At 67.5% G+C, this 111,924-nt stretch carries 108 protein-coding genes and 2 tRNA genes (1 of these 110 cut by a window edge); 55 read left to right on the top strand and 55 right to left on the bottom strand.

Annotated features, from left to right (window positions below; genetic code table 11):
* Positions 1–910, bottom strand: partial view of a putative 2-aminoethylphosphonate ABC transporter substrate-binding protein gene (locus ACTRWB_RS25215; protein WP_446903466.1) — the 5' portion only. 146 nt of this gene lie to the left of the window's left edge; only the first 910 of its 1,056 coding nucleotides appear in the window; it begins with the start codon at positions 908–910; its stop codon lies off the left edge, out of view.
* 209 nt (positions 911–1,119) lie between these two features.
* Here ACTRWB_RS25215 and phnA point away from each other — a divergent pair, with 209 nt between their 5' ends.
* Positions 1,120–2,358 carry a phosphonoacetate hydrolase gene (gene phnA, locus ACTRWB_RS25210; protein WP_412022809.1) on the top strand — a complete coding sequence of 413 codons (1,239 nt, stop codon included), beginning with the start codon at positions 1,120–1,122 and terminating at the stop codon, positions 2,356–2,358.
* 29 nt (positions 2,359–2,387) lie between these two features.
* A complete protein-coding gene (phnY, locus tag ACTRWB_RS25205; RefSeq protein WP_048244789.1) occupies positions 2,388–3,842 on the top strand; it encodes a phosphonoacetaldehyde dehydrogenase in 1,455 nt (484 codons plus the stop codon).
* 89 nt (positions 3,843–3,931) lie between these two features.
* Here the strand turns inward: phnY and ACTRWB_RS25200 are convergent, their stop codons facing one another.
* Positions 3,932–4,204, bottom strand: a complete 273-nt coding sequence (locus tag ACTRWB_RS25200) for a hypothetical protein (protein ID WP_048244723.1) — start codon at positions 4,202–4,204, stop codon at positions 3,932–3,934.
* Between the two features lie 322 nt (positions 4,205–4,526).
* Here ACTRWB_RS25200 and ACTRWB_RS25195 point away from each other — a divergent pair, with 322 nt between their 5' ends.
* From ACTRWB_RS25195 to ACTRWB_RS25185, 3 genes are read left to right on the top strand one after another with little or no spacing between them, the layout of a single operon-like run.
* The gene (locus ACTRWB_RS25195) at positions 4,527–5,309 is read left to right on the top strand and encodes an amino acid ABC transporter substrate-binding protein (protein ID WP_129513270.1); all 783 of its coding nucleotides are present in this window, start codon (positions 4,527–4,529) and stop codon (positions 5,307–5,309) included.
* Between the two features lie 14 nt (positions 5,310–5,323).
* A complete protein-coding gene (locus ACTRWB_RS25190) occupies positions 5,324–6,004 on the top strand; it encodes an amino acid ABC transporter permease (protein ID WP_193099410.1) in 681 nt (226 codons plus the stop codon).
* Entirely contained in the window at positions 6,001–6,759 is a 759-nt protein-coding gene (locus ACTRWB_RS25185; RefSeq protein WP_446903465.1) for an amino acid ABC transporter ATP-binding protein, read from the top strand. The genes ACTRWB_RS25190 and ACTRWB_RS25185 overlap by 4 nt, the downstream gene beginning before the upstream one ends.
* Positions 6,760–6,783: 24 nt before the next feature.
* Here the strand turns inward: ACTRWB_RS25185 and ACTRWB_RS25180 are convergent, their stop codons facing one another.
* A complete protein-coding gene (locus ACTRWB_RS25180; RefSeq protein WP_446903464.1) occupies positions 6,784–7,599 on the bottom strand; it encodes an alpha/beta fold hydrolase in 816 nt (271 codons plus the stop codon).
* Positions 7,600–7,680: 81 nt separating this feature from the next.
* Here ACTRWB_RS25180 and ACTRWB_RS25175 point away from each other — a divergent pair, with 81 nt between their 5' ends.
* The gene (locus tag ACTRWB_RS25175) at positions 7,681–8,292 is read left to right on the top strand and encodes a CGNR zinc finger domain-containing protein (protein WP_446903463.1); all 612 of its coding nucleotides are present in this window, start codon (positions 7,681–7,683) and stop codon (positions 8,290–8,292) included.
* A 49-nt stretch (positions 8,293–8,341) separates the two neighbouring features.
* Here the strand turns inward: ACTRWB_RS25175 and ACTRWB_RS25170 are convergent, their stop codons facing one another.
* On the bottom strand, positions 8,342–9,391 hold the full coding sequence (locus ACTRWB_RS25170; RefSeq protein WP_446903462.1) for a DUF3592 domain-containing protein: 1,050 nt from the start codon (positions 9,389–9,391) through the stop codon (positions 8,342–8,344).
* 187 nt (positions 9,392–9,578) lie between these two features.
* Positions 9,579–9,654 (bottom strand) — tRNA-Lys (locus ACTRWB_RS25165).
* A gap of 190 nt (positions 9,655–9,844) precedes the next feature.
* Between ACTRWB_RS25165 and ACTRWB_RS25160 the strand changes: the two genes are divergently transcribed.
* Together ACTRWB_RS25160 and ACTRWB_RS25155 are read left to right on the top strand one after the other, a co-directional pair.
* Positions 9,845–10,249, top strand: coding sequence for a PaaI family thioesterase (locus ACTRWB_RS25160; RefSeq protein ID WP_048244716.1), 405 nt, complete (start codon positions 9,845–9,847; stop codon positions 10,247–10,249).
* Between the two features lie 8 nt (positions 10,250–10,257).
* Positions 10,258–11,124: a patatin-like phospholipase family protein gene (locus tag ACTRWB_RS25155; RefSeq protein ID WP_446903461.1), complete on the top strand. Its 867-nt coding sequence runs from the start codon at positions 10,258–10,260 to the stop codon at positions 11,122–11,124.
* A gap of 54 nt (positions 11,125–11,178) precedes the next feature.
* On the opposite strand, the gene ACTRWB_RS25150 is transcribed toward ACTRWB_RS25155, so the two are convergent.
* Positions 11,179–12,192 carry a D-2-hydroxyacid dehydrogenase family protein gene (locus ACTRWB_RS25150; protein ID WP_048244785.1) on the bottom strand — a complete coding sequence of 338 codons (1,014 nt, stop codon included), beginning with the start codon at positions 12,190–12,192 and terminating at the stop codon, positions 11,179–11,181.
* Between the two features lie 426 nt (positions 12,193–12,618).
* On the opposite strand from ACTRWB_RS25150, the gene ACTRWB_RS25145 reads away from it, so the two are divergent.
* Positions 12,619–13,668 (top strand): LysR family transcriptional regulator, encoded by a 1,050-nt coding sequence (locus ACTRWB_RS25145; RefSeq protein ID WP_129513264.1) that lies wholly within the window; start codon positions 12,619–12,621, stop codon positions 13,666–13,668.
* A gap of 128 nt (positions 13,669–13,796) precedes the next feature.
* Here the strand turns inward: ACTRWB_RS25145 and ACTRWB_RS25140 are convergent, their stop codons facing one another.
* The 4 genes from ACTRWB_RS25140 to ACTRWB_RS25125 form a co-directional block, all read right to left on the bottom strand.
* A complete protein-coding gene (locus ACTRWB_RS25140) occupies positions 13,797–16,418 on the bottom strand; it encodes a DNA topoisomerase III (RefSeq protein WP_129513263.1) in 2,622 nt (873 codons plus the stop codon).
* A gap of 192 nt (positions 16,419–16,610) precedes the next feature.
* Entirely contained in the window at positions 16,611–16,991 is a 381-nt protein-coding gene (locus ACTRWB_RS25135) for a thioredoxin family protein (protein ID WP_129513262.1), read from the bottom strand.
* 38 nt (positions 16,992–17,029) lie between these two features.
* Entirely contained in the window at positions 17,030–18,352 is a 1,323-nt protein-coding gene (gene dprA, locus ACTRWB_RS25130; RefSeq protein ID WP_446903460.1) for a DNA-processing protein DprA, read from the bottom strand.
* Between the two features lie 13 nt (positions 18,353–18,365).
* Entirely contained in the window at positions 18,366–18,539 is a 174-nt protein-coding gene (locus ACTRWB_RS25125; protein WP_226800059.1) for a hypothetical protein, read from the bottom strand.
* Between ACTRWB_RS25125 and def the strand changes: the two genes are divergently transcribed.
* The 14 genes from def to ACTRWB_RS25055 all read left to right on the top strand — a co-directional run bounded on the left by def (position 18,538) and on the right by ACTRWB_RS25055 (position 31,320).
* On the top strand, positions 18,538–19,041 hold the full coding sequence (gene def, locus ACTRWB_RS25120; RefSeq protein ID WP_175015631.1) for a peptide deformylase: 504 nt from the start codon (positions 18,538–18,540) through the stop codon (positions 19,039–19,041). The two genes, ACTRWB_RS25125 and def, sit on opposite strands and share 2 nt — an antisense overlap.
* Before the next feature lie 34 nt (positions 19,042–19,075).
* Positions 19,076–20,059 carry a methionyl-tRNA formyltransferase gene (gene fmt, locus ACTRWB_RS25115; protein ID WP_446903459.1) on the top strand — a complete coding sequence of 328 codons (984 nt, stop codon included), beginning with the start codon at positions 19,076–19,078 and terminating at the stop codon, positions 20,057–20,059.
* Between the two features lie 110 nt (positions 20,060–20,169).
* Positions 20,170–20,811 carry a LysE family translocator gene (locus ACTRWB_RS25110; RefSeq protein WP_446903458.1) on the top strand — a complete coding sequence of 214 codons (642 nt, stop codon included), beginning with the start codon at positions 20,170–20,172 and terminating at the stop codon, positions 20,809–20,811.
* A gap of 100 nt (positions 20,812–20,911) precedes the next feature.
* Entirely contained in the window at positions 20,912–21,769 is an 858-nt protein-coding gene (gene htpX, locus ACTRWB_RS25105; protein WP_129513258.1) for a zinc metalloprotease HtpX, read from the top strand.
* A gap of 220 nt (positions 21,770–21,989) precedes the next feature.
* On the top strand, positions 21,990–23,381 hold the full coding sequence (gene rsmB / locus ACTRWB_RS25100; protein WP_343495051.1) for a 16S rRNA (cytosine(967)-C(5))-methyltransferase RsmB: 1,392 nt from the start codon (positions 21,990–21,992) through the stop codon (positions 23,379–23,381).
* A complete protein-coding gene (locus ACTRWB_RS25095; protein ID WP_446903457.1) occupies positions 23,378–23,968 on the top strand; it encodes a DUF4390 domain-containing protein in 591 nt (196 codons plus the stop codon). Before rsmB ends, ACTRWB_RS25095 begins: the two co-directional genes overlap by 4 nt.
* Positions 23,958–26,375, top strand: coding sequence for a sensor histidine kinase EsaS (gene esaS / locus ACTRWB_RS25090; RefSeq protein ID WP_446903456.1), 2,418 nt, complete (start codon positions 23,958–23,960; stop codon positions 26,373–26,375). The genes ACTRWB_RS25095 and esaS overlap by 11 nt, the downstream gene beginning before the upstream one ends.
* Positions 26,376–27,077: a response regulator transcription factor EsaR gene (esaR, locus tag ACTRWB_RS25085; protein ID WP_048244693.1), complete on the top strand. Its 702-nt coding sequence runs from the start codon at positions 26,376–26,378 to the stop codon at positions 27,075–27,077.
* A gap of 60 nt (positions 27,078–27,137) precedes the next feature.
* A tRNA-Phe gene (locus ACTRWB_RS25080) sits at positions 27,138–27,213 on the top strand.
* Positions 27,214–27,564: 351 nt separating this feature from the next.
* Positions 27,565–28,299, top strand: coding sequence for a 7-cyano-7-deazaguanine synthase QueC (gene queC, locus ACTRWB_RS25075; protein ID WP_175823025.1), 735 nt, complete (start codon positions 27,565–27,567; stop codon positions 28,297–28,299).
* Between the two features lie 75 nt (positions 28,300–28,374).
* Positions 28,375–29,007, top strand: coding sequence for a 7-carboxy-7-deazaguanine synthase (gene queE, locus ACTRWB_RS25070; RefSeq protein ID WP_048244690.1), 633 nt, complete (start codon positions 28,375–28,377; stop codon positions 29,005–29,007).
* An 18-nt stretch (positions 29,008–29,025) separates the two neighbouring features.
* Entirely contained in the window at positions 29,026–29,478 is a 453-nt protein-coding gene (gene queD, locus ACTRWB_RS25065) for a 6-carboxytetrahydropterin synthase QueD (protein WP_006477472.1), read from the top strand.
* A gap of 298 nt (positions 29,479–29,776) precedes the next feature.
* Complete coding sequence (locus ACTRWB_RS25060) at positions 29,777–30,562, top strand: HpcH/HpaI aldolase family protein (RefSeq protein ID WP_446903455.1); 786 nt, start codon at positions 29,777–29,779, stop codon at positions 30,560–30,562.
* Positions 30,559–31,320 (top strand): tetratricopeptide repeat protein, encoded by a 762-nt coding sequence (locus ACTRWB_RS25055; protein WP_446903454.1) that lies wholly within the window; start codon positions 30,559–30,561, stop codon positions 31,318–31,320. Before ACTRWB_RS25060 ends, ACTRWB_RS25055 begins: the two co-directional genes overlap by 4 nt.
* Positions 31,321–31,409: 89 nt before the next feature.
* Here ACTRWB_RS25055 and rodA read toward each other — a convergent pair whose 3' ends face one another.
* The 5 genes from rodA to ACTRWB_RS25030 all read right to left on the bottom strand — a co-directional run bounded on the left by rodA (position 31,410) and on the right by ACTRWB_RS25030 (position 37,706).
* Positions 31,410–32,558, bottom strand: a complete 1,149-nt coding sequence (rodA, locus tag ACTRWB_RS25050) for a rod shape-determining protein RodA (RefSeq protein ID WP_069746727.1) — start codon at positions 32,556–32,558, stop codon at positions 31,410–31,412.
* Positions 32,559–32,569: 11 nt separating this feature from the next.
* The gene (mrdA, locus tag ACTRWB_RS25045; protein WP_446903453.1) at positions 32,570–34,855 is read right to left on the bottom strand and encodes a penicillin-binding protein 2; all 2,286 of its coding nucleotides are present in this window, start codon (positions 34,853–34,855) and stop codon (positions 32,570–32,572) included.
* A 101-nt stretch (positions 34,856–34,956) separates the two neighbouring features.
* A complete protein-coding gene (gene mreD, locus ACTRWB_RS25040; protein WP_009687274.1) occupies positions 34,957–35,469 on the bottom strand; it encodes a rod shape-determining protein MreD in 513 nt (170 codons plus the stop codon).
* The gene (mreC, locus tag ACTRWB_RS25035) at positions 35,466–36,536 is read right to left on the bottom strand and encodes a rod shape-determining protein MreC (RefSeq protein WP_446903452.1); all 1,071 of its coding nucleotides are present in this window, start codon (positions 36,534–36,536) and stop codon (positions 35,466–35,468) included. The genes mreD and mreC overlap by 4 nt, the downstream gene beginning before the upstream one ends.
* A gap of 126 nt (positions 36,537–36,662) precedes the next feature.
* Positions 36,663–37,706, bottom strand: a complete 1,044-nt coding sequence (locus ACTRWB_RS25030) for a rod shape-determining protein (RefSeq protein ID WP_004189550.1) — start codon at positions 37,704–37,706, stop codon at positions 36,663–36,665.
* A 370-nt stretch (positions 37,707–38,076) separates the two neighbouring features.
* Here ACTRWB_RS25030 and gatC point away from each other — a divergent pair, with 370 nt between their 5' ends.
* From gatC to ACTRWB_RS25005, 5 genes are all read left to right on the top strand, one after another.
* On the top strand, positions 38,077–38,376 hold the full coding sequence (gatC, locus tag ACTRWB_RS25025) for an Asp-tRNA(Asn)/Glu-tRNA(Gln) amidotransferase subunit GatC (protein WP_006477478.1): 300 nt from the start codon (positions 38,077–38,079) through the stop codon (positions 38,374–38,376).
* Between the two features lie 69 nt (positions 38,377–38,445).
* Entirely contained in the window at positions 38,446–39,936 is a 1,491-nt protein-coding gene (gatA, locus tag ACTRWB_RS25020; RefSeq protein ID WP_129513249.1) for an Asp-tRNA(Asn)/Glu-tRNA(Gln) amidotransferase subunit GatA, read from the top strand.
* 2 nt (positions 39,937–39,938) lie between these two features.
* A complete protein-coding gene (gene gatB, locus ACTRWB_RS25015; RefSeq protein WP_343495042.1) occupies positions 39,939–41,414 on the top strand; it encodes an Asp-tRNA(Asn)/Glu-tRNA(Gln) amidotransferase subunit GatB in 1,476 nt (491 codons plus the stop codon).
* Between the two features lie 118 nt (positions 41,415–41,532).
* Positions 41,533–42,372, top strand: coding sequence for a polyphosphate kinase 2 family protein (locus ACTRWB_RS25010; RefSeq protein ID WP_412022827.1), 840 nt, complete (start codon positions 41,533–41,535; stop codon positions 42,370–42,372).
* Positions 42,373–42,412: 40 nt separating this feature from the next.
* Positions 42,413–43,186, top strand: a complete 774-nt coding sequence (locus ACTRWB_RS25005; protein WP_213263959.1) for an exodeoxyribonuclease III — start codon at positions 42,413–42,415, stop codon at positions 43,184–43,186.
* Positions 43,187–43,290: 104 nt separating this feature from the next.
* Here ACTRWB_RS25005 and ACTRWB_RS25000 read toward each other — a convergent pair whose 3' ends face one another.
* Positions 43,291–44,343 (bottom strand): NAD(P)-dependent alcohol dehydrogenase, encoded by a 1,053-nt coding sequence (locus tag ACTRWB_RS25000; protein WP_446903451.1) that lies wholly within the window; start codon positions 44,341–44,343, stop codon positions 43,291–43,293.
* A 229-nt stretch (positions 44,344–44,572) separates the two neighbouring features.
* Between ACTRWB_RS25000 and ACTRWB_RS24995 the strand changes: the two genes are divergently transcribed.
* Complete coding sequence (locus ACTRWB_RS24995; RefSeq protein WP_446903450.1) at positions 44,573–45,517, top strand: AraC family transcriptional regulator; 945 nt, start codon at positions 44,573–44,575, stop codon at positions 45,515–45,517.
* 3 nt (positions 45,518–45,520) lie between these two features.
* Here ACTRWB_RS24995 and ACTRWB_RS24990 read toward each other — a convergent pair whose 3' ends face one another.
* The 8 genes from ACTRWB_RS24990 to argB all read right to left on the bottom strand — a co-directional run bounded on the left by ACTRWB_RS24990 (position 45,521) and on the right by argB (position 55,556).
* A complete protein-coding gene (locus tag ACTRWB_RS24990; protein WP_446903449.1) occupies positions 45,521–46,570 on the bottom strand; it encodes a M48 family metallopeptidase in 1,050 nt (349 codons plus the stop codon).
* On the bottom strand, positions 46,560–47,981 hold the full coding sequence (locus tag ACTRWB_RS24985; RefSeq protein ID WP_419685485.1) for an AmpG family muropeptide MFS transporter: 1,422 nt from the start codon (positions 47,979–47,981) through the stop codon (positions 46,560–46,562). Before ACTRWB_RS24985 ends, ACTRWB_RS24990 begins: the two co-directional genes overlap by 11 nt.
* Positions 47,982–48,077: 96 nt before the next feature.
* Positions 48,078–48,686, bottom strand: a complete 609-nt coding sequence (gene metW, locus ACTRWB_RS24980; protein WP_021156285.1) for a methionine biosynthesis protein MetW — start codon at positions 48,684–48,686, stop codon at positions 48,078–48,080.
* The gene (gene metX, locus ACTRWB_RS24975) at positions 48,683–49,828 is read right to left on the bottom strand and encodes a homoserine O-succinyltransferase MetX (protein ID WP_423371793.1); all 1,146 of its coding nucleotides are present in this window, start codon (positions 49,826–49,828) and stop codon (positions 48,683–48,685) included. Before metX ends, metW begins: the two co-directional genes overlap by 4 nt.
* Positions 49,829–50,085: 257 nt before the next feature.
* Entirely contained in the window at positions 50,086–53,049 is a 2,964-nt protein-coding gene (locus ACTRWB_RS24970; RefSeq protein ID WP_446903448.1) for an autotransporter family protein, read from the bottom strand.
* A gap of 184 nt (positions 53,050–53,233) precedes the next feature.
* Positions 53,234–53,902, bottom strand: a complete 669-nt coding sequence (slmA, locus tag ACTRWB_RS24965) for a nucleoid occlusion factor SlmA (protein WP_048244654.1) — start codon at positions 53,900–53,902, stop codon at positions 53,234–53,236.
* Positions 53,869–54,660 carry a pyrimidine 5'-nucleotidase gene (locus ACTRWB_RS24960; protein ID WP_129513233.1) on the bottom strand — a complete coding sequence of 264 codons (792 nt, stop codon included), beginning with the start codon at positions 54,658–54,660 and terminating at the stop codon, positions 53,869–53,871. Before ACTRWB_RS24960 ends, slmA begins: the two co-directional genes overlap by 34 nt.
* Positions 54,657–55,556, bottom strand: a complete 900-nt coding sequence (argB, locus tag ACTRWB_RS24955) for an acetylglutamate kinase (protein ID WP_006754950.1) — start codon at positions 55,554–55,556, stop codon at positions 54,657–54,659. The genes ACTRWB_RS24960 and argB overlap by 4 nt, the downstream gene beginning before the upstream one ends.
* A 284-nt stretch (positions 55,557–55,840) precedes the next feature.
* On the opposite strand from argB, the gene ACTRWB_RS24950 reads away from it, so the two are divergent.
* From ACTRWB_RS24950 to ACTRWB_RS24940, 3 genes are all read left to right on the top strand, one after another.
* Positions 55,841–56,068: a cysteine-rich CWC family protein gene (locus ACTRWB_RS24950; protein ID WP_446903447.1), complete on the top strand. Its 228-nt coding sequence runs from the start codon at positions 55,841–55,843 to the stop codon at positions 56,066–56,068.
* Positions 56,069–56,159: 91 nt separating this feature from the next.
* Positions 56,160–57,578 carry an ATP-binding protein gene (locus tag ACTRWB_RS24945; RefSeq protein WP_129513231.1) on the top strand — a complete coding sequence of 473 codons (1,419 nt, stop codon included), beginning with the start codon at positions 56,160–56,162 and terminating at the stop codon, positions 57,576–57,578.
* A 13-nt stretch (positions 57,579–57,591) separates the two neighbouring features.
* Positions 57,592–58,134, top strand: a complete 543-nt coding sequence (locus ACTRWB_RS24940) for a response regulator transcription factor (protein WP_021156278.1) — start codon at positions 57,592–57,594, stop codon at positions 58,132–58,134.
* A 101-nt stretch (positions 58,135–58,235) separates the two neighbouring features.
* Here the strand turns inward: ACTRWB_RS24940 and hslU are convergent, their stop codons facing one another.
* The 8 genes from hslU to dapF all read right to left on the bottom strand — a co-directional run bounded on the left by hslU (position 58,236) and on the right by dapF (position 66,431).
* Positions 58,236–59,579: an ATP-dependent protease ATPase subunit HslU gene (hslU, locus tag ACTRWB_RS24935; RefSeq protein WP_048244649.1), complete on the bottom strand. Its 1,344-nt coding sequence runs from the start codon at positions 59,577–59,579 to the stop codon at positions 58,236–58,238.
* A 10-nt stretch (positions 59,580–59,589) separates the two neighbouring features.
* Positions 59,590–60,126 (bottom strand): ATP-dependent protease subunit HslV, encoded by a 537-nt coding sequence (gene hslV / locus ACTRWB_RS24930; protein ID WP_006477497.1) that lies wholly within the window; start codon positions 60,124–60,126, stop codon positions 59,590–59,592.
* 266 nt (positions 60,127–60,392) lie between these two features.
* Positions 60,393–60,809 carry an RNA polymerase-binding protein DksA gene (gene dksA, locus ACTRWB_RS24925; protein ID WP_006477498.1) on the bottom strand — a complete coding sequence of 139 codons (417 nt, stop codon included), beginning with the start codon at positions 60,807–60,809 and terminating at the stop codon, positions 60,393–60,395.
* Positions 60,810–61,303: 494 nt separating this feature from the next.
* Complete coding sequence (locus ACTRWB_RS24920) at positions 61,304–62,380, bottom strand: CobW family GTP-binding protein (RefSeq protein ID WP_446903446.1); 1,077 nt, start codon at positions 62,378–62,380, stop codon at positions 61,304–61,306.
* A gap of 193 nt (positions 62,381–62,573) precedes the next feature.
* On the bottom strand, positions 62,574–63,788 hold the full coding sequence (locus tag ACTRWB_RS24915; RefSeq protein ID WP_129513228.1) for a class I SAM-dependent rRNA methyltransferase: 1,215 nt from the start codon (positions 63,786–63,788) through the stop codon (positions 62,574–62,576).
* 76 nt (positions 63,789–63,864) lie between these two features.
* Entirely contained in the window at positions 63,865–64,785 is a 921-nt protein-coding gene (gene xerC, locus ACTRWB_RS24910; protein ID WP_193099380.1) for a tyrosine recombinase XerC, read from the bottom strand.
* A gap of 13 nt (positions 64,786–64,798) precedes the next feature.
* Entirely contained in the window at positions 64,799–65,524 is a 726-nt protein-coding gene (locus ACTRWB_RS24905; protein ID WP_129513226.1) for a DUF484 family protein, read from the bottom strand.
* Between the two features lie 37 nt (positions 65,525–65,561).
* On the bottom strand, positions 65,562–66,431 hold the full coding sequence (gene dapF / locus ACTRWB_RS24900; protein WP_446903445.1) for a diaminopimelate epimerase: 870 nt from the start codon (positions 66,429–66,431) through the stop codon (positions 65,562–65,564).
* Positions 66,432–66,847: 416 nt separating this feature from the next.
* Between dapF and ACTRWB_RS24895 the strand changes: the two genes are divergently transcribed.
* Both ACTRWB_RS24895 and ACTRWB_RS24890 read left to right on the top strand, forming a co-directional pair.
* A complete protein-coding gene (locus ACTRWB_RS24895) occupies positions 66,848–67,126 on the top strand; it encodes a type II toxin-antitoxin system RelE/ParE family toxin (protein ID WP_419685478.1) in 279 nt (92 codons plus the stop codon).
* A gap of 13 nt (positions 67,127–67,139) precedes the next feature.
* The gene (locus ACTRWB_RS24890) at positions 67,140–67,442 is read left to right on the top strand and encodes a HigA family addiction module antitoxin (protein WP_419685477.1); all 303 of its coding nucleotides are present in this window, start codon (positions 67,140–67,142) and stop codon (positions 67,440–67,442) included.
* A 36-nt stretch (positions 67,443–67,478) separates the two neighbouring features.
* Here the strand turns inward: ACTRWB_RS24890 and ACTRWB_RS24885 are convergent, their stop codons facing one another.
* Complete coding sequence (locus ACTRWB_RS24885) at positions 67,479–68,363, bottom strand: lipid A biosynthesis lauroyl acyltransferase (protein ID WP_412022837.1); 885 nt, start codon at positions 68,361–68,363, stop codon at positions 67,479–67,481.
* Between the two features lie 265 nt (positions 68,364–68,628).
* On the opposite strand from ACTRWB_RS24885, the gene metK reads away from it, so the two are divergent.
* Positions 68,629–69,816, top strand: a complete 1,188-nt coding sequence (gene metK / locus ACTRWB_RS24880) for a methionine adenosyltransferase (RefSeq protein ID WP_048244636.1) — start codon at positions 68,629–68,631, stop codon at positions 69,814–69,816.
* Between the two features lie 110 nt (positions 69,817–69,926).
* Here the strand turns inward: metK and ACTRWB_RS24875 are convergent, their stop codons facing one another.
* The gene (locus ACTRWB_RS24875; RefSeq protein WP_129513221.1) at positions 69,927–70,274 is read right to left on the bottom strand and encodes a hypothetical protein; all 348 of its coding nucleotides are present in this window, start codon (positions 70,272–70,274) and stop codon (positions 69,927–69,929) included.
* 353 nt (positions 70,275–70,627) lie between these two features.
* Here ACTRWB_RS24875 and ACTRWB_RS24870 point away from each other — a divergent pair, with 353 nt between their 5' ends.
* Positions 70,628–71,401: a phytanoyl-CoA dioxygenase family protein gene (locus ACTRWB_RS24870; protein ID WP_048244632.1), complete on the top strand. Its 774-nt coding sequence runs from the start codon at positions 70,628–70,630 to the stop codon at positions 71,399–71,401.
* 160 nt (positions 71,402–71,561) lie between these two features.
* Here the strand turns inward: ACTRWB_RS24870 and ACTRWB_RS24865 are convergent, their stop codons facing one another.
* The gene (locus tag ACTRWB_RS24865; protein ID WP_048244630.1) at positions 71,562–71,768 is read right to left on the bottom strand and encodes a DUF3185 family protein; all 207 of its coding nucleotides are present in this window, start codon (positions 71,766–71,768) and stop codon (positions 71,562–71,564) included.
* Between the two features lie 184 nt (positions 71,769–71,952).
* Between ACTRWB_RS24865 and mgrA the strand changes: the two genes are divergently transcribed.
* Positions 71,953–72,996 (top strand): L-glyceraldehyde 3-phosphate reductase, encoded by a 1,044-nt coding sequence (gene mgrA, locus ACTRWB_RS24860; protein ID WP_129513219.1) that lies wholly within the window; start codon positions 71,953–71,955, stop codon positions 72,994–72,996.
* A 107-nt stretch (positions 72,997–73,103) separates the two neighbouring features.
* On the opposite strand, the gene ACTRWB_RS24855 is transcribed toward mgrA, so the two are convergent.
* Together ACTRWB_RS24855 and ACTRWB_RS24850 are read right to left on the bottom strand one after the other, a co-directional pair.
* Positions 73,104–73,289, bottom strand: coding sequence for a hypothetical protein (locus ACTRWB_RS24855; protein WP_014895742.1), 186 nt, complete (start codon positions 73,287–73,289; stop codon positions 73,104–73,106).
* Positions 73,290–73,591: 302 nt separating this feature from the next.
* Positions 73,592–74,473: a DMT family transporter gene (locus tag ACTRWB_RS24850; RefSeq protein ID WP_446903444.1), complete on the bottom strand. Its 882-nt coding sequence runs from the start codon at positions 74,471–74,473 to the stop codon at positions 73,592–73,594.
* A 650-nt stretch (positions 74,474–75,123) separates the two neighbouring features.
* On the opposite strand from ACTRWB_RS24850, the gene ACTRWB_RS24845 reads away from it, so the two are divergent.
* Both ACTRWB_RS24845 and ACTRWB_RS24840 read left to right on the top strand, forming a co-directional pair.
* Complete coding sequence (locus ACTRWB_RS24845) at positions 75,124–75,336, top strand: hypothetical protein (protein ID WP_011353523.1); 213 nt, start codon at positions 75,124–75,126, stop codon at positions 75,334–75,336.
* A 49-nt stretch (positions 75,337–75,385) separates the two neighbouring features.
* On the top strand, positions 75,386–76,417 hold the full coding sequence (locus tag ACTRWB_RS24840; RefSeq protein WP_446903443.1) for a serine/threonine protein kinase: 1,032 nt from the start codon (positions 75,386–75,388) through the stop codon (positions 76,415–76,417).
* Positions 76,418–76,489: 72 nt separating this feature from the next.
* Here the strand turns inward: ACTRWB_RS24840 and ACTRWB_RS24835 are convergent, their stop codons facing one another.
* Together ACTRWB_RS24835 and ACTRWB_RS24830 are read right to left on the bottom strand one after the other, a co-directional pair.
* The gene (locus ACTRWB_RS24835) at positions 76,490–77,932 is read right to left on the bottom strand and encodes a coniferyl aldehyde dehydrogenase (RefSeq protein ID WP_446903442.1); all 1,443 of its coding nucleotides are present in this window, start codon (positions 77,930–77,932) and stop codon (positions 76,490–76,492) included.
* A 39-nt stretch (positions 77,933–77,971) separates the two neighbouring features.
* Positions 77,972–78,115, bottom strand: coding sequence for a hypothetical protein (locus ACTRWB_RS24830; protein WP_446903441.1), 144 nt, complete (start codon positions 78,113–78,115; stop codon positions 77,972–77,974).
* 546 nt (positions 78,116–78,661) lie between these two features.
* Between ACTRWB_RS24830 and ACTRWB_RS24825 the strand changes: the two genes are divergently transcribed.
* On the top strand, positions 78,662–80,302 hold the full coding sequence (locus ACTRWB_RS24825) for a GMC family oxidoreductase (RefSeq protein ID WP_446903440.1): 1,641 nt from the start codon (positions 78,662–78,664) through the stop codon (positions 80,300–80,302).
* A 27-nt stretch (positions 80,303–80,329) separates the two neighbouring features.
* Here the strand turns inward: ACTRWB_RS24825 and ACTRWB_RS24820 are convergent, their stop codons facing one another.
* From ACTRWB_RS24820 to fliF, 6 genes are read right to left on the bottom strand one after another with little or no spacing between them, the layout of a single operon-like run.
* Entirely contained in the window at positions 80,330–81,736 is a 1,407-nt protein-coding gene (locus ACTRWB_RS24820) for a flagellar hook-length control protein FliK (protein WP_446903439.1), read from the bottom strand.
* A 30-nt stretch (positions 81,737–81,766) separates the two neighbouring features.
* Positions 81,767–82,225, bottom strand: coding sequence for a flagellar export protein FliJ (fliJ, locus tag ACTRWB_RS24815; protein WP_048244615.1), 459 nt, complete (start codon positions 82,223–82,225; stop codon positions 81,767–81,769).
* Positions 82,226–82,230: 5 nt separating this feature from the next.
* On the bottom strand, positions 82,231–83,781 hold the full coding sequence (fliI, locus tag ACTRWB_RS24810; protein ID WP_412022845.1) for a flagellar protein export ATPase FliI: 1,551 nt from the start codon (positions 83,779–83,781) through the stop codon (positions 82,231–82,233).
* Positions 83,775–84,458, bottom strand: a complete 684-nt coding sequence (gene fliH / locus ACTRWB_RS24805; protein ID WP_129513210.1) for a flagellar assembly protein FliH — start codon at positions 84,456–84,458, stop codon at positions 83,775–83,777. The genes fliI and fliH overlap by 7 nt, the downstream gene beginning before the upstream one ends.
* Positions 84,451–85,446, bottom strand: a complete 996-nt coding sequence (gene fliG / locus ACTRWB_RS24800) for a flagellar motor switch protein FliG (RefSeq protein WP_343495021.1) — start codon at positions 85,444–85,446, stop codon at positions 84,451–84,453. Before fliG ends, fliH begins: the two co-directional genes overlap by 8 nt.
* A complete protein-coding gene (fliF, locus tag ACTRWB_RS24795; RefSeq protein WP_048252005.1) occupies positions 85,436–87,199 on the bottom strand; it encodes a flagellar basal-body MS-ring/collar protein FliF in 1,764 nt (587 codons plus the stop codon). Before fliF ends, fliG begins: the two co-directional genes overlap by 11 nt.
* Positions 87,200–87,449: 250 nt before the next feature.
* Here fliF and fliE point away from each other — a divergent pair, with 250 nt between their 5' ends.
* From fliE to ACTRWB_RS24765, 6 genes are all read left to right on the top strand, one after another.
* The gene (gene fliE, locus ACTRWB_RS24790; protein WP_129513208.1) at positions 87,450–87,794 is read left to right on the top strand and encodes a flagellar hook-basal body complex protein FliE; all 345 of its coding nucleotides are present in this window, start codon (positions 87,450–87,452) and stop codon (positions 87,792–87,794) included.
* 150 nt (positions 87,795–87,944) lie between these two features.
* Positions 87,945–88,379 (top strand): flagellar export chaperone FliS, encoded by a 435-nt coding sequence (gene fliS / locus ACTRWB_RS24785; protein ID WP_129513207.1) that lies wholly within the window; start codon positions 87,945–87,947, stop codon positions 88,377–88,379.
* On the top strand, positions 88,376–88,708 hold the full coding sequence (locus tag ACTRWB_RS24780) for a flagellar protein FliT (protein ID WP_129513206.1): 333 nt from the start codon (positions 88,376–88,378) through the stop codon (positions 88,706–88,708). The genes fliS and ACTRWB_RS24780 overlap by 4 nt, the downstream gene beginning before the upstream one ends.
* 94 nt (positions 88,709–88,802) lie before the next feature.
* The gene (gene fliK / locus ACTRWB_RS24775; protein ID WP_446903438.1) at positions 88,803–90,173 is read left to right on the top strand and encodes a flagellar hook-length control protein FliK; all 1,371 of its coding nucleotides are present in this window, start codon (positions 88,803–88,805) and stop codon (positions 90,171–90,173) included.
* Positions 90,170–90,487, top strand: coding sequence for an EscU/YscU/HrcU family type III secretion system export apparatus switch protein (locus ACTRWB_RS24770; RefSeq protein WP_343495019.1), 318 nt, complete (start codon positions 90,170–90,172; stop codon positions 90,485–90,487). The genes fliK and ACTRWB_RS24770 overlap by 4 nt, the downstream gene beginning before the upstream one ends.
* Before the next feature lie 269 nt (positions 90,488–90,756).
* The gene (locus ACTRWB_RS24765) at positions 90,757–91,476 is read left to right on the top strand and encodes a PepSY-associated TM helix domain-containing protein (RefSeq protein WP_193099365.1); all 720 of its coding nucleotides are present in this window, start codon (positions 90,757–90,759) and stop codon (positions 91,474–91,476) included.
* Between the two features lie 73 nt (positions 91,477–91,549).
* Here ACTRWB_RS24765 and ACTRWB_RS24760 read toward each other — a convergent pair whose 3' ends face one another.
* From ACTRWB_RS24760 to ACTRWB_RS24715, 10 genes are all read right to left on the bottom strand, one after another.
* Positions 91,550–92,575 carry an XdhC family protein gene (locus tag ACTRWB_RS24760; RefSeq protein WP_343495017.1) on the bottom strand — a complete coding sequence of 342 codons (1,026 nt, stop codon included), beginning with the start codon at positions 92,573–92,575 and terminating at the stop codon, positions 91,550–91,552.
* 256 nt (positions 92,576–92,831) lie between these two features.
* The gene (locus tag ACTRWB_RS24755; protein WP_048252171.1) at positions 92,832–93,335 is read right to left on the bottom strand and encodes a hypothetical protein; all 504 of its coding nucleotides are present in this window, start codon (positions 93,333–93,335) and stop codon (positions 92,832–92,834) included.
* Positions 93,336–93,881: 546 nt separating this feature from the next.
* Positions 93,882–95,288 (bottom strand): amino acid permease, encoded by a 1,407-nt coding sequence (locus ACTRWB_RS24750; protein ID WP_129513201.1) that lies wholly within the window; start codon positions 95,286–95,288, stop codon positions 93,882–93,884.
* A gap of 225 nt (positions 95,289–95,513) precedes the next feature.
* On the bottom strand, positions 95,514–96,170 hold the full coding sequence (gene rqpR / locus ACTRWB_RS24745) for a response regulator transcription factor RqpR (RefSeq protein WP_048248296.1): 657 nt from the start codon (positions 96,168–96,170) through the stop codon (positions 95,514–95,516).
* A 7-nt stretch (positions 96,171–96,177) separates the two neighbouring features.
* Positions 96,178–96,993: a quorum system sensor histidine kinase RqpS gene (rqpS, locus tag ACTRWB_RS24740; RefSeq protein ID WP_419685467.1), complete on the bottom strand. Its 816-nt coding sequence runs from the start codon at positions 96,991–96,993 to the stop codon at positions 96,178–96,180.
* A gap of 416 nt (positions 96,994–97,409) precedes the next feature.
* Positions 97,410–98,180, bottom strand: coding sequence for a ferredoxin--NADP reductase (locus tag ACTRWB_RS24735; RefSeq protein WP_129513199.1), 771 nt, complete (start codon positions 98,178–98,180; stop codon positions 97,410–97,412).
* 227 nt (positions 98,181–98,407) lie between these two features.
* Complete coding sequence (locus ACTRWB_RS24730) at positions 98,408–99,055, bottom strand: LysE family translocator (RefSeq protein WP_446903437.1); 648 nt, start codon at positions 99,053–99,055, stop codon at positions 98,408–98,410.
* Between the two features lie 110 nt (positions 99,056–99,165).
* Positions 99,166–99,981 carry an endonuclease/exonuclease/phosphatase family protein gene (locus tag ACTRWB_RS24725; protein WP_129513197.1) on the bottom strand — a complete coding sequence of 272 codons (816 nt, stop codon included), beginning with the start codon at positions 99,979–99,981 and terminating at the stop codon, positions 99,166–99,168.
* A 5-nt stretch (positions 99,982–99,986) separates the two neighbouring features.
* Positions 99,987–100,475 (bottom strand): hypothetical protein, encoded by a 489-nt coding sequence (locus ACTRWB_RS24720; RefSeq protein WP_446903436.1) that lies wholly within the window; start codon positions 100,473–100,475, stop codon positions 99,987–99,989.
* Between the two features lie 146 nt (positions 100,476–100,621).
* Complete coding sequence (locus ACTRWB_RS24715; RefSeq protein WP_412022854.1) at positions 100,622–101,341, bottom strand: nitroreductase; 720 nt, start codon at positions 101,339–101,341, stop codon at positions 100,622–100,624.
* A 239-nt stretch (positions 101,342–101,580) separates the two neighbouring features.
* Here ACTRWB_RS24715 and ACTRWB_RS24710 point away from each other — a divergent pair, with 239 nt between their 5' ends.
* From ACTRWB_RS24710 to ACTRWB_RS24670, 9 genes are all read left to right on the top strand, one after another.
* Complete coding sequence (locus tag ACTRWB_RS24710; protein WP_129513194.1) at positions 101,581–102,561, top strand: AAA family ATPase; 981 nt, start codon at positions 101,581–101,583, stop codon at positions 102,559–102,561.
* Positions 102,562–102,703: 142 nt separating this feature from the next.
* The gene (locus ACTRWB_RS24705) at positions 102,704–103,813 is read left to right on the top strand and encodes an NAD(P)/FAD-dependent oxidoreductase (RefSeq protein WP_129513193.1); all 1,110 of its coding nucleotides are present in this window, start codon (positions 102,704–102,706) and stop codon (positions 103,811–103,813) included.
* A 137-nt stretch (positions 103,814–103,950) separates the two neighbouring features.
* Positions 103,951–104,262: a high-potential iron-sulfur protein gene (locus ACTRWB_RS24700; protein WP_048248305.1), complete on the top strand. Its 312-nt coding sequence runs from the start codon at positions 103,951–103,953 to the stop codon at positions 104,260–104,262.
* Between the two features lie 188 nt (positions 104,263–104,450).
* Positions 104,451–105,758, top strand: a complete 1,308-nt coding sequence (locus tag ACTRWB_RS24695) for an MFS transporter (RefSeq protein WP_446903435.1) — start codon at positions 104,451–104,453, stop codon at positions 105,756–105,758.
* 314 nt (positions 105,759–106,072) lie between these two features.
* Positions 106,073–107,701 (top strand): ABC transporter substrate-binding protein, encoded by a 1,629-nt coding sequence (locus tag ACTRWB_RS24690; RefSeq protein ID WP_193099361.1) that lies wholly within the window; start codon positions 106,073–106,075, stop codon positions 107,699–107,701.
* A 116-nt stretch (positions 107,702–107,817) separates the two neighbouring features.
* Positions 107,818–108,828: an ABC transporter permease subunit gene (locus ACTRWB_RS24685; RefSeq protein WP_011353491.1), complete on the top strand. Its 1,011-nt coding sequence runs from the start codon at positions 107,818–107,820 to the stop codon at positions 108,826–108,828.
* Between the two features lie 4 nt (positions 108,829–108,832).
* Positions 108,833–109,750 (top strand): ABC transporter permease subunit, encoded by a 918-nt coding sequence (locus ACTRWB_RS24680; protein WP_129513191.1) that lies wholly within the window; start codon positions 108,833–108,835, stop codon positions 109,748–109,750.
* Between the two features lies 1 nt (position 109,751).
* Positions 109,752–110,750: an ABC transporter ATP-binding protein gene (locus ACTRWB_RS24675; protein WP_129513190.1), complete on the top strand. Its 999-nt coding sequence runs from the start codon at positions 109,752–109,754 to the stop codon at positions 110,748–110,750.
* Entirely contained in the window at positions 110,747–111,760 is a 1,014-nt protein-coding gene (locus ACTRWB_RS24670; protein ID WP_129513189.1) for a peptide ABC transporter ATP-binding protein, read from the top strand. Before ACTRWB_RS24675 ends, ACTRWB_RS24670 begins: the two co-directional genes overlap by 4 nt.
* Positions 111,761–111,924 lie beyond the last annotated feature (164 nt).

The raw sequence follows: 111,924 nt of genomic DNA, 5'->3' as shown, positions 1-111,924 counted from the left end.
ACGCGACGATCGCCCACCAGCGCGCGGTGATCTGGTTCGCGTCCTTGCTCGCCATGAAGTCGGCGAGCTTCTTCGCGGCATCGGGCTGCTTCGTCGTCTTCATGATCGCCGTGCCTTCCATGTCCCAGCCGAGCCCTTCCTTCGGGAACACGAGATCGATCGGCGCGCCCTGCGCCTGCAGTTCGTGGCCGCGGAATTCGAACGAGATGCCGATCGGGAATTCGCCGGTGCCGGCGAGCGTGCACGGCTTCGAGCCCGAGTGCACGTACTGCGCGACGTTCTTGTCGAGCGCGTCCATGAATTTCCAGCCTTTGTCGTCACCGAAGGTCTGCAGCCACGCGGTCACGTCGAGGTAGCCGGTGCCCGACGATACCGGGCTCGGCATCACGATCGCGCCTTTGTAGATCGGCTTCGTCAGGTCTTCCCACGACGTCGGTTTCGGGATGTTCTTCGCCTGCGCGGCGATGCGGTTGTAGCAGATCGTTGCGCCCCACACGTCCATGCCGACCCAGCGCGGCGGCGTGTGCGCGTCGCTGTACTTGCGCGTGAGCTGGTCGAAACCCTGCGGCGTGTACGGCATCAGCATGCCCTGCAGGTCGAGCAGCGTGAGGCTCGACGCGGCGAGGCCGAGCACGACGTCCGCGCGCGGGTTGTTCTTTTCCGCGAGCAGCTTCGCGGTGACCGAGCCGGTCGAGTCGCGCACCCAGCGGATCTCGATGTCGGGGTTCGCCTTCTCGAACGCGTCCTTGTAGGGCTTCATCGCCTCGTCTTCCAGCGCGGTATAGACGAGCAGCGACGTCTTTGCGTGCGCCGCCTGCGCGGCGCCGAGCGCGACCGCCGCGGCCAGCGCGAAGCGGGCCGCGCCCGCTGCCCATGCGTTCAAACGCTTGTTTACCGGCACTTCGTTCATCTTCAGACCCCTTGACTGTGGCGCCGCGGCACGCGGCGGATGAGTGGAGACCAGCCCTCTCTTTGCTACGTCGTTTTGCTTTCTGTTCTCTGCATGTTGTTGACAATCTACAAATCATCCATTTTAATGTCAAGCATGGAAAACACCTCCCTTCGGCGCGGCGCGGGCGCCGACGGCTCAACCCCTTCGAACTGAAAGGAATGAACGTCATGACTGAAACGCCTGTATCCGTGGAAGTGAACGGCCGCCGCTACAACTGGATGAGCCGGCCCGTGGTGGTGGTCTGCGTCGATGGTTGCGCGTACGAATATCTGGAAGAAGCGGCCGCGGCCGGCGTCGCGCCGTTCCTGCGCACGCTGCTGAAGCCCGGCACGGCGCTCAAGGGCGAATGCGTGGTGCCGAGCTTCACGAACCCGAACAACCTGTCGATCGTGACCGGCGTGCCGCCGGCGATCCACGGGATCAGCGGCAACTACTTCTACGATCGCGACACCGGTGCCGAGGTGCTGATGAACGATCCGAAGTACCTCGTCGCACCGACCGTGCTCGCGACCTTCGCCGAACAGGGCGCGCGCGTCGCGGTCGTCACCGCGAAGGACAAGCTGCGCCGGCTGCTCGGCAAGGGGCTCAAGGGCATCTGCTTCTCGTCGGAAAAGGCCGACGAGGCGAGCATCGAGGAGAACGGCATCGACGACGTGCTGGAACTGGTCGGCAAGCCGGTGCCGAGCGTGTACAGCGCCGATCTTTCCGAATTCGTGTTCGCGGCCGGCGTGCGCCTGCTCGAGACACGCCCGATCGACCTGATGTACCTGTCGACGACCGACTACGTGCAGCACAAGTGCGCGCCCGGCACGCCCGGCGCGAACGCGTTCTACGCGATGATGGACACCTACCTGCAGCGCCTCGACGAACTCGGTGCGATCGTCGCGATCACGGCCGACCACGGGATGAACGCGAAGCACGACGACGAGACCGGCGAGCCGAACGTGATCTACCTGCAGGAACTGTTCGACGAGTGGCTCGGCCACGACGCGGCGCGCGTGATCCTGCCGATCACCGATCCGTACGTCGTGCACCACGGCGCGCTCGGCTCGTTCGCGACCGTCTACGTGCCGGCGTCGGCCGATGTTGATGCGCTGCGCGCGCGACTGGCCGCGGTCGACGGCATCGAGGTCGTGCTGACGGGCGCCGAGGGGTGCGCGCGCTTCGAGCTGCCGCCCGCGCGGATGGGCGACCTGATCGTGATCTCGAAGCAGGACGTCGTGCTCGGCACGCGCCGCATCAAGCACGACCTGTCGGGCCTCGACGTGCCGCTGCGCTCGCACGGCGGGATCTCCGAGCAGATCGTGCCGCTGATCTTCAGCAAGCCGGTCGCCACTGACGTCACGGGCCGTGCGCGGCTGCGCAACTTCGACATCATCGACATCGCGCTCAACCATCTGCAGTGATGCATCCGCATCCGCAAGGGGACACACTCATGAACGCCATTGCAGCATCGACGGACGTCCGCGAGATTCGTCGCGAAGCACTGCGAATCGACGGCGAACGGATTCATCGGGACGCGGTGATCGACGTGCGCAACCCGTACGACGGCTCGCTGGTCGGCACCGTGCCGAAGGCGACGCTGGACGACGTGCGGCGCGCATTCGCGGTCGCGCACGCATATCGGCCGACGCTCACGCGTCACGATCGCGCGGCGATCCTGCGCCGCGCGGCCGACATCGTGCGCTCGCGCACCGCCGAGATCGCGGCGCTGATCACGGCCGAGGCCGGGTTGTGCATCAAGGATTCGACCTACGAAGCGGGGCGGGTGGCCGACGTGCTGACGTTCGGCGCCGGTGAAGTGCTGAAGGACGACGGGCAGATCTTCTCGTGCGATCTGACGCCGCACGGCAAGAAGCGCCGTGTGTACACGCAGCGCGATCCGCTGCTCGGCGTGATCTCGGCGATCACGCCGTTCAACCACCCGATGAACCAGGTCGCGCACAAGATCGTGCCGTCGGTCGCGACCAACAACCGGATCGTCGTGAAGCCGTCGGAGAAGGTGCCGCTGTCGTGTTACCTGTTCGCCGACATCCTGTACGAAGCCGGCTTGCCGCCGCAGATGCTGCAGGTGATTACCGGCGACCCGACGGAGATCGCGGACGAACTGATCACGAACCCGGCGATCGACCTGATCACGTTCACGGGCGGCGTGTCGATCGGCAAGTCGATCGCATCGCGGATGGGCTACCGGCGCGCGGTGCTCGAACTCGGCGGCAACGATCCGATCATCGTGATGGAAGACGCCGATCTCGACGAGGCGAGCACGCTCGCGGTGTCGGGCTCGTACAAGAACTCGGGGCAGCGCTGCACGGCGATCAAGCGGATGCTCGTGCACGAGTCGGTGGCCGATCGCTTCACCGAACTGGTCGTCGAGAAGACGCGTGCGTGGTCGTACGGTAATCCGGCCGATCCGTCGGTCGACATGGGCACCGTGATCGACGAAGCGGCCGCGAAGTTCTGCGAGCAGCAGGTGAACGATGCCGTCGCACGCGGCGCGCGGCTGCTGGTCGGCAACGTGCGCGACGGCGCGCTGTATTCGCCGACGGTCGTCGACTGCGTGACGCCCGACATGCCGCTGGTGAAGTATGAAACCTTCGGCCCCGTGTCGCCGATCATGCGCTTTCGCGACATCGACGAAGCGATCCGGATGTCGAACAGCACCGACTATGCGCTGTCGTCGTCGGTCTGCACGAACCGCTTCGACAGCATCACGCGCTTCATCACCGAGTTGGAAGTCGGCAGCGTGAACGTGCGCGAGGTGCCGGGCTACCGGCTCGAACTGACGCCGTTCGGTGGTGTGAAGGATTCGGGGCTCGGCTACAAGGAAGGCGTGCAGGAAGCGATGAAGAGCTTCACGAATACGAAGACGTATTCACTGCCCTGGTAAGCGGTGTGTGATGCGGGCGCGCCGGCTCGAAGGCCGGCGCGCGGAATGTCTCCCGGCGGGATGCGGCCGCAGCGGCCGTCAGGCGACGGTCAGTCGTCGTCGCCGTGGTGATGCCGCCAGCCGCGATGCCAGCCGTTGTCGTGCCGGTAGCGGCGATAGCGATAGTCGCCGTAGTACGGGCCGTAATAGACGGGCGCCGGCTCGTACACGACGGGTGGCGGCGCGTAGTAGACAGGCGGTGGTGCCACGATCACCGGCCCCGGCACGCCGAAGTACACGCCGACGTCGGTGTGTGCGAATGCGCTTGCCGACAGGCAGGCGGTCGCGATGCCGACGGCGCAGGACAACAGGATGCGTTTCATTTGCCGTTCACTCCGTTCGTGGGTGCGAAGGCCCGCGAGCAATCGGTTCACCTGTTTTCATGGTACGTAGCAGGTGCCGAATCGGTGATACCGCGGTGTCGCTTCTGTAACCGCCGGTAACGAAGCGATCGGACGATCGCCGCGCTGCGTCTCGACAAATTTCGTCTGCTAAATGAGCGGCCGGCGCGTTATTCGATCGGCTCATATCGTTAGCCGATTTGCGTTTTTGCCGCGCTTCGACGCGTCGGTAGAATTCGCGGACCTCTCGAACGGCACACGCGTGCCGCGGGATCACTCCCTCCAATCATTCGGGGTCCGCACCATGAAATTCCTTCGCTCCATTCTGGTCGTTGCGTTGCTGCAGGCCACTGCCGTCACGAGCGCGCTCGCGGCCGACGATCTCGCGCAGATCAAGTCGTCCGGCGTGTTCCGAGTCGGCACCGAAGGGACGTACGCGCCGTTCACGTACCACGACGAAACGGGCAAGCTGACGGGCTTCGACGTCGACATTGCCACCGCGATCGCGCAGCGCCTCGGCGTGAAGCCGCAATTCGTCGAAGGCAAATGGGACGGGCTGATCGCGGGCCTCGACGTGAACCGCTACGACGCGGTCGTCAACGAAGTGTCGATCACCGACGCACGCAAGGCGAAATACGCTTTCTCTTCGCCGTACATCACGTCGCACGCGGTGCTGATCGTGCGCACGGACAACACGACGATCCGCTCGTTCGACGACCTGAAGGGCAAGAAATCCGCGAACACGCTGACGAGCAATTTCGGCAAGCTCGCGGCGGCCCATGGTGCGGACGTGGTGCCGGTGCAGGGCTTCAACGAATCGATCGACCTGCTGACGTCCGGGCGTGTCGACGCGACGATCAACGATTCGCTGTCGTACCTCGATTTCCGCAAGCACAAGCCCGACGCGAAACTGAAGATCGCCGCGACCGACACGAGTGGCGCCGGCGATGCATCGGGCGTGCTGCTGCGCAAGGGCAGCCCCGAACTGGTGGCCGCGATCGACAAGGCGCTCGCGGACATCAAGTCGGACGGCACCTACGCGAAGATTTCGCAGAAGTATTTCGGCCGCGACGTGTCGCAGCCGTGACGCGAGGCTGAACGATGCCGCCCTGGCTGCACCTGATGGCGGAATCGTTGCGGCCCCTGCTGTACGCGGGGCTCGTGTTTACGGTTCCGCTCACGCTCGCGTCGTTCGCGATCGGCCTGTTGCTCGCGTTCGGCGCGGCGCTCGCGCGCCTGTTCGGGCCGCGCTGGGCGCAGGCCGTCGTGCGTTTCTACATCTGGCTGTTTCGCGGCTCGCCGTTGCTCGTGCAACTGTTCGTGATCTTCTACGGGCTGCCGAGCGTCGGCATCGTGCTCGACCCGTTGACGGCCGCCGTGCTCGGCTTCTCGCTTAACGTCGGTGCGTACAACGCCGAGGTGATCCGCGGCGTGATCGAATCGATCCCGAAGGGGCAGTGGGAAGCCGCGTACTCGATGGCGATGACGCGCGCGCAGGCGCTGCGCCGTGCGATCCTGCCGCAGGCCGCGCGCGTCGCGCTGCCCGCGCTGTCGAACTCGTTCATCTCGCTCGTGAAGGACACGTCGCTCGCGGCCGTGCTGACCGTGCCCGAGATCTTCCAGGCCGCGCAGCGCATCGCGGCCGTGACCTACGAGCCGCTGATCCTTTATACCGAAGCCGCGCTGATCTACCTGCTGTTCAGTTCGGTGCTGTCCACGCTGCAACGTCGTCTCGAAACCCGTTTCGGTCGCCATGCGCTGTTCCAGGCGGAGTTGCGATGATTCGTCTCGAACGCATCGACAAGTCGTTCGGCGCGCATCGCGTGCTGAGCGAGATCGATCTTGCATTGCAGCCGGGCAGCGTGACCGCGCTGATCGGGCCGTCCGGCAGCGGCAAGAGCACGCTGCTGCGCTGCGTGAACCTGCTCGAAGTGCCCGAGGCGGGCACGCTCGTCGTCGGCGATGCGCGCATCGACTTCGCACCGTCGCGCCGGCCGTCGCGCGACGCCGTGTTCGCGGTGCGCCGGCAGACCGGCATGGTGTTCCAGAATTTCCAGTTGTTTCCGCATCTGAGCGTCGTGCAGAACGTGATGGAAGGGCTGGTGACCGTGCAGCGCTGGCCGCGCGAGCGTGCACGCGAACGGGCGCTCGCGCTGCTCGACAAGGTCGGCATCGCGGCGAAGGCCGACGCATGGCCCGCGACGCTGTCGGGCGGCCAGCAGCAGCGCGTGGCCATTGCGCGCGCGCTCGCGCCGTCGCCGCAGGTGTTGTTGTGCGACGAGCCGACGTCGGCGCTCGATCCGGAGCTGTCCATCGAGGTGGTCGAGGTATTGCGCCAGCTCGCCCGCGAAGGCACGACGATGCTGATGGCCACACACGACCTGCGCCTGGCCGCGTCGATCGCGCACGATGCGGTGTTTCTCGCCGATGGCCGAATCGTCGAGGCCGGTGCGTCGCGCGACCTGTTCGGCCGGCCGCGCGATCCGCGCACCGCGAAGTTCATCGCGACGCTCGCGCAAGGTGTGCCGGCGTTCTGACGCGAGACGTGGGGCCGGCGGCGTTCAGCCCTGCCCATGTCCGTCGAGCACCGCGGCGACGATCGCTTCCGGCGCGTCTTCCTGGACCAGGTGGCCTGCGCGCGGCACCTTGATCAGCTTGCCGCCCGCGATGCGATCGGCCAGCGCCTGCCCTTGTTCGAGCGGAATCCACACATCGTCGTCGCCCCACACGATGCGCACCGGAAAGTCCGGCGGCGCGTAGCGGGCCTCTGCCTCCTCGATGTAGCGCTGCCGCATCTGCGCGATCTGGCGATAGAACGCGGCCTGGCCGGCGGGCGTGAGCCACGGCGCGCGGTAGATCGACAGTGCGTCGTCGCTCAGCGGCTGCGCGACGGCATTGCCGATGTAAGCCGAGACGAGCGCGTGATGCGCATACGCCGGCAACCCGGTGAACGCGGCTTCGTGTTGCGCGACGTGGCGTACGAACGGCGACCCTTGCGGCGCGATCGCGACGGGATTCACGAGCGTGAGGTCCGCATACGCGATGCCGTCGAGGAAGTGCGCACGCAGCACGGTCGCGCCGCCGTAGTCATGTGCGAGCACGCGAGGGCGCGAGATTTTCCATTCATCCAGCATCGCGCCGAACAGCACGTTCTGGCGGCCGAGCGATACGTCCGCATCCGGCATGTCGGACTGGCCGTAGCCGAGCAGGTCGTAGAAGAACACGCGATGGCGCCGCGCGAGCCACGGCGCGATCCGGCGCCACACCTGCGACGAAAACGGCGTGCCGTGCACGAGCACGAGCGGCGGGCCTTCACCGAGCGTTCCCCATGCAATCCGGTGGCCTTCAAAAACGAAGCGGTTGGCGAGTTCGAGCATCGGCTTCTCCGTGCTAACCTGTTTTGGTTGTTAACAGGTTACTCTGGATCGTCCGGACGTGAAACCGATAGGTGAAAATAAATGGTTACTCGACACGAGCCTGCGCGACACGCGCACGAATGGGGCGCGGCCGATTTCGTCGGCGGCCATCCGGCGCTCGACTTCCTCAACACGGTGGCCGACACCGGCAAGTCGCGCGACGAGGACAAGCTCGTCGACTGGCCGGCCGTGCGCGCGTGGGCGGGGCAATCGGGGCTGCTGGCGCCGGCCGATCTGGCGCGGCTGCTGCGTCATGCGCGGCAGGACGGGCCTGACGCGCTGGCGGCGCTGCATCGTTTTCGCGAGGATGCGTACGCCGCGATCGCGCACCTGACGGCCGGCGGCGGCAGTGCCGGTGCGCGCGCGGCCGACCGGCTCGCCGTGGCGATTCGCGAAGCGATCGGGCGCAGTGCGTTCGATGCGGTCGACGGCCGGTTCGCGTGGCGGCCCGACGCACGCGCCGCGTCGCGCTGGTTCGATGCCGCCGCGCTCGGCTTCGAGCATCTGCTGCGCAGCGACGATTTCGCGCGCGTGCGGCAGTGCGGCCGATGTACGTGGTTTTTCGTCGATCGAGGCCGCGGCGTCGGGCGACGATGGTGCGACATGCGCACGTGCGGGAATCGCGCGAAGGTGGAGGCGTTCAGGGAACGGTGAAGCGCGCGCCGTTACGGTTGCCGCGCCGCGCGCGGCCGGCGCGCGCTCGTCATTGAGTGGTTTCGTGCGGCCGATGTTCGGGCCACAGCGTCGCGGCGATGAACAGCCCGGCCGCGAGGAACGGCGCGCCGATCGCGAACAGGATGGCGGTGAGGCCCCAGCGATCCCAGAAGCGATCGACGACCGCGCGCTCGGGCGTGACCGGGTCGTACAGCACATTGACCGCATCGCCTTCGCGCAGGCCCGGATGCGACGACGCCGAGCCCTGGGCGAACGTGATCTGGCGCCCGCTGTCGGTCGTGAATGCGACGATCGCCGAATACAGCGATGTGCGCGTGCGGGGTGACCGCGCATTTTTCGCGATCTCGACGACATGGCCGGTCGAGCGCGCATAGAGGTGGACGATCTGCCACTGACGCAGGCCGGCCGCGCCCGCGCCGGCCAGGAAGCCGGTGCCGATCGCGATCGGAATCAGCACGATCGCGATATCCCAGCGGCGTCGCGCCCGCTTGCGCTCGGCCCGGGTCGGTGGCGTGTCGAATTGCCGGCGGTGGCGCTCGCCGACGGTCAGCAGGACGCCGATCGCGAACGACGCGATGGCGAGCAGTGCCGTCACCGCAGCCGGAAACCAGCGTTGCGCGAAATCGTCGATCAGTGCGGGACGGTCGGGATGGGCGGGGTCGAGCAGGACGTCGACGTTCTCGCCGATGTCGTACGCGGGCACGGTCGACGCGGTATTGCCGGCGACCTCGCGACGCTGGCCGTCGTTCGCGAGGTACGCGACGATCGGCCGGTACGCGCGCATCGCGTCGCTGTCCTGCACGATGCGCACGACCGTGCCCGGCGAGCGAACCAGATGGCCGGTCGCGCGACCGGCCGTGACGGCGAGCACGCCCGCCAGCACGAGCAGCACGACGCCGAGCGCCAGCGCGGCGAGTGCGTCCTTACCCGGCATGGCCGGATCCGGTTCTTGCATCGTGCGGCGGATTCGGAGGGGATCGGGTGAACGGCGTGTCCCGACGGACAGGCCGATATCGGCGCAACCAGGCCCTCGGAATGGTCGCGTCTCGGTTACATGCTTCCATGTCTGACGTCCCATGTTCTCTCAGTGCCGGCGGGCAAACGGCAGTGCCTGCGCCGGTCGTGTGATATTTGTCGGACGATTCTAGCGGAAACGATGCGCGAGGGGCGTACGGATGCGTACCGTGAGAGGCGCGGGCCGCTCCGAACGGGCCGCGGAAATGAAAAAGGCCGGTCAGCTTGCGCTGACCGGCCTTTTGAATTCCTGGTGGGGCGTGAGTGACTCGAACACTCGACCTACGGATTAAGAGTCCGCTGCTCTACCAACTGAGCTAACGCCCCCAACAGAAGAAAGATTATGCACGGGTAATTCGGGCGTGGCAAGTCCTTTCTGCAAATTTCCTCAAAATATTTCGACAAGACTACGCCGGCTGTCGGCGCGGTAACGAGCGATCGTAGTTTGCGCGGTCCCGGTATGATGACGCCACACGCGTTGCGCGGCGGTCGCGCAACGCTTTCTGGACTTTCGAAGATGGACGAAAACGCAGTCCGCGAATTGCTGGATCGCCTGCTGGCCCCGTGGGTCCGCTCGCTCGGTCTGGTCCCCGTGTCGATCGGCGACGACAGCGTCACGCTGCGCCTGCCGTTTTCCGGCGAGTTCCGCCATTCGGGCGGCGTGATCTGCGGCCAGGTGTTCACGGCGGCCGCCGACACCGCGATGGTGGTCGCGATCTCGTCCGCGCTCGGCGAGTTCCGGCCGATGACGACCGTGTCGCTGAACACGAACTTCATGCGTCCCGTGCGCAAGGGCGACGTGCTCGTCACCGCGCGCGTGCTGCGGATGGGCCGCAACCTCGTGTTCGGCGAAGTCGAGCTGTTCGACGAGGACGGCAAGATGGCCGTCCACGCGACGTCGACCTACGCGCTCGTCAGCTGAGCGGCGCGATGTTCGACCAGATCGTTTTTGCGGGTGGCGGCAATCGCTGCTGGTGGCAGGCCGGCTTCTGGGACGTCGCGCAGCCGGCACTCGCGCTGCGCCCGCGCGTGATCACCGGCATCTCGGCCGGCGCGGCGACCGCGTGCATGCTGTATACGCGCGACGCCGCGTGGGTGATGCGCTATTACGAAGAGGCGCTGCGCCACAACCGGAGGAACGCGTACTGGGGCAACCTGTTCGGGCGCGAGCCCGTGTTTCCGCACTACCGCATCTACCGTCAGGCCTTGCTCGACATCTACGGCGAGCCGTTCGCGAAGCTCGCCGCCGCACCGGAGATCCGCATCGGCGTGTCGCACGTGCCGCGCTGGCTCGGCGCGCGCAGTGCCGTTGCCGCCGGCCTCGTCGCGTACAACATCGAGAAGTACGTGCGCAAGACGCTGCACCCGACGCTCGGGCGCACGCTCGGCTTCCGGCCCGAATTCGTGCGCGCGCAGGCCTGCACGCAAGTCGAGGAACTCGCCGACCTGATCCTGCAGTCGTCCTGCACGCCGCCGTTTACGCCGGTGCTGCGCCGCGGCGGCCGGCCCGTGCTCGACGGCGGGATGGTCGACAACGTGCCGGTCGACGCGCTCGACCCGTCGCCCGGCGACGTGCTGGTGCTCGTCACGCGGCTGTATCCGCGCCCGCAAATGTTTACGGTCGCGCATGGCGACCAGCGGCGGCTGTACGTACAGCCGTCGAGCAAGGTGCCGATTTCGAGCTGGGATTACACGAGCCCGTCGCAGATGCGGCATGCGTACGACCTCGGGCGGCGCGACGGCGAGCATTTCCTCGCGCGCGTCGACGCGATGACGGGCGGCCGCGTGGCCGCCTGAAGGCGGAGAACGGAGCAGCGGGGCCGCGCGGCGCGCGCAGCCCGGCCCGTGTGATCAGCGCTTGCGGATCGGCGTCAGCGCTTCCGGGTTGGCGACGCTCGACATGTCGCCCTGGTCGAACGCGAGAATGTTCCTGAACGCCGCGCTGAAATAAAGCTCGTAGCTTTCGCGTTCGACGTAGCCGATGTGCGGCGTGCAGATCACGTTTTCCATCCGCAGCAGGCTGTAGCCCTGCAGGATCGGCTCGCTCTCGAACACGTCGATCGCGACCATCCCCGGGCGGTTGTGCGACAGCGCGTTGACGAGCGCGTTTTCCTCGAGCAGCTCGGCGCGGCTCGTGTTGACGAGCAGCGACGTCGGCTTCATCCGCATCAGGTCTTCCTGCTTGACGATCCCGCGCGTGTCGTCGTGCATGCGCAGGTGCAGCGACAGCACGTCGCTCTGCTCGAACAGCGCTTCGCGGCTCTCGGCGGCCGTATAGCCGTCGGCGCGCGCGGCCTCGAGCGAATGCTCGCGGCCCCAGATCAGCACGTTCATCCCGAACGCCTTGCCGTAGCCGGCGACGAGCCGGCCGATCTTGCCGTAGCCCCAGATGCCGAGCGTCTGGCCGCGCAGCACCTGGCCGAGGCCGAAGTTCGGCGGCATCGCCGACGTCTTCAGGCCCGACTGCTGCCATGCGCCCTGCTTCAGGTTCGCGACGTATTGCGGAATGCGGCGCTGGGCGGCCATCACGAGCGCCCAGGTCAGTTCGGCGGGCGCGACCGGCGAGCCCGTGCCTTCGAGCACCGCGATGCCGCGGTCGGTACAGGCTTCGAGATCGATGTGGCTCGAGACGCGGCCGGTCTGGCTGATCATGCGCAGGTTCGGCAGCTTGGCGAGCAGTTGCGACGAAATCGGGGTCCGTTCGCGAATCAGCACGAGCGCCTCGACTTCCGCCAGACGGCTCGCGAGCTGTCCCAGGCCGCGCACCGTGTTGTTGAAGACCTTCACGTCGTGGTCGGCAAGCATCTCGAAGCAGTTCAGCTTGCGGACGGCGTCCTGGTAGTCGTCGAGGATGGCAATTTTCATGGTGAGCGGGTGTCGCGCGTTGAAAGCGGCGGTGGCGGCGGCGCACATCGCGCACCCGTCCCGCCCGGCCGGGGCCGACATGATGCTACGTCGGCCGCCTTCATGGTGCCTTTTTAACAGGTTGTTACGCTCCGCCGCAATTGGCGGCAGCCACACCTGGCGCCGCTCGCGTGCGGTACGGCCGGGTGCGCTGTTGTGTCGCATCAAATACGTCTTTCCTGATTCGGCTGCTTACTCGACGAGGTTCACCCAATTGTTGCTCAAATCAGAATAGTTGGATCAACTATCCGCAGATGGCGAGGATTTTTGACTATTTTTATCGTCAACAGGGGCCTTGTTGAGCAACTCTGCATCATTTCCGCTGTCGTAGGAGAATTACGCATTTGCTTCATCTTTTTGAAGTTGTAACAGCGGCAGGAGTCGTTTATGGATCATTTGCAGTCGATGCGCGTGTTCGTCAAGGTTGCTGATCTCGGCAGTTTCGCGCGGGCCGCGAGCGCAATGGATATCTCCAACGCGGTCGCGACGCGTCACGTCGCCGATCTGGAAGGCCGGCTCGGCACGCGTTTGCTGAACCGCACCACCCGCAGTCTTTCCCTGACCGAGTCCGGTCAGGTCTATCTGGAGCGTGCTCGCCAGATCCTCGATGAGCTCGAGGACGTCGAGCAGATGGTCGTTGCGCGCAATCACGAGCCGGTCGGCACGCTGCGCATCGTCGCGCCGGTCGTGTTCGGCCTGCACAACCTCGCGCCCGTGTTGCAGTCGTACACGGAGAATTTCCCGAAAGTGGTGCCGGATCTGACGCTGGTCGACCGGCAGGTCGATCTCGTCGAGGAAGGTTTCGACGTCGGCATCGTCGTCACGCGCCAGATGCGCAGCGCGAGCATCGTCACGCGGCGGCTGACCACGGGCTGCATGACCGTGTGCGCGACGCCGAGCTATCTGGAGAAGCATGGCGTGCCGACGCATCCGGAGCAGCTCGTCGCGCACCCGAGCCTGAGCCTGCCGGCCGAATACTGGGGCGACGAGCGCGTGTTCACGGGGCCGGACGGCGAAGTGCGCGTGCGCCCGACCAACGTGATCGTCGCGAACAACACGGCGATGCTGCGCCAGTTCGCGCTGCTCGGGATGGGGGTCGCGATCCTGCCGAGCTACCTGATCGGCAGCGACATCGCGCGCGGCGCGCTGGTGCGGCTGCTGCCGGATTTCCGGCTGCCGCAGGTCGAAATCAACATCGCTTACCCGAGCCGGCGCCATTTGCCCGCGAAGGTGCGCACGTTCATCGATCACCTCGTCGAGCATTTCAGTCACTCGACCGAAGCGACGATCGGCGAGCAGTGGGCCGCGCAGGGTGCGCCGCTCGCGCCGATCGGCGTCGAGACACGTGCCGAGCAGCCCGAGGCGGCCGACCCGAACCTGTCGCCGCGCCTGCCGCGTTCGCCGCGCACGCGCGTCGCCGTGCCGTCGCCGCTGTAACGGCGCGACGGCCGGGCGGCGGTTGTCGCCGGCACCAAGAAAAAACGCGGATCGAGTAATCGATCCGCGTTTTTTTATGGCTGCCTGCCGGAGCCTGATCCGCCGGGAGGGCCCCGGCGATCTGGCCGTTACGAGCCCGTCTTGCGCGCCGTCGTTTTGCGAGCGGCGGTCTTGGTGGCAGTCTTGGCTGCGGTCTTGCGGGCCGGTGCCGGTTTCGCTTCGGCGCCTTCCGTCACGGTTTCGGCATCCTTCGTCGCCGATTTTGCCGTCTTCTTCGCGGCGGCGGCCTTCGGTTCCTTCTTCTCGAACTCGAAGCCGATCTTGCCGTCCGGCTGCTTCACGAGGAACGCCTTGAAGTTGCGGCCCGTCCGCGACGACTTGAAGTTCGGCAGCAGATCCGTGCGGCCGTCGGCGAGCAGCTTGCCCATCTGCTCGCGCGTGATTTCCTGCTGCAGGATCACCTTGCCCGAACGGAAGTCGCAGGTCTTCGGGTTCGCGACCGAGTGCTCGCACACGTAGCTCATCCCGTGCTCGAATACGCGGCCCTTGCACTTCGGGCATGCGCCGACCGGCTCCTGCGCGGAGAAGTCGGGCGCTTCGCCTTCCTCGCCGCCCTGGTCCTGGCCGAAATCGAACTCGAGCTTGTAGTTCTTCGTCTCGTCGTCGAAGGACAGCTTGAGGATCGCCGAGAACGGGCGGCCCATCTTGCTGCGGAACCCGGACAGCGGACCGATTTCCTTCTTCTGCAGCAGTTCCTCGACTTCCGGGATCTCGAACTGCCGGCTGCCCGGGATCTTCGAGATCGAGAACTCGCACTTCGTGCACGCGAAGCGGCGGTAGTTTTCCTTTACCTGGCCGCCGCAGTTCGGGCACGGCGTCTCGAGCGTCGCGTAGTCGCCGGGAATCGTGTCGGAATCGTATTCCTTCGCGCGCTTGACGATCTGCTGCGTCATGCGGGCGATTTCCTGCATGAACGCGTCGCGCCCGAGGTTGCCGCGCTCCATCTGCGACAGCTTGTATTCCCATTCGCCGGTGAGCTCGGGCGCGGTCAGCTCCTTCACGCCGAGCCCGCGCAAGAGCGTCATCAGCTGGAATGCCTTCGCGGTCGGGATCATTTCGCGACCCTCGCGCAGCAGGTATTTCTCGCCGAGCAGGCCTTCGATGATCGCCGCGCGCGTGGCCGGCGTGCCGAGGCCCTTCGCGGCCATCGCCTCGCGCAGCTCGTCGTCCTCGACCAGCTTGCCGGCGCCTTCCATCGCGGACAGCAGCGTCGCTTCCGAGTAGCGGGCGGGCGGTTTCGTCACGAGTGCGACCGCGGCGATCTCGTCCGTCTTCACCTTCTCGTTCTTCTGCACCGGCACGAGGTTCGCGTCCGCGCCTTCGGCGTCGCGGCCGTACACCTGCAGCCAGCCCGGCTCGACGAGCACCTTGCCTTCGGTCTTGAAGTGATGGCCGGCGACTTCGGTGATCCGCGTCGTGACGCGGAATTCGGCGGCCGGGAAGAACACCGCGAGGAAGCGCTTCACGACCAGGTCGTACAGCTTCTGCTCGGGCTCGGACAGCGCCTTCGGCGCCTGCAGCGTCGGGATGATTGCAAAGTGGTCGCTGATCTTCGAGTTGTCGAAGATCCGCTTGTTCGGCTTCACCCAGCCCTTGTCGAGCACCTGCTTCGCATGCGGCAGGTAGTTGTTGCTCTCCTTGAGCATCTCGAGCGTGGACTGGACCGTCGAAATGTAGTCTTCCGGCAGCGCGCGCGCATCGGTACGCGGGTAGGTCAGCACCTTGTGCTTTTCATACAGCGCCTGCGCGAGACCGAGCGTGTTCTTCGCGGAGAAGCCGAAGCGGCCGTTCGCCTCGCGCTGCAGGCTCGTCAGGTCGAACAGCAGTGGCGACAGTTGCGTCGACGGCTTCGATTCCTCGGAGACCGTGCCGATCTGGTCGCGGCATGCGGCGACGATCGTTTCGGCGGCCGGCAGGCTCCACAGGCGGGAGTCGCGTCGCTCCGGATCGAATTCGTCGCGCTTGAATTTCGGGTCGTACCACTTGCCTTCGTAGAAACCGCCCGCGCACGCGAATGCGGCCTTCACTTCCCAGTAGTCGCGCGGGACGAAACGACGGATTTTCTCTTCGCGTTCGACGACGATCGACAACGTTGGCGTCTGAACGCGGCCGACGGTCGTCAGGAAGAAGCCGCCACCCTTGCTGTTGAACGCGGTCATCGCGCGGGTGCCGTTGATCCCGACGAGCCAGTCGGCTTCCGAGCGGCAGCGTGCGGCGTCGGCGAGCGGCTGCATGTCCGTGTCGCTGCGCAGGTTCGCGAAGCCGTCGCGGATGGCCTGCGGCGTCATCGACTGCAGCCACAGGCGCTGGACCGGCTGCTTCGCTTTCGCGTGCTGCGCGATCAGGCGGAAAATCAGTTCGCCCTCGCGCCCCGCGTCACATGCGTTGATCAGGCGCTCGACGTCCTTGCGCTTCATCAGCTTCGTGAGCACCTTGAGGCGCGACTCGCTTTTTGCGATCGGGTTCAGGTCGAAATGCGGGGGGATGACGGGCAGATGCGCGAAGCTCCATTTCCCGCGCTTGACCTCGTACTCTTCCGGGGCGGCGATTTCCAGCAAGTGGCCGACAGCGGACGAAAGGACGAAATCGTCGCTTTCGTAATACTCGTCATGCTTGGTAAAGCCGCCCAAAGCGCGTGCGATGTCGTTCGCGACAGAAGGCTTTTCCGCAATGATCAGTGCTTTGGACATGACAGGTGTGTGTTGGTAGACCGGGTTCGCCGGTTGTGGGTCCCTTTTACGACCGCTTTATAGCACACGCCGCAGCGACGGCGGCTCAGCGCGTAAAAAGCGGCCCATCATAGAGGGGGGCTGCAACGGCGGCAAGCGCCCGGCGCGGCGGGGCGCGCAAACGCGCGAAAAACCGCCGGCCGGCTCGTGAATTCAGGCTTCGACGTTCAGCACGTTGCGCAATTTCGGTGCGTGCGGCGCACCGGGTACCGCGCTCAGGTCGGACAGCATCCGCTCGACGATCGCCGCGTGCGGCAGCACCGTGCCGAAGAAGCGGGCCGTGTTGGCATCCTCGATCAGGATCGTCGGGAAGTTCTCGACGTCGAGCTCGTCGAGCCGGTCGGCATGCGTTTCGATATCGATCCAGGCGAAGCAGGCGTCCGGATGCGCGTCGGCGAGCCGGTCGAAGGCCGTCCGGTAGTCGCGGCACGTGCCGCACCATTCGGCGCACAGGCACGCAACCAGCAACGTGCCGGGATCGGCGAGGCGCTCGGCGATCCGATCCGCATCGGTGTCGAGATTCAGCGCGGGCATGGATTTCCTTGGGTATGTCGTCGGCGGCGCGGCCGCCCCTATGCCGGGAAATGTAGCATGCCGTGCGCGGGCGGGGTGGGCGCCGCGTCAAGCCGCGCGAAGCGTCCGCCGGGGAGGCTTGCGACGCGGCCGGCCAGTTCGAGCGCGAGCAGCGCGCGGTGCAGCACGTCGTCGGACAGGCCGCTGTGCTCGGCGAGCCATTCGTAGGTGACGGGGCCGTATCCCAATGCGGCGAGCACGGCCTGTTCGGACGGGTTGCCGGGCGGTGGAGGCGGTGGGGCTTCGATTCGGGCCGGCGCGGTGGCGGGATCGGCTCTCCCGGTGCCGGCAACGGCGCCGCGGCCGGCGGGTTCGGTTTCCTGGAGGCCGCCGGTGTTCGCGCCCGGATTTTCAGAACACGACGCAACGCCCGCCGTCGGTTCGCCCAACCCGTATTCCTCGAGAACGTCGAGCGGCGCCGCGGTGAGTTTCGCGCCGTCGCGGATCAGCGCGTGGCAGCCCTGCGCGAGCGGCGCGTGGATCGAGCCCGGCATCGCGAACACATCGCGCCCCAGTTCGTTCGCGAGCCGCGCGGTGATCAGCGAGCCGGAGCGTGGCGCAGCCTCGACGACGAGCACACCGACAGCGAGCGCGGCGATGAGCCGGTTGCGCTGCGGGAAATGCGCGGCGCGGGCCGGCGTGCCGAGCGGCCATTCCGACACGATCGCGCCGTGCGCGGCGATCTCGTGGGCAAGCGCGCGGTGCCGGGCCGGATAGACGAGATCGGCGCCCGTTGCGATCACCGCGATCGTGCCTGACCTGCCGTCGAGCCCGCCCCGATGCGCGGCGCCGTCGATCCCGAGCGCGAGGCCCGAGACGATCGAAAGCCCCGCGTCGGACAATTCGCGTGCGAAGCGTGTCGCGTCGGCGAGCCCCTGCGGCGTCGCGTGACGGCTGCCCACCACGGCGAGGCCGCGCGCATTCAGCAGGTCGAGACGGCCCTTTACATATAGCAGCGGCGGTGGGTCGTGCAGGTCGCGCAGCCGCGGCGGGTAGGCCGGATCGCCGAGCGTGACGAGCGCATTGCCCGGCGCATCGAGCCACGCGAGCGCGGCGTCGGTGCGTGCGCCGAGATCGTCGCGCTCGCTCGTGCGCACGGCCTGGGCGGCGGCGGGGCTGCTCACGGCGGCGATGGCAGGGTCGGACGCGCGCAGCAGCGTTGCCGGCGAGCCGAAGGCGTCGAGCAGCGCCTGCAGCACGGCGGGCGAGAGGCCGGGTGCGTGCGCGAGCTGCAGCCATGCGCGCAGCGCGGAGGCGGTCAGCGCTTGCGGCGACATGAGGCTGCCCTCGAACGCGGCGGCCAGCGGACCGCGTGGCGCCATGATAAAATTTTCATCATCCGAAATACTCGACAGGGCCGCGCGCGCAGGCGCCCGGCCAATTGCAGGAGGCGAGATCCGCGGCATTGATACGCCACGCATCCGCCTCATCTTCATTGCATCCCGGCAGCGGCGCCAGCCGGCCGGATGGCTGATGCGGCACGCCGCTCCACCGAATACCGAACACCATGGCTTTGCTCAATATTCTTCATTACCCCGACAAGCGGCTGCACAAGGTCGCCAAGCCCGTCGACAAGGTCGACGACCGGATCCGCAAGCTCGTCGCCGACATGGCCGAAACCATGTACGCGGCGCCCGGCATCGGCCTCGCGGCCACGCAGGTCGACGTGCACGAGCGCGTGATCGTGATCGACGTTTCCGAGGAGAAGAACGAGCTGCGCGCGTTCATCAACCCCGAGATCGTGTGGTCGAGCGACGAGAAGCAGATCTATGAAGAAGGCTGCCTGTCGGTGCCCGGCATTTACGACGAAGTCGAGCGTCCCGACCACGTGCGCGTACGTGCGCTCAACGAGCAGGGCGAGTCCTTCGAGCTCGACTGCGAGGGCTTGCTCGCGGTGTGCGTCCAGCACGAGATGGATCACCTGATGGGGCGCGTGTTCGTCGAATACCTGTCGCCGCTCAAGCAGACGCGCATCAAGACGAAGATGAAGAAACTCGAACGCGCGATGTAATGCGCGTTCGCCCTGCCCGACCCCGAACGCTGTCATGACCCATACGTTGCGCGTGATTTTTGCCGGCACGCCGGAATTCGCCGCGGCTGCCCTTGCCGCGATCCACGAGGCCGGTTTTCCGGTGCCGCTCGTGCTCACCCAGCCCGACCGCCCTGCCGGGCGCGGGATGAAACTGCAGGCGAGCGCCGTCAAGCGCTACGCGGTCGAGCACGGGATGCCCGTCGCGCAGCCGCCATCGCTGCGCCGCGCGGGCAAGTACCCGGCGGAGGCGGCCGACGCGATCGAGCTGCTGCGCGCGACCCCGCACGACGTGATGGTGGTCGCCGCGTACGGCCTGCTGCTGCCGCAGGAGGTGCTCGACATTCCGCGCGACGGTTGCATCAACATCCATGCGTCGCTGTTGCCGCGCTGGCGCGGCGCTGCGCCGATCCACCGCGCGATCGAGGCGGGCGATGCCGAGACGGGCGTCACGCTGATGCAGATGGACATCGGCCTCGACACCGGCGCGATGATCGAGGAGGCGCGTATCGCGATCGCGCCCGACGACACGACCGCGACGCTGCACGACCGCGTCGCCGCCGAAGGCGCGCGGCTGATCGTCGACGCGCTCGTGCAGCTCGAGCGCGACGGCACGCTGCCGGCGACGCCGCAGCCGGCCGACGGCGTGACCTATGCGGAAAAGATCGGCAAGCATGAAGCGGCGCTCGACTGGCGCAAGCCGGCCGACGTGCTCGCGCGCCAGGTGCGTGCGTTCGATCCGTTCCCGGGCGGCGTCGCGACGCTCGACGGCGCGGCAATCAAGCTGTGGGCGGCCGAGCCCGTGGCGGCGCGCGGCGACGCGGCGCCCGGCACGATCGTCGAAGCCGCGCCGGAAGGCGTGATCGTCGCGTGCGGCAGCGGCGCGCTGCGCGTGACCCAACTGCAGAAGCCGGGCGGCAAGCGGTTGCCCGCACGCGAATTCCTGGCCGGCTCGCCGCTCGCCGCGGGCCAGCGTTTCGCATTGCCTGACGGGGCCTGACCGTCATTCGACACGACCGGCCGGCCGTGCGCAATTGGCCGAATGGCCGAGTCGCGCGGCGCGGCAGGCGCGCGTAGAATTTCCCTGCGCTTTCCGGTTTCGAGGTTTTCATGTTCGGCATTACCCATTTCGGCTTCTTCGTGCTCGCGGTTTTCCTGCTGAACGTCACGCCCGGCCCCGATACCGCCTACATCGTCGGCCGCAGCGTCGCGCAGGGCCGCGGCGCGGGCCTGATGTCGGCGTTCGGCATTTCGGCCGGCTGCTGCGTGCATGCGCTCGCGTGCGCATTCGGCCTGACCGCGCTGCTCGCGGCGTCGGCTGCCGCGTTCACGGTGATCAAGCTGGTCGGCGCCGCCTACCTGATCTATCTCGGCGTGCGCATGATCATCACGAAGCAGGCTGCTGCGCCGTCGGGCACCGACGCCGCGCAGGCCGCGGCTGCGAAGTCGCTGCGCCAGCTGTTCATGCAGGGCTTCTGGACGAACGTGCTGAACCCGAAGGTCGTGCTGTTCTTCGTGTCGTTCTTCCCGCAGTTCGTGTCGGCCGACAGCCCGCACAAGGCATGGGCGTTCCTGACCCTCGGCGCGGTGTTCGTCGCGATGAGCACGGTCTGGACCAGTCTGGTCGCCTGGGTCGCGGGCAGCGTCACGCAGCGCTTTTCCGGCAAGCCGGGCGTCAAGAAGTGGCTCGATCGCACGGTTGGCAGCGCTTTCGTCGGTCTCGGCCTGCGTCTTGCAACATCGCAACGTTGAGATTGAATTTTTCCGGCAAGACCTTATCTAACAAATCGCTTACAATTTTCCGTCGCGCCCTTTGATGCGCGGCGGGTCCCCTGACGGATAAGGAGTGGGTATGTTCAATTGGGTCAAAACGGCGACGCTGATGGCCGCGATCACGGCCCTGTTCATCGTGATCGGCGGGATGATCGGCGGTTCGCGCGGCATGACGATCGCACTGCTGTTCGCGCTCGGCATGAATTTCTTCTCGTACTGGTTCTCCGACAAGATGGTGCTGCGCATGTATAACGCGCAGGAAGTCGACGAGAACACGGCGCCGCAGTTCTATCGGATGGTGCGCGAGCTGGCCACGCGCGCGAACCTGCCGATGCCGCGCGTCTACCTGATCAACGAGGATGCGCCGAACGCATTTGCAACGGGCCGCAACCCCGAGCACGCGGCAGTCGCCGCGACGACGGGCATCCTGCGCGTGCTGTCGGAGCGCGAGATGCGCGGCGTGATGGCGCACGAGCTCGCGCACGTGAAGCACCGCGACATCCTGATCTCGACGATCACCGCGACGATGGCGGGCGCGATCTCGGCACTCGCGAACTTCGCGATGTTCTTCGGCGGGCGCGACGAGAACGGCCGACCGGCCAACCCGATCGCGGGTATTGCGGTCGCGCTGCTCGCACCGATCGCCGGCGCGCTGATCCAGATGGCGATTTCGCGTGCACGCGAGTTCGAGGCCGATCGCGGCGGCGCGCAGATCTCCGGCGATCCGCAGTCGCTCGCGACCGCGCTCGACAAGATCCATCGCTTTGCGGCCGGCATCCCGTTCCAGGCGGCCGAGGCACACCCGGCCACCGCGCAGATGATGATCATGAACCCGCTGCACGGCGGCGGCCTGCAGAACCTGTTCTCCACGCACCCGGCCACCGAGGAGCGCATCGCGCGCCTGATGGAGATGGCGCGTACCGGTCGCTTCGACTAAGCCTCGGCGCGCCGCGCGGCCGTCGCCGCGCGGGGGCCGCCACGCCACCCCGCACGCTTCGCGCTGCGGGGTGTTTCATTTGTGCGTGCGGTAAAGGGGCCAAAGGGACCGCATGGTCGCACGCTACAATGCGCGGTTTGGGATCGCGAGGCCACGAGGTCAGCGTGATCCCGCCGTTTGCCGCATTCGTTTGCCGCGCCCGTTTGCCGATTTCGCACCGATGACACGAACCCGTTCTTCCGCTCCGTCTTCTTCCGGCCGCCCGGCGCGCCTGTCCGCGCTGCATCTTGCGCCCGAATCGCTCGGCTTCGCACTCGACGCGGCCGCGCAGGCGGTCGATGCGGTGCGGCGCGGCACCGCGCTGCCGGCAGCGCTCTCGACGGTGTTCGCGCAGATGGTGCCCGGTGCGCAGTCGCTCGCGCGCGGCGCGACGCAGGACGTCGCGTACCGGACGATGCGTCGGCTCGGCAGCGCGGACTGGCTGATCGGCCGGCTCGTCAGCAAGGCGCCGCCCGCGCATGTGCAAGCGGTGCTCGCCGGCGCGCTCGCACTGCTGCTCGACCCGGTGGACGATGCCGCGTACTCGCCATTCACGGTGGTCGATCAGGCCGTGACCGTGATCGGTGCGCGCCGCGAATTCGCGTTCGCGAAGGGGATGGTCAACGCGGTGCTGCGCCGTTTCCTGCGCGAGCGCGACACACTCGTCGCGGCGATGCAGGACGATGCCGTCGCGCGCTGGAATTACCGCGCATGGTGGGTCGACGCGGTGAAGCGCGCATGGCCCGACGCATGGCAGGCGATCCTCGCGGCCGGCGAACGCCAGGGGCCGCTGACGCTGCGCGTGAACGCACGCCGCGCGAGCGTCGACGCGTATCTCGACACGCTGCGCACGAGCGGGATCGAAGCGACCGCGATCGGCCGGCATGCGGTGCGGCTTGCGTCGGCGCTGCCGGTCGATCGCATTCCGGGGTTTGCCGACGGTGTCGTGTCGGTGCAGGACGCCGGCGCGCAGCTCGCGGCCGAATGGCTCGGCGCGCGCGACGGCATGCGCGTGCTCGACGCATGTGCGGCGCCCGGCGGCAAGACCGGTCATATTCTCGAACTGGCCGACGCGGAAGTCGTCGCACTCGAAAGCGACGCGACGCGCGCGGCACGCATCGGCGAGAACCTCGTGCGCCTGTCGCTCGAAGCGGACGTGCGTGTCGGCGATGCGGGTGCACCCGACGCGTGGTACGACGGTCGCCCGTTCGACCGCATCCTGGCCGACGTACCGTGCTCGGCCTCCGGTATCGTGCGGCGGCACCCCGACATTCGCTGGCTGCGCCGCGAGGCCGATATCCCGGCGCTCGTCACGGAACAGCGCCGCATCCTGTCGGCGCTGTGGCCGCTCGTGAAGCCGGGCGGCGAACTGCTTTACGTGACCTGTTCGATCTTCCCCGAAGAAGGTGAGTTGCAGGCCCGCTGGTTTGAAGCGGCCTGTGAAGATGCGGTACGATTGGACGCCCCCGGCCAGCTGCTGCCGGGCGGAGTGCAGGGAGGGGCGGCCGCCGGCGCGCTCGACCAGAACACCGATCACGACGGATTTTTCTACGCGCGGTTTCAGAAACGGTGACGATCAAACACCTTTTTCCACTTCGGCTCGCGGCCGTCCTGATGGTCGCGTTGACGCTGTGCCTGGCCGTCGTCCGGCCGGCGCATGCCCAGTCGATCGCCGTGCAGCGCGCGTCGCTCCAGGCCGACGGAAGCGGCTGGAGCCTCGACGCCCGTTTCGATTTCGAACTGAATCCGAACCTCGAGGATGCCGTCAACAAAGGCATTCCGGTGTATTTCACGACGGATTTCGAGTTGAGCCGCGCGCGCTGGTACTGGCTTGACGAACAGCCGGTATCGGTATCACAGACGATCCGCCTGTCGTTTCAGCCGCTCACGCGCGAGTACCGCGTGTCGACGGGCGGCCTGCAGCTCGGCTTCCCGTCGCTGAAGGACGCGCTCGCGGTCGTCCGGCACATCACGTCGTGGCACGTGATCGACCGCAACCAGGTGCGCTCGGGGGAAACCTACATGGCATCGGTGCGGATGCAGCTCGATACCGCGCTGATGCCGAAGCCGTTCCAGGTCGACGCCGTGAACAACCGCGACTGGACGCTCGGGTCGGACTGGAAGCGCTTCAACTTCACGGTGACCGAACGTGCTAAATAAAGTGCGCCGCGCGGCCAGCGGGAAGAGCCTCCTCGTTCGCGTGATCGTCTCGACCGTCGCGCTCACCGCGCTGCTGCTGCTCGTGCTGCTCGCGGCTGCGAGCGCGAACACCGAATTCTTCGATCGCTACTACTCGTGGCTGTACGCGACCAACATCGTCGTCGCGCTCGTGTTCCTGCTCGTGGTGCTCGGACTGATCGGGATGATCGTCGTGCGCCTGAGGAAGGGCAAGTTCGGCACGCGGCTGCTCGCGAAGCTCGCGGTGTTCTTCGCGCTCGTCGGCGTTGTGCCGGGCGGGATCATCTACATCGTGTCGTACCAGTTCGTGTCGCGCAGTATCGAGTCGTGGTTCGACGTGAACGTCGAGACGGCGCTGACGGCCGGCCTGAACCTCGGCCGCGGGATGCTCGATGCGTCGTTGTCCGACCTGCAGACCAAGGCGCGGCTGATGTCCGACCAGCTCGCGAGCGCCGATGCGAACACGAACGGTACGACGCTCACGCTGCTGCGGCTGCGCGACCAGTTCGGCGTGCAGGACGCGACGATCGTCGAGCCGACCCGCGCCGGCTCGGGCGCGGCGCCCGACCTGCATATCGTCGCGCAGGCGTCGGGCAATTTCGCGGCGCTGATTCCGGACGACCTGCCGACGTCGCTGATGCTGAGCCAGGCGCGCGAACACGGCGCGTACGCGGCGATCGAGGGCGAAGTCGACGGCGATCCGCGCGCGCACGGCGCGAAGGGCGCGCTGCGGCTGCGCGTCGTGCGGCCGATTCCCGATGCGTCGACGTCGCTGCTGCAGCCGGCCGAACGCTTCCTGCAGCTCACGCAACCCGTGCCGCCCACGCTCGCGCACAACGCCGACGCCGTGCAGCGCGCGTACCGCGAGTACCAGGAAAAGTCGCTCGGCCGCACGGGCCTGCGCAAGATGTACATCGGCACGCTGACGCTTGCGCTGTTCCTCGCGACCTTCATCGCGATGATGCTCGCGCTCGCGCTCGGCCAGCAGCTCGCCCGGCCGCTGTTCCTGCTCGCGCAGGGCACGAAGGAGATCACGGAAGGCGACTACACGCCGAAGCGCGAGATCAAGACGCGCGACGAGCTCGGCTTCCTTACGCAGTCGTTCAACGCGATGACGCGCCAGTTGTCCGAGGCGCGGCTCGCGGTCGAGAAGAACCGCGTTGCGCTCGAGCATTCGAAGACGTATCTCGAGAGCATCCTCGCGAACCTGACGGCCGGCGTGTTCGTGCTCGACCGCCAGTTCCGGCTGACGACGGCCAACCGCGGCGCCGAGCGGATCTTCCGGCAGCCGTTCAACGCGCTGATCGGCACGACGCTCGACCGGATCGGCGTTGCCGCGGGATTCGGCGCGATGGTGCGCAAGGCCTTCGCCGATCGCGAGGCGGCGTCCGACGGCGGCAGCGGCGATCGCGGCCACTGGCAGCAGCAGTTCGCGATCGAGATGCCGGGCGAAACCGAACCGCTGACGCTGCTCGTGCGCGGCGCGCGCCTCGTGTCGACGGTCGAGGGGCAGGCCGACGATCCGCAGACGTCCGGTTACGTCGTCGTGTTCGACGACATCTCCGACGTGATTTCCGCGCAGCGATCGGTCGCGTGGGGCGAGGTCGCCCGCCGGCTCGCACACGAGATCAAGAATCCGCTGACGCCGATCCAGCTGTCGGCCGAGCGGCTGCAGATGAAGCTGTCCGACAAGCTCGCGCCGTCCGACGCGGATGTGCTCAAGCGCGGCGCGACGATGATCGTCAACCAGGTGGCCGCGATGAAGCGGATGGTCGACGATTTCCGCGAATACGCGCGCACGCCGCCGGCGGTGCTCGCGAACCTGCAGTTGAACGAACTGGCGAGCGAGGTGCTCGGGCTGTACGGTGTCGGTGATGAAGGCAAGAGCCCGATCGTCGCCGAGCTCGCGCCGTCGTTGCCGGTGATTCGTGGCGACGCGACGCAACTGCGCCAGGTGATTCACAACCTGCTGCAGAATGCGCAGGATTCGGTCGCGGAAGCCGCGCATCCGCGTGTGGTGATCGAAACCAAGACAGTAGAATATGGCGATCCCGACGCCGAGGGCAAAACGCGCGTCGCGGTACGTCTTACCGTGTCCGACAACGGGCCCGGTTTTCCGGCGCGCATCCTGACCCGCGCGTTCGAGCCTTACGTGACGACGAAGGCGAAGGGCACGGGGCTCGGGTTGGCCACGGTCAAGAAGATCGTCGATGAGCACGGTGCGCGGATCGATCTGCGCAATCGCATGCATGGTGAGACCGTCGAGGGTGCGCAGGTGTCGATCCTGTTCCTGCAGATGGCGAGTGATGCGCCAGGCGCCGAAGCGGGCGCGCAGGGCGGGGCGACGCCCGCTAAGACAAAAGCAAGTGTGCAGACAAAGGCAGCGTAAATGGCAACCATCCTGGTGGTAGATGATGAAATGGGCATCCGGGAATTGCTCTCGGAGATCCTCAGCGATGAAGGACATGTCGTCGAGGCGGCGGAGAACGCGCAGGCCGCGCGGGAATACCGGCTGAATCAGGCGCCCGATCTCGTGCTGCTCGATATCTGGATGCCCGATACCGACGGCGTGACGTTGCTCAAGGAATGGGCGGCGCAGGGGCTGCTGACGATGCCCGTGATCATGATGTCCGGGCACGCGACGATCGATACGGCCGTCGAGGCGACGAAGATCGGCGCGCTCGATTTTCTCGAGAAGCCGATCGCACTGCAGAAGCTGCTGAAGTCCGTCGAGCACGGTCTCGCACGCGGCGCGGCGCCCGTGTCCGCCAACGCGGCGGCGAAGGCCGGTGCCGGGCAGGCGGCGGGGCCCGCGGCGGTTGCGTCCGCGGCTGCGCTGCCGACGCTCGGCGACGACATGGCAGCGGCACTCGGCCTCGCGGGCCAGACGGCCGCGATCCCATTCGACATCCCGTTGCGCGAGGCGCGCGATGCGTTCGAGCGCGCGTACTTCGAATATCACCTCGCGCGCGAGAACGGCAGCATGACGCGCGTCGCGGAGAAGACGGGCCTCGAGCGCACGCACCTGTATCGCAAGCTCAAGCAGCTCGGCGTCGAGCTCGGCAAGAAGCCGTCCGAAGGCGCGATATAAATTTTTTGCGAAAAACGCTTGAGCAGGTGGAGAAAGCTCGATATACTTTCATTCTTCGTTGGCCCGGTAGCTCAGTTGGTAGAGCAGCGGATTGAAAATCCGCGTGTCGATGGTTCGATTCCGTCCCAGGCCACCAGCAGTTCCAACCCCAAGAATCGGAAGGTTCTTGGGGTTTTTCGTTTGTGGTGGGTATTGCGTGCCATCGGCGGCGCGCCCGGCAGCATTCGCGGGGGCATGATAAAATCCGTGCCCGCTCAATGACTTAGCGCATCGCTTCATGCGCACGGCAGGCCGCCAGCCACGCGCCGCCGTGACGCGCGGCAACGATGCCGCGCGATGGGCGGTATAAGCGCTCCGCCGCGTTCGCGGCCGACCGCGCTGCCTATACTGGTCGAGCCGGCGCAGGCCGGCACGCGTCGGGCCGCCCGGCGGCAGCCGGCCCTGGGGCGCAGCGCGACGCGAGCCTACACATTCACGGAGTATCACGGTGATTCGGACAGACGCTAAAGACGGCGCGCTCGTGTTGTTTTCCGGCGGGCAGGACTCGGCCACGTGCGTGGCATGGGCACTCGAACGCTACCAGACGGTCGAGACCCTCGGTTTCGATTACGGCCAGCGTCATCGCGTCGAACTCGAGTGTCGCGAAGGCGTGCGCGAAGCGCTGAAGCACAAGTTTCCCGCCTGGTCGGACCGGCTCGGCGACGATCACATGATCGACCTGTCGGTGCTCGGCGCGATCAGCGATACCGCGATGACGCGCACGATCGAGATCGAGACGACGGCGAACGGCTTGCCGAACACGTTTGTGCCGGGCCGCAACCTGATGTTCATGACGATCGCCGCGGCGATCGCCTATCGCCGCGGGCTGCGCGTGCTGGTCGGCGGGATGTGCGAGACCGACTTTTCGGGCTACCCCGACTGTCGCGACGACACGATGAAGGCGCTGCAGGTCGCGCTGAACCTCGGGATGGACACGCGCATCGTGCTCGAGACGCCGCTGATGTGGCTCGACAAGGCGCAGACGTGGCAGCTCGCCGAACAGCTCGGCGGCGAAGCGCTCGTCGAACTGATCCGCGTCGAGACGCACACGTGCTACGTGGGCGAGCGAGCGGAACTGCACGACTGGGGCTTCGGCTGTGGCGAATGCCCGGCCTGCAAGCTGCGCAAGCGCGGCTACGAGGCCTACCTGAAGGGCGAGCGGGTGACCGAAGCGCCGCTGTGACGCGGGTGCGCCGGCAGCGCTTGATGGACAACGGATTCTGATCGACAGCGAGCGGCGCGAGCCGGACGAAGGACGATGACTTACGCGGTCAAGGAAATTTTCTACACGTTGCAGGGCGAGGGCGCGAATGCGGGCCGGCCGGCCGTGTTCTGCCGGTTCGCCGGCTGCAACCTGTGGTCGGGCCGCGAAGAGGATCGTGCGGAGGCCGTGTGCCGCTTCTGCGATACGGACTTCGTCGGCACTGACGGCGAGAACGGCGGCAAGTTCAAGGACGCCGAAGCGCTCGTCGCGACGATCGCCGGCTTGTGGCCGGATGGCGAAGCGCACCGCTTCGTCGTCTGCACGGGCGGCGAACCGATGCTGCAGCTCGACCAGCCGCTCGTCGACGCGCTGCACGCGGCGGGCTTCGAGATCGCGATCGAGACCAACGGCTCGCTGCCGGTGCTCGAATCGATCGACTGGATCTGCGTGAGTCCGAAGGCCGATGCGCCGCTCGTCGTCACGAAGGGCAACGAACTGAAGGTCGTGATCCCGCAGGACAACCAGCGGCTGGCCGACTACGCGAAGCTCGACTTCGAGTATTTCCTCGTCCAGCCGATGGACGGCCCGTCGCGCGACCTCAATACGAAGCTCGCGATCGACTGGTGCAAGCGTCATCCGCAGTGGCGCCTGTCGATGCAGACCCACAAATATCTGAACATTCCCTGAGCCCCGGCTTTTGACATCGTGCTGATTACCCGAAAACTCGAATTCGACGCGGGCCACCGCATTCCCGATCACCGCAGCCAGTGCAGGAACCTGCACGGCCATCGCTACGTGCTCGAAATCACGCTGCGCGGCGATCTCGTCGATACCGAGGGGGCGCCCGACCGCGGCATGGTGATGGATTTCGCCGACGTGAAGGCGCTTGCGATGGAGCACCTCGTCAGCAAGTGGGACCACGCGTTCCTGGTCTATGCGCGCGACGACGTCGTGCGCTCGTTCCTCGAACAGATGGCCGACCACAAGACCGTCGTGATCGACCGGATCCCGACCGTCGAGAACCTCGCGGCGATCGCGTTCGACCTCCTCGCGAACGTGTACGACGCGCACTACGGCGTGAACCTGCGCCTCGAGCGCGTGCGCCTGTACGAAACGCCGAACTGCTGGGCCGACGTCGAGCGCCAGCCCGGCCGCTGATCCTGCCTTCCCGGCAGCCCCGCCAGCCGGCGCGGGCTGCCTGTCACCGCACCCCGCGGCCTGGTTCCGCGCCGGCGCTGCTTCCCCGTCCGTTCCCACATTCCGCGTAACGCCGCGCTATGATCGTTGCGTGGCACCGAAAAAAACGCGCGCGTGCGCTGTCAGATCGGGCACCCTCGGCCGACTGACGTTCAGGGCCCGGTGCGGCGCCGCCGTGCTTTGCTGCCTGGCGTGTTGCGCTCCGCTTCGCCTGTTGCTTGTCCCGTTCGATTGCCGTTCCGTCCAGGAGGCCGTATCGATGAGCACGCTCACCAATTCCCTCAAACAACGCCTGCGCGACGGCGACGACCCGCTGTACGGCCTGTGGCTGTCGCTCGGCAGCGACTCGGCCGCGGAGGCGCTCGCGCATGCCGGCTACGACTGGCTCTGCATCGACATGGAGCACGCGCCGAACGACAGCCGCGATGTTGCGTCGCAACTGCGTGCGATCGCTGCCGCGCACCTGCCGAGCGAGCCGGTCGTGCGCGTGCCGGCGCGCGAGCCGTGGCTCGTGAAGCGCGCGCTCGACGCCGGCGCGCGCACGCTGATGTTTCCGTGCATCGAGACGCCCGACGATGCCGCGCACGCGGTGCGGCTCACGCGCTTTCCGTCGCCTGAATCGCCGGACGGGCTGCGCGGCGTCGCGGGCATGGTGCGCGCGGCGGCGTTCGGCATGCGCCGCGATTACCTGCAGTCGGCCAACGCGCAGGTCGCGGTGATCGTGCAGATCGAATCGGCGCGTGGCGTCGACGAAGTCGAGCGGATCGCGGCGATGCCCGGCGTCGACTGCCTGTTCATCGGCCCGGCCGATCTTGCGGCGAGCCTCGGGCATCTCGGCGACATCCGCCACCCGGACGTCGAAACCGCGATGGCGCGCGTGCTCGCGGCCGGCAAGCAGGCCGGCGTCGCGGTCGGCATCTTTGCGGGCGATACGGCGGGCGCGCGCCAGTACCGTGAGGCCGGCTACCGGATGATCGCGCTGTCGGCCGACGTGAGCTGGCTGCTGCGCGCGACGCGGCAGGCGCTGCAGGAGGTACGGTCATGAACGGTGGTGAGGGTGCCTGCGGCGCGCGTGCGCAGGGTGCAAACCGGGTGCGTGGGCGGATCGGCGCGATGCTCGGCCTGTGGGCCGTGTGCATCGCGGCCGCCGCGCAGGGCGCGCCGCAAGCGAAGCCTGATCCGTCGCGCGAGACGCAATCCGCGGTCGCCGACTACAACGCCGGCGACTATCGCGCGGCGCTGGTGCAGTTCCACGATGCGGCCGAGCGCGGCGATCGTCTCGCGCAATTCAACTACGCGATGATGCTGCTGACGGGCGAAGGCGTGACGGCGAACGTCGACGAAGGGCTGCGCTGGCTGAAGCGCGCGGCCGACGCGAACATGTCGCATGCGCAGTACGTGTACGGCCGGATGTTCGACGACGGCGAGTTCGTCGCGCGCAATCCGGCCGAAGCGCATCGCTGGTTCCTGCGGGCGGCGAAGCAGGGGCACGTGCAGGCCGAGCTGTCGCTCGCGAATCAGTTCCTCGACGGGCGCGGCACGCCGCGCGACAACCGGCAGGCGTTCGCGTGGTACAAGCAGGCCGCCGACGCGGGCGAGCCGACCGCGCAGTACGTGACCGCGTCGTTCTACGAGCGCGGCGGCGACGGTGTCGCGCAGAACCTGAACATCGCGCGTGCGTACTACGCGGCGGCGGCCGCGCAGGGCGACGAGACGGCCGGGCTGAAATTCAAGGAGTTGAGCGCGCGGCTGAAGGGGCAGGCGCCGGCGCCGGCATCGGGCGGCGGCGCGGCACCGCAGTGAGCGGGTGCGGCGTCGCATCGCCGCATTCGAAACACACAAAAAAACGGCGCCGGAGCGCCGTTTTTCTTTGCCGCGGCCGTACCGCGCGATCAGCTCTTCATCAGCCGCCGCTGCCGCCCGACACTCATGATCATCCCGATCGCGATGCCGAGCGTCGTGAGCGCGGTGCCGCCGTAACTCATGAACGGCAGCGGCACGCCGACGACCGGCAGCACGCCGCTCACCATCCCGATATTGACGAACGCATAGACGAAGAACGCGAGCGTGAGTGAGCCCGCGAGCAGGCGGCCGAACAGCGTCGCGCCCTGCGCGGCGATATAGAGCCCGCGCGCGATCAGCGCCATGTACAGCGTCAGCAGCACGAGCCCGCCCGCGAGCCCCCATTCCTCCGAGAACACCGCGAAGATGAAGTCGGTGTGCTTCTCCGGAATGAATTCGAGGTGCGCCTGCGTGCCTTTCAGGTAGCCCTTGCCGAGCACGCCGCCCGAGCCGATCGCGATCACGGCCTGGATCGTGTGGAAGCCCTTGCCGAGCGGGTCCGAGGTCGGGTCGAGCAGCGTGCATACGCGGTGCTTCTGGTAGTCGTGCATCAGCGGCCACTGCACTTCGGGCTGGCAGATGCGCTGCTCGAACACGGCGATCGAGCCGACCGCGATCACGCCCGCGACGAGCACCGGCACGATCAGCTTGAACGACAGGCCGGCGAGGTAGATCACGAAGAAGCCGGCCGCGAACACGAGCAGGCCCGTGCCGAGGTCGGGCTGCTTCGCGATCAGCCCGACCGGCACCAGCAGGATCCCGAACGCGGCGATGAAGTCGTACCAGCGCAGCCCGCCTTCGCGGCGCTGGTAGTACCACGCGAGCATCAGCGGCGTCGCGATCTTGAGGATCTCGGACGGCTGGATCACGACGCCGACGTTCAGCCAGCGCTTCGCGCCCTTCTTGGTCATCCCGAACAGCGCGACCGCGACCAGCAGCGCGACCCCGAACGTGTAAAGCGGGACCGCGAAGCGCATCAGCGTCGTTGGCGGGATATTGGCGATCACCCACATCAGCACGAACGTCAGCAGGATGTTGCGCAACTGGTCCTCGACGCGGCCCGGCATGTCGATCGCCGCGCTGTACAGCGTGACGATGCCGACGCACAGCAGCAGGAACACGATGAGGGCGAGCGGGCGGTCGAAACCCGCGAACATCTGCTTGATCTTGTCGAGCCAGGCGCGCTTGTCGAATTGCATGCCTTTCTCCGTTAATGAGCGGTGCCGGCGTCCGCCGCTTTCGCGGGGGCCGTCGCACGGTGGTTGTCGTCCCGCGGCGTGGCGACGAGCGGCTGCGCGTCGCTGGCGGACCGGCGCGGCCGGTGCGGGCGCCGGATCGGTGGCAGGCTCGCGGCCATCGGCGCCGCGGCGCTCGCTTCGGCCGGCCGCGTCGCACTGATGCCCGCCGCCCCCGACGCATCGGGCGCCGATGCGGCCGATGCCGCATCCGCCGCGCTGGCCGCGGTCGGCACGACGGGCTGCGGCAGCGCCTTGAAGCCGGTCGCGACGGCGGCGGGCTTGTTCGCGTCGCCAATCACCGGCGCGTTGACCGGCTCGGTCGCTGACGCCGCGGCAGCCACGGCCGCGGCCTCGTTCTTCGGGTTCTGGCGGTCGACCAGGTAGAAGTCGAGCACGCGGCGCGCGATCGGGCCTGCGGCCTGCGCACCCCAGCCGCCGTTCTCGACGACCAGCGCGACGGCGATCTGCGGATGGTCGACCGGCGCGTACGCGATGAACAGTGCGTGGTCGCGCAGGTGCTCGGCGAGCAGGTGGCCCTTGTAGTTGGAGCCCTGCAGCGAGAACACCTGGGCGGTACCGGTCTTGCCGGCGGCGAGGTACGGCGCGCCGCGGAACACCTTGTACGCGGTGCCGGACGGGTTCTCGATCACGTTCTCCATCCCGCGCTTCACGACGTCGATGTCGGACTGCTTGAGCGGGATCACTTCGCTTTCCTTCGGCACGGTCAGGCGGCGCCCGCGCGAGATCGGATCCTCGATTTCCTTCACGAGGTGGGGCTTCATCACGACGCCGTTGTTCGCGAGCGTCGCCGTTGCGTGGGCGAGCTGCAGGATCGTGAACGAGTTGTAGCCCTGGCCGATCCCGAGGCTGATCGTCTCGCCGTCGAACCACTTCTGCTGCGCGGCCTTCTTGAACGCCTTCTTCTTCCAGTCGGTCGACGGCAGGATCCCGCGCGCTTCGCCCTGGATGTCGATCCCGGTGATCTGGCCGAAGCCGAACGGCTTCATGAAGTTCGCGATCGCGTTCACGCCGAGGTCGCGCGCGAGCATGTAGAAGTAGGTGTCGTTCGACACCATGATCGCCTTGTTCATGTCGACCCAGCCCTGGCCCGAGCGCACGTCGTTGCGGAACGTGTGGCCGCCGAACGTGAAGTAGCCGGGATCCTGGAAGCCCCAGCCCGGCGAGCGCTTGCCGAGCGTCAGTCCCGCGAGCGCCATGAACGGCTTGTACGTCGAGCCGGGCGGGTAGGTGCCGTGCAGCGGGCGGTTCAGCAGCGGCTTGTCGGTCGAGGTGTTCAGCTCGTCCCAGGTCTGCTGGTCGATGCCGTCGACGAACGAATTCGGGTCGAAGCTCGGCGACGACACGAACGCGAGCACGTCGCCCGTCTTCGGCTCGATCGCGACGAGCGCGCCGCGCTTGCCCGCGAACGCCTGCTCGGCGACCTGCTGCAGCCCGATGTCGAGCGACAGCACGAGGTTGTTGCCCGGTGTCGCCTGCGTGCGCGACAGCGTGCGCACGGGCCGGCCGCCGGCCGTCACCTCGACTTCCTCGAAGCCCGTCAGCCCGTGCAGCTCGGTTTCGTAGCTCTGCTCGACGCCGATCTTGCCGATGTAGTCGGTGCCCTTGTAGTTGTTCGCGTCGCGGCGCGGATCGTAGTTTTCCTGATCGCTGTCGTTGTCGTCGCTCATCGCATCGATACGATCCTGGTCGCGTTTCGAGATCCGGCCGATGTAGCCGATCACGTGCGCGGCGGTCGTGCCGAGCGGATATTGGCGGAACAGCCGCGCCCGCACGTCGACGCCGGGGAAGCGGAAGCGCTGCGCGGTGAAGCGCGCGACTTCCGCGTCGGTGAGCCGCGTGCGGATCGGCAGGCTCTCGAAATTCTTCGAGTCTTCCTGCAGCTTCTTGAAGCGGCGGCGGTCGCGTGCGTCGATCGGGATGATCTCGGACAGCTTGTCGATCGTGTTGTCGAGCGTGTCGTCGAGCTTCGACGGCGTGATTTCGAGCGTGTAGGCCGAGTAGTTCTTCGCGAGGATCACACCGTTGCGGTCGGTGATGATCCCGCGGTTCGGCACGATCGGCGCGACCGAGATGCGGTTTTCCTCGGCCTGCAGCGCGTATTTGCCGTGCTGCATCAACTGCAGGTAGAAGAAGCGGCTCGCGAGCAGCCCGAAGCAGACGAACACGAACACGCCCGCCGCCGCGACGCGCAGGCGGAACTTCGAGAGCTGCTGTTGGGTGTCGTTGAATTCGGTCATGCGATTAACGTCTGTCCGGCCCGCACGCGGGCGGGCGAGGTGCCGCCCCGGAGCGCGGTGCGCGGGCGTGGGGGCGGCGGGTATTCAAGGGGCGGTCCGGCTCAGATGGGGCGCGTATCGTCCGGATCGACCGGGCGGCGTTGCGGCATCAGCAGCAGGTGGCTCGCGATCGGCCACAGCGCGGCTTCGACGAAGCCGTCGACCAGATAGCGCCAGCCAGGGAACGCGGCGCCCATCACGAGACGGATCACGAACGGCACGAGCTGCGCGACGACGAGCAGCGGGGTGACATACAGCACCTGCACGCCAATCGGCATCCACAGCACGCGGCGGTGGATCGTGATCGCGCCGTACGACAGCAGCGTATAGGCGAGCGCATGCTCGCCGAGCAGCCCCGCGTCATGCACGTCCATCAGGATGCCGAGCGCGAACGCGACGCCCATCCCGACCTTGCGCGGCTGGTGGATGTTCCAGAACAGCAGCACGAGCGCGACGAAGTCGGGCACGCCGGGCAGGCGGCCCCACGGCATCAGGTTCAGCAGGAACGCGGCGGCGAGGCTGAAGACGATGAAGTACGGATTGACCGGCTGCAGGATGTATTGCGGGCGGTTCATCGCTGGGCTCCTGATTGCCCGGCTGCAGGCTTCGCGGGTGCGGCGGCGGGTTTGGCCGGAGCGGCAGGCGCAGCCGGCGCGGGCTTCGCGCCGGGCTGGGCCGCGGCGGCCGGCTTCGCGTTCGCGTCGGCCTTGTCGGCTTTCTCGCCCTTCGCGGCGGCCTTCGCGCCCTTCTTGCCACCCTTCGCGTTCTTGTCGGCGGCCGAATCGGGCTCGGCCGGGCGCGGCGGGATGTCGTTCTGGTAATGCAGCACGAGCATCTGGCGGGCGCCGCGCACGGCGGCGATCGGCGCGCAGGTCACGCGTGCGAACGCGGTATCGGCGAGCTTGTCGACGCGCGCGACCTTCGCGACCGGCAGGCCGGGCGGATAGACGCCGTCGAGGCCGCTCGTGACGAGCTCGTCGCCGACGACGAGATCCGCGCTCGTCGGCACGAAGCGCAGGTCGAGCGAATCGCCCTTCGGCGTGCCGTAGATCACGCTGCGCAGGCCGGTGCGCAGCACCTGCACGGGAATCGCGAGATCGCGGTCGGTGATCAGCGTGACTTCGGCCTGCAGCGGGAACACGCGCGTGACCTGGCCGATCACGCCGTCCTCGCTGACGACCGGCGAGCCGCCCTGGATGCCCTGCTGCGAACCTTGCCCGATCACGATCTTCTGCGTGAACGGATCGCTTGTGTCGTACTGGATCTCGACCGGCGTCGATTGCGTGGCGATGTGCTGGCGCAGCTCGAGCACCGCGCGCAGATGCGCGTTTTCCTGCGAGAGCACCGCGGCCTGGTTGGCTTGCGTGGACAGTTGCAGGTTGCGCTTGCGGAGGTCGTCGTTCTCGTGGCGCAGCGACGCACCGGTGACGGCGATGTCGGCCGCGCCCATGAACAGGTCGCGCGGCACGAGCGCCGCACGCTGCAGCGGATAGAGCACGGTGCCGAGCACGCCGCGAAGGATTTCGAGCGTGCTGAAGCGCGCGTCCGACACGAGGAGCGCGATGGCGAGGGCGACGAAGAAGATGAGCCGCGCGAGCGCGGGCGGACCTTGCTTGAAGAGGGGCGGCGGACTGTATTCCATGGTCGGCGCCGGGCGCGTGGGATCGGTTAAATGATGCTCAGACGCGCAAACGGCGCGGCGGTTCGTTCTAAACGAGCGATCCGGCCACGCCGCAGGTGCGTCATATCAACGAAACTGCCTAGACGATCACTCGTACGAGAAGATGCTGCCCAGCTTGTCCATGCGCTCGAGCGCCATGCCCGAACCGCGTACGACGCAGGTCAGCGGATCTTCCGCGACGAGCACCGGCAGGCCGGTTTCTTCCGCGAGCAGGCGGTCGAGGTCGCGCAGCAGCGCGCCGCCGCCCGTCAGCATCATCCCGCGTTCGGCGATGTCGGCGCCGAGTTCCGGCGGGGTTTGTTCGAGCGCGATCTTCACCGACGACACGATCTGGTTCAGCGGATCGGTCAGCGCTTCGAGGATTTCGTTGCTGGAGATCGTGAAGCTGCGCGGGATGCCTTCCGACAGGTTGCGGCCCTTCACTTCCATTTCCTTGACTTCGGAGCCCGGGAACGCGGAGCCGATTTCCTTCTTGATCGCCTCGGCGGTCTGTTCGCCGATCAGCATCCCGTAGTTGCGGCGGATGTAGTTGACGATCGCCTCGTCGAACTTGTCGCCGCCGACGCGCACCGAGCCCTTGTACACAATGCCGCCGAGCGAGATCACGCCGACTTCCGTCGTGCCGCCGCCGATGTCGACGACCATCGAGCCGGTGGCTTCCGACACCGGCAGGCCTGCGCCGATCGCGGCCGCCATCGGCTCCTCGATCAGGTAGACCTGCGATGCGCCGGCGCCGTGCGCGGCTTCCTTGATCGCGCGGCGCTCGACCTGGGTCGAGCCGCACGGCACGCAGATGATGATGCGCGGCGACGGCGAGAACATGCGCGACTCGTGCGCCGTCTTGATGAACTGCTTGATCATCTGCTCGGTGACGGTGAAGTCGGCGATCACGCCGTCCTTCATCGGGCGGATCGCCTCGATGTTGCCCGGCACCTTGCCGAGCATCTGCTTGGCTTCCTTGCCGACCGCCTGGATCGTCTTCTTGCCGTTGGGGCCGCCTTCCTGACGAATCGACACGACGGACGGCTCATCGAGAACGATGCCCTTGCCGCGCATGTAGATCAGGGTGTTTGCGGTGCCGAGGTCGATCGCGAGATCGTTGGAGAAGTAGCTGCGCAAAAAACCGAACATTCAGAATCCTGTTTCGCTCTGAGCCGGCCCTGCGTGGCGTGCAACGCTGAGGGCGGCAGCGGAAAAAATAACAGCCTCGGGAAGCGTGGCGGAAGCGACCGCCGCGGCGCACGAAGCTGCGAGTGATGTCTACCGGGGATCGCACGAAGCACGCACGGCTTGCCGAAGCGGGGCGAAACGGTGCGGGAAAAGGCTGCCGGGTTTGGGTCGAACGCGTAATGATACCTTATAATTTCACGGTATTTGAATCGAAACGGGCGGTATTTTTGCCGCTTCGGTCCCGATTTTTGAGGGTGGGATCGCACCCTCCAACCCCCCGCTGCGGCGCTGCTTTTGATGCGCCGCGCAGCCTTGTTTTTCCGGTGATCGCATGGCCCTGACCCTGACCGATGTGAAACGCATCGCGCACCTGGCGCGACTCGAAATGGCCGACGCCGACGCCGAGCACATGCTCGGCCAGCTCAATGAATTCTTCGGCCTCGTCGAGCAGATGCAGGCGGTCGACACCGCCGGCATCGCGCCGCTCGCCCACCCGATCGAACAGATCCAGGAAGTCGCGCAGCGCCTGCGCGACGACGCCGTGACGGAAGTTGTCAATCGCGACGACAACCAGCGTCCGGCGCCGGCCGTCCAGGACGGCCTCTATCTCGTGCCGAAGGTGATCGAGTAAGCGTTCGATGACAAGCGCGCCGGCCGGCTTGCGCCGCGCGCCACCCAGAATTCCCAGGAAAACCACTCAATGCACGCAAAAAGCCTGACCGAACTGCGCGCCGCGCTCGCTGCCAAGGAATGCTCGGCCGTCGAGCTCGCGCAGCACTACCTGAAACGGATCGACGCCGCGCGCGACCTGAACGCGTTTGTTCACGTCGATACCGATCTGACCCTCGCGCAGGCGAAAGCCGCCGACGCGGAGCTCGCGCGCGGCGCGGGCGGCGCGCTCACCGGCCTGCCGATCGCGCACAAGGATGTATTCGTCACGCGCGGCTGGCGCTCGACCGCCGGCTCGAAGATGCTCGCGAACTACGAGAGCCCGTTCGACGCGACCGTCGTCGCCCGCCTGCAGGCGGCCGGCATGGTCACGCTCGGCAAGACCAACATGGACGAGTTCGCGATGGGCTCGTCGAACGAGAATTCGGCATTCGGCGCGGTGAAGAACCCGTGGGACACGAACGCGGTGCCGGGCGGCAGCTCGGGCGGCAGTTCGGCCGCCGTCGCCGCGCGCCTCGCGCCGGCCGCGACCGGCACCGACACCGGCGGCTCGATCCGCCAGCCCGCGTCGTTCGCGGGCGTGACGGGCATCAAGCCGACCTACGGCCGTGTGTCGCGCTACGGGATGATCGCGTTCGCGTCGTCGCTCGACCAGGGCGGCCCGATGGCGCAGAGCGCGTCCGACTGCGCGCTGCTGCTGAACGCGATGGCCGGCTTCGACGAGCGCGACTCGACGAGCCTCGAGCGCGACGACGAGGATTTCACGCGCCATCTCGGCCAGCCGTGGGCGGCCGGCAACGATGCGGGCAAGCCGCTCGCCGGCCTGCGCATCGGCTTGCCGAACGAGTATTTCGGCGACGGCCTCGCCGACGACGTGCGCGCGACGATCGACGCGGCATTGAAGCAGTATGAAGCGCTCGGCGCGACGCTCGTGCCCGTGTCGCTGCCGAAGACGGAACTGTCGATCCCCGTGTACTACGTGATCGCGCCGGCCGAGGCGTCGTCGAACCTGTCGCGTTTCGACGGCGTGCGCTTCGGCCATCGCGCCGCGCAGTACGGCGACCTGCTCGACATGTACAAGAAGTCGCGCGCCGAGGGCTTCGGCCCTGAAGTGAAGCGCCGGATTCTCGTCGGCGCGTACGTGCTGTCGCACGGCTACTACGACGCGTATTACCTGCAGGCGCAGAAGATCCGCCGCATCATCGCGCAGGATTTCCAGGAAGCGTTCAAGTCCTGCGACGTGATCATGGGCCCGGCATCGCCGACGGTCGCATGGGATCTCGGCGCGAAGGGCGACGATCCGGTGCAGATGTATCTCGCGGATATCTACACGCTGTCGGTGAGCCTCGCCGGCCTGCCCGGCATGAGCGTGCCGTGCGGCTTCGGCGCGGGCGCGAACGCGAAGCGCCCGGTCGGTCTGCAGATCATCGGCAACTATTTCAACGAAGCCCGGATGCTGCAGGTCGCCGACGCGTTCCAGCGCGCGACCGACTGGCACAAGCAAGTTCCGGCAGGGGTGTAAGCATGGCTACTCAATGGGAAGTCGTTATCGGTCTCGAGACGCACGCGCAACTGTCGACCGTCTCGAAGATTTTCTCGGGCGCGTCGACGCAGTTCGGCGCCGAGCCGAACACGCAGTCCTGCCCGGTCGACCTGGCGCTGCCGGGCGTGCTGCCGGTGCTGAACCGCGGCGCGGTCGAGCGCGCGATCCGCTTCGGCCTCGCGATCGGCTCGACCATCGCGCCGCGCAGCATCTTCGCGCGCAAGAATTATTTCTACCCCGATCTGCCGAAGGGCTATCAGATCAGCCAGTACGAGATTCCGGTCGTGCAGGGCGGCCAGATCACGATCCAGGTACCCGCCAACGAAAAGGCCGGCAAGGAAGCGTACGAGAAGACGGTCAACCTGACCCGTGCGCACCTCGAGGAAGATGCGGGCAAGTCGCTGCATGAAGACTTCGCCGGGATGACGGGGATCGACCTTAACCGCGCGGGCACGCCGCTGCTCGAGATCGTCACCGAGCCGGAAATGCGCAGCGCGGCCGAGGCCGTGGCCTATGCGAAGTCGTTGCACGCGCTGGTCGTGTGGCTCGGCATCTGCGACGGCAACATGCAGGAAGGCTCGTTCCGCTGCGACGCCAACGTGTCGGTGCGCCCGGTCGGCCAGGAGAAGTTCGGCACGCGCGCGGAAATCAAGAACCTGAACTCGTTCCGGTTCCTCGAGGAAGCGATCAACTACGAAGTGCGTCGCCAGATCGAGCTGATCGAGGACGGCGGCGAAGTCGTGCAGGAAACGCGCCTCTACGATCCGGACAAGCGCGAGACGCGTTCGATGCGCAGCAAGGAAGACGCGCACGATTACCGCTACTTCCCCGACCCCGACCTGATGCCGCTCGTGATCGGCCAGGACTGGATCGAGCGCGTGCAGTCCGGGATGCCCGAACTGCCGGCCGCGATGCAGCAGCGCTTCGTCGAGCAGTACGGCGTGTCTGCGTACGACGCGGGCGTGCTGACGTCGAGCAAGGCGATGGCCGCGTACTTCGAGTCCGTGGTCGCGAAGGTTGGTGCTGCGAACGCGAAGATCGCCGCGAACTGGCTGATGGGCGACGTGTCGTCGCAGCTGAACCGCGACGGCATCGAGATCGACGCGATCCCCGTGTCGGCCGCCCAGCTCGCGCTGGTGCTGCAGCGCATCGCCGACGGCACGATCTCGAACAAGATCGCGAAGGAAATCTTCTCGACGATCTGGGACGAGAAGGCCGACGACGAAGGCGCGGCCGACCGCATCATCGACGCGAAGGGGCTCAAGCAGATCTCCGACACCGGCGCGCTCGAAGCGATCATCGACGAAGTGCTCGCGGCGAACGCGAAGTCGGTCGAGGAATTCCGCGCGGGCAAGGAAAAGGCGTTCAACGCGCTGATCGGCCAGGCGATGAAGGCGACGAAGGGCAAGGCCAATCCGCAGCAGGTCAACGAACTGCTGAAGAAGAAGCTCGGCTGAGCATGACCGCGCGCCTGAACCGCGCTTGACGACGGGCCGCCCCGAACCAGTTCGGGGCGGCCCGTTGCGTTTGGTGGATGCGTTATCGTATGCACCACACCGTCCAACGGAGGAACGAATGGCGAAACAACCGTCGCTCGACGATTTCCGCGTGCCGTACAGCACGCGCGAGAAGGAAACCGCCGCATTCAAGCTCGATGCGTTCGACCCGGCCGCGAAGCCGTTTTCGACCGGTTCGAAGGACGCCGACCGCGAACGGCTGTCGGTCGTGTCGACCGAACTCGACGTGCAGCAGGAGCGCCTGCACACGCAGCAGAAGAAGCGCGTGCTGCTCGTGCTGCAGGGGATGGATACCAGCGGCAAGGACGGCACCGTGCGCGCGGTGTTTCGCGAGGTCGATCCGCTCGGCCTGCGCGTCGTGTCGTTCAAGGCGCCGACGCCGATCGAGGCCGCGCACGACTTCCTGTGGCGCGTGCATGCGCAGGTGCCGGCCGCGGGCGAGCTCGCGATCTTCAACCGCAGCCACTATGAGGACGTGCTCGTGCCGCGCGTGCTCGATACGATCGACGCCAAGGAATGCGAGCGCCGCTACCGGCAGATCCGCGATTTCGAGACGATGCTGGTCGAGAACGGCACGACGATCATCAAGTGTTTCCTGCACATCTCGAAGGACGAGCAGCGCGCGCGGCTGCAGGCACGCATCGACGATCCGGCCAAGCACTGGAAGTTCGACATCTCCGATCTCGACGCGCGCAAGCACTGGGACGCGTACCAGTCCGCGTACCGCGACGCGCTCGCCGCGACGTCGGCCGAGCACGCGCCGTGGTACGTGATCCCGGCGGATTCGAAGACGCACCGCAACGTGATGATCGCCGAGCTGCTGCTGCGCACGCTGACCGACATGAAGCTGGAATTCCCGCCGCCGAAGCCCGAGCTCGAAGGCGTGAAGATCCGTTAAGCTGCCACCCTGTAAAACATCGAACTGAACGGAACCCGACATGATGCGAGTGATTACCGCCAACCTGAACGGCATCCGCTCCGCCGCGAAGAAGGGCTTCTTCGACTGGCTCGGCGAGCAGAACGCCGATTGCGTGTGCGTGCAGGAAATCAAGGTATCGGCCGACGACCTGCCGGCCGAATTCGTCGAGCCGCACGGCTTCAGGAGCTATTTCCACCACGCCGAGAAGAAGGGCTACAGCGGCGCGGGCGTGTACAGCCGCCACGAGCCCGATGACGTGATCATCGGCTTCGGCAGCAGCGAATTCGATTCCGAGGGGCGCTACGTCGAGGCGCGCTACGGCAAGCTGTCGGTCGTGTCGGTGTACGTGCCGTCCGGCTCGAGCGGCGAAGAGCGCCAGCAGGCGAAGTACCGCTTCATGGACGAATTCATGCCGCACCTCGCGCAGCTCAAGAAGAAGCGCGAAGTGATCCTGTGCGGCGACGTGAACATCGTCCACAAGGAAATCGACATCAAGAACTGGAAGAGCAACCAGAAGAACTCGGGTTGCCTGCCGGAAGAACGCGAGTGGCTCACGAAGCTGTTCGACGACGTCGGTTATGTCGACGTGTTCCGCACGCTCGACCCGCGCGCCGAGCAGTACACGTGGTGGAGCAACCGCGGCCAGGCGTACGCGAAGAACGTCGGGTGGCGGATCGACTACCAGATCGCGACGCCGGGCGTGGCCGGCACCGCGAAAAGCACGTCGATCTTCAAGGACATCAAGTTCAGCGATCATGCGCCGCTGACGATCGACTACGACTACAAGAAGTGACCGCCGACGCTACGCGGTGCGCGTAGTGGTCGAACCGTCCGGTTGCGGGATGCAAAACGGGCCGCATGTCAGACATGCGGCCCGTTTCGTTTGAGGCGCGACGCTTACTGCTTGAGCGACGCCATGTCCACCACGAACCGGTACTTCACGTCGCTCTTCAGCATCCGCTCGTAGGCCACGTTGATCTGCTGCATCGGAATCGTTTCGATGTCCGACGTGATCCCGTGCTCCGCGCAGAAATCGAGCATTTCCTGCGTCTCCGCGATGCCGCCGATCAGCGAGCCCGCGAGGCGGCGGCGCTTGAAGATCAGGTTGAACACCTGCGGCGACGGATGGTCGTGCTCCGGCGCGCCGACGAGCGTCATCGTGCCATCGCGCTTCAGCAGGTTCAGGAACGGATTCAGGTCGTGCTGCGCGGCGACCGTGTTCAGGATGAAATCGAAGCTGTTCAGGTGCGCGTTCATCTGCGCTTCGTCCTTCGAGATCACGACCTCGTGCGCGCCGACGCGCTTGCCGTCCTCGATCTTCGACGGCGACGTCGTGAACAGCACGACGTGCGCGCCCATCGCGCGCGCCAGCTTCACGCCCATGTGACCGAGGCCGCCGAGACCGACGATGCCGACCTTCTTGCCGGGGCCGACGTTCCACTGCCGCAGCGGCGAGTAGGTCGTGATCCCCGCGCACAGCAGCGGCGCGGCGCCGGCCGGGTCGAGCGTCTCGGGCACGCGCAGCACGAACGCCTCGTCGACGACCAGCTGCGTCGAGTAGCCGCCGAACGTGACGTCACCCGTCACGCGATCCTGGCCGTTGTAGGTGCCGACGAAGCCGTTCTCGCAATACTGCTCGAGGCCGTCGGCGCAGCTCGGGCAGGTGCGGCACGAATCGACGAGGCAGCCGACGCCGACCAGCTCGCCGACCTTGAAGCGCGATACCTGCGGGCCGGTCGCGGTCACGCGGCCGACGATTTCATGGCCCGGCACGACCGGATAGATCGTGTTGCGCCATTCGTTGCGGGCCTGGTGCAGGTCCGAGTGGCAGACGCCGCAATAGAGGACGTCGATCTGGACGTCGAGATCGCGCAGCGCGCGACGCTGGAATTCGAACGGGGCGAGCGGCGACTGCGAATCGGTTGCCGCGTAAGCGTAGGTGGTGCTCATGCAGGGGGCTCCTTGTCCGGGAAAGACATCCGGCGAAACAGACTGCCGTCGCATCATGTGGCGATGCGGCGAGGCAGGACGTCATCGTAAGGAGCGCGGCGCCGCGGCGAAATACACGAAGGTCTCGAAGATTTGCCTATTCCTCTCGAATTGCACGCGAACAGCCGTCAAAACACCATCATGGTGCTACATTGCGAGCCAGATTCTCTTGCCGGACAGGACCACGCAGATGAGCTTCCAGCCCCTTTTTGCCGACGCGGGCGACCGCGTGCAGCGCCGCATGGTCGAGCTGCACACGCGCCTCGCGCCGAACGAGGGCGATACGCTCGCGGCGCTCGACGGCGTGCGTTTCATCCGCGTGAGCCGTCCCGCGCCGCGCATGCCCGTGCTGTACGAACCGAGCATCATCGTCGTGTGCCAGGGGCGCAAGCTCGGTTATCTCGGCGACCGCTCGTTCGTCTACGACGCGCAGCAGTATCTCGTGCTGTCGGTGCCGCTGCCGTTCGAATGCGAGACCTTCGCGAGCATGGACGAGCCGTTTCTCGCGATCTCGATCCGCGTCGATCTCGCGGTGATCGCCGAGCTCGCGATCCTGCTCGACGAGACGCTCGGCGCGGCGGTCAGCGAACCGCTCGGCGTCTATTCGACGCCGCTCGACGCGCCGCTGGCCGACGCGGTGGTGCGGCTGCTCGAAGCGCTCGCGTCGCCGCACGACACGCGCGTGCTGGGGCCCGCGATCATGCGTGAGATCGCGTATCGCGTGCTGACGGGAGAGCAAGGCGACGCAATCCGCGCGGCGCTCGTCCAGCAGCATCATTTCGGCCGCATCGCGAAGGCGCTGCGGCGCATCCATGCGGAGCTGACGGCCGATCTCGACGTCGAGACGCTCGCGCGCGAGGCCGGGATGAGCCTCGCGGTGTTCCACGCGCAGTTCAAGCACGTGACGGCGACGTCGCCGATGCAGTACGTGAAGGCCGCGCGGCTGCACCAGGCGCGGTTGATGATGGTGCAGGACGGAGTCGGCGCCGGCACGGCGGCCGCACGCGTCGGTTATGCGAGCGCGTCGCAGTTCAGCCGCGAGTTCAAGCGGCTGTTCGGCCGCAGCCCGGGTGACGAGGTGCGCTGGATGCGTGAAATCGGCGTCCGGCCGGCCGCGGCGGACGTGGACGCCTAGCGCTCAGCGCCGCACGACCTTGCGCCGCTGCGCGCTGATGCCCGCGTAGTCGGGCAGCGTGTCGACGCGTTTGGCCGTAGCCTTCGCGTACAGCGGCATCAGGTCGGGCAGGCGGTTCAGCAGATCCTGACGGCGGGCGGTGCTGTACGGGTGCGTGTAGATGAAGCCCGTCGCCTTGTTCGCGCGCGTCGCGACCGCGAGCTTGTCCCACAGCGTGATCGCCGCGCGCGGATCGAAGCCCGCGCGTGCGGCGATGTCGCCGCCGATCACGTCGGCTTCGGTCTCGTCGGTCGGGTCGTAATGGAGCGCCTGCAGGCGCTCGCCGAGGTTCAGTGCCTGCGGCAGCGGATCGCCGACGCCGAACAGCGGCGGCAGCGCGGCCGCGCGCAGCGATGTCTGCGAGGTCGCGCTGAAGTTGCTGCGCGCGTGTTCGCGCAGCGCGTGCGCGATGCCGTGCGCGAGCAGCACGCCGAGCTCGTCGTCGTTCAGGCGGACGCGGTCGAGCATGCCGCCGTACACGAGCACCTTGCCGCCCGGCAGGCAGGTCAGGCGGATGTCGCGCGAGCGGATCACGTTGACGTCCCACGTCCAGCTCTTCACGCGGTCGTTCCATTTCACCGAATACGGCGCGAGCTTCGCGACGATCGCGTGCAGGCGCTTCACGCGCGGCTGGTTCGCGGGCAGCAGCCGGTCGCTGTCGGCGGCCGCTTGCACGATCTGCGCGTATTCGTTCGCGGTGAGCTGCTCGAGCAGCGGCGACGGGATCAGCGTGCGGAAGGCGATCGCGTTGCCGTAGCGGATCTGCTGCGGCGTCTGCGTGTAAGCCTTCGCCTGTACGGCGCCGCCGGTCGGCTGCGCGGCTTCGGCGGCGGATGGCGCGACGGGCGCGGCGGCAGGCGAAGGCGTGGCCGTGGGCGGCGAAGCGGCCGGTGCGGAGCCCGCCGCGCTCGCGCCGGTGTCGGCCGCGTGTGCGAACCCCGCGGCCAATGCCGCGGCACCGACGCTCCATGCAGCCGCAACGCGCGCGAGGCGGTGCAGGCGGTTACTGCGCACGGCTGGCCTCGCCGTTGCGTGCGGTACCGTTCCACGGCGCGATCTTGAACAGCAGCAGCATGCCGGGAATTGCGAGCGCGGTGCACACGATGAAGTAGTCGAACCAGCCGATCTTCGCGACGACGAAGCCGCTCGCGGCCGATGCCAGCGTGCGCGGCACCGACGCGAGGCTCGTGAACAGCGCGAACTGCGTGGCCGTATAGCGCGGATCGGTCGTGCTCGCGATATACGCGACGAACGCGGCCATCGTCAGGCCGGTGGTGAAGGTTTCGACGCCATAGACGAGCGCGAGCGCGACCGTCATCGGGCTGAATTGCGGCGCGACGGTCATGCCGAAGATCGACAGCGCCGACGCGATCGCGTGGCTCGTCGACACGGTGAAGTCGTAGAGCATCGCGAGCACGGGCGAACCGGGGCCGAGCTGTGCGAGCCACGCGAAGCCGAGCGTCGACACCATCTGCAGCGCGCCGAAGATCCACAGCCCGCGGCCGATGCCGATCTTCACGAGCCAGACGCCGCCGATGATGCCGCCGGCGACGCTCGCGACGAGCGCGGTGGTTTTCGCGACGATGCCGATCTCGGTGCGCGAGAAGCCGATGTCGAGAAAGAACGACGTCGACAGCGTGGTGGCCATCGTGTCGCCGATCTTGAACAGGAAGATGAACGCGATGACGAGCAGCGCGCCGGCCCAGCCGTCGCGCTGGATGAATTCGCGGAACGGCAGCACGATCGCGTCACGCAGGTTGCGCGGCGGCGTGCCGACCACTTCGGGCTCGCGCACGACGAGCGTCATCAGGATGCCCGGCAGCATGAACGCGCCGGTGATTGCGAACACGACGTCCCACGGCATGTGATCGGACAGGATCAGCGCCAGCGAGCCGGGGATCAGCGCGGCGAGCTTGTACGCGTTCACGTGCACCGCATTGCCGAGGCCCTGCTCGGTGTCGCGCAGCAGCTCGCGGCGGTACGCGTCGATCACGATGTCGGAACTCGCGCCGAAGAACGCGACGAGCGTCGTGAGCGCGGCCACGGTCCAGATCGAGTCGCGCGGCGACACGAAGCCGAGCGCGGCGATCGCGCCCGCGACCAGCACCTGCGTGAGCAGCATCCAGCCGCGCCGGCGGCCCGGCCGCCAGCCGGGCAGGCGCGGGAGGTAGCGGTCCATCAGCGGCGCCCACAGGAACTTCCACGTATACGGGAACTGGATCAGCGCGAACAGGCCGATTTCCTTCAGGTTCACGCCCTCGGAGCGCAGCCATGCCTGCACGAGGTAGACGAGCGTGAAGAGCGGCAGCCCCGACGTGAAGCCGAGGAACACGCAGATCAGCATGTGCGTGTTCAGATAGGCTCGCCAGCCGGGGTGATCCTCGTGAGCGGTGAGTGCGGGCGCCTCGTGTGGCGTTTTCGACATGGACTGGAACTGGGTAGCGTTGACTGATTGCGGCGGCAGCGCGCGGCGGGGGGAGCGGCGCGGGCCGGGCCCGGCGTCCGTCAACGGCCCCCCGGCTCAGCTGCGCTTGACGCGGTAGACAGCAAGACTACCACGCCAGTTCGCTCCCCATCGAATCGGCTGGCCTTCGTGCAGCACGACGCGATCGAGGATCGTGACGCCGACTTCGGGCGCGAGCGCCTCGAAATCCTTGATCGTCAGCACCCGGACGTTCGGCGTGTTGTGCCACTGGTACGGCAGCGATTTCGACACGGGCATGCGGCCGTGCAGCACCGACAGCCGGTGCGACCAGTAGCCGAAGTTCGGGAACGACACGATGCACTCGCGGCCGACGCGCGCCGTTTCGCGCAGGATCGCGGCCGTCTGGTGGATCGTCTGCAGCGTTTGCGACAGGATCGCGATGTCGAAGCTGTGGTCCTCGAACAGGCGCAGGCCGTCCTCGAGATTCTGCTGGATCACGTTGATGCCGTTCTTCGCGCTCGCGAGCACGCCCGCGTCGTTCAGCTCGATGCCGTAGCCGGTCACGTCCAGCTCCTCCATCAGCAGCGCGAGCAGCGAGCCGTCGCCGCAGCCGAGGTCGAGCACGGTCGAGCGCGGCTCGACCCAGCGCGCGATCGTGCGGAAGTCCGCGCGCGCGGACAGGGAATTCAGCGCTTGCTGGTTCATGCACCCACCTCGTTGGCGATTCGTTCGTAATACGCGCGGATCAGGTTGTGATAACGCGCGTCGTCGAGCAGGAACGCGTCGTGGCCGTGCGGCGCGTCGATTTCCGCGTAGCTGACCGTGCGCTTGTTGTCGAGCAGCGCCTTCACGATCTCGCGCGAACGCGCCGGCGCGAAGCGCCAGTCGGTCGAGAAGCTCGCGATCAGGTACTTCGCCTGCGTCTGCGCGAGCGCGGCCGTCAGGTTGCCGTCGAACGCCTTCGCCGGGTCGAAGTAGTCGAGCGCGCGCGTGATCAGCAGGTACGTGTTCGCGTCGAAGTAGTCGGCGAACTTGTCGCCCTGGTAGCGCAGGTACGACTCGACCTCGAATTCGACGTCGAAGCTGAAGTTGTACGCGTCGAGCGCGCCGTCCGCGCGGCGCAGCGCACGGCCGAATTTCTCGGCCATGTCGTCGTCGGACAGGTACGTGATGTGGCCGATCATCCGCGCGACGCGCAGGCCGCGCTTCGGTTTCACGTCGTGCGCGTAGTAGTCGCCGCCGTGGAAGTCGGGATCGGACAGGATCGCCGAGCGCGCGACCTCGTTGAACGCGATGTTCTGCGCGGACAGTTTCGGCGTCGACGCGATGTCGATGCAGTGCGCGACGCGCTCCGGATACATCAGGCTCCACGCGAGCGCCTGCATCCCGCCGAGGCTGCCGCCCATCACCGCGGCGAAACGCTCGATGCCGAACGCGTCGGCGACGCGCGCCTGCGCGTGCACCCAGTCCTCGACGGTGACGACCGGGTAGCGCGCGCCGTACGGCTTGCCGGTCGACGGATCGATGCTCATCGGGCCGGTCGAGCCGAAACACGAACCGAGGTTGTTCACGCCGATCACGAAGAAGCGGTTGGTGTCGAGCGGCTTGCCGGGGCCGACCATGTTGTCCCACCAGCCGGTGCTGCGCGGATCGTCCGCGTAGACGCCGGCGACGTGGTGCGACGCGTTGAGCGCGTGGCAGACGAGCACCGCGTTCGAGCGCGCGGCGTTGAGCTCGCCGTACGTCTCAACGACGAGCTGATAGTTGCCGATCACGCTGCCGCTTTGCAAGCGTAGCGGTTCGGCGAAGTGCATGGTCTGTGGAGCGACGATGCCGATCGATTCCATTCGTTCCGCCTTATGACTGGGCAGCTAAATGGTGTCGGCGATGCGCGGAGTCGGAGGTGCGCGGCTGACGACCTCTTTAGCCGCATTTGTAGTGAACCCGCCGGGACGAGGCCCCGGCCGGTTCGCGCGCCCGCAATCGAGTCAGCAAATCGGCGCGCTTCCGACATGCCGCCAAGGGGTGGCATGTCGGCAAAGTATAGCGGAATTTGCGGCAAGCGGATTTCGGGGCGGCCGCGGCGCGGCGCCGGCGCATGGTGTCACCACCGGTACTTCGCCGCCAGCTCGCCCTTGACGACCGCATAGTCGGACAGGTTCGACTCCAGCCCGAGGCCGGCCGATACCGCGAAGCGTTTCGACCACTGCCCGGTCGCACCGATCCGGAATGCCGCGCGATCGCGCGGCACGTCGAACGAGAACGCATTGCCGTCGAGCGTGAGCGTCCGCGACCCGGGGCCATGCCACCAGTTCGCGTCGATGAACGGCCGAAGTTCACGTCCGGACGGCGTGATCGTCACGCCATGCACGCGTACGCCGACGCGGGTCAGCACGTCGGTCGAGCCCTGCCCGTCGAGACGGCCGCCCGCAACGCGATGGGCGTCCGCGCGATAGTCCGACACGACGAGCTGCGCTTCAGGCTCGACATGAAAACGCGTGTCGCCGCGCTCGTAGAAACGGAACGAATAACCGCCTTCCAGCGAACCCGTCACGGTGCGTGATCGGTACGAGTCGGCCGCGAGACTGCCGCCGACGCTGTTCGCATAGGCGCCGACCAGCGCCCATGCATCGACGTACGGGCCGGTCAGGATGTCGCGGTTGCCGTACCAGGTGCCGTACAGGCCGATGTTGTAACCGGACACGCTGCCGCGCGCGGTGGCATCGGCGACGCGCTGCTCGATGGCATTCCACAGTGGGCGAGTCGACCAGCTCGTCTGGCTGCCGTACATGCCCATCGCGCCGACCCGGAAGTGGCCGCCGCGACCGTCGTCGAAACGGAACAGGTCGGCGCCCGCGTGAATCAGGCGGCCGTTTCCGGACACGCTGCGGTTGCCGCTCGATATCGATGTGATCTGGCCCTCTGCGCGCAGCCAGACAGCGCCGTCGAGCGGGCGTGATGCGGTATCGCCGGTGCGCAGCGTGCGATCTTCCCGTTGATGCAGCGTGTGGATCGCCATCGTCGCGGCGGCGTTGGCATTGGCCAGATACGCGTCGGGCTCGGGTGCGACGGCGCGCGGAGGCGGCGGTGGCTGGATTTCGGGTTGGACAGGCGGCTCGGGATCAACCGGGCCAGGCGGCACCGGCGGCTCGGGCTGTGCGGCGGAAACGAGATACCAGTCGTGTTCCTTTCCGCCGTTCCCGCTGCGCGCGAGCATGTAGTCGTAGCCGCCGGCGGACACCGTGCCGAAGCTGCGGCGATAACCGTCCGATCCGGTGTCGAGCGTGAATGCGGTGGTGTCCGTCGTGCCGCCGTTGCGGGTCTCGACGATCGGGATGCCGACGGTGGTCTGCGCGCCGTTGCCGCCGGCACGCCGGACGACGATGCCGGTATGGCCGGACGCGTGCCCGCCGTCGATCACGATCCGGTCGGACGGCGATGCGTCGTCGTTCAGCGTCGTGTTGACGACGAGCCTGCCGCCGCGCGCCGCATAGTCGCCCGAGACGACGAGCGTGCGCGGCGCGCCCGCATCGGAAGGCGCGAATGCGATGGTCGAGCCGTTCAGTGCGACGGAGCCGACCGACGAATCCGCGGTGACGGTCCACCGGCTGTTCGTGTCGAGCGACAGCGCGCGTACCGCATCGGTCGCGCCCGTCCACGCGGCGCCATGGGACAGCACGACATCGGTCACGGCGGGCGACGGCGGCGCGCCGCCGTCCGCCGGCCGGTTCACGATGTCGCCGGCGGCTTGCGCGTCCGTATCGAGCGTCAGCCGCACCGGCGCACCCGAGCGTGCGTCGACGAACAACAGCGTGCCGTTGCCGCCGGCGACGCGCGCGCCGTTTTGCAGCGAGACGTGTGCGTCCGAAACGTCGATCGCGCCGTGCCGCTCGCTGACGAGCGAGCCGCCATCGACGGTCAGCGTGCCGCCGTGAATGCCGGCGGCCCACGCGCCGTCGCCAGTCGTGCGCACGTCGGTGCGTGACAGGCCGATCGTGCCGCCGGCGCTCGCCCGCAGCGCGGTGCCGTCCACGCCGCTCGTCGTCACCGTGGCGTCCGTGAGCGACGCGACGGAGCCGGCGCCGCTGGCGAGCACGCCATACGCGCGTTCGCCGCCCGTCGCGATCCCGCCGCGCGTCATGGCGACCGTGCCGCCGAGCCGCGCGACGGCACCGACCGAACGGTCGCCGGCTGTCGTCACGTCGGTGTCCGTTGCAAGCACGACCGGCGTCTCGCTACCTTCCTGCGATGCATACAGCCCGTGCGCGTTGATGCCTTGCGTGTGCACGTGCGTGCGCGCGAGTTCGACACGGCCGCTGCGCGTGTCGATGCCGAGCGCCTGGTCGCCGTCGGTGGCCACGCGCGCGTCGCTGAACGTGACCGAGGACGCGCCGGGCATGAACAGCCCGGACGCGTAGTCCCCGCTCGTCCGGATGTCGGTGCGAGCAAGCGTTGCATGGATGTCGTCGTAGCTGACGAACGTGCCGTATGCGAAGTCGCCGCTGGTGCGGACGATCGTATCGGTGGCGTTCACGATCGCACCGGGTGCGTTGTTCACCGCGATGCCGTGCGCTTCGCGGCCGCGCGTGACGATCGCGCTGCCGGTGACGTCGACGCGGCTGCCGCTGACGTCGACATAGACGCCGTGTGCACTTCTTCCGTCGGTGTCGATCGAGATGTTTTCGGCTGTCGCGCTGCTGCCGGCGCGAACGTCGATGCCCGTCCCGATGAACCCGCGGGTGCGGATTTCGGTGTCCCGCAGCACGATGCGCGACCCGTCGCCGAAAGCGGAAGCCCCCGACGAATAGGTGCCGGTCGCGAACAGCCGCGTCTTGCCGGTGGTGGTCAGCACGCCGCCGTTGACTGCGGAAAACACCGGGCTGGCGAAGTTGCTCGTCGAATAGTCGCCGGGAGCGGTTTCCAGCGTGACGCCGTCCGCGCGTTGTGCGCCGCCGTCGGTGATCTGGGCCGATGATGGCCACGGGATGATCGCGCCGGCAAGCAGCGCGGCCCGCGCGAGCAGCGGTGCGCGCGGCGCGGACGGCTGCGAACGGCGCGGCGCGGCCACGGCGCGCTGTCGCCCGGAGGACGTCTGACAATGCGGAAACTCGCGATTCACCGGATCACTCCCGTTGTATTGCAAACGGGTGAAAATTAACCCGATCAGAGGGAATGCGATATTGGACGAGTTCGAATTGCGACGCAGCGTCGGCCGCATCGCGAGCGCGCCTGACGCGCGCGTCAGGCGCCGGTCACTGCAGGATCAACCGCAGATGCGCGTCGGCTTGCTCGCCGGGCGGCTTCTGGAACCCGCCTTTCGCGAAGCGGTGCCACCGGCCGATCACGTAGCTGACGAGCAGGCTCGCCCGCGCGGCCGGGTCGTAGTCGGCCGGCAGCGCGAACGGCGCCGCGCCGTCGGGCGCATTCGCCTCCGTGCGCGCGACCCGCAGGCACTGCTTGACGGTTGCTTCGATGCGGTCGAGCAACTGGTTCACGCGTTCGGTGAGCCGCTCGTCCTCGCCGACCAGCGCCTCGCCTGTCAGCACGCGCGTCATGCCGGGGTTCTTCGCGGCGAAACTGAGCATCGTCAGCGCGATCGTGCGGGCCTGCAGCACGCCGTTCGGCTCCTTCTCGACGATCTGGTTGACGAGGCCGAACAGCGACTGCTCGATGAACTCGATCAGCCCTTCGTACATCTTCGCCTTGCTGGGGAAATGGCGGTACAGCGCGGCTTCCGACACGTCGAGCCGGGCCGCCAGCGAGGCCGTCGTGATCTTCTCGCGCTTCGGCGCCTCGAGCATCGTCGCAAGCGTCTGCAGGATGTGCACGCGACGCTCGCCCGGTTTCGGACGCGTACGGGTGCGGGTGGGTGATGCCTGATCGTCCGTTACGGCTTGGTCCTGCGGGTGAGTCGGCTGCATTTCTGTCGCCCCGATCGAGTGCCCAGTCGCAGCGATTTTAACGAACGAATCCGCTGGTCGACATAAAGCGGGCGGCCGGTACCCGGCAGGTCGCCGGGAAGATGGCCGGTAATCCAGACCGTGCCGATGCCGAGGCGCTTGTAGCGCTTCAGGTGGCCGCGCGTGTCCTCGACAAGGATCGCGTCGGCCATCCGCACATGCGCGGCACGCAGCGTCCGGCGCAGCATCGTGTGGTCGGGCTTCGCGCGCCACGTGCGGCGGTCGCGCATGTGCTCGATCGCGATCACGCGCTCGAACAGCCGTTCAATGCGCAGCTCGCGCAGCACCGCGCGCGCGTAGTTCTCCGGCGCGTTGGTCAGCACCAGCTTGCGGCCCGGCAGCGCGGCGAGGATGCGCGCGAGGCCGCGCTCGGCGCGCAGCATCCCGGGCAGGTCGGAAAACGTGTGGACCGCGCGCAGGAAGTCGTGCGGATCGATCGGATGATGGCGCGTGAGGCCGAGGAGCGCCGCGCCGTAGCGCTGCGTGTAGCCGGTGCGCAGCCGGTCGGCTTCGACGCGCTCGACCTTGAGCGCGTCGATGATGTATTGCGTCATCGCACGGTTGATCTCGGGAAAGATCGCGTGCGACGCGTGATGAAGCGTGTTGTCGAGATCGAACAGCCAGACCGGCGCGCCGGCGCGCGGCCGGCTGCGCGAGATGCGCCGGCGCCGCAGCGGGGCCGGCAGGTCGGGACTGACGATCTTGCGGCGCGCGCTCAATGCGAGCGGATCATCGTGCCGAACGGCTGCTCGGTCAGGATTTCCAGCAGCACCGAGTGCTCGATCCGGCCGTCGACGATGTGCACCGACTTCACGCCGCTCTTCGCGGCGTCGAGCGCCGACGAGATCTTCGGCAGCATGCCGCCCGAGATCGTGCCGTCCTCGAACAGCGCGTCGATCTCGCGCGCGGACAGATCGGTCAGCAGGTTGCCGTCCTTGTCCATCACGCCCGGGATGTTGGTCATCATCAGCAGCTTCTCGGCGTTCAGCACGGTGGCGAGCTTGCCCGCGACGAGGTCGGCGTTGATGTTGTACGACAGGCCGTCTTCGCCGAAGCCGATCGGCGAGATCACCGGGATGAACGCGTCGTCCTGCAGCGCCTTCACGACCGCCGGGTTGATCGCCTCGACTTCGCCGACCTGGCCGATGTCGATGTACTGACCCGGGTTGTCGCGGTCCGGCATCAGCAGCTTGCGCGCGTGGATCAGGCCGCCGTCCTTGCCCGTCAGGCCCACCGCATGGCCGCCGAAGTGGTTGATCAGCGTCACGATGTCCTGCTGCACTTCGCCGCCCAGCACCCATTCGACGACTTCCATCGTCTCTTCGTCGGTGACGCGCATGCCCTGGATGAAGGTGCCGGCCTTGCCGATCTTCTTCAGCGCCTGGTCGATCTGCGGGCCGCCGCCGTGGACGATCACCGGATTGATGCCGACCAGTTTCAGCAGGATCACGTCGCGCGCGAAGCCCTGCTTGAGCCGTTCTTCCGTCATCGCATTGCCGCCGTATTTGATGACCACGGTCTTGCCGTGGTAGCGGCGGATGTACGGCAGCGCTTCGGCGAGGATTTCTGCTTTCAGAGTAGGGGCGATCTGCGAGAGGTCGATGGGCTCGGACATGGCGGCAGCTCTGGCTGGGAACGGTTGAAACAGGGCGAATTGTACAGGAGTGGCGCAGCGCAGCATCGGGTTTTTGGGCTGGCCGGAAGGCGGTCTGCGCGGGTCTGACACCTTGTGCGGCGGCCCGCCGGCTATGGCGCTGCGCGATGCGGGCGGCGGTGCGCGGGCAGCAGCGGCGGGTTCGTTCGCGGCGCACTTTGGCCAGGCGGCCGGCGTGCAAGATCCGTGCGCCGCGTTATGCTTGTGGCGTGGGGCGACTTCACGCCCGCTTTCGCGATTCCGCCATGACCGATTCCGCTGCCGTCGCCCGTTCCGCTCCGCACCGCGCGCGCTGCCCGCGCTGCGGGCGCGGCTTCGACTGCGGCGCGCGCACGCAACCGTTCGACTGCTGGTGCGCGTCGATGCCGGCGCTGCCCGGTGGCGGCACCCAGCCTGCGGCCGGCGCGCGCTGCCGGTGCCCCGAGTGTCTGGCCGACGAGATCGCGCAGCGTATGACCGGCGCGGCCGGCTGACGGCGCGGGCCGTGCATGCGGTGCGCGCCGTTCGCCGAATCCGATCCGGCCCCGCTAGGGGCGTCGCCCGCTAAACGGGTAAACTGCCCGGATGCAACGAATCACCACCACCGGGCGCGTCAACCTCAGTCACCTGTTCTGGCTTCGCAATCTCGCGATCATCGGCCAGCTCGTGACGATCGGCGTCGTGCAGACCTATTTCGGCGTGCATCTGCCGTTGCCGGCGATGCTGATGGTCATCGCGCTCGAAATCGTTTTCAACGCGCTGACCTGGGTGCGCGTGCTGCGCGCGCGGCCCGAGACCAATTTCGAGCTGCTCGGCCAGCTGTGGGTCGACCTCGGTGCGCTGTCCGCGCTGCTGTTCCTGTCGGGCGGCACGACCAACCCGTTCGTGTCGCTGTACCTGCCGTCGCTCGCGATCGCGGCGGCCGTGCTGCCGTGGCACCTGATGATCTGGCTCGCGGCGTTCGCGGTCGCGTGCTACGCGGCGCTCGGCTTCGATTCGGTGCCGCTCAACATGGACAATCCCGCGAACCTGTTCGACTACTACCGCACCGGGATGTGGGCGAACTTCATGGTCAGCGTCGGGTTGATCGCGTGGTTCGTCGCGCGCATGTCGAAGGCGCTGCGCCAGCGCGATTCGGCGCTCGGCGAAGCGCAGCAGCACCTGCTGCGCGACGAGCGGGCGGTTGCGCTCGGCGTGCAGGCCGCCACCGTCGCGCACGAGATGGGCACGCCGCTGTCGACGATCGCGATGCTGGCCGAGGAACTGCGCGACGCGGCGCGCGCCGATCCGGGGCTGGCCCGCTACGAGGCCGACCTGAAGGTGCTCGAGGAACAGATGACGCTCTGCACGTCGGCGCTCGCGCGCCTGCGCAGCCGCGCGAGCGCGCCGGCGAGCCGCCAGCCGGTGGACGACTGGCTCGATACGTTCGTCGAGCACTGGCGCCTGCGGCATCCGCACGTGCAGTTCGAGCTGCTCGGCGCGCGTCCGGCGGGCGTCGCGCTCGACGACACGGTCGCGGCCGGCCAGATCCTGACGATCCTGCTCGACAACGCCGCGCGGGCGAGCCCGCAGCGCGTGACGCTGGCCGCGAAGGTTGCGCACGACCGCGCGGCCGACGAGATCGAATTCGAGGTATGCGACGACGGGCCCGGCATTCCGGCCGCGCTGCGCGAATCGCTCGGCGCGATGCCGGTCGACAGCACGCAGGGCGGGCACGGGGTCGGCCTGTACCTCGCGTTCAGTGCGGCCGCGCGGCTCGGCGGCGAAATCGAACTGTCCGATGTCACGCCGCGCGCGGCGGGCGGCAACGGGCGGGCCGGCGGTGCGGCGAATGGTCACGCCGCTGCTGCATCGGGTCATCGCGCGGGCGAACGCGTGGCCGAACGAACGGCCGGCACGCCGGACGGCCGCCCGGCCGGCGCAACCGCCGGGCGCGGCACGCGGGCCGTGCTGCGCCTGCCGGTCGTGCGCGTCGCGGCGCCGGCCGCCTCAACCAACACGTAGACGGAGAAACCACATGAGCGAGAACAATTTCCTGGTGATCGACGACAACGAGGTGTTCGCGGGCACGCTCGCGCGCGGCCTCGAGCGCCGCGGTTATGCGGTCCAGCAGGCGCACGACAAGGAGGCGGCGCTCCGGCTCGCCGCGGGCGGCAAGTTCCAGTTCATCACCGTCGACCTGCATCTCGGCGAGGATTCGGGCCTGAGCCTGATCGCGCCGCTGTGCGACCTGCAGCCCGATGCGCGGATTCTGGTGCTGACCGGCTACGCGAGCATCGCGACCGCCGTGCAGGCGGTGAAGGAAGGTGCCGACAACTACCTCGCGAAGCCCGCGAACGTCGAGTCGATCCTGGCCGCGCTGCAGACCAACGCGACCGAAGTGCAGGCCGACGAGGCGCTCGAGAATCCGGTCGTGCTGTCGGTCGACCGGCTCGAATGGGAGCACATCCAGCGCGTGCTGGCCGAGAACAACAACAACATCTCGGCGACCGCGCGCGCGCTGAACATGCACCGCCGCACGCTGCAGCGCAAGCTCGCGAAGAAGCCGGTGCGGCAGTAAAAGGCGCGACGCGCGCCGATTCCGTACGACTTTCGACGCACCAACGAAAAACGGGCGACCCCGCGAAGGGGCCGCCCGTTTTTCATCGGATACCGCGTGCGTTACAGCACGTAGCGCGACAGATCCTCGTCCTGCGACACTTCGCCGAGTGCCCGGTCGACATACTTCGCGTCGATCGTCACGCGCTCGCCGGCGTGGTTGCCGGCCGAGAACGACACTTCCTCGAGCAGTTTCTCGATCACCGTGTACAGCCGGCGCGCGCCGATGTTCTCGGTTTTCTCGTTGACCGCATACGCGATCTCCGCGAGGCGGCGGATGCCGTCGTCGGCGAAGTCGAGCTGGACGTCCTCGGTCGCGAGCAGCGCCTGGTACTGCTTGACGAGGCTCGCGTCGGTCGCGTCGAGGATCGCCTCGAAGTCTTCCACCGACAGCGAATCGAGCTCGACGCGGATCGGGAAGCGGCCCTGCAGTTCCGGAATCAGGTCGCTCGGCTTCGCGAGGTGGAACGCGCCGCTCGCGATGAACAGGATGTGATCGGTCTTCACCATCCCGTACTTCGTGTTGATCGTCGTGCCCTCGACGAGCGGCAGCAGGTCGCGCTGCACGCCCTGGCGCGACACTTCGCCGCCGCTGCCTTCGTTGTTGCGCGACGTGATCTTGTCGATCTCGTCGAGGAACACGATGCCGTTCTGCTCGACGTTCTGCACGGCCTTCGTCTTCACTTCCTCTTCGTTCAGCATCTTCGCCGCTTCCTCGTCGGTCAGCAGCTTCAGCGCTTCCTTGATCTTCACCTTGCGGCGCTGTTTCTTGCCGCTGCCGAGGTTCGAGAACATCGAGCGGATCTGCTCGGTCATCTCTTCCATCCCGGGCGGCGCCATGATGTCCATGCCGGCCGACGGCTGCTCGAGGTCGAGCTCGACTTCCTTGTCGTCGAGCTGGCCTTCGCGCAGGCGCTTGCGGAACGTCTGGCGCGTCGCGTTGTTGTCGTCGTTCGCATGTTCGGCGTTCCCGCCGAAGCCCACCGCGCGCGGTTGCGGCAGCAGGATGTCGAGGATGCGGTCTTCGGCCTGGTCGGTTGCCTTGCTGCGCACCTTGCGCATTTCGGTTTCGCGCGTCTGCTTGACCGAGGTCTCCATGAGGTCGCGCACGATGCTGTCGACGTCGCGGCCGACGTAGCCGACTTCGGTGAACTTGGTCGCTTCGATCTTGATGAACGGCGCATCGGCGAGCTTCGCGAGGCGGCGCGCGATTTCGGTCTTGCCGACGCCCGTCGGCCCGATCATCAGGATGTTCTTCGGCGTGATTTCCGTGCGCAGCGGGTCGGCGACCTGCTGGCGGCGCCAGCGGTTGCGCAGCGCGACCGCGACGGCCTTCTTCGCCTTGTTCTGGCCGATGATGTGCTTGTCGAGTTCCGAGACGATCTCGGCAGGGGTCATGGTGCTCATGGTGCGGTCCTTACTCGATCGTTTCGATGATGCGGTTGTGGTTCGTGTAGATACACATGTCGCCCGCGATCCCGAGCGACTTCTCGACGATCTCGCGCGGCGACAGCTCGGTGTTCTCGACGAGCGCGCGGGCCGCGGCCTGCGCGTACGCGCCGCCCGAGCCGATCGCGCAGATGCCGCCTTCCGGGTCGAGCACGTCGCCGTTGCCGGTGATCACGAGCGTGGTGGTCGCATCGGCCGTGATCAGCATCGCCTCGAGGCGCCGCAGCATCCGGTCGGTGCGCCAGTCCTTCGCGAGCTCGACGGCCGCACGGGTCAGGTTGCCCTGGTGCTTCTCGAGCTTCGCCTCGAAGCGGTCGAGCAGCGAGAACGCATCGGCGGTGCCGCCCGCGAATCCGACCAGTACCTGGTTGTTGTAGATCCGCCGCACTTTCCGCGCGCCACCCTTCATGACGATGTTGCCGAGGGTTACCTGGCCGTCGCCGCCGAGCGCGACCTTGTCGCCGCGCCGGACCGAAACGATGGTCGTGCCGTGAAATTGCTCCATCTGCGTTCCTTGAGAAAAACGGGGAAGATTCGGGCGGCGCGAGGCGCCGCCGCGTGAATCGCAGTGCGCCGGGGAGCGGCCCGGCGCGCGTCCGTTTCATTTTAGGGCGGGCGCCGGGATATCAAGAGGCGGGAGGCAAATCGGCGGGCTGGAGTCAGCCCGTTACGAGCGGGAGCCGGCCCGGGAACCGGTGCCGGAAAAACAAAAAGCGCGCGGCAGGCCGCGCGCTTTCGGGAAGCAGCGTGTCGGAGCGGAACGCCGCTCGATCAGTCGCCGAACAGCTTCTGGCGCAGCTCGCGGCGCTCTTGCGCCTCGAGCGACAGCGTGGCCGTCGGGCGCGCGAGCAGTCGCGGGATGCCGATCGGCTCGCCGGTTTCCTCGCACCAGCCGTAATCGCCGGAATCGATGCGGGCGAGCGACTGCTGAACCTTCTTGAGGAGCTTGCGTTCGCGATCGCGCGTGCGCAACTCGAGCGCGTGCTCTTCCTCGATCGTCGCGCGATCGGCGGGATCGGGCACGATCACCGTCTCGCGGAGGTTCTCGGTCGTCTGGCCTGCATTCTTGAGGATGTCCGCCTGCAACTGTTCGAGCCGATTTTTGAAGAAGGCGAGCTGATCCTCATTCATGTAATCCTTGTCGCTCATCTTCAGGATTTCGGCTTCGGTCAAGAGTTTCTTCGTCATCTGCTTGCTTCTTCAATGTGCGGCAAATCAAGAGATATTGCCTGCACTTTGGGATTACCCGCAACCGCGCTTGCAATCATTTGCGATTTGCCGCCGCGGGGCCGAAAGCCTCTGGAAAAACCGGTTCTCAAATACCAGGACAGGCCTGGCGCGGATTTGCGCGCGGCGAACCGGTGTGCTGCGCGGCAGATCGCATCGGCCGCGGCCGGTTGGCGGATGGGCGATCCGGCGCGGTTGCGATGCCCGGGTATTGGTTCAGCAAGAACCGGGCCTGTTTGTTGCCGTACTCCAGCGGGCACGTATTGTAACTGAATCGCAAGCGGGCGCCGTATCGGGTCGATCCCCGTCGGCTGCGCCAATATCTAGAAAATATAACGCGCAAATCGCGAAAAAGCGATGACGGCGAAACCCTGCCCGGAAAGGGCGCCGCGCGACCGCCGCGGCGGCCCGCGGAAGCGGCCGGGCGGCGGGGTGCGCGGCGGCGCCCGCGTGCGTCAGGCGAGGCAGGCGTCGAGGCCGTCGGTGATCAGGTCCTGCGGCAGGTCGACACCGATGAACACCATCTTGTTGGTCTTCTTCTCGGCCGGCAGCCACTTCGCGGCGAGGTCGCTGCCCATCATCTGGTGCACGCCCTGGAACACGACCTTGCGGTCGACGCCCTTCATGAACAGCACGCCCTTGTAGCGCAGCATCCGCTCGCCGTAGATCTGCAGGATGCCGCCGAGGAAGTCTTCCAGCTTGTTCGGGTCGAACGGGCGGTCGTTGCGGTACACGAACGACTTGATCTTGTCGTCGTGGTGCGGGTGGTGATGGTGGTGGCCGTGGTCGTGACCGTGCGCGCATTGACCGTGATCGTGGTCGCAATCGGCGTGATCGTGGCCATGGTCGTGATCGTGGTGGTCATGCGCGTGATCGTCTTCGGCGAGGAAGTCGGGGTCGATTTCGAGCTTCGCGTTCAGGTTGAAGCCGCGCAGGTCGAAGATTTCCTTGATGTCCGCCTCACCGAAATTCACGACCTTGATCGCCGCCTTCGGGTTCATGTGCATCAGGCGGTGCTTGAGGCCGGCGACGGTCTGGTCGTCGACGAGGTCGGACTTCGTGACGAACAGGCGGTCGGCGAACCCGACCTGGCGCTGCACGACTTCGTGTTCGTCGAGCTGCGCGTTCGCGTGCTTCGCGTCGACGAGCGTGATGACCGCGTCGAGCAGGAAGTCGTCGGCGATTTCGCTGTCGATGAAGAAGGTTTGCGCGACCGGGCCCGGGTTCGCGAGGCCGGTCGTCTCGATCACGATGCGGTCGAAGTCGAGCTTGCCTTCGCGCTTCTTCGCGGCAAGATCGCCGAGCGCGCGTGCGAGGTCGCCGCGGATCGTGCAGCAGATGCAGCCGTTGCTCATCTGGATGATCTGCTCGTTCGAATCCTGCACGAGGATTTCGTTGTCGATGTTCTCTTCGCCGAACTCGTTCTCGATCACGGCGATCTTCATGCCGTGCTGTTCGTTCAGGATGCGCTTGAGCAGCGTCGTCTTGCCGCTGCCGAGAAAGCCGGTAAGGATGGTGACGGGAGTGGCCATGTCGGTCGCCTGTGGTTCGTGAATCGGGGTCAAAACCAGAATGTGCGTCGCGCCCTCGCGCTGCGAGCCGGGGCGCACAACCATTCATTGAAACATACCTGTCAAGCCCTCGCCCGTCGTCCGGACGACAGGCGAAAGCGCTGGCCCGCCAGGCAGGGCCGGCGGACGGTGGTGTCCGCCAAGATCGGGGCGATCAGACGATTTGCAACAGCAGGCCCTTCAGATATTCGCCTTCCGGGAATGCGGCGAGCAGCGGGTGATCGACGCCCGCGCCGAGCCGCTTCAGGATGCGCGCGTCGACCTTCGCGTCGGCTGCCGCGCCCGCGACGATCTTCTGGAACAGATCCATGTCGATCGCGCCCGAGCACGAGTACGTGAACAGCAGGCCGCCCGGACGCAGCAGCTTGAAGCCGCTCAGGTTGATGTCCTTGTAGGCGCGCGCCGCGCGATCGACGCTGTCGCGGGTCGGCGCGAACTTCGGCGGGTCGAGCACGATCAGGTCGAAACGCTCGCCTTCGTCGACGAGGCGGCGCAGCGTCTTGAACGCGTCCGCGTCGAGCCAGGTCGCGCGTTCGGCGTCGAAGCCGTTGGCCACGACGTTCTGCTGCGCGAGCGCAAGCGCATCGCCGGACGAGTCGATCGACACCACGCGTTTCGCGCCGCCCTTGAGCGCCGCGAGCGAGAAGCCGCCCGTGTAGCAGAAGCAGTTCAGCACGTCGCGATCGGCCGCGTACTGCGCGACGAGCGCGCGGTTGTCGCGCTGGTCGACGTAGAAGCCCGTCTTGTGGCCGTTCGGCACGTCGACGTGATAGCGCACCCCGTTTTCGTTCGCGATCAGCGTTGCGGGCGGCGCATCGCCCGCCAGCACGCCGGTCGTCTGTTCGAGCCCTTCCTTGTCGCGGATCGACACGTCCGAGCGCTCGTACACGTTCGGGCAGCCCGTCGCGCCGGCAAGCGCCGCGACGATCGCGTCCTTCCACGCTTCGACGCCCGCGGCCATGAACTGGCAGACGAGCTGGCCGCGCGGCGCCGCGCCGGCTTCGGCGGTGTCCGCGACGTAGTAGTCGACGATCAGCCCCGGCAGCCCGTCGGCCTCGCCGAATACGAGCCGCACCGCGCCGGTGCCCGACACCATCGTCGTGCGGTGCGCGACCGCACGCTGCACGCGGCGCTTGAAGAACGCGTGGTCGATCGGTTCGTTCTCGTCGAAGCTCCATACGCGCACGCGGATCTGCGACTGCGGGCTGTACGCGCCGCGCGCGAGGAAGCGGCCGTCGTGCGCGCGCACGATCACGGTCGTGCCGGGCGCGGGCTTGCCGTCGACGTGGTCGATCGCATTGGCGTAGACCCACGGATGGCGGCGCAGCAGCGACTTTTCCTTGGACGGCTTGAGTGTGACGGTTTGCATGATGAGATCGAGGTGGGCCGCGCGCGAAGCCGACCGCTGTCGGTCGCCGCGCACGGCGGGTAACACGGGAAACGCGTCAGTCGCGCTTCTTCGCGCGCGGATGCGCGCTGTCGTAAATCTTGGCGAGATGCTGGAAGTCGAGCGACGTATAGACCTGCGTCGCGGCGACGCTCGCGTGGCCGAGCAGTTCCTGCACCGCACGCAGGTCGCCGCTCGACTGCAGCACGTGCGTCGCGAACGAGTGGCGCAGCACGTGCGGATGGACGTTGGCGGGGATGCCCGCGGCGAGCGCCGCGCGCTTCACGCGCTCGCGCACGACACCGGGCGCCATCCGGTTGCCGCGCACGGACAGGAACAGCGGATGCGGGTCGTGCTTCACGAATTCGCCGCGCACCGCGAGCCACGCGTTCAGCGCATCGATCGCCTTGCGGCCGACCGGCACCTTGCGCTCCTTGTTGCCCTTGCCGAGCACGGTGACTTCGGCTTCGGCGAGATCGAGCCAGCCGGCCGAGCGGTAGCCGTCGGCCTGCGTGTACACGGCATCGAGCCCGATCAGCTCGGCCAGGCGCAGCCCCGACGAATAGAACAGCTCGAGGATCGCGTGGTCGCGGATGCCTTCGGTCGTGCCGGGGACCGGCGCGTCCATCAATGCCGATGCGTCGTCGACCGACAGCGCCTTCGGCAGGGTTTTCGGCCGTTTCGGCGCGCGCACCGCGGCAACCGGGTTCGCGGGCATCTCGATGCGCTGCGCGAGCCATCGGTAGAACGCGCGCCACGCGGACAGCCGATGCGAGATCGACCGCGCGGACAGCCCGCCCGAATGTGCGCGCGCGACCGCGCCGCGCATGTCGGCGGCCGTCAGCGCTTCGAGCGGCCGGCCGGCCGCGAGCTTCTTCAGTTCGTCGAGTTCGTGCGTGTACGCGCGCAGCGTGTGTTCCGACAGCTGCCTGACGTGCTTCAGGTTCGACAGGTAGGCGGCGACCGGATCGTCTGTCATCGCGTGCGGCGGATCAGTGCGGCAACAGGCGCGTGAGCGCGGCGCTGGCGAGCGTCGAGATCTGCGCGAGGAAGTCGGTGGCCATCCCGTCGTGGAAGCGGCGCGGATCGGGCGAACCGAGCACGAGCAGGCCGAACGCGGGCGCATCGGTGCCGGCGAGCGGCGCGCGCAGCGCGAGCAGCGCGACCGATGCGGCCGAGCCGTCGCCGGCCGGCGCGGCTTCAGCGCCTTCCGCCGCATGCGCGGCCGACGCGGCCACCGCGGGCGCGAGCCACTGCGCGGCCTCGAAGCCCGTGTTCGCGCCGCAGTACGGCGTCGACAGGCCGTTCGTGAAGAGGCGCACTTCCTCGCCGACCTGGCGTGCGAAGTCGGCCTGCGCGTAGGTGTCGGCGACGTCCCACACGCGCAATGCCGTCTGCGGCACGTCGAACACGTCGGCGATGCCGTCGGCGATCGTGCGCGGCAGCGCGTATGGATCGCGTTCCGCGATCACGCGCGCGGTCCAGCGGCTGAACTTCGCGGACAGGCTGTCGTTCTCGTGGCCGTAGCGCACGAGCTCGGCGAGCCGGCGCTCGAGATGCTTGTTCTTGTCGCGCAGCATCTCCATCTGCCGCTCCTGCAGCGAGATCGCGGCCTTGCCGTGCGGGTTCGCGAGACGGATCGTCGCGAGCAGTTCGGCATGCTGCGCGAAGAATTCGGGATTGGCGAGCAGGTAGTCGGCGACTTCGCGATCGTTCATGTGGCTGGCGCGTTCAGTTATCAAGGACGTTGCAGGGTCAGGCGTTCAGGTCGATCTCGCCTTCGAACACGGTCGCGGCGGGGCCGGCCATCATCAGCGCGGCGGTTTCGTCGCGCGCGCCGTCCCAGCCGATCGTCAGCGTGCCGCCGTGCGTGTGCACGGTCACGGGCGAATCGAGCAGGCCGCGCCGGATACCGGCCGCCACCGCCGCGCATGCGCCCGTGCCGCACGCGAGCGTCTCGCCCGCGCCGCGTTCGTACACGCGCAGCTTCACTTCGTTGCGCGACACGATCTGCATGAAGCCGGCGTTCACGCGCTGCGGGAAGCGCGCATGGTGCTCGATCAGCGGGCCTTCTTCCAGCACGGGATACGCTTCGGCATCGTCGACGATCTGCACCGCGTGCGGATTGCCCATCGACACCGTCGAGATCCAGCGCGTCGCGCCGCCGACGTCGAGCGGCCACAGCGTGTCGTGGCCTTCGGTGCGGCCATCGAGGCCCGACGCCTCGAACGGCACCTGCGCCGGCGCGAACACGGGCGCACCCATGTCGACGACGACTTCGCCGTTGTCCTGCAGCGTCAGCGTGATCAGGCCCTTCATGACCTGCACGCGCACGCTGCGCTTGTCGGTCAGGCCGCGATCGCTGACGAACTTCACGAAGCAGCGTGCGCCGTTGCCGCAGTGTTCGACTTCACCGCCGTCGCAATTGAAGATCCGGTACTTGAAATCCACGCCGTCGACGGTCGGTTTTTCGACGAGCAGCAACTGGTCGGCGCCGATGCCGAAGTGCCGGCTGGCGAGCGCGCGCACCTGCGCTTCGGTGAGCGGCGGCAACGCGCGCGAATAGCCGTCGAGCACGACAAAGTCGTTGCCCGCGCCGTGCATCTTGGTGAACGAGAGTTTCACTGGGTCCGGAATTCCATGGCGAACAAGGCGGTCGGCACGATGCGAACGGCCTACCGTCACGCCGGGCGGCTTCGTTCGTCATGCTGATCTCAACCGCAAATGATACATGCAGCCGACAGGGGCGTCCTGCGCGGGCGGGCGTTTCGCGTCGTCGGCGAAGGCGGAACGGGCGGCCTCTGTCGATCGGTCGACTGGTCGCGTCCGCGGCGAGGGGACAAATTGACGCGGTGTGGCGGGTGTTGTCGCGGCACAGGCGGGGCCGGCGATGCGTGTCCGGCGCGCGGCGAAAGGACTGGACACTCCGGACGCACGATTTCGTACGGGTCAAATTGACAGGGTAATCACGCGATTCGTATAGTGTGGCTATACGCATACAGGCCATGCTGTCGACATCGCGACTCGAGCGCGGGAGGTCCATGATCAAGTCATGGCAGCACAAGGGACTGGAAGCGTTTTTCATGAACGGGAGCAAGGCGGGCATCGTGCCGGACCACGCTCCAAGGCTGCGGCGCCAGCTTGCCCGTCTCGACGTGTCGAGCCGGCCGCTCGACATGAACGTGCCGGGCTGGCGCTTCCACGGCCTTGCCGGCGGGCTGGACGGTTACTACTCGGTGAGCGTGAGCAGCAACTGGCGCCTGACGTTCAGGTTCGATGGCCCCGATGTCGTCCTGGTCAATTACCAGGACTATCACTGAGATGATTCAAGCCATGACACGCATCTTCAATCCGCCCCATCCGGGCGAAGCGCTGCGCGATGACGTGCTGCCGGCGCTCGGCCTGACCGTCACCGAGGCCGCCGCACAGCTCGGCGTGACGCGTGCGGCGCTGTCGCGCATCCTGCACGGCCATGCCGGCATCTCGCCGGAAATGGCATTGCGCCTTGAGGCGTGGCTCGGCGAGGAAAACGGGGGAAGGGCGGATCTGTGGCTCGCGCAGCAGTCGGCCTACGATCTGTGGCAGGCGCGCGCGAAAGGCGTGCCGAAGGTGGCGAGGGCGCAGGCGCGCACCTGACGGCGCGCCCGCGGCTTTCGCCCCGGCGGGGTCAGGTCAGTACAGGCTCGGCTCGCCGGGCGGGCGTGTCTTGAAGCGCTTGTGGACCCAGTAGTACTGCTCGGGCATCAGCGGGATCTGTTCCTCGAGGAATTCGTTCATCCGCCGTGCGTCGAGATCGTCGTCGCCGGTCGGGTAGTTGGCCCACGGCTTGAAGACCTTCAGCCGATAGCCCTTGTAGTTCGGCAGCACCTCGCCGATAAAGGGCAGAACCTGCGCGTGGCCGGTCTTGGCGAACCGGCCGACCGCCGTCAGCGTGCAGGCCGGTACGCCGAAGAAGGGCACGAACGTCGAGTTGCGCATCCCGTAGTCCATGTCCGCACCCAGCATCACCGGCTTGCGGTCGCGCAGCCAGCGCAGCACGGTGCGCGCGCTGTCCGCCCGGCTTGCCAGCTCCGCACCGAAGCGGCTGCGGCCGGCTTTGGCCGCGGCTTCGATTTCCGGGTTCTTCATCGGCGTGTAGAGCGAGCCGCACATGCGGCCGAGTGCGAGATTGATCGCCATCGAGCCGGCCTCGATGCCGACGAAATGGAAACCGAGCAGGAGGGTCGGCGGCATGTCCGGATCGCTGAGGTCGACCTCGCTCTCGACCGTAAACAGCTTGCGGTAGGCCTGTTCCGACGCGAACCACTGGTAGCTGCGCTCGACGTAGCTGCGGATCGCGTGACGGAAATGCAGGCCGGCCACTTCCTCGCGCCGCTCGTCGCTCCACTCCGGGAAGCAGAGTTTCAGATTGGTATGTACGATGCGCTTTCGCCCGCTGGGGATCTGGTACAGCAGCCAGCCGAGACCGTCGCCGAGCCGTGCGGTCAGGCCGTACGGCAACCGGGCGAGCAGTTTCAGGAAGCCGATGGCGAGGTGCGTGCCGAGGCGGCCTAGCATGCGAAACCTCCGTGGGGCCGGCTGACCGGCGCGTTGCGAACGGGGGAGTAAGACGGTGGAAGATGCAGCACGAGCGGCACTCTGTGACAATTCAGGAAAGCCGCTATAATACGGTCTTCGCCGAGTTAACTGACAACTTGCGGGGCGAAGCTGGACGGTGCGATACGCGCTGCCCGGTACTGGTAATCCGCTAAAGCGTCGCCGCTTCAGGCCCCACGAAGCTGGCTACGTGAAACCAACCGTAACCAAACAGGAGCCTGAAAAAGTGGCAAACGACTATCTCTTCACGTCCGAATCCGTCTCCGAAGGCCATCCGGACAAAGTCGCGGACCAAATCTCGGACGCGATTCTCGACGCCATCCTCGAGCAGGACAAATACTCGCGCGTTGCGGCGGAAACGCTGTGCAACACGGGTCTCGTCGTTCTGGCCGGTGAAATCACCACGACGGCCAACATCGATTACATCCAGATCGCGCGCGACACGATCAAGCGCATCGGCTACGACAACACCGAGTACGGCATCGACTACAAGGGTTGCGCGGTGCTCGTCGCGTACGACAAGCAGTCGCCGGACATCGCACAGGGCGTCGATCGTGCACACGACGACAACCTCGACCAGGGCGCGGGCGACCAGGGCCTGATGTTCGGTTACGCGTGCGACGAAACGCCGGAACTGATGCCGCTGCCGATCTACCTGTCGCACCGTCTCGTCGAGCGCCAGGCCAGCCTGCGCCGCGACGGCCGCCTGCAATGGCTGCGCCCGGACGCGAAGTCGCAGGTGACGGTTCGCTACGTCGACGGCAAGCCCCATTCGATCGACACTGTCGTGCTGTCGACGCAGCACGCACCGGAGATCGAACTGCCCGCACTGCGTGAAGCCGTGATCGAGGAAATCATCAAGCCGACGCTGCCGGCCGACCTGATCAAGGGCGACATCAAGTTCCTCGTGAACCCGACCGGTCGATTCGTGATCGGCGGCCCGCAGGGCGATTGCGGCCTGACCGGCCGCAAGATCATCGTCGACACGTACGGCGGTGCCGCACCGCACGGCGGCGGCGCGTTCTCGGGCAAGGATCCGTCGAAGGTCGACCGTTCGGCTGCATATGCAGGCCGCTACGTCGCGAAGAACATCGTCGCCGCCGGCCTCGCGTCGCGCGCGCTGATCCAGGTGTCGTACGCGATCGGCGTCGCGGAGCCGACCTCGGTGATGGTCAACACGTTCGGCACGGGCCGCGTGTCGGATGCGGTGATCACGAAGCTCGTGCGCGAGCACTTCGACCTGCGTCCGAAGGGCATCATCAAGATGCTCGACCTGCTGCGCCCGATCTACGAGAAGACCGCTGCTTACGGCCACTTCGGCCGCGAAGAGCCGGAATTCTCGTGGGAAGCGACCGACAAGGCGCTCGCACTGGCCGAAGCGGCCGGCGTGGAGCCGACGGCACGCGTCGCGTAAGCGTCGTTCGCCTGAAATGAAAAACCCCGCCATTGGCGGGGTTTTTTTATGGGTTTCGATCGCCGGCGCAACGGCGGCGATCGTGGCGGGCAGCGCCCGCCGGCGCGATTTCAGCGCGCGCCGAACCCGAACCCGAACCAGCCGTTGCTGGCCGCGAGGCGGCGCGGGCGGTTGACGCGGCGCTGCGGGCCGAGCGCACGGCGCAGCGCGAGCGCGCGCAGCGACGACGGCTTCTGCAGCAGCGAGCGCAGGCCGGCACGGCGGGCGAACGCCTGCGTGCTCACCATCGAGAAAAACGCGTGGAACCACGCACGGATGCCGTCCAGCCGGCTGTGTGCGTGCGTACGCTCGGCCAGCGCCTGCGTGCGTGCGCGGTGATGGCGCAGCGAGCGGGCGGGAGCGGACGGCACGGCGCGCTTCGCAGCGTGGCTGAATCGGGAAGTCAGACGGAATGGCATGTGAACGATGCTTCGCTTGTATGGGTGGCGCCCTTGAAGAGCGCACTGGTATGAACGGCCTCGGATGGCGCAACGGATCTTATCGAATGTCGCTGCGTGCCGCGCCCGCCAGAACTGACAGGCCGCGTCAGGCTACAGGGGATTCATGACGGGCAAAAGTCGCGATAAACCCTTGTGCCACAAGGCGTGTGCCGCATACCGCCTGTCGGTGAGGCCACCGCCGCGCCGCACAGTTCCCTTGACCCGGATCAAATCGGCGATTGGCATGCCCCTGCGCACGACAATGGCGCTGTTCGCGGCATCCGGCGCCGATTTACAATCGTCACATTCACACAATAAACGTCTGGCATCCCATGTCGTCTCCATTGCAGTCGGAATCGATCCGCGCGCAAGTCGCGGAATTGCGCGAACGCGGCTTCGTGGTCGCGCGTGGCCTCGTCGGTGAGCAACAGTGCGCGGCGCTCAAGCAGATCGCGGAGCGCCAGTTGCGGGAGGCCGCCGAGCCGATCGAGTTCGAGGCGGACCTGCGCTACCCGGGCGCACCCGAGTCGAAGCATGCGCCGGGCGGGCACACGGTGCGGCGGCTGCTCGATGCGTACACGCGCGATCCGGCATTCGCCGAGCGCGCGATCGCACCCGAAATCGGCGCGTGGATGCGCGAGTATTTCGGCGAAGAGCCGGTGCTGTCGCGCGCGCATCACAACTGCATGATGACGAAGCATCCCGCGTACGGCAGCCTGACCGGCTGGCATCGCGATTTCCGCTACTGGTCGTTCGAGCGGCCGGACATGGTGTCGGTGTGGCTCGCGCTCGGGCCGGAAACGAACGAGAACGGCGCATTGTGGCTCGTGCCGGGTTCGCATACGGCCGAATTCGGGCCGGAAGCGTTCGACGATGCGAAGTTCTTCCGCGGCGACCTGCCGGAGAACCGGAAGATGATCGACGCGGCCACGTGCCCGCCGCTGCAGACGGGCGACGTCGTGTTCTTCCACAGCAACACGCTGCATTCGGCCGGGCAGAACCGTTCCGACCAGGTGAAGTTCTCGCTCGTGTACACCTATCATGGCGCGAGCAACCGGCCGGTGCCGGGTACGCGCTCGGCGGCGAAGCCGGAAGTGCAGTTCTAGGCGCGGATCGGGCGGCCGGCGAGGCCGGCGCGATCGTGATCGCGTGATGCGACACTGCGCATCGCGGGCGAATGAAGCAACGGGCGGCCTGACCGCCCGTTTCGTATTGCGCGGCCCGATCGGGTGACGCGGGCCGTTCGCGCGTCGCGCGGTTGTGCGATCAGCGCTTGCTGCCCGGCATCGCGAGGCCGATCAGGCCGATGAACGAGGCGACGGCGCCGCCGACGATCAGCAGGATCGTCTTCGTCGCGGGCGAGCCGGTGAAGAAGCGCGACATGTCGTCGTTGATCGAATGGAACGACTGTCCGCCGAAATACAGCAGCACGACGCCGCCGACGAGCAGTGCAACCGAGATGACCCGGGACATACCAACCTCGCTGTAACGGTGATTCGAGACGCCGCAGTGTAGGCGACCACCGCGGTCGCGTCCATTGCCGTGCGCGCATCGGTCGCCTTCGCTACCATAGCCGTCATGCGTTTTCTTCGCCGCCGTCGCGCCCTGGGTGCGGCCGGCGCGCGCCCCTCCCTCCGACGTCCCGACGGAAATACTCATGGCCTACGAAGCAGCTTCCGAACGTTATGCCGACATGCAATACCGCACCTGCGGCAAATCCGGGCTCAAACTGCCCGCCCTGTCGCTCGGCCTGTGGCACAACTTCGGCGACTCGACGCCGATCTCGACGCAGCGCGAGATCCTGCGCACCGCGTTCGACCTCGGCATCAACCACTTCGATCTCGCGAACAACTACGGGCCGCCGTACGGCAGCGCCGAGACCAACTTCGGCCGGCTGCTGAAGGAGGATTTCCGGCCGTATCGCGACGAGCTGCTGATCTCGACGAAGGCCGGCTGGGACATGTGGCCGGGGCCGTACGGCAGCGGCGGCGGGTCGCGCAAGTACGTGCTCGCGAGCCTCGACCAGAGCCTGCAGCGCATGGGGCTCGACTACGTCGACATCTTCTATTCGCACCGCTTCGACGCGCATACGCCGCTCGAGGAGACGGCTGGGGCGCTCGCGTCGGCCGTGCAGCAGGGCAAGGCGCTCTACATCGGCATTTCGTCGTATTCGGCGGCGAAGACGCGCGAGATGGCCGAGCTGCTCGCGCAGTACCGGGTGCCGCTGCTGATCCACCAGCCTTCGTACAACATGCTGAACCGCTGGATCGAGAGCGAGCTGCTCGGCACGCTCGACGACGTCGGCGCGGGCAGCATCGCCTTTACGCCGCTCGCGCAGGGGCTGCTCACGTCGAAATACTTGAATGGCGTGCCGGCCGACGCGCGCGTGAACAAGCCGGGCGGCGGCTCGCTGAAGCAGGACCACCTGAGCGCCGACAACCTCGAGCATGTGCGCAAGCTCAACGCGATCGCCGAACGGCGCGGGCAGAGCCTCGCGCAGATGGCGCTTGCGTGGGTGCTGCGCAACGGCCGCGTGACGTCCGCGCTGATCGGCGCGAGCCGGGCGGAGCAGGTGCGTGAAAACGTCGGCGCGCTGAAGAACCTCGAATTCTCGGCGGAGGAACTCGCGGAGATCGATCGTCACGCGACGGAAGGCGGCATCAATCTTTGGGAAAAGCCGTCCACCGATCAGGCTATCTGACTGGCAGGCGATACGGCATGCGAAACATCGCGTGCCGTATTGCAGACAGCCCGACGCATCGCCGCGGTGCAGCGATGCGCGTCAGGCAGGGGGTGCGCTAGCTCGCGTTAGAGCAGCGCAGGCAGGCCTTCGACCAGCAATACCGCGACGCCGACGCCGAGGATGACGCCCAGCACGCGCAGCAAGTTATGGCGGAATTCGGTTGCGCACGGCACCGCGCCGAGAAATAGCGCTCCGGCCAGCGCCATCGGAATCAACAGGATGAAGTCGCCGATCGTGAAATAGGTGGTCATGCGTGTCTCCAGTGTCGGCCGGAGTTGGCGCATTCGCGCCGGCTCCAGATCCATGCCGGGTGTTTCTAGTCTTGGTCCGACCCGATTGCGAGCAGGGCGGTCAATTCGAGTATAGGCAACCGGCAGCGCTTTTCGCTATCCGAACCATTAAAAATCAGCGGAAAGCCCGGCGAATCGCGCACTTTTCCCGCAAGCAAGACGAACGCCTTGCACATATCTTTCCCGTTCCTTTCGATATTTGCGGAATTGTCGTATGTGTCCGATGCGGGCCGCCGCACCCGCGGGCGCGGCGGCCTGTCCGCTTACGCGCGGTCGGGTTGCGCGCGGGCGGCCGGCGCGCGGAACACGAGCGCGAGCCCCGCGATGATCGCGCCCATGCCGGCGAGCGCGAGCGGCTCGGGCCGGTTGCCGAGCCAGACGGCATCCATCAGCGTGGTGACGACGGGCACGAGATAGAACAGGCTCGTCACGTTGACGAGATCGCCGCGCTGCATCAGCCGGTAGAACAGCAGTTGCGCGATCACCGAAATCACGATGCCGAGCCACAGGAGCGGTACGACGAACGCCCAGCTCATGTCGAACGATACCGGCCGGAACGGCACGATTGCCACGCACAGCGCGAGGCCGATCGCATTCTGCAGCGGCAGCACGTCGGCGGGCGCCGCGCGTACGCGCTTTTGCAGCAGCGAGCCGGCGGTCAGCGCGACGAGCGCCGTGAGCGCGCACGCGACGCCCGCGGCCGACAGGCCGGCGCCACCCACGCCGCGGCACACGACGAGTGCGAGGCCGGCCAGCGACAGCGCGAGCCCCGCGACGCGCACGGGCTGCCAGCGCCGCTCGACGATCGCGAGCGTGAGGATCGGCTGCACGCCGAGGATCGTCGCGAGCACGCCCGGTGCGATCCCGCGCTCGAGCGCGAGCAGATAGAAGATCGAATAGCCGCCCATCATCAGCAAGCCGGTCAGCGCGGCCATGCGCCGCTCGCCGCGCGGTGGCAGCCAGCGTCTGCGCATGAAGGCCAGCGCGAGCAGCACGAACGAGGCGAGCGCGAAACGCGCGGTGAGAAAGACGAACGCGGATGCGTGACGCAGACCGAGTTCAGCGAAGATCGCGCCGCTGCTCCACAGCAGCACGAAGAGCGACGTCGCGCCATGCGCGGCAAGCGCGCGTTTGAACGAAACCATGTGAATCCACCTGTCGAACGGATCGGAACGTTCCATCCGCACACGCAGCAGCTAGCCGTGCGTCACGACGCACGAACGGCAACTGACGGCGAATGGAAGACGAAACGGAAGCCGGCTGGTCAGCCGGCGCGTGCCGCCGGAGGGGGCGGCGCGGCGCCGACGAGCGGCGGTGCGACAGGAGGCGGGAGAACCGATGGATGCGCGCACGCCTGCGGCCGCGAGTCGAACTGCGGCCGGGATTTTGCGAGGGCGGACGTGAGCGGATGCATCGTGTCGGAATGCGGTTGAACGCGAACGAGTGTCAAAGGTAACGCAAGGCCGGCATCCCGTGCAACTGGCGTCGGCTTCGCGTGGCGCACGCCCGTTGCGTCGATCGCGTGCGCGCCGCGGCGCCGGGCGGATTCGGCGGGCGGTCACATTCGACAGGGTATGATGGGGGTAACCGCGCATGCAAGCGCACGCGCGGCGCAGTGGTTGATTGGAGACATTCGACGAATTCGCGGCACATCGCCTGCTTCTTCTTCTTTTCGCGCTTCGATAAACCGTGAACAATGGGATTACGCGCAACGCTCCGATGAGAGCGGCGCGGATCGTGCATTTGCCGGCTCGTCAGCGGGCCGGGTTTCAAGATTCAAGAGTGGGGAACCATCATGCATGTCGGGTCGATTGTCTGCACTACCCATATCGCGGTGCCGAAGGGCGCGCGCGGCATCGTCCAGCGCGTCCTGGGCGACATGGCCATGGTGACCTGGTACGCGGGCGTACCGGGCGAGTCGAAGGAACTCAACACCGAGCCGTTCTTTCTCGAGGACCTGATCGACACCGGCGAATCCGTGTTGCCGGCCGGCGCGGCGCTTCACTGAGCACGCGCGCCGCACCGGACGCTCGTCTTTCGGCCCGGCTGGCGGCACAATGCGGGACATGACAGACGCTACTTCCGCTCCCGCTTCTCCCGCCGGCCCGCCGTTCGCCGGGCTCACGCCCGAGTGCGTGCTCGATGCGCTCGACAGCGTGCTGATGCCGGCAGGCCAGCGCACCGACGGGCGCCTGCTCGCTCTCAACAGCTACGAAAATCGCGTCTACCAGGTCGGCATCGAAGACGGCCCGCCGGTCGTTGCGAAGTTCTACCGCCCGGCGCGTTGGTCGGACGACGCGATCCTCGAGGAGCACGCATTCGTCGCCGAACTCGCCGCGCGCGAGATTCCGGCGGTGCCCGCGCGCACGCTCGATGGCTGCACGCTGCACGCGTTCGACGGTTTCCGCTTCTCGATCTTCGAGCGGCGCGGCGGCCGCGCGCCCGATCTCGATCGCAGCGACACGCTCGAATGGCTCGGCCGCTTCATCGGTCGGATCCATGCGGTCGGCGCGACGCAGCCGTATGTCGCGCGTCCCGTGCTCGACATCGGCACGTTCGGCTACGAGCCGCGCGACTACCTGCTCGCGCACGATTTCATTCCGGATGACGTGCGGCCCGCGTACGCGACAGCGGTTGCGCTCGCGCTCGAAGGCGTCGAGGCCGCGTTCGAACGCGCAGGCGAGATTCGCCTGCTGCGCACGCACGGCGACTGTCATCCGAGCAACGTGCTGTGGACCGATGCCGGTCCGCATTTCGTCGACTTCGACGACAGCCGGATGGCGCCCGCGATTCAGGATCTGTGGCTGCTGCTGCCGGGCGATCGCGAAGGCGCGTCGCGCGCGCTGGCGGACCTGCTGGCCGGCTATGAGGATTTCTGCGAATTCGAGCAGCGCGAGCTGCATCTCGTCGAAGCGCTGCGCACGCTGCGGCTGATCCACTACGCGGCATGGCTCGCGCGGCGCTGGGACGATCCCGCGTTTCCGGCCGCGTTCCCGTGGTTCAACACGCATCGTTACTGGGAAGCGCGCGTGCTCGAACTGCGCGAGCAGATCGGTGCGATGCAGGAAGGGCCGCTCTGGCCCGTGTGACGGCGCGCGCGGCACCTGCGCCGCGCGGCATCCCTGCGCGGGCCGCGGCGCGATGCGCGCGGCCTGTCCGGCCTAGAACCTCAACATCAGCTTGATCAGCGCGGCGAAGCGCTTGCCGTACGGCGGCGCGAGCAGGTTGCGCGCGTTCAGGCGCGCTTGCGTGAGCACCGGTTTCATCTTCGAGAACGTCACGAAGCCGTCGTAGCCGTGGTACGCGCCCATGCCGCTCGCACCGACACCGCCGAACGGCAGGCTGCCGCACGCAATGTGCATCAGCGTTTCGTTGACCGACACGCCGCCCGAGATCGTTTCGTGCATCACGCGGTCGATCGTGCCGCCATCCTCGTCGAACAGGTAGAGCGCAAGCGGACGCGGGCGCGCATTCACGTACGCAATCGCCTCGTCGAGCCGCTCGTACGGCACGAGCGGCAGCAGCGGCCCGAAGATTTCCTCCTGCATCAGTTGCGACGCGGCCGGCACCTGCGTGACCGCGCACGGCACGAAGCGGCGCGACGCGGGATCGGATTGCGCGTCGGACAGCGGATGCAGCTGCGCGCCGGCGGCCTGCGCGTCGCTCGCGAGTTGTTGCAGCCGCGCGTAATGGCGCGGCGACACGATCGTCGTGTAGTCGCCGTTGGCCGACAGGTCGGGATACATCTTCGCGAACCGGGCGCGCGCGCGCTCGATGAACGCGGCTTCCATCCCGCGCGGCAGCAGCACGTAGTCGGGCGCGATACAGGTCTGGCCCGCGTTCAGCGTCTTGCCCGCGACGATCGCGTCGACGGCCGCGTCGAAGCGCGCGTTCGGGCCGACGATCGCCGGCGACTTGCCGCCGAGTTCGAGCGTGACGGGCGTGAGGTTGTCGGCGGCCGCGCGCATCACGTGGCGGCCGACGTGCGTCGAGCCGGTGAACAGCAGGTGGTCGAACGGTAGCGCGCTGAACGCGGCGCCGACTTCCGCATCGCCGTTCACGACCGCGACGTGATCGCGCGTGAAGGTCTTGGCGATCAACTGTTCGAACAGTGCCGACGTGCGCGGCGTCAGTTCGGACATCTTGATGATCGCGCGGTTGCCGGCGGCGAGCGCGCAGATCAGCGGGCCGGCCGCGAGCAGCACCGGATAGTTCCACGGCACGACGATGCCGACCACGCCGAGCGGCTGCGGGATCACCTTCGCGCGCGCCGGGCGCAGCCACTTGTTCATCGGCTTGCGGATCGGCTTCATCCAGCGCTTGCCGTGCTTGAGCGCGTCGTCGATCTCTTCCTTCGCCATCCAGATTTCCGACAGCAGCACTTCCTGCTTCGCGCGATGGCCGAAATCGGCGCTGATCGCTTCGGCGAGTGCATCCGCATGGTCGATCAGCATCGTGCGCAGCGCACGCAGGTGCTGCACGCGGGTCTCCCATGCCGGGTAGGGCGCGCGCAGGTAGGTCGCGCGCTGGTCGCGCAGCAGCGACGTCAGCGCATCGGCCGACGGCAGTGCTTGCGGGGCCAGTTCGGGCAGGTCGTTCTTCATGTCGTCTCCTCCAGTTGGGCCTGGCTTGTCGGCCAGCCGTCACGCCGCACGCGAGCGCTCGGCGAGCGCGGCGGCGCGGATCGGGATGGTGCGCGTCGCGCGGCGCGGGGCCGGATGCGACGGGTGTTCGAAAACCGGTTGCTGCGTGCGGCGGGCGTCGCATCCGCGCGACGGTTTCAGCATGCGAACATCGTGCCGCACGGCATGCGCGCACGGTCTGATGCAGGGACGACCGGGCACGCGACGCTGCCGTGCGACCGCGTGCCGATGCGCGGAAGCAGGGCGGCACGACGTGCATGCCAATTCGTGTCGCAGTGCATCCTGTTGCTGCGGCGGAAAGCCGTCCAAACGGTCGGCGACGACGCGTGCCGTTCGATTTCGATCGGCTGCGCGCATGACGCCGATCGTCCTCGCGCAGGCAGCCGTTTGAAATGAAATGCGGGCCGCACGCGTCGCCTCCGGACAACCCGGTCGGCACACGGCCTGCAGAACCTCGCGCTGCATCGTCGTCTCTCCCGTTTCGCGACGGATCGGCTTCTCGTGGCCGGCGCGTCGCGCGAAGCGAACCAATACATCTTAAATTTAGTTCACGCGGGCGTTTAGAGGAATCGCTCTTGAATCCGCGCGCCGCGCGCGCAACGGCCATTCCTACAATGCCCGAACATTACAAGAGGGGACGCGGTCGCGCGGCGGTGCCGGGCGCCTTCCATGACACGACGGAGACGTGACATGCAATACGACTACATCATCGTCGGCGGCGGTTCGGGCGGATCGAGCCTGGCAGGCCGTCTCGCCGATGCCTGCCCCGACGCGACGATCGCGCTGATCGAGGCCGGGTCGCATACGGAGCGCAACCTGCTCGTCAACATGCCGGTCGGCATCGCGGCGCTGGTGCCGTTCAAGCTCGGCACGAACTACGGTTACGAAACGGTGCCGCAGCCGGGCCTCGGCGGGCGGCGCGGTTATCAGCCGCGCGGGCGCGGGATGGGCGGCTCGAGCGCGATCAACGCGATGATCTATACGCGCGGCCACCCGGGCGATTACGACGAATGGGCGCAGCTCGGCGCGACGGGCTGGGGCTGGCAGGATGTGCTGCCGTATTTCCGCCGCGCGGAAGGCAACGAGCGCGGCGCCGACGCGTGGCACGGCGCGGACGGCCCGCTGTCGGTATCGGATCTGCGCTTTCGCAATCCGTTCTCCGAACGATTCATCCAGGCCGCGCACGCAGCCGGTTATCCGCTGAACGACGACTTCAACGGCGCGACGCAGGAAGGCGTCGGCTTCTATCAGGTCACGCACCGCGACGGCTCGCGCTGCAGCGTCGCGCGCGCCTATATCTACGGCCGCAACCGGTCGAACCTGCATGTGATCACCGACGCGACGGTGCTGCGCGTCGCGTTCGACGGCAAGCGCGCGGTCGGTGTCGAACTGTCGCGCAACGGGCGCGTCGAGACGCTCGGCGCGCGCGCGGAAGTGATCCTGTCGGCCGGCGCGTTCAATTCGCCGCAACTGCTGATGTGTTCGGGGATCGGCCCGGCGGAACAATTGCGCCGGCACGGGATCGCGGTCGTGCAGGATGCGCCGGACGTCGGCACGAACCTGATCGACCACATCGACTTCATCATCAACACGCGCGTGAATTCGTCGGAGCTGGTCGGCGTGTGCCTGCGCGGGATCGCGAAGATGACGCCCGCGCTCGCGCGCTATTTCTCGAGCCGCACGGGGATGATGACGAGCAACGTCGCGGAGGCCGGCGGCTTCATCAAGAGCGATCCGTCGCTCGAGCGTCCCGACCTGCAACTGCATTTCTGCACGGCGCTCGTCGACGACCACAACCGCAAGATGCACTGGGGCTTCGGTTATTCGCTGCACGTCTGCGCGCTGCGGCCGTTCAGCCGCGGCACGGTGGCGCTTGCAAGCGGCGACGCGCGCGACGCGCCGCTGATCGATCCGCGCTTCTTCAGCGATGCGCGCGATCTCGACCTGCTCGTGCGCGGCACGCAGGCGATGCGCCGGATCCTGTCGCAGGCGCCGCTCGCGTCGCAGGGCGGGCGCGAGCTGTACACGCGGGCGGACCAGAGCGAAGCCGAGTTGCGTGCGACGATCGTCGCGCATGCCGACACGATCTATCACCCGGTCGGCACGTGCCGGATGGGCTCTGATGCGCGCGCGGTCGTCGATCCGCAATTGCGCGTGCGCGGCGTCGAAGGGTTGCGCGTGGTGGATGCGTCGGTGATGCCGACGCTGGTCGGCGGGAACACGAATGCGCCGTCGGTGATGATCGGCGAACGCGCGGCGGACTTCATCGTCGCGGCGCGCAAGGGCGGCGTGCCGAGCGGCGCGGCAGCCGCGGCGGTGCACGGCCGCTGAGCGGCGCGCACCGGGCGGCAATCATGCTCAGGCGAACGTATCGACGAGGCCGGCGCGGCTCACGCTCGTGGCGGCCGGTGCGGATTGCACAGCGTCGGCCGGTGCATCGACGGCTGACGATCCGGCGTTCCCGCGTCGCGGCGACTGGCCGCCGGCGAAGGTCTGTTGCGGGTTCTGCTGCTGCGATGCGAAGCCGCCGTCGCTGACGGTCGCGCTGCCGAGCCCGAGCCCGCCCGCTTCCATCGCTTCGCGCAACTTGGGCAGCGCGGCTTCGACCGCGTCGCGCACCTGCGCGTGCTGCGACACGAACAGCGCGTGCGCGTGGTTGTCCGCGACGCGCAGCACGACCTGCAGCGGACCGAGATCGGGCGGATTGAGCGTCAGCTCGGCGCTCTGCTGGTGCGCATTCGACAGAAACACGACCTTCTGGCTCAACGCGTCCGTCCAGTCGGGCGTGCCGATGTGCGGAGCGAGCATGTGCGCGTTGGCGGCGGCGATCGCGCTCGCGGCCGGCGACAGCTGCAGGTTGGCCTGCGCCGCGGCCGCAGCCGTTGCGCCGGCCGCGAGCGTCGCGCTGGCGGCCGGATCCGTCGCGTCGCTGGCTGCCGCGAGCGCGTGCTGTGCGCCGGACTGCGCGTTCGCGGCGGCCTGCAGCGACTGCGCGGTGGCCTGCGTCGGCGTCTGCTGGGTGGCGGGTGCGCCTTTCGCGTCGGCGAGCGTGCGGTCGAAGGTCGGCACCTTCGGTGTCAGCGGTACGTCGGCGGCGCTGGTCGATGCGGTCGATGCGGTCGATGCCGGTGCCGAAGCGGCGGCCGACGCCGTCGTGCCGGTCGCGGGCATCGCGATCGCACCCGAGCCGCCCGTCAGCTTGGCGAGCGCCGCCTGCAGCGCGTCGTGGCTCGACGCCGGCGCGTCCGACTGGGCGGCAGCGTCCTTGGCGGCGTGATCCGGGAGCGTCGCCGTGGCGTCGGGCTGGCCGGCCACGGCCGTCTTTTGCGCCGTTCCAGCGGCAACGGCGGCGGCAGCGGCGGTAGCGGCATCGGCCGGCGTCGCGTTGTCCGTGCGCGCCTGCAGTTGCGCCTGCACGGCCGCGGCGGCGGCGAGCGCGGCTGCGTCGGGGCTGGGATTCGGGTTGGCAGTGACGCTCGTGTCGTCGTCGGACGAATCGTCGTCGGTGGCGGACGGCTTCGCGCCGGCGGCCGATGTCGACGAAGCCTGTTTCGTCGATGCATCGCGTGTACCGGAAATCGTCGCGTCGTGACGCGTGACGACGCTTTGCTTCAGCGTCTGCGCGAACGGTACGGCGGCCGTGGCAGTCGACGTGGATGCGGCGTCGTTGCCGGTGGCGCTGCCGGACGAATTCGAGCCGCGGGCGGCCTTGAGTGCGGCGCCGGCGGTGTCGATCAGCGCGCCGAGCAGGGGCAGGGGAGGCATGGCGTTCTCTCGTTCGAATGCGGTGGTCGGTTACGACGAGCGGGCCGCGTCGGCCCGCATGCGCAGGATTTTCGCGGCGTGTTCGTCGGAGTCGCGCTGTTCGCGCCGCGCGTCGCGTTGCGCTTCCTGCGCGACGCCGCGCGCCTGCAGGATTTCATACGAGCCGACGGTGCGTTTCTTCTGTTGCCAGTTCGGGCGTGCCTCGTCGATGCGGACTTCGGCAGCGGCCAGCACGTTGCGCTGTTGCGCGATCGCGGTGTCGAGCGTGTCGATGAACGCCTGGAAATTGCGCCAGTTGCCGGCCGGCATCCCGTGCTGCGCGGATTGCGCGAAGCGTGCGTGATATTCGTCGCGATAGCGCAGCAGCGCGTCGAGCTGCTCGGCGGCCGAGCTGCGGTCGCGTTGCGCGGTGCCGAGCTGCTTCGCGGCGGTGTCGAGGTCTTCCTGCGCGCGGTCGAGCAGCAACTGCAGGGGAAAGCCGTGAGCCATCTGGATCAGCCTCCGTAAGCGTCGAACAGCGCATCGAGCGCGGTAAGGCTCGATGCGAACGGCGCGCATTCGCGAAAGCCCTGCTGCAGGAATGCCTCGATGCGCGGGTAGAGCGCGATCGCGCGGTCGAGCTGCGCGTCGCGGCCGGGGGCGTAGGCGCCGACCGCGATCAGGTCGCGATTGCGCTGGTAGCGCGACAGCATCTGTTTGAACTGCCGGACGTGGTCGAGATGCGTTTCGTCGATCAGCGCGGTCATCGCGCGGCTGATCGATGCCTCGATGTCGATCGCGGGATAGTGGCCGGCCTCGGCGAGCGCGCGCGACAGCACGATGTGGCCGTCGAGGATCGCGCGCGCCGAATCGGCGATCGGATCCTGCTGGTCGTCGCCTTCGGTCAGCACGGTGTAGAACGCGGTGATCGAGCCGCCGCCTTCCGGCCCGTTGCCGGTGCGCTCGACGAGCGCGGGCAGCTTCGCGAACACCGACGGCGGATAGCCTTTCGTCGCGGGCGGCTCGCCGATCGCCAGCGCGATCTCGCGCTGCGCCATCGCGTAGCGCGTCAGCGAATCCATCAGCAGCAGCACGTGCTTGCCCTGATCGCGGAAATACTCGGCGAGCGACGTCGCGTAGGCCGCGCCCTGCATCCGCAGCAGCGGCGACACGTCGGCCGGCGCCGCGACGACGACCGAACGCGCGAGCCCATCCTCGCCGAGGATCTGCTCGATGAATTCCTTCACTTCGCGGCCGCGTTCGCCGATCAGCCCGATCACGATCACTTCCGCGCTCGTATAGCGGGCCATCGTGCCGAGCAGCACCGACTTGCCGACGCCGGAGCCCGCGAACAGGCCCATCCGCTGCCCGCGGCCGACGGTGAGCAGCGCGTTGATCGCGCGCACGCCGACGTCGAGCACGTGGTGGATCGGTTCGCGCTCGAGCGGGTTGATCGACGGCGCCGACAGCGGCGCATCGACCTTCGATGCGAGCGGGCCGAGGCCGTCGAGCGGGCGGCCCGACGCGTCGACGACGCGCCCGAGCATCTCCCAGCCGACCGGCAGCCGCTTCGCGCCCGCGAGCGGATCGGCGACGGGCGCGCTTTCGAGCGGCCACACGCGCGCGCCGGGCAGCACGCCGGCGACGTCGGTGGTCGGCATCAGGAACAGGCGATCGCCGGCGAAGCCGACGACTTCCGCTTGCGCATGCGGCAGCGTGCTGCCGGGCGGCAGTTCGATCGTGCATTCGGCGCCGACCGACAGGCGCAGCCCGATCGCCTCGAGCACGAGGCCCGCCGCGCGCGTGAGGCGCCCGCACGGCCGCAGCGGCAGCGCGCGGTGGCTGCGTGCGGCGAGCCCGTTCAGGTGCGTGCGCCAGTGCGCGAGATGCGGATTGTGCGGCGCGCGCGGCGCGGCGTCGGCCGCGGCGGCTGCATGCTGTTTTGCGTCGTGTGCGGTGTCGTACGCGGCGTCGTGCGCAGCGGGGCCGAACGACGCGAGCGCGAGTTCGCGCTCGAGCGGCGTCATGCCGTCGTGCGCGAGCGATTCGGGCGGCCGCGTCACCACGTGCTCACCTTGCCGATCGCGGCGGCGACGCGCTGCCAGCGCGTGGGCAGCGTCGCGTCGACCTCGCCGGTCGCGGCGTGCGCGCGGCAGCCGCCGCGCTCGATCGACGCGTCGGTGCGCACGTTCCAGCCGAGCGTATCGAGATCGTCCTGCAGATAGGCTTCGACGACGGGCAGGTCGGCCGGATTCACCGCGAGATGCGGCGCGCCGGACAGCGCGGGTTCGGTGGCGAGCACGTCGCGCACGGCCGCGACGAGCGCGGCCGGGTCGTGCTTCACGTGCTGGCGCACGACCTGCTGCGCGATGTCGAGCGCGAGCTGCGCGATGTCGGCCGCGAGATCGTGCTCGGCGGTCGACACGGCCTCGCGGAACGACGCGGCCAGCGCCGCGAGCTGCGCGGCCTGTTCGCGCACATCGGCCTGGCCGGCCTCGAAGCCCTGCGCGCGGCCCTGCTCGAAACCGGCCTGGTAACCGAGCGCCTGGCCTTCGACGTGGCCGGCCGCATGGCCTTCGGCGTGCGCGGCGTCGCGCACGCGCTGGAGTTCCTCGGCGAGCGCGGCGGCGGCCGCGGCCGCGTCGTCGGGCGGCGGCGGGGGCGGTGGCGGGTCGAACGACGCCATCTCCCACCGCTGGTACGCGGTGAGGGTGCCCGCGCGATCGCTCGCCGAATCAGACATATGCGTCTTCCGCCTTGCCGCCGATCACGATCTGGCCGCTTTCGGCGAGGTTGCGCACGATCTGCAGGATGCGGCGCTGCTGCGTCTCGACTTCGGACACGCGCACCGGGCCGCGCGCGTCGAGATCCTCGGCGAGCAGCTCGGCCGCGCGCTGCGACATGTTCGCGAGGAACTTCTGGCGCAGCGCGGGCGGCGCGCCCTTGAGCGCGACGATCAGCGTTTCCGACTCGACTTCCTTGAGCACCATCTGGATCGCGCGATCCTCGAGCTCGAGCAGGTTCTCGAACACGAACATCTGGTCGATGATCTTCTGCGCGAGATCGGCGTCGTACTGGCGCACGCTTTCGAGCACGCCTTCCTCATGCACGCTGGTCATGAAGTTCAGGATCTCGGCCGCGGTGCGGATGCCGCCCATCGGGCTGCGCTTCAGGTTGTCGCTGCCGGACAGCAGGCCCGTCAGCACGTCGTCCAGTTCGCGCAGCGCGGCCGGCTGGATGCCGTCGAGCGTCGCGATCCGCAGCAGCACGTCGTTGCGCAGCCGTTCGGTGAAGCACGATGCGATCTCGGACGCCTGGTCGCGGTCGAGGTGCACGAGGATCGTCGCGATGATCTGCGGATGCTCGTTCTTGATCAGTTCGGCCACGGCGCCCGAGTCCATCCACTTCAGGCCCTCGATGCCGCTCGTGTCGCTGCCCTGCAGGATGCGGTCGATCAGCACGCCGGCCTTGTCCTCGCCGAGCGCCTTCGTCAGCACCGAGCGGATGTACTCGCTCGAATCGAGCGACAGCGCGGTGTGCTGCTCGGCTTCCTTCACGAAGTCCTGCAGCACGTCCTCGACCTGCTCGCGCGTGACGTTCTTCAGCGCGGCCATCGCGGCGCCGATCTTCTGGACCTCGCGCGGCGCGAGGAACTTGAATACCTGCGCGGCTTCTTCCTCGCCGATCGACATCAGCAGGAGCGCGCTCTTGGTCAAGCCTTCAGCGTTCATCGGACACCCAGTTCTTCACGACGGTGGCGACGATCTTCGGATCCTGGCGGGCGATCGTGCGCGCGTAGTCGAGGTTGCGTTCGTAGCGGTTCTTCTCGTTCTCGAAGCCGAGCAGCAACGAGTCGGGCTCCTCGGCCTTGACCGGCGCGGGCAGGCCGTCGAGCAGGACCGGATCTTCCGGCGCCGCGAGTGCCGGCGCGACCGGCTCGGCCGGCGGGAAGGCGCGGCGCATCGCCGGGCGCACGAACATGAAGTAGAGCGCCGCCGCGGCCGCCGCGATGCCGAGCCACTTCGCGGCTTCCTTCGCCATCGCGATCATGTCGGGCTGGCGCCACCACGGCAGGTCGGCGTACGGGTCGCTCACGGTCGAGAACGCGCTGTTCACGACGTTCACCGAGTCGCCGCGCTTCTCGTCGTAGCCCATCGCGTCCTTCACGAGCTGCTCGACCTGCGCGAGCTTCGCGGGCGGCAGCGGCTGCATCGACACGTGGCCCTTCGCGTCGGCGACCGGCTGGTAGTTGACGACGACCGCGACCGACAGCCGCTTCACGTTGCCCATCGGCTGTTCGAGATGGCGGATCGTCTTGTCGACCTCGTAATTGGTCGTCTGGTCCTTGCGGTCGCTCACGGGTGTCGTCTGCGGCGCGTTCTGGCCGTTGCCGGCGACGATCGGCGCCGAGGCCGGCTGCGGCGGCGTGTTCGACAGCGCGCCCGGCACGCCCGACGCACCGCCCTGCGCGAGTTCGGTTGCGCTGCTGGTCTGCTGGCTGCGGATCGCGGCCTGCTGCGGCACGCCGTTCGGGCCGTAGCTTTCCGACGTCTGTTCGATCTTCGAGAAATCGAGGTCCGCGCTGACCTGCGAGCGCGCGTTGCCGGCGCCGAAGATCGGCGCGAGGATCGCGTCGATGCGCTTCTGCGTGTTGTGCTCGACCTGCTGCACGTACTTGAGCTGGCTAGCGTCGAGGCCGGACGCCGAAGCCGGCTGGGTCAGCAGGTTGCCGTCCTGGTCGACGATCGTCACGTTCTTCGCGGGCATGTCGGGCACGCCGGACGACACCATCCGCGTGATCGCCTGGACCTGGCCCTCGTCGAGCACGCGGCCCGGGTAGAGGTCGACGAACACCGACGCGCTCGGCGCTTCCTTGTCGCGCACGAATACCGACGGCTTCGGGATCGCGAGATGCACGCGCGCGCCGCGCACGGCATTGATCGATTCGATGGTGCGCTGCAGCTCGCCTTCGAGCGCGCGCTGGTAGTTGATCTGTTCGGCGAACTGGCTGATGCCGAATTTCTGGTTGTCCATCAGCTCGAAGCCGACCGAGCCGCCCTTCGGCAGGCCCATCGCGGCGAGCTTCAGGCGCGTTTCATGCACCTGGTTCGACGGCACGAGGATCGCGCCGCCGGCGTCGGCGAACTTGTAGGGAACGTTTGCCTGCTGGAGCGCGGTAATGATCGCGCCGCCGTCGCGGTCCGACAGGTTGCTGTACAGCACGCGGTAGTCGGGCGTCCGGCTCCACAGCACGAGCGCGGTGATCGCGGCGATCGCGAACGCGACGGCGATCAGGAACGGCAGCTTCGGGTTGCCCTTCATCCGCGAGATGCCGGGAATGCGTTCGGCGAAGCCGCCAAGGCCGAAGTCCGCGCCAGCGCCACCCACGCCCGGCAACGCGGCGGCCGCGGCGGCGCCGGGCGCCGGGCTGGCGAGGCCCGCGCGGGCGTCGGGATTGATCAGCGAGTTGGCCTGCGAATCCATGCGTCGAGTTTCTCCGGAGCGGGACGACTGAGCTCGCTCGGACGAGCGGGCGGACAATGACACGATGCGATTATCGTGATCCGGGCCGTACTCCGATCGACCGAAAAGAGCGGGGTTTCCCCCGTACTTTCTCGGCTTTGACGCGCGGCGCGCTGCTATTCTTTGCTGCGATCCGGCATGGTGCGCGTGGTGCGGCGCCGGCGGAAACGCCCGGTGCGTCCGGGTCTCTTCTCTCAATTCTGGGGACAGCATGACTGCGAACGTCAGCGGGATCGGTTCGGTGTTGCAACAGATGCAGTCGATGGCCGCGCAGGCGTCCGGCGGCGTCGCGAGCCCGACGGCGGCGCTTGCCGGCTCCGGCGCGGCGACGGCCAGCACGTTCGCGAGCGCGATGAAGGCGTCGCTCGACAAGATCAGCGGCGACCAGCAGCACGCGGCCGGCGAGGCGCAGGCGTTCGAGGTCGGCGCGCCGAACGTGTCGCTGAACGACGTGATGGTCGACATGCAGAAAGCCAACATCGGCTTCCAGTTCGGGCTCCAGGTCCGCAACAAGCTCGTGAGCGCCTACAACGACATCATGCAGATGTCGGTGTGACGGGGGCCGGGCGGGCCGACCTTCCGCGCCCGGCGGCGGCCCCGCGCGCCTAAAGCTTTCCAAATCCCTTCCGATAACTCCGGAGAAGGCCGCGTCGTGCGATGCACGGCAGCGGCTCCCATATAGCTACCGCATGACAAGGAGATGCGCATGTTTTCCCCAGGACACGCTGGAGCCAATGCCTACGCGCGTGTCGGCGTCGAGACCGGGGTGATGGGCGCCTCGCCGCACCGGCTGATCGCGATGCTCTACCAGGGGGCGCGGCAGGCGATTGCACTGGCGCGCATGCACCTGCAGCAGGGCAACGTGTCCGCGCGCGGCGAAGCGATCGGCAAGGCGATCCGGATCGTCGAGAGCGGCCTAAAGGCGTCGCTGAACCGCGACGTGGGCGGCGAGATCGCGGATCGGCTCGATGGGCTGTATGCGTATATCGGCCGGCGTCTGCTGGAAGCGAACGCGCAGGCGAGCGACGCGATGCTGGTCGAAGTCGACGGGCTGCTCGCGACGCTCGAGGAAGCATGGACGGGGATTGCCCCGGAAGCCGCGCGCATGGCCGCGCAACAGGCAGTGGAAGCATCAAGATGAATCGCAAGGCCGAATACTTCGCTCGTTACGAGGCGCTCGCAGCCGTGTCGGGCCGGATGCTGTGTGCCGCGCGCGGCGCCGACTGGAGCGCGTTGCCGGGGTTGCAGGCCGAATTCCTGCAACTCGTCGACGGGCTGAAGGAGGCCGATCCGGGCGTTGCGCTCGACGAATCGGATCTCGGCCGCAAGCTCGACCTGATCCGCCGCATCCTGGCCGACGACGCCGCGATCCGCGATCTCGCGAGCCCGGACGTCGCGCGGCTGTCCGCGCTGTTCGAGGCGCGGCGCTCGACCAAGGTATTGACCGATCTCTACCGCGCGCGCGGGTAGGGCCCGTTACCGCAGGCGCGCTGTTCCCGAGGGCGGCACGGATGTGCCGTTCCCGGATTCGCAACGATGTGGCTGAGGTGAGCAGGCTCCGATCATGACCGGTATCGACCCCGTTGCAGCCGCGCTGCTGGCGAGCCGTCTCGACAGCCTGCTGACCGGCACCGTGTCGGCGCCCGCCGGCGGCGGCGCGACCGCGCAGGTCGGCACGCCGGGTGCCGGCGCGTCGTCCTCGCCCGCGCCCGCCAGCCCGCCCGCCGCGCCGCCGGCTTCCACGCAGACCGCGCTGTCCGATGTCGGGCGCGTGCTCGACGCGATCTCGCGCGCGGGCGGCGATGCGACGCCGGTCATTGCCGGGCGCACGCCGCTGCTGGCCGATCCCACCGTGCTGCTGACCGAGACGACCGTGCCGGCGCGCGCGCCGACTGCGTCCGATCCGGCCGCGCCTTCCACGCCGGCTCCCGCAGCGGCGTCGTCCACTGCGGCGTCGTCCGCCGAGGCTGCGCGCGAAGCGGCCGGGTTGCCGCCGGTCGCGGCGCTGCGCGCGGCGCTCGCGCAGGCCGTGAGCGAGAGCGGCCTCTTCTACGAATCCCATCTGGCGCAGTGGCTGGCCGGCCAGCGTCCGCTCGCGGCGCTGATGCGCGAGCCGCAGGCGCGCCTGACCGCTACGCTCGCGCCGATCGACCCGGATGCCGCGCAGCACGACTCGACCGATGTGCTCGACGAGCTGCTCGCACAGCGCCTGCCGCTGCCCGCGAACGCGCGGGCGGCCGCGCAACCGGGCGCACCGGCCCAAGGCGGCGCGCCGGCTCGCGACCCCGCGCAGGCTTTGCCGGCGGCCGCCCGGCAGGGCGCGGCGTTGCCGCACGACACGGCCGATCTGCTCGACGCGCGTGCCGACACGCGCTGGACGCCCGCGCGCGCCGAACTGGCCGCCGCGTCGTCCGATCCGCAGGCGCAGACGCTCGCGCCCGTGCATCCGGCCGCCGTGCCGATCGTCCGGCAGCAGCTCGACGCGCTCGCGACCGACCAGTTCCGCTGGGCGGGCGAGGCGTGGCCCGGCGCGCGGCTCGACTGGACGATCGAGCCCGACGATCCGGGCAGCCACGCGCCGCACGGCGGCGACGACGCGGGCGACGGCATCGCCTGGCGCACGCGGCTGACGTTGACGCTGCCGTCGCTCGGCACGGTCGATGCGGAGCTGGTGCTGAACGGCACGCAGCTCGTCGCGCGGCTGCGGGCGAACCAGACGGGCGCCGACCGCCTCGCGCGGCACGAGGCCGCGCTGCGGCAGCGGCTCGAGGGCTCGGGGCTGCAGGTTGGCGGGCTGTCGATCCGCGCGGTCGACGACGGGCCGGACGGTTTCGACCTGTTTGCCGCGCAGGCCGCCGCCGCCGCGTATGCGCGCGGCGCGGCCGGCGGACCGGCACCGCGCGCGCCAGGCGCCGACGACGAGGCGTGGCAATGAGCATGACGTCCCGCAAGCGCGCGGCCGCGCTCGTCTACGACCCGAAAGGCGGCGATGCGGCGCCGCGCGTGGTCGCGAAGGGTTACGGCGTGCTTGCCGAGATGATCGTCGCGCGCGCACACGATGCGGGGTTGTACGTGCATACGGCGCCGGAGATGGTGTCGCTGCTGATGCAGGTCGACCTCGACGATCGCATTCCGCCGCAGCTCTACCAGGCCGTCGCGGATCTGCTCGCGTGGCTGTACGCGCTCGATCGCACCGAGCCCGGGCCGGACGACACCGTGCCGCGTTTCCCGCTGCCGCCGCTGCGCTGAACGGCCCGGCATCGCGCGGCTTCTTACGAAATGCTGTCTCGGCCTTGCATGGTCATTTAGTCGACATTTGTCGTCTACCGATCGCCATCGTGGTGCAACGTGCGCGCTTCGTTTGCGTTTCTTCGCTCGCCGAGCGCGCCACTGCGTCCCCGGACGGATTGAGCCGGCATTTGATTTGTGTAATGATATCCATTCTCATTTTCATGTTGCTCGGGCGGCGCGCGATTTCTGCGCGCCGCCCGTTGTTTTGAACGAATGGATACTTTCGCGTGAACGCGCCCGAAACGATCAATCCGCCCCGTGCAGGCGTCACCGTATTGCGCCCGGTGGCCCGCCCGCTGAGCGACGACGAACTGGCCGCGCGCCGCCAGCGCTCGCGCCGGGCGACCTTCATCAAGTGGCTGCGCAAGGTGCACGGCTGGGTCGGGCTGTGGGGCGCGGTGCTCGGGCTGCTGTTCGGCGTGACGGGCGTGCTGCTCAACCACCGCGCGCCGCCGCTGAAGATTTCGACCGGCGAGCCGCAGGTCGAGGAGATGCAGATCGCGTTGCCGGCGTCGGTGCCGAAGACACCCGCCGCGATGACGAAATGGCTGCAGCAGGAACTGCATTTCGACGGCAAGCCGGGCCGCATGCGCAAGGAGCCCGCGCAGGCCGTTGCGTGGGGCGACCGGCGCGTGATGCAGCCCGAGCACTGGCAGATGGGCCTGTTCGGGCCGCACCAGAACCTGCAGGCCGAATACTGGGTCGGCAATGGCTACGTGTCGGTGAAGCGCACGGGCAACACGTTCCTGACGACGCTGAACAACCTGCATCGCGGCGTCGGGATGAACCTCGGCTGGGTGCTGCTGATGGACACGATCGCGGGCTCGCTGATCCTGCTGTCGCTGACGGGTGTGCTGTTGTGGACCGAGCTGAACAAGCGCCGCACGGTCGGCGTCGTGCTGGTCGTCGGTTCGGTCGCCGCGGCGCTTGCCGCCGGCCTGACCTGATCGACACTCGCGCCGGCGTGCCGCCGGCGCGAACCGCGCATCCGGCGCGGCCGAAGCGGCCGGCCGGTGCGGATCAGAGGCCGCAGGCCGCGCCGCTGTTCGCCGCGATCTCCCGAGCGGCTTTCGCGCCCTCGACCTGCAGGATCGTCGGCAGCGACACGTTGTTCTTCGCGGCGGTAATTTCGGCCAGGATCGAGATCGCGATTTCCGGCGGCGTCCGGCTGCCGATGTAGATGCCGGCCGGCCCGTGCAACCGGCCCAGTTCCGCTTCGTTCAGGTCGAATTCTCGCAGCCGTTCGCGCCGTGCCGCGTTGTTGCGCCGCGAGCCGAGCGCGCCCACGTAGAACGCGGGCGTCTTCAACGCCTCCATCAGCGCGAGATCGTCGAGCTTCGGATCGTGCGTGAGCGCGATCACGGCCGAGCGCGCATCGAGCTTCATATCGAGCACCGTATCGTCCGGCATCGTGCGCACGACGCGCGTGCCCGGCACGTCCCACGCATCCGTGTATTCCTCGCGCGGATCGCACACCGTCACCTGGTAGTCGAGCCCGACCGCGATCTGGCACAGATAGCGCGACAACTGGCCGGCACCGATCACGAGCATCCGGTAGCGCGGCCCGTGGATCGTCATGAGCCGCTCGCCGTCGAACGAGAGTCCGTCGGTCGCCTGCGCGGGCGACAGCGACGCACGGCCGGTCGCGAGCGTCATCGTGCGCGTGACGAGGCGGCCGGCCTCGACTTCCGCGCACAGCGCGGCAATCCCGCTGTCGCGCGTGAGCGGCTCGAGCACGAGCTGGATCGTGCCGCCACACGGCAGCCCGAAGCGGTGTGCTTCCTCGGCCGTCACGCCGTACTTGAGCGCTTCAGGGCGCGCATCGGCCGCGATTCCGCTCGCGTGCACGCGGGCGATCAGGTCGTCCTCGATGCACCCGCCGGACACGGAGCCGACCACGAGCCCGTCCTCGCGCACCGCAAGCGTCGCGCCTTCGGGGCGCGGCGACGAGCCCCACGTTTTCACGACCGTGACGAGCAGTACGCGGCGCCCTTCCTCGAGCCAGCGCGCGCTCGTCTTCAGCACGTCGAGATCCACACTTTCCATCATCGGTTTCCAGTTACAGGACGGGCCTGGCGGTCCGTCGTTCGATGGCGGAATTATGAACCGCCCGGCGCAAGCGTGCAGGAAGGGGGGCGAGCAGGGAAGCTGCGACGCGGGAAGGCGGGGTGGCGCGGATGGCGGGCGCGCGATCCGAAGGCGAGACCCGTAGAGGAGCCGGTCGGCGCCCCGCCCGGGCCGGTCCGGGCGAGGCGCGCTGGTGCGTTGCCGGGCGGGCGGATCCGCCCGGCGGGGTGATGCGTCAGAGCGAGCCCAGGTACTTCTTCAGGTTGCTAATGTCGGTGTCGTACGCGCTCGACGAGCCGAGCTCGACGCCGCCGCTACGCACGTAGTACTCGAACGGCACCGAGCGGGTGCCGAAGAACGGGAGGAAATTGTCCGGCTGCAGCGTCGTGCCGTTCAGGCCGATTGCCCAGTTCTTCGACTTGTACAGCTCGAGATCGCGGATCGTTGCGTTGACCGCGTTCGTCTCCGATGCGCGAATCGCGGCGATGTGGTGTGTGAGCGTCTCGATGTTCGCCTGGTATGCGCTCGGCTCGCCGACCGAAACGCCTCGCGCACGCACGTAGTAGCTGAATGGCAGGTTGCGTTCGGTGAAGAAGGACAGGAAACCATCCGGCGCCAGCGTATCCCCGTTCAGCCCGATCGCCCAGTTCCTGCTCTGATAATCCTTGAGCTCGCTGATCGTCTTGTTGGCGGCGTTGATTTCGACCTTCGCCGTGACGTTAACCAATGTATTGCTCATGACAGACCTCTCAGATTCTTGTTGAACTTCGGACAGGTGCTGCAACATGCCTCCGGAAGGAGGCAATTCAATACCAGCGACCGGGTTATCCGGTTTCGGTTTTTCTTAATTAAAAATGTGCTGAAAATTCGTTTGCGAGCGCGCAATGAATTTCTGTTTAATGAAAAAGCGATTCGATGAAATCGATTGCATCGCGCCGCGCCCCTGCTGCGGCGTCTTCCCCGTCTGATCAAGGCTGGGCGGGTGTGTGCGCTCGGCCGACCTGAATACTAGTTTGACGAATGCAAGAGTTCAACATCGATCGCGAGATTATTTTCTTCTATTCATATCTAATTCAATCTAATTACATTTTTAATCGATTGATGTGCTGATCCGAATCGAATATATCGGTATTCGGAAAACGATCGGTGAGAATGGGAATTGCCGCACGAATCGTTGCAGGAAACGCAACGTGGCGACGTGACGAACGATGGAAGGGTGGGGAGGGTGCGAGGCCGGTATCCGGCCCCGCGGGTGCGCACCGTGCCGCGTGCGGCACGGCGGCGATCAGTGCGCGTCTTCGTGACCGTGCGCGAGCTTCGAGTGATGCCGCGAGTACAGGAAGTAGATCACGAGGCCGATCACGAGCCAGATGCCGAACGCGGCCCACGTGATGGGCTGCAGGTTCAGCATCAGGAACAGGCACGACGCGACCGCGAGAATCGGTACCACCGGCACGCCGGGGCAGCGGAACGCGCGCGGAAGGTCGGGGTGCGTGCGACGCAGCACGAGCACCGCGATCGACACCATCGAGAACGCCGCGAGCGTGCCGATGTTGATCAGTTCGGCGAGCACGTTGAGCGGCACGAGCGCGGCGATCAGCCCGAAGAACAGGCCGACGAGCCAGGTCGTCAGGAACGGCGTCGCGAAGCGCGGATGCACGCGCGACAGCGTCGCCGGCAGCAGCCCGTCGCGCGACATCGCGAAGATCACGCGCGTCTGGCCGTAGCTCATCACGAGGATCACGGTCAGCATGCCGAGCACCGCGCCGAGATCGATGAAGCCCGCGACCCAGTTCTCGCCGGCGACCTGCAGCGCGTACGAGATCGGGTGCGAGATGTTCGCGTACTGGGCCGACGGCACGATGCCGGTCGCGACCGCGGCGACCGTCACGTACAGCACCGCGCACACCGCGAGCGACGCGATGATGCCGATCGGCAGGTCGCGCTTCGGGTTCTTCACTTCCTCGGCCGCCGACGACACCGCGTCGAAGCCGATGAACGCGAAGAACATCACGGCCGCCGCGCCGAATACGCCGTTCCAGCCGTGCGGCATGAACGGCTTCCAGTTCGCGGGCGTCACGTGAAAGATGCCGACCGCGATCACGAGCAGCACGACCGACACCTTGATGAACACCATGATGTTGTTGATGCGGGTCGACTCGCGGATGCCGATCGACAGCAGCGTCGTGATCACGAGCATCACGAGGAACGCGGGCAGGTTGAACCACGTGACGACGCCCGGCACCGCGCCGGGCGCCGCCGTCAGCACGGCCGGCAGCGACAGCCCGAAGCCCTGCAGCAGCGACTGCAGGTAGCCCGACCAGCCGACCGACACGGCCGACGCCGCGAGGCCGTATTCGAGCATCAGGTCCCAGCCGATGATCCACGCGACGAGCTCGCCGAGCGTTGCGTACGAATACGTGTAGATCGAGCCGGCGACGGGGATCGACGATGCGAACTCCGCGTACGACAGCGCCGCGAGGCCGCAGGCGATCGCGGCGATCACGAACGACAGCATCAGCGCGGGGCCGGCCTGCACGGCGCCGGTGCCGGTCAGCACGAAGATGCCGGTGCCGATGATCGCGCCGATGCCGAGGAAGGTGAGATCGATCGCGCCGAGCGCTTTCTTGAGCCCGGCGGCGTGTGCGCCGGCGATCATGCGATCGACGTTTTTCTTGCGGAAGAGGGACATTGCGGATGAATCGCCAGCGCGCGCGAGCGCGGCGGCGCTGACTGAGTGAAAACCCGTAATTTTAGCCGATTTGGCGAACAAGACCCGCTGCGATGCAGCGGCGCGTCGCGGAATCGTCCGAGAAAACAAGCGCTTGCGCGCAAGACGGGCGGCGGTTGAGGGCGACGCGGCGCGCGCCGCGCCGTTGAATCCGGCGAATCGGGTGTCTCGGGCGAATCAAGCGAATCAGGCGCCGGCCGTGGGCGCCATGTCGACGAGCTGGTTGCTCATCACGTAGAACGTCAGCTCCGCGTTGTTCGACAGCCGCATCTTCTCGAGCAGCCGCGACCGGTACACGCTCACCGTCTTCACGGACAGCGACAGCGTGTTCGCGATGTCGGTGAGCCGCTTGCCCGACGCGAGCATGCAGAGCGTCTGGTATTCGCGATCGGACAGCTTCTCGTGCGGCAGCGGTTCGTTCTCGAACGACACGTATTCGGCGAGCGCCTCGGCCATCGCGGGGCTCACGTACTTGCGGCCGGCCGCGACCTGCTGGATCGCGCCGATCATCTGCGCGGCGTTGACCGTCTTCGACAGGTAGCCGGCGGCACCGGCCTTCAGTGCGCGCACCGCGTACTGGTCCTCGCGATACATCGAGAACATCAGCACGGGCGTGCGCGACAGCTTGCGCTTCAGGCGCTTGAGCACCTCGATGCCGTTCGTGTCCGGCAGCGAGATGTCGAGCAGGATCACGTCGAATTCCTGTTTGTCGGCGGCGGCCATGGCGTCGCCGCCGTTCTCGGCCTCGGTGACGTTGCGCGCGATGCCGCGGTCGAGCAGCAACTGGCGGATCCCTTGCCGGACGATCGCGTGATCGTCCACGAGCAGGATGTTCAGGCTCATGGCGACCTCACGAAAGCGACGCGCGGCGTGCCGCGACGGGCACCGCGAGCAGCGAATCCCACGCGAAGCGCGCGGTGACGCGCGTGCCGTGGCCGGTTTCCGGCGTGGCCGTCTCGAAGCTGCCGCCGAACGCCTCGCAGCGGGCGCGCATGCCGGCGAGGCCGTAGCCGGTGCGGCGGGACCGCGAGAAACCGGTCCCATCATCGGAGACAATCAGTGACAGATGCGTGCCGTCGGTGGCGATCCGTACGTCGACTGACGCGGCACGCGCGTGTTTCGCGACGTTCGACAACGCTTCCTGCGCGACGCGGAACACCGCGAGCGCACTGGCGCCGGCGATCTGCGTCAGGCGCGCGTCGGCCGCGCACACGAAGCTCGTGCGCAGGCCCGTGCGCGTCGCATGGCTGTCGACCCACGACGACAGTGCACCGACCACGCCCGCGTCGAGTGCAGGCGTGCCGCGCTCGTCGATCAGCCGGCGATTGGCGTCGGTTGCGGCGTCGAGCGCCTGCTGCGCCAGCTCCAGCGCACGCAAACAACCGTCCGGCGCATCGGCCGGCAGCCACGTTTGAACGTTTGCGAGCGCGAAACGCGCGGCGGTGAGTTCGGCGCCGAGCCCGTCGTGCAGCTCGCCGGCCAGGTGGCGGCGGGCGGCTTCGTCGGCGGCCAGAAGTTGGGCGGACAGCGCCGCGATCCGCGCGGCGGATGCGTCGCGTTTCGACGGGGTTTTGGCAATGGGCGGAGTAGCGGCGCCGCTGTGCACGAGCTGCCGCGACGGGAACGGGGCGTGGGCGCCCGCGGGCGCGTTAAGCGACGTATCCATGACTCTCCCTGCTGTCAGAAAGCGGTTCAGACACCGGTTGGCTGCGTGGATCGGCTGCCGTTTCGATGACGGTCGCCGCCAGAGAATCGCCCCCTACCGAGGTAACAAAAGTTACGTCTTGTAACACTTGCATCCGACCCTTCCACTGTCATCCGAACGGCAACCACGCGCGGCGAATAATATCTCAAAATTTCTGAAAACGTCATGTCGGGCGGACATTTAAGGGTAAATGTGAATAATCGGCGTGAACGTGTTGTAGGAAAAACACTGACACCCGAGCACCGGCCGATGACGTATCCAAATGTAACTATTTGAGATGGAATGGTCCCAGTTTGTTACGAATTCGCCAAGTGGGGACGAAAAAAAACCGGAGCTTTTGCTCCGGTTCTTGATGCCGCACAAATTTAGGGGGCGGATCAGTCGACGAATGCGCGCTCGATCACGTAGTGGCCCGGTGCGCTGTTCTTGCCTTCGACGAGGCCGGCCTGCTTCAGCAGGTCGGTCGTGTCCTTCAGCATCGCGGTGCTGCCGCACAGCATCACGCGGTCGTTTTCCGGCGAGAACGGCGGGACGTCGAGATCCGTGAACAGCTTGCCCGTCGCGATCAGGTCGGTGATCCGGCCTTCGTTGTCGAACGCTTCGCGCGTGACCGTCGGGTAGTAGATGAGCTTTTCCTTGATGATGTCGCCCAGGTACTCGTGGCCCGGCAGGTCGTGCTTGATGTAGTCCATGTACGCGAGCTCGCCCTTCAGGCGGCACGTGTGCGTCAGGATCACCTTGTCGAAGCGGTCGTAGATGTCCGGATCGCGGATGATCGACATGAACGGCGCGAGGCCCGTGCCGGTCGACAGCATCCACAGCGTCTTGCCCGGCAGCAGGTTGTCGGCGACGAGCGTGCCCGTCGGCTTCTTGCCGATCAGCACCGTGTCGCCGACCTTCAGGTGCTGCAGGCGCGACGTCAGCGGGCCGTTCTGCACCTTGATGCTGAAGAATTCGAGATGCTCTTCGTAGTTCGGGCTGACGATCGAGTAGGCGCGCGCGAGCGGCTTGCCGTCGACCTCGAGGCCGACCATCGTGAATTCGCCGTTGTTGAAGCGCAGGCTCGCCTCACGGCTGCAGGTGAAGCTGAAAAGCGTGTCGGTCCAGTGGTGGACGGATTGGACGGTGGCGGTGTCGTATTTGCTCATGGCTTTGAAAACGGACGCGCGTGGCGAACGCGTGTAACGGGCCCAAAAACGGGCAAAAAAACCGAGTGCGACGGCCCGATCGCGGATCGGCCGGCCGGCGCGTCGGACACGCGCCTTCTCGATGACAGACGATTGACGAACTGGTTATTTTACCCTGTTGGCGCTGATCGCGGGCTTGACCCCCGTGGTGGCGCGGATTTGGCGCAACGTATTATTTCAAATTGCTTTCAGCGATCGGCCGCGAGTTTCGCGCCGAGGCCGACGAGCGCTACCCCGCACAGCGCGTCGAGCGGGCGCCGCACGCGCCGGTAGCCGCGCTGCGCGCGCGGGCTTGCGAACAGGTACGCGACGCACGAATACCAGCCGGCCGACAGCACGCCGATCGTTACCAGCACCGCGCCGTTGAACCACAGCGGCACGTGCGCGGGCAGCATCGCCGCGAACACGCTGGTCCAGAACGCACACGATTTCGGGTTCGTCAGGCAGGTGAACAGGCCGCTGCGATAGGCGCGCAGGTAGTCGCGCGCGTGAGGCGCGGCCAGCGGCGCGCGTTCGTCCGGTGCGTCGGCCGGCGCCGCGTCGCGGCGCACGCCCGAGCGCAACAGCTTGAAGCCGAAATACACGAGATACACGGCGCCGCCGATCCGGATCGCCTCGTACAGCCATTTGACCTGGTGCAGCACGGCCGCGAGGCCGAGCATCGCGAGCGTGGCCCACGCAACCGACGCGGTGCCGACGCCGAGCGCCGACGCGGCGCCGAGGCTGCGCCGCCCCGCGAGCGACAGTTGCGAAATCATGAAGAAATTCGGGCCGGGTGTGATCGCCGCGACGAGATAAACGACGGCGATTTGCAGCAGGATCGGCAGGTAGGACATGGCGGCGCGGCCCCCGAGGCGGGGCGGTGGCGGGATGGGCAAGCCGTTAATGTAACGTGCGTCGCGCGGTCGTGCTTCAGCGGAACGTGATCGAACCGCGAGCGGGATCGTTATGGTGGATCGAGGCGCAGGCGCGCGATGTACGGCAGGTGGTCCGACAGCCACGCGGCCTCGCCGGACGGCGCGCGCCATTCGAGCGGCGTCAGGCCGCGCACGAACATCTTGTCGAGCGCGAGCGCCGGCGAGAACGCGGGGAACGTGCGGCCCGATTCGCCGAGCAGCGTCGCGACCTCGGACATCCCGATCTCGCCGAACAGCGCGACCGAATCGTTGCGCCAGTCGTTGAAGTCGCCGGCGAGCATCAGCGGGCCGTCGCCCGCGTTGCGCACGATCCAGTGCGCGATCCAGTGCATCTGGCGCAGCCGCGCGGCGCGCGTGAGCGCGAGGTGCGCGCACAGCAGCGTGACCGGGCGCGCGCCGGCGAGCGTTGCACGCGCGACGAGCAGCCCGCGCCGCTCGAAGCGGTGCGCGGAGATGTCCCAGCGGCCGCCGAGGTCGAGCGGATGCGGCGACAGGATCGCGTTGCCGTGCCGCCACGACGGCTTGAACACGTTCGGCCCGAGCGCGATCTGCCAGTCGAGCGCATGCGCGATCTCGGTGGCCTGGCAGTGCCACACGTCGTCGACCGCGTCGTCGATCTGCGCGCCGAAGCCGGGCGCGAGCACGGGGCGCGGCATGCGGCGTGCCATCGCTTCCTGCAGGAAATACACGTCGGCGTGCGTCGACTGCATCCAGTTGCGCATCGCGTTCCATGCGGTGAAGCCGAGCGGCGAGCGGCCCTTGTGCAGGTTCCAGCTGACCGCGGTGATTTCGTCGGGCGCGGCGTGCGGTTCGGCGAACGGCAGGGACAGGGCGTCGGCGGACATGACGCTCAGTCCTTTGCGACGTGCGCACGCACGCGGTACACGAGGTGCGGGTGCTGCTCGACGAGCGTCCAGTCGGTCCACGTGTCGCCACCGACCGACAGGCCCGGGTGGCTTGCGACGATCTGCCGCGGCGATGCGGGCACGCACGGATCGCTGCGCGTCGCGTTCTCGTCGTCGAGCGTTTCCTGCACGTCGAGCGCGAGCGACACCGTGTTCGCGCTTGCGTCGACCGCGAGCGGCGCGACCGTCACCGAGCGCGAGCGCTCGGTCGGCACGACGCGCGCGGCATTGCCGCAGCCGACCGGCACGGCGGAAGGATAACGATGGGTATCGGTGCGGGTCTGACCCACGGTGGTGCGTTGCTGGAACGTGTCGATCGTCTGACCGTCGCGCACCACCTGGATCTCCCACGCGACGGAGGCCGGCGCGGGGCTCTGCGCATGGGCGGCGAGCGCGATGCTCGCGAGCAGGACGGCCAGGCCGTGTTTCAGCATGAAACGTCTCCGGAAACGCGGAATAGCGGGGAACGGACGCACATCTTACGCCCGAACGATTTCGATCGTGATGTGACAGGACCCGCCGCGACAGGTTCGCCGCGCGAGGTGGCCCTCTTCGAAAGGTAGGGCCGCGTCACGTGTTTTCAAGCGAAAAAGCGCGCGAACTCGGCGACCGGCGCGCGCTCGGTGACGAGACGGTTCTCGATCGCGTCGGGGTCCGCATGGCCGAGCGACATGCCGCAGATGAATTGTTCGTTGGCGGGAATGCCGAGATGTTCGGCGACGATCCGGTGAAACGGCACGAACGCGGCCTGCGGGCAGGTATCGAGCCCGCGTGCGCGTGCGGCCGTCATCACGCCGTGCAGGAACATCCCGCAATCGAGCCATGCACCGTGCGTCATCACGCGATCGAGCGTGAAGAACAACGCGACCGGCGCATCGAAGAAACGGAAGTTGCGCGCGTGCTGCGCGTGCATGCGCGCTTTTTCGTCGCGGCCGATGTTCAACAGGCCGTACAGGTCCCAGCCGACCTTGCGGCGCCGGTCGATGTACGGCGACACCCATTCGCGCGGGTAGTAGTCGTACTCGGCGACGTATTTCTCGTCGCGCGCGGGATCGTCGTGGGCTGCGCTCAGCGCGGCGGCGAGCGCATCGCGCGTGGCGCCCGTCGCGACGTACACGCGCCACGGCTGGATGTTGGTGCCCGACGGCGCGCGGCTCGCGGCTTCGAGGATCGCCTCGAGCGTGTCGCGCGGCACGGGTGTCGGCAGGAACGCGCGGATCGCGCGGCGCGACGTGAGCGCCGCGTCGACGGCGCCGATCGCATCGGCATCGACGCGCGCAGAGGCAGTGGGGACGGACATCGGCATACCTTCGGGACCGGGCGCGACGCGCCGCGCGGGCGCCGTCGGCGAGGGCCGGCTCGGCGGTTGAATGGGTGGGTGAACCGACGATCATACGCCGCGGTGCGCAGGCGTGCAGCGCGCGCCGGCTGTTAGCAGCACACTCGCGCGGCTGCTTGCTTGCGTGCGGATACGGGACCGCTACACTGAAATCGTAAGGGTCTGATGGTTGTGTGACAGCAAGCGGCAGCGAGGTTGGTATGACGACGGCGATGGTGAAACAGGAACTGGCGGTGGCGTCCTTCAGCACGGTGTACGACCTCGAGCAGGTCGAGACCGCGCTGAGCGACCTGAACGAGAGCGCGAGCGACGCACTGCGCGCGACCTACGAGAGGATGCTCAAGACCGGCAATCTGCGCTTTTGCGTGAAGCCGAACCGGATGCCGTCGTTCGACACGCTCGGCGACGCGTTGCCCAATTTCACCGAGCCGCTCGGCGACGTGCGCAAGCAGGTCGCGCTGTGCCTCGAAACGGACGACCGGCTCGAACTGATGCCGATCCTGCTGCTCGGGCCGCCCGGCATCGGCAAGACGCATTTCGCGAAGGCGCTCGCGCAACTGCTCGGCACCGCATACCACTACGTGCCGATGAGTTCGCTGACGGCCGGCTGGATCCTGTCGGGCGCGTCGTCGCAATGGAAGAACGCGAAGCCGGGCAAGGTGTTCGAGGCGCTGGTGAACGGCAGCTACGCGAACCCGGTGATCGCGGTCGACGAGATCGACAAGGCCGGCAGCGATGCGCAATACGATCCGCTCGGTGCGCTGTATGCGTTGCTCGAGCACGACACCGCGCGCGCGTTCGTCGACGAATTCGCGGAAGTGCCGATCGATGCGGGCAACGTGATCTGGATCGCGACCGCGAACGACGCGCAGGCGATTCCGGAGCCGCTGCTCAACCGGATGAACGTGTACGAGATCGCGCCCCCCGATGCAGCCGGCGCGCGCCGGATCGCGCAGACGATCTACGACGAGATCCGCACGTCGCATGCGTGGGGGCGGCGTTTCCCCGAGATGCTCGGCGACGACGCGCTCGACGTGCTGGCCGCGACGCCGCCGCGCACGATGCGCCGCGCGCTGCTGCATGCATTCGGCGCCGCGCGGCTCGACGGTCGCGACGCGATCGCGCCGGGCGACATCCGCGCCGACGAGGGCGCCGCGAAGCGCCGACCGATCGGCTTTTGAGCCGGCGGCGCGCGCACGGCGACGGGATCCGCACGCCGCGTCGCGCGCCGCGGCGGTGCGATGCGCATCCGTTCGGCAAGCGAATGAGCCGGGACGTACAATTCTCTTCTCTCCCCTCGACGCGTTAGCGACGCGAAACGTCATGGAGCAGATGGATTGTGTAGTCATCGGCGCGGGCGTGGTCGGTCTTGCGATTGCGCGCGAACTGGCCGCACGCGGGCGCGACACGCTCGTGCTCGAGGCCGCCGATGCGATCGGCACGGGCACGAGCTCGCGCAACAGCGAAGTGATCCACGCGGGGCTCTACTATCCGCGCGGGTCGTTGAAGGCGATGTCGTGCGTGCACGGGCGTGACCTGCTGTACGAATTCTGCGAGACGCATCACGTGCCGCACCGGCGTACCGGCAAGCTGCTCGTCGCGACGAGCGCCGCGCAGGTGAAGCAGTTGAAGGCGATCGCTGCGCGCGCGGCCGAAAACGGCGTGCTCGACCTGCTGCCGCTCACGCATGCCGAGGCGCAGACGCTCGAACCCGCGCTCGAATGCGTGGCGGCGCTGTTCTCGCCGTCCACCGGCATCGTCGACAGCCACCAGCTGATGCTCGCGCTGCTCGGCGCCGCGGAACGCGACGGCGCCGTGTGCGCGCTGAAATCCCCGGTCGAATCGATCGACGTGCTGCGCGGCGGGCGTTTCGTCGTTCGGACGGGCGGCGATGCGCCGACCGAGATCGAAGCCGCCTGCGTGATCAACAGCGCGGGCCTCGGTGCGCAGGCGCTGGCGCGCCGCACCCGCGGCCTCGACCCGCGCTGGGTGCCGCCGCTTTATCTCGCGCGCGGCAATTACTTCAGCCTGTCGGGCCGTGCGCCGTTCTCGCACCTGATCTACCCGATGCCCGACCGTGCGGGGCTCGGCGTGCACCTGACGCTCGACCTTGCCGGGCAGGCGCGCTTCGGGCCGGATGTCGAATGGTGCGATTCGCTGCGCTACGAAGTGGATCCGGCCCGCGCGAGCGCGTTTTACGCGTCGATCCGCGCATTCTGGCCGGGCCTGCCCGACGACGCGCTGCAGCCGGCGTACGCGGGCATCCGGCCGAAGCTCGCGGGGCCCGGCGAGCCGCCGGCCGACTTCATCGTGCAGGGCGCCGCGCAGCATGGCGTGCGCGGGCTCGTGAACCTGTTCGGCATCGAGTCGCCGGGGCTCACCGCGTCGCTCGCGCTCGCGCAGCGCGTGGGCGACATGGCGGCTTACCGGTGACGCGGCGTGCGCGCCGGCCGTGTGAAATCCCTTATCTCCAGGATTTCGGCGCGCACATTTATTCGCTTGAGCGTTATTCTGTCGAACGGCTGTCGCCAGAACAGCTTTCAAACCGATAACGTTGGAGCGAGTCCCCCATGAAAACATCCCGTCGGAGTTTCCTGATTACGAGCGTTGGCGTCGTCTCCGCGCTGGCGCTGTCGCGCGAAGCGCTGGCCGATGCGCCGATGCTGTCGGAAACCGATCCGACCGCGGTGGCGCTTGGCTACAAGGCCGATGCCACGAAGGTCGACAAGACGAAGTACCCGAAATACGCAGCGGGCCAGGATTGCGCGGCCTGCATGCTGTACCAGGGCAAGAAGGGTTCGGCTTCGGGCCCGTGCGGTGCCTTCCCCGGCAAGCAGGTGTCGGCGAAGGGCTGGTGCAGCGCATTCTCGAAGATGGGTTGAGGCCGCGGCGGCATCGTGCGATGCCGCAATGTGGCGAAAACCGCAAAACGCCCGCCATCGAAAGATGGCGGGCGTTTTTATTGCTTGAAAACGGTTCCGTCGCTTTCTACACTCGCTGCAAACCAGCGCGCTGCGGCACACCGCGTGCCGCGCCGGCCGACACGGCGAATTCACGAGGACGAGGCAGCATGGCGACGATTGCGAATTCAACGAAAACGATCCGGCCCGAGCGTGCGCTGAACCGGCGTGCGGTCGCGGCTGCCGTGATCGGCAATGCGCTCGAGTGGTACGACTTCACGGTGTTCGGTTTCATGACGGTCGTGATCGCCGAGCTGTTCTTCCCGACCTCCAGCGAATATTCGTCGCTGCTCCTGACCACCGCGACGTTCGGCGTCGCGTTCTTCATGCGCCCGATCGGCGGCATCATGTTCGGGCTGTACGCGGACCGCGCCGGCCGCAAGGCCGCGCTGTCGCTCGTGATCCTGCTGATGACCGCCGGCATCTTCCTGCTCGCGATCGCGCCGCCGTATGCGGCGATCGGCATCGGCGGCCCGATCCTGATCGTGCTCGGCCGCCTGCTGCAGGGCTTCTCCGCGGGCGGCGAATTCGGCAGCGCGACGGCGCTGCTGATCGAGGCCGCGCCGTTCTCGAAGCGCGGTTTCTACGGCAGCTGGCAGATGGCGAGCCAGGCGGCCGCGCTGCTGATCGGCGCGCTCGTCGGCGCGGCCGTCACGCGCGGGCTGTCGCACGACGCGCTGCACAGCTGGGGCTGGCGCGTGCCGTTCGTCCTCGGGCTCGTGATCGGCCCGATCGGTTTCTACATCCGCCGCCATCTCGCCGATTCTGAAGCGTTCCTGCATGCGCAGCAGAGCGCGCCCCGCGCGACGCTCGGCGACGTGTTCACGCGCCACCCGCGCGAGGTGCTGTGCGGGCTCGGCTCGGTGATCGCGCTGACGGTGACGATCTACGTGCTGATCAGCTATCTGCCGACCTTCGCGGTGAAGCAGCTGAAGCTGCCCTACGCCGAATCGTTCTATGCGGTGATCGTCGGCAACCTGCTGCTGATGGTGCTGTCGCCGGTCGCGGGCGCGTGGTCGGACCGCATCGGCCGCAAGGGGCTGTCGCTGTGGTCGCTCGTGCTGACGCTCGCGCTGATGTATCCGCTGTTCGCATGGCTCGACGCGGCGCCGAGCATCGGGCGGCTGATCGCGGTGCAGGCCGTGCTGTCGGTGACGCTCGCCGGCTATTACGGGCCGTTCGGCGCGATGATCGCCGAGCTGTTCCCGGCCAACGTGCGCTCGACCGGGCTGTCGATCGCCTACAACGTCGCGGTGATGCTGTTCGGCGGCTTCGGACAGTTCATCGTCACGTGGCTGATCAAGGTCACGGGCACGCCGCTCGCGCCGACCTATTACGTGATGGCGGGGCTCGCGCTGTCGATCGTCGCGGTCGCGTTCGTGCCCGCGCGCAGCGCCGACCTCGACGCGCCGGCCTGATGGCCTACGGGCGCGTCATCGGATCGTTTCGCAAAACGCAATGATGTGCTGCCCGACGCGGAAAACGTCGCGGTTCGCGTTCGCATTCGCGCCCGAATTGTTTAGTGGTCGAAGGAAACTTGCGCGGGATGAACGGAACTGTCGCTCGCGCGCGTTTTCGCATTTTTCGCCGGCGCGATACATCCGCAAAAACCCGCGCGTGCGTGTCTAGAAGAGTTTTTTCTCCAGCTTGTTGCACTATCGTTAGCTCAAGTAATATCCGCGTACACCGGCCCCTGGCGGGACCGGTTCCGATCTGGAGACCTGGAGGAAACATGGAATACAACCGTCTGTTGCACACCCTGCGTGTTACCGCCATTGCAGGCGTGGCAGCGGCATCGCTCGGCGTCGCGGGCTCTGCATTCGCACAGATCCCGAACAAAACGCTCGTCTACTGCTCAGAAGGCAGCCCGGCGGGTTTCGATTCCGCGCAATTTACGACCGGCGTCGATTTCACCGCCGCCACGTTCACCGTCTACAACCGTCTCGTCGAATTCGAGCGCGGCGGCACCAAGGTCGAGCCGGGGCTCGCCGAGAAATGGGACGTATCGCCCGACGGCAAGGTGTACACGTTCCACCTGCGCCACGGCGTGAAGTTCCACACGACCGACTTCTTCAAGCCGACGCGTGAATTCAACGCGGACGACGTGCTGTTCTCGTTCCAGCGCATGCTCGACCCGAACCAGGCGTTCCGCAAGGCGTATCCGGTGTCGTTCCCGTACTTCACGGACATGGGCCTCGACAAGCTGATCACGAAGGTCGAGAAGGTCGATCCGTACACGGTGAAGTTCACGCTGGCCGAGCCGAACGCGCCGTTCATCCAGAACATGGCGATGGAATTCGCGTCGATCCTGTCGGCCGAATACGGCGACCAGCTGATGAAGGCCGGCAAGGCCGCCGACATCAACCAGAAGCCGGTCGGCACGGGTCCGTTCATCTTCCGCAGCTACACGAAGGACGCGACGATCCGATTCGACGGCAATCCTGATTACTGGAAGAAGGGCGAAGTGAAGATCTCGAAGCTGATCTTCTCGATCACGCCGGATCCGGGCGTGCGCGTGCAGAAGATCAAGCGCAACGAATGCCAGGTGATGAGCTATCCGCGTCCGGCCGACATCGCGACGCTGAAGGCCGATTCGGGCGTCGACATGCCGTCGCAGGCGGGCTTCAACCTCGGCTACCTCGCGTACAACGTTGAGCACAAGCCGGTCGACAAGCTCGAGGTGCGTCAGGCGCTCGACATGGCGATCAACAAGAAGGCGATTCTCGAATCCGTCTACCAGGGTGCCGGCCAGGCCGCCAGCGCGCCGATGCCGCCGACCCAATGGTCGTATGACAAGAACCTGAAGATGGCCGCGAACGACACCGCGAAGGCGAAGGCGCTGCTCGCGAAGGCCGGTTATGCGAACGGTTTCGAGATCACGCTGTGGGCGATGCCCGTGCAGCGCGCGTACAACCCGAACGCCCGCCTGATGGCCGAGATGATCCAGGCCGACTGGGCGAAGATCGGCGTGAAGGCGAAGATCGTCACGTACGAGTGGGGCGAGTACATCAAGCGCGCGCACACGGGTGAGCAGGACACGATGCTGATCGGCTGGACGGGCGACAACGGCGACCCCGACAACTGGCTCGGCACGCTGCTCGGCTGCGAAGCGATCAAGGGCAACAACTTCTCGCACTGGTGCTACAAGCCGTTCGACGAGCTGGTCCAGAAGGGCCGCACGACGACGGGCCAGGACGCGCGCACGAAGCTCTACATGCAGGCACAGCAGATCTTCGCGCAGCAGCTGCCGTTCTCGCCGATCGCGAACTCGACGGTCTACCAGCCGGTGCGCAAGAACGTCGTTGACATGCGTATCGAGCCGCTCGGCTATGCACGCTTCGACGGTGTCGGCGTGAAGTAATACGACCGGCGTAAGCTGTCTACGAAGACCGAAACCGGTAATTCATCCGGCGGCGGGAGGCCACGAGCTTCCCGTCGCCGGTCGCACATTTCCCACAAGAAAATACGAGACGCATCATGTTCACATTCGTGTTGCGCCGCGTGGGCATGGTGATCCCGACTTTCATCGGCATCACCATCCTGGCGTTTGCGCTGATTCACCTGATACCGGGCGACCCCATCGAAGTGATGATGGGCGAGCGCGGCGTCGATCCCGCCATGCATGCGGAGGCGATGAAACGCCTCGGGCTCGACCAGCCGCTGCCCATGCAGTACCTCCACTACATCGGCCGTGCGCTGCATGGCGACCTCGGCACGTCCATCATCACCAACACGAGCGTCGCGGGCGAGTTCTTCGCGCGCTTCCCGGCGACCGTCGAGCTGTCGCTGTGCGCGCTCGTGTTCGCGCTCGCCGTCGGGCTGCCGGCCGGCGTGATCGCCGCGCTGCGGCGCGGCTCGGTCGTCGACCACGGCGTGATGGGCACCGCGCTCACCGGCTATTCGATGCCGATCTTCTGGTGGGGGCTGATCCTCATCATGGTGTTTTCGTCATACCTCGGCTGGACGCCCGTGTCGGGGCGCATCGCCGTCGAATACGACTTCCCGCATCCGACGGGCTTCATGCTGATCGACGCGCTGCTCGCGCCGGACGAAGGCTCGTTCAAGTCGGCGGTCAGCCACCTGATCCTGCCCGCGATCGTGCTCGGCACGATCCCGCTCGCGGTGATCGCGCGGATGACGCGCTCGTCGATGCTCGAAGTGCTGCGCGAGGACTACATCCGCACCGCCCGCGCGAAGGGGCTGTCGCCCGCGCGCGTGGTCGTCGTGCATGCGCTGCGCAATGCACTGATCCCGGTCGTCACCGTGATCGGCCTGCAGATCGGCACGCTGCTCGCGGGCGCCGTGCTGACCGAGACGCTCTTTTCGTGGCCCGGTGTCGGCAAGTGGCTGATCGATGCGATTGGCCGCCGCGACTATCCGGTCGTCCAGGGCGGCATCCTGCTGATCGCGACGCTCGTGATCGTCGTGAACCTGGTCGTCGACCTGCTGTACGGCGTGCTGAATCCGCGCATCCGCCACACGAGGTAATCCCATGAGCAATCTGCAAAACACCCTGCCGACCGAAACCGCGCCGGCCGGCGGCCGTGCGCTCGCGCTGCGCGAGTTCTGGGCCAACTTCTCGCGCAACCGCGGCGCCGTCGGCGCCGGCATCGTCGTGCTCACGCTGATCCTGATCGCGCTCCTCGCGCCGCTGATCGCGCCGCACAGCCCGGTCGAGCAATACCGCGACTACGTGAAGATCCCGCCCGCGTGGCTCGATGGCGGCAACTGGAAATTCATCCTCGGCACCGACGAAGCGGGCCGCGACATTCTTTCGCGCCTGATGTACGGCGCACGGATGTCGTTCTGGATCGGCTTCGTGTCGGTCGTGCTCGCGCTGATCCCCGGCATCGTGCTCGGGCTCGTCGCCGCGTTCTTCCAGAAGTGGGCCGACACGCCCGTGATGCGCATCATGGACGTGCTGCTCGCGCTGCCGTCGCTGCTGCTCGCGGTCGCGGTCGTCGCGATCATCGGCCCGGGCCTCATCAACACGATGTTCGCGATCGCAATCGTCGCGCTGCCGGCCTATGTGCGCCTCACGCGCGCGTCGGCGCTCGGCGAGCTGCAGAAGGAATACGTGACGGCGTCGCGCGTGGCCGGTGCCGGCACGCTGCGCCTGATGTTCTCGCAGGTGCTGCCCAACTGCACGGCGCCGCTGATCGTGCAGGCGACGCTCGGTTTCTCGTCGGCGATCCTCGATGCGGCCGCACTCGGCTTCCTCGGTCTCGGCGTTCAGCCGCCGACGGCCGAGTGGGGCGCGATGCTGGCGTCCGCACGCGACTACATCGACAACGCATGGTGGATCGTGACGATGCCCGGCCTGTCGATCCTGATTTCGGTGCTTGCGATCAACCTGCTCGGCGACGGGCTGCGCGACGCGCTCGATCCCAAACTGAAACGGATGGCGTGACATGACCCAGAATCTTCTGACCATCCGCAATCTCGCGGTGAACTTCAACGGCCTGCCCGCCGTCGACCGGATCAACATGTCGATCGCGCCGGGCGAGGTGGTGGGCGTCGTCGGCGAATCGGGCTCGGGCAAGAGCGTGACGATGATGGCGCTGATGGGCCTGATCGACGCGCCGGGCAAGGTGACGGCCGACGAGGTCACGTTCGACGGCGTCGACCTGCTGAAGGCATCGCCGAAGGCGCGCCGCAAGATCGTCGGCAAGGACATCGCGATGGTGTTCCAGGACGCGCTGACGAGCCTGAACCCGAGCTATACGGTCGGCTACCAGATCAAGGAAGTGCTGAAGCTGCACGAAGGCCTGCGCGGCGACGCGCTGAACCGGCGTGCGCTCGAACTGCTCGACCAGGTCGGCATTCCCGATGCGAAGAACCGCATCACGTCGTTCCCGCACCAGATGTCGGGCGGGATGAACCAGCGCGTGATGATCGCGATGGCCGTCGCGTGCAACCCGAAGCTGCTGATCGCCGACGAGCCGACCACCGCGCTCGACGTGACGATCCAGGCGCAGATCATGGATCTGCTCGTGAAGCTGCAGAAGGAGCGCGGGATGGCGCTCGTGCTGATCTCGCACGACCTGGCCGTGGTGTCGGAGGTCGCGCAGCGCGTCGCGGTGATGTACGCGGGCGAGATCATCGAGACCAACAGCGTGCCCGAGATCTTCCGCGCGCCGCATCATCCGTACACGGAAGCGCTGCTCGCGGCGATTCCCGAGCACAATAAGGGGGCGCGTCGCCTTGCCGCATTGCCCGGCATGGTGCCCGGCCGCGATGATCGCCCGTCCGGGTGCCTGTTCGCGCCGCGCTGCAAGTATGTCGTCGACGATTGCCGCAAGGCGCGGCCGGCGCTCGACACGCTGGTGTCCGGCAACGATGCGATGCGCGCGCGCTGCATCAAGCCGCTCAATGTTTCCAACCTCGACCTGACGGGAGGCGCGCGATGAACGCAGTCCACGAAACGAGCGCGCCGCACGACGAGGATGTCGTCCTGGTCGCCGACCAGCTCGCGAAACACTACTCGGTGAAACGCGGCATGTTCGGCCAGGGCACGGTGAAGGCGCTCAACGGCGTGTCGTTTTCGCTCAAGCGCGGCAAGACGCTCGCCGTCGTCGGCGAATCCGGTTGCGGGAAGTCGACGCTCGCGCGGCAGCTGACGATGATCGAGACGCCGACGTCCGGCCACCTGTCGATCGACGGCAAGGACGTCGCGGGCGCGGATCGCCACCGGGTCGCCGACCTGCGCCGTCGCGTGCAGATGGTGTTCCAGAACCCGTTCGCGTCGCTCAACCCGCGCAAGACCGTCGAGCAGACGCTCGCCGAGCCGCTCGAGATCAACGCGAACCTGACGGCCGCCGAGCGCGCGCAGCGCGTCGCGCAGATCATGCGCACGGTCGGCCTGCGGCCCGAGCACGCGAAGCGCTATCCGCACATGTTCTCGGGCGGCCAGCGGCAGCGTGTCGCGATCGCGCGCGCGATGATCCTCGATCCGCGGATCGTCGTCGCCGACGAGCCGGTGTCCGCGCTCGACGTGTCGATCCAGGCGCAGATCCTGAACCTGTTCATGGATCTGCAGGAGCAGTTCAAGACGAGCTACGTGTTCATCTCGCACAACCTGTCGGTGGTCGAGCATGTCGCGGACGACGTGATGGTGATGTACTTCGGCAGCGTCGCCGAGCTCGGCGACAAGGCGACGATCTACGCGCGGCCGCGCCATCCGTACACGCGTGCGCTGATGTCGGCGACGCCGGCGATCTTCGAGGAAGACCGCCGCGTGCAGATCAAGCTGCAGGGCGAGCTGCCGTCGCCGCTCAACCCGCCGTCGGGCTGCGCGTTCCACCAGCGCTGCCCGTACGCGGTCGAGCGCTGCCGCGCCGAGGAGCCGCAACTGCGCGACGTCGACGGCCGGCGCGTGGCTTGCCATCGCGCCGAGGAGGTAGGGGAGGCGAATGCCTGAAGCGTTGGCGGCGCGCGCGTCCGGCGTGCGCCGTTCGGGGGCTGGCAGTGCGCGCGTGATGCGCGCGTACCGCCACGCACGCCGCTGGGGCGTGCGTACCGTCACGGGCGCGGCGCTGGCCGGCGCGTGCGTGGCGGTCGGCTTCGTGGTTCCCGTCGAGTCCG

The organism is Burkholderia sp. YIM B11467 (genome assembly GCF_052952715.1).
The sequence above is the reverse complement of the archived record's forward strand: the minus strand, read 5'-3'. Positions and strand labels throughout refer to the sequence as shown.

Coding starts and splice junctions, on each gene's coding strand:
- phnA (WP_412022809.1), top strand. CDS start 1,120: ATGACTGAAACGCCTGTATCCGTGGAAGTGAACGGCCGCCGCTACAAC.
- phnY (WP_048244789.1), top strand. CDS start 2,388: ATGAACGCCATTGCAGCATCGACGGACGTCCGCGAGATTCGTCGCGAA.
- ACTRWB_RS25200 (WP_048244723.1), bottom strand. CDS start 4,204: ATGAAACGCATCCTGTTGTCCTGCGCCGTCGGCATCGCGACCGCCTGC.
- ACTRWB_RS25195 (WP_129513270.1), top strand. CDS start 4,527: ATGAAATTCCTTCGCTCCATTCTGGTCGTTGCGTTGCTGCAGGCCACT.
- ACTRWB_RS25190 (WP_193099410.1), top strand. CDS start 5,324: ATGCCGCCCTGGCTGCACCTGATGGCGGAATCGTTGCGGCCCCTGCTG.
- ACTRWB_RS25185 (WP_446903465.1), top strand. CDS start 6,001: ATGATTCGTCTCGAACGCATCGACAAGTCGTTCGGCGCGCATCGCGTG.
- ACTRWB_RS25180 (WP_446903464.1), bottom strand. CDS start 7,599: ATGCTCGAACTCGCCAACCGCTTCGTTTTTGAAGGCCACCGGATTGCA.
- ACTRWB_RS25175 (WP_446903463.1), top strand. CDS start 7,681: ATGGTTACTCGACACGAGCCTGCGCGACACGCGCACGAATGGGGCGCG.
- ACTRWB_RS25170 (WP_446903462.1), bottom strand. CDS start 9,391: ATGGGACGTCAGACATGGAAGCATGTAACCGAGACGCGACCATTCCGA.
- ACTRWB_RS25160 (WP_048244716.1), top strand. CDS start 9,845: ATGGACGAAAACGCAGTCCGCGAATTGCTGGATCGCCTGCTGGCCCCG.
- ACTRWB_RS25155 (WP_446903461.1), top strand. CDS start 10,258: ATGTTCGACCAGATCGTTTTTGCGGGTGGCGGCAATCGCTGCTGGTGG.
- ACTRWB_RS25150 (WP_048244785.1), bottom strand. CDS start 12,192: ATGAAAATTGCCATCCTCGACGACTACCAGGACGCCGTCCGCAAGCTG.
- ACTRWB_RS25145 (WP_129513264.1), top strand. CDS start 12,619: ATGGATCATTTGCAGTCGATGCGCGTGTTCGTCAAGGTTGCTGATCTC.
- ACTRWB_RS25140 (WP_129513263.1), bottom strand. CDS start 16,418: ATGTCCAAAGCACTGATCATTGCGGAAAAGCCTTCTGTCGCGAACGAC.
- ACTRWB_RS25135 (WP_129513262.1), bottom strand. CDS start 16,991: ATGCCCGCGCTGAATCTCGACACCGATGCGGATCGGATCGCCGAGCGC.
- dprA (WP_446903460.1), bottom strand. CDS start 18,352: ATGGCGCCACGCGGTCCGCTGGCCGCCGCGTTCGAGGGCAGCCTCATG.
- def (WP_175015631.1), top strand. CDS start 18,538: ATGGCTTTGCTCAATATTCTTCATTACCCCGACAAGCGGCTGCACAAG.
- ACTRWB_RS25125 (WP_226800059.1), bottom strand. CDS start 18,539: ATGGTGTTCGGTATTCGGTGGAGCGGCGTGCCGCATCAGCCATCCGGC.
- fmt (WP_446903459.1), top strand. CDS start 19,076: ATGACCCATACGTTGCGCGTGATTTTTGCCGGCACGCCGGAATTCGCC.
- ACTRWB_RS25110 (WP_446903458.1), top strand. CDS start 20,170: ATGTTCGGCATTACCCATTTCGGCTTCTTCGTGCTCGCGGTTTTCCTG.
- htpX (WP_129513258.1), top strand. CDS start 20,912: ATGTTCAATTGGGTCAAAACGGCGACGCTGATGGCCGCGATCACGGCC.
- rsmB (WP_343495051.1), top strand. CDS start 21,990: ATGACACGAACCCGTTCTTCCGCTCCGTCTTCTTCCGGCCGCCCGGCG.
- esaR (WP_048244693.1), top strand. CDS start 26,376: ATGGCAACCATCCTGGTGGTAGATGATGAAATGGGCATCCGGGAATTG.
- queE (WP_048244690.1), top strand. CDS start 28,375: ATGACTTACGCGGTCAAGGAAATTTTCTACACGTTGCAGGGCGAGGGC.
- ACTRWB_RS25060 (WP_446903455.1), top strand. CDS start 29,777: ATGAGCACGCTCACCAATTCCCTCAAACAACGCCTGCGCGACGGCGAC.
- ACTRWB_RS25055 (WP_446903454.1), top strand. CDS start 30,559: ATGAACGGTGGTGAGGGTGCCTGCGGCGCGCGTGCGCAGGGTGCAAAC.
- rodA (WP_069746727.1), bottom strand. CDS start 32,558: ATGCAATTCGACAAGCGCGCCTGGCTCGACAAGATCAAGCAGATGTTC.
- mrdA (WP_446903453.1), bottom strand. CDS start 34,855: ATGACCGAATTCAACGACACCCAACAGCAGCTCTCGAAGTTCCGCCTG.
- mreD (WP_009687274.1), bottom strand. CDS start 35,469: ATGAACCGCCCGCAATACATCCTGCAGCCGGTCAATCCGTACTTCATC.
- mreC (WP_446903452.1), bottom strand. CDS start 36,536: ATGGAATACAGTCCGCCGCCCCTCTTCAAGCAAGGTCCGCCCGCGCTC.
- ACTRWB_RS25030 (WP_004189550.1), bottom strand. CDS start 37,706: ATGTTCGGTTTTTTGCGCAGCTACTTCTCCAACGATCTCGCGATCGAC.
- gatC (WP_006477478.1), top strand. CDS start 38,077: ATGGCCCTGACCCTGACCGATGTGAAACGCATCGCGCACCTGGCGCGA.
- gatA (WP_129513249.1), top strand. CDS start 38,446: ATGCACGCAAAAAGCCTGACCGAACTGCGCGCCGCGCTCGCTGCCAAG.
- gatB (WP_343495042.1), top strand. CDS start 39,939: ATGGCTACTCAATGGGAAGTCGTTATCGGTCTCGAGACGCACGCGCAA.
- ACTRWB_RS25010 (WP_412022827.1), top strand. CDS start 41,533: ATGGCGAAACAACCGTCGCTCGACGATTTCCGCGTGCCGTACAGCACG.
- ACTRWB_RS25005 (WP_213263959.1), top strand. CDS start 42,413: ATGATGCGAGTGATTACCGCCAACCTGAACGGCATCCGCTCCGCCGCG.
- ACTRWB_RS25000 (WP_446903451.1), bottom strand. CDS start 44,343: ATGAGCACCACCTACGCTTACGCGGCAACCGATTCGCAGTCGCCGCTC.
- ACTRWB_RS24995 (WP_446903450.1), top strand. CDS start 44,573: ATGAGCTTCCAGCCCCTTTTTGCCGACGCGGGCGACCGCGTGCAGCGC.
- ACTRWB_RS24985 (WP_419685485.1), bottom strand. CDS start 47,981: ATGTCGAAAACGCCACACGAGGCGCCCGCACTCACCGCTCACGAGGAT.
- metW (WP_021156285.1), bottom strand. CDS start 48,686: ATGAACCAGCAAGCGCTGAATTCCCTGTCCGCGCGCGCGGACTTCCGC.
- metX (WP_423371793.1), bottom strand. CDS start 49,828: ATGGAATCGATCGGCATCGTCGCTCCACAGACCATGCACTTCGCCGAA.
- slmA (WP_048244654.1), bottom strand. CDS start 53,902: ATGCAGCCGACTCACCCGCAGGACCAAGCCGTAACGGACGATCAGGCA.
- argB (WP_006754950.1), bottom strand. CDS start 55,556: ATGTCCGAGCCCATCGACCTCTCGCAGATCGCCCCTACTCTGAAAGCA.
- ACTRWB_RS24950 (WP_446903447.1), top strand. CDS start 55,841: ATGACCGATTCCGCTGCCGTCGCCCGTTCCGCTCCGCACCGCGCGCGC.
- ACTRWB_RS24945 (WP_129513231.1), top strand. CDS start 56,160: ATGCAACGAATCACCACCACCGGGCGCGTCAACCTCAGTCACCTGTTC.
- ACTRWB_RS24940 (WP_021156278.1), top strand. CDS start 57,592: ATGAGCGAGAACAATTTCCTGGTGATCGACGACAACGAGGTGTTCGCG.
- hslU (WP_048244649.1), bottom strand. CDS start 59,579: ATGAGCACCATGACCCCTGCCGAGATCGTCTCGGAACTCGACAAGCAC.
- hslV (WP_006477497.1), bottom strand. CDS start 60,126: ATGGAGCAATTTCACGGCACGACCATCGTTTCGGTCCGGCGCGGCGAC.
- dksA (WP_006477498.1), bottom strand. CDS start 60,809: ATGACGAAGAAACTCTTGACCGAAGCCGAAATCCTGAAGATGAGCGAC.
- ACTRWB_RS24920 (WP_446903446.1), bottom strand. CDS start 62,380: ATGGCCACTCCCGTCACCATCCTTACCGGCTTTCTCGGCAGCGGCAAG.
- ACTRWB_RS24915 (WP_129513228.1), bottom strand. CDS start 63,788: ATGCAAACCGTCACACTCAAGCCGTCCAAGGAAAAGTCGCTGCTGCGC.
- xerC (WP_193099380.1), bottom strand. CDS start 64,785: ATGACAGACGATCCGGTCGCCGCCTACCTGTCGAACCTGAAGCACGTC.
- ACTRWB_RS24905 (WP_129513226.1), bottom strand. CDS start 65,524: ATGAACGATCGCGAAGTCGCCGACTACCTGCTCGCCAATCCCGAATTC.
- ACTRWB_RS24895 (WP_419685478.1), top strand. CDS start 66,848: ATGATCAAGTCATGGCAGCACAAGGGACTGGAAGCGTTTTTCATGAAC.
- ACTRWB_RS24890 (WP_419685477.1), top strand. CDS start 67,140: ATGACACGCATCTTCAATCCGCCCCATCCGGGCGAAGCGCTGCGCGAT.
- ACTRWB_RS24885 (WP_412022837.1), bottom strand. CDS start 68,363: ATGCTAGGCCGCCTCGGCACGCACCTCGCCATCGGCTTCCTGAAACTG.
- ACTRWB_RS24875 (WP_129513221.1), bottom strand. CDS start 70,274: ATGCCATTCCGTCTGACTTCCCGATTCAGCCACGCTGCGAAGCGCGCC.
- ACTRWB_RS24870 (WP_048244632.1), top strand. CDS start 70,628: ATGTCGTCTCCATTGCAGTCGGAATCGATCCGCGCGCAAGTCGCGGAA.
- ACTRWB_RS24865 (WP_048244630.1), bottom strand. CDS start 71,768: ATGTCCCGGGTCATCTCGGTTGCACTGCTCGTCGGCGGCGTCGTGCTG.
- mgrA (WP_129513219.1), top strand. CDS start 71,953: ATGGCCTACGAAGCAGCTTCCGAACGTTATGCCGACATGCAATACCGC.
- ACTRWB_RS24855 (WP_014895742.1), bottom strand. CDS start 73,289: ATGACCACCTATTTCACGATCGGCGACTTCATCCTGTTGATTCCGATG.
- ACTRWB_RS24850 (WP_446903444.1), bottom strand. CDS start 74,473: ATGGTTTCGTTCAAACGCGCGCTTGCCGCGCATGGCGCGACGTCGCTC.
- ACTRWB_RS24845 (WP_011353523.1), top strand. CDS start 75,124: ATGCATGTCGGGTCGATTGTCTGCACTACCCATATCGCGGTGCCGAAG.
- ACTRWB_RS24840 (WP_446903443.1), top strand. CDS start 75,386: ATGCGGGACATGACAGACGCTACTTCCGCTCCCGCTTCTCCCGCCGGC.
- ACTRWB_RS24835 (WP_446903442.1), bottom strand. CDS start 77,932: ATGAAGAACGACCTGCCCGAACTGGCCCCGCAAGCACTGCCGTCGGCC.
- ACTRWB_RS24830 (WP_446903441.1), bottom strand. CDS start 78,115: ATGCTGAAACCGTCGCGCGGATGCGACGCCCGCCGCACGCAGCAACCG.
- ACTRWB_RS24825 (WP_446903440.1), top strand. CDS start 78,662: ATGCAATACGACTACATCATCGTCGGCGGCGGTTCGGGCGGATCGAGC.
- ACTRWB_RS24820 (WP_446903439.1), bottom strand. CDS start 81,736: ATGCCTCCCCTGCCCCTGCTCGGCGCGCTGATCGACACCGCCGGCGCC.
- fliJ (WP_048244615.1), bottom strand. CDS start 82,225: ATGGCTCACGGCTTTCCCCTGCAGTTGCTGCTCGACCGCGCGCAGGAA.
- fliH (WP_129513210.1), bottom strand. CDS start 84,458: ATGTCTGATTCGGCGAGCGATCGCGCGGGCACCCTCACCGCGTACCAG.
- fliG (WP_343495021.1), bottom strand. CDS start 85,446: ATGAACGCTGAAGGCTTGACCAAGAGCGCGCTCCTGCTGATGTCGATC.
- fliF (WP_048252005.1), bottom strand. CDS start 87,199: ATGGATTCGCAGGCCAACTCGCTGATCAATCCCGACGCCCGCGCGGGC.
- fliE (WP_129513208.1), top strand. CDS start 87,450: ATGACTGCGAACGTCAGCGGGATCGGTTCGGTGTTGCAACAGATGCAG.
- fliS (WP_129513207.1), top strand. CDS start 87,945: ATGTTTTCCCCAGGACACGCTGGAGCCAATGCCTACGCGCGTGTCGGC.
- ACTRWB_RS24780 (WP_129513206.1), top strand. CDS start 88,376: ATGAATCGCAAGGCCGAATACTTCGCTCGTTACGAGGCGCTCGCAGCC.
- fliK (WP_446903438.1), top strand. CDS start 88,803: ATGACCGGTATCGACCCCGTTGCAGCCGCGCTGCTGGCGAGCCGTCTC.
- ACTRWB_RS24770 (WP_343495019.1), top strand. CDS start 90,170: ATGAGCATGACGTCCCGCAAGCGCGCGGCCGCGCTCGTCTACGACCCG.
- ACTRWB_RS24760 (WP_343495017.1), bottom strand. CDS start 92,575: ATGGAAAGTGTGGATCTCGACGTGCTGAAGACGAGCGCGCGCTGGCTC.
- ACTRWB_RS24755 (WP_048252171.1), bottom strand. CDS start 93,335: ATGAGCAATACATTGGTTAACGTCACGGCGAAGGTCGAAATCAACGCC.
- ACTRWB_RS24750 (WP_129513201.1), bottom strand. CDS start 95,288: ATGTCCCTCTTCCGCAAGAAAAACGTCGATCGCATGATCGCCGGCGCA.
- rqpR (WP_048248296.1), bottom strand. CDS start 96,170: ATGAGCCTGAACATCCTGCTCGTGGACGATCACGCGATCGTCCGGCAA.
- rqpS (WP_419685467.1), bottom strand. CDS start 96,993: ATGGATACGTCGCTTAACGCGCCCGCGGGCGCCCACGCCCCGTTCCCG.
- ACTRWB_RS24735 (WP_129513199.1), bottom strand. CDS start 98,180: ATGAGCAAATACGACACCGCCACCGTCCAATCCGTCCACCACTGGACC.
- ACTRWB_RS24730 (WP_446903437.1), bottom strand. CDS start 99,055: ATGTCCTACCTGCCGATCCTGCTGCAAATCGCCGTCGTTTATCTCGTC.
- ACTRWB_RS24725 (WP_129513197.1), bottom strand. CDS start 99,981: ATGTCCGCCGACGCCCTGTCCCTGCCGTTCGCCGAACCGCACGCCGCG.
- ACTRWB_RS24720 (WP_446903436.1), bottom strand. CDS start 100,475: ATGCTGAAACACGGCCTGGCCGTCCTGCTCGCGAGCATCGCGCTCGCC.
- ACTRWB_RS24715 (WP_412022854.1), bottom strand. CDS start 101,341: ATGTCCGTCCCCACTGCCTCTGCGCGCGTCGATGCCGATGCGATCGGC.
- ACTRWB_RS24710 (WP_129513194.1), top strand. CDS start 101,581: ATGACGACGGCGATGGTGAAACAGGAACTGGCGGTGGCGTCCTTCAGC.
- ACTRWB_RS24705 (WP_129513193.1), top strand. CDS start 102,704: ATGGAGCAGATGGATTGTGTAGTCATCGGCGCGGGCGTGGTCGGTCTT.
- ACTRWB_RS24700 (WP_048248305.1), top strand. CDS start 103,951: ATGAAAACATCCCGTCGGAGTTTCCTGATTACGAGCGTTGGCGTCGTC.
- ACTRWB_RS24695 (WP_446903435.1), top strand. CDS start 104,451: ATGGCGACGATTGCGAATTCAACGAAAACGATCCGGCCCGAGCGTGCG.
- ACTRWB_RS24690 (WP_193099361.1), top strand. CDS start 106,073: ATGGAATACAACCGTCTGTTGCACACCCTGCGTGTTACCGCCATTGCA.
- ACTRWB_RS24685 (WP_011353491.1), top strand. CDS start 107,818: ATGTTCACATTCGTGTTGCGCCGCGTGGGCATGGTGATCCCGACTTTC.
- ACTRWB_RS24680 (WP_129513191.1), top strand. CDS start 108,833: ATGAGCAATCTGCAAAACACCCTGCCGACCGAAACCGCGCCGGCCGGC.
- ACTRWB_RS24675 (WP_129513190.1), top strand. CDS start 109,752: ATGACCCAGAATCTTCTGACCATCCGCAATCTCGCGGTGAACTTCAAC.
- ACTRWB_RS24670 (WP_129513189.1), top strand. CDS start 110,747: ATGAACGCAGTCCACGAAACGAGCGCGCCGCACGACGAGGATGTCGTC.